This window comes from Stenotrophomonas sp. STEN030, assembly GCF_056759995.1.
In genome coordinates this window covers 1-115343 of sequence record NZ_JBRREB010000006.1, presented here as the reverse complement: position 1 = coordinate 115343, position 115343 = coordinate 1, and the positions used below count along the sequence as shown (strand labels likewise).

The 115343-nt window shown below is 63.1% G+C and carries 82 protein-coding genes and 1 tRNA gene (1 of these 83 running past the window's edge); 33 read left to right on the top strand and 50 right to left on the bottom strand.

The window, feature by feature from the left end; translation table 11 throughout:
- The 8 genes from ACVOLR_RS03500 to ACVOLR_RS03465 all read right to left on the bottom strand — a co-directional run.
- Positions 1-973, bottom strand: the 5' portion of a protein-coding gene (locus tag ACVOLR_RS03500) for a histidine kinase (protein WP_481535202.1). 371 nt of this gene lie to the left of the window's left edge; only the first 973 of its 1344 coding nucleotides appear in the window; its start codon is at positions 971-973; the stop codon falls past the left edge of the window.
- Positions 974-1210: 237 nt separating this feature from the next.
- On the bottom strand, positions 1211-3184 hold the full coding sequence (locus tag ACVOLR_RS03495; protein WP_481535201.1) for a hypothetical protein: 1974 nt from the start codon (positions 3182-3184) through the stop codon (positions 1211-1213).
- A 287-nt stretch (positions 3185-3471) separates the two neighbouring features.
- A complete protein-coding gene (locus ACVOLR_RS03490; RefSeq protein WP_481535200.1) occupies positions 3472-5121 on the bottom strand; it encodes a M28 family metallopeptidase in 1650 nt (549 codons plus the stop codon).
- A gap of 65 nt (positions 5122-5186) precedes the next feature.
- Positions 5187-6437, bottom strand: a complete 1251-nt coding sequence (locus ACVOLR_RS03485; protein WP_481535199.1) for an RNA polymerase sigma factor — start codon at positions 6435-6437, stop codon at positions 5187-5189.
- Positions 6438-6609: 172 nt separating this feature from the next.
- Positions 6610-6960: a DUF1428 domain-containing protein gene (locus ACVOLR_RS03480; protein WP_481535198.1), complete on the bottom strand. Its 351-nt coding sequence runs from the start codon at positions 6958-6960 to the stop codon at positions 6610-6612.
- Between the two features lie 13 nt (positions 6961-6973).
- Positions 6974-7387: a VOC family protein gene (locus tag ACVOLR_RS03475; protein WP_481535210.1), complete on the bottom strand. Its 414-nt coding sequence runs from the start codon at positions 7385-7387 to the stop codon at positions 6974-6976.
- Positions 7384-7821, bottom strand: coding sequence for a VOC family protein (locus ACVOLR_RS03470; RefSeq protein ID WP_481535197.1), 438 nt, complete (start codon positions 7819-7821; stop codon positions 7384-7386). Before ACVOLR_RS03470 ends, ACVOLR_RS03475 begins: the two co-directional genes overlap by 4 nt.
- Positions 7822-7850: 29 nt before the next feature.
- Positions 7851-8282, bottom strand: a complete 432-nt coding sequence (locus ACVOLR_RS03465) for a YciI family protein (protein WP_481535196.1) — start codon at positions 8280-8282, stop codon at positions 7851-7853.
- A gap of 164 nt (positions 8283-8446) precedes the next feature.
- Here ACVOLR_RS03465 and ACVOLR_RS03460 point away from each other — a divergent pair, with 164 nt between their 5' ends.
- The 3 genes from ACVOLR_RS03460 to ACVOLR_RS03450 all read left to right on the top strand — a co-directional run bounded on the left by ACVOLR_RS03460 (position 8447) and on the right by ACVOLR_RS03450 (position 15736).
- Complete coding sequence (locus tag ACVOLR_RS03460; RefSeq protein ID WP_481535195.1) at positions 8447-8821, top strand: YciI family protein; 375 nt, start codon at positions 8447-8449, stop codon at positions 8819-8821.
- Between the two features lie 254 nt (positions 8822-9075).
- On the top strand, positions 9076-12183 hold the full coding sequence (locus tag ACVOLR_RS03455) for a TonB-dependent receptor (RefSeq protein ID WP_481535194.1): 3108 nt from the start codon (positions 9076-9078) through the stop codon (positions 12181-12183).
- A 526-nt stretch (positions 12184-12709) separates the two neighbouring features.
- Positions 12710-15736, top strand: a complete 3027-nt coding sequence (locus ACVOLR_RS03450; protein ID WP_481535193.1) for a TonB-dependent receptor — start codon at positions 12710-12712, stop codon at positions 15734-15736.
- A gap of 78 nt (positions 15737-15814) precedes the next feature.
- Here ACVOLR_RS03450 and ACVOLR_RS03445 read toward each other — a convergent pair whose 3' ends face one another.
- Positions 15815-17896 carry a gluconolaconase gene (locus ACVOLR_RS03445; RefSeq protein ID WP_481535192.1) on the bottom strand — a complete coding sequence of 694 codons (2082 nt, stop codon included), beginning with the start codon at positions 17894-17896 and terminating at the stop codon, positions 15815-15817.
- A gap of 87 nt (positions 17897-17983) precedes the next feature.
- On the opposite strand from ACVOLR_RS03445, the gene ACVOLR_RS03440 reads away from it, so the two are divergent.
- Positions 17984-18457, top strand: coding sequence for a hypothetical protein (locus ACVOLR_RS03440; RefSeq protein WP_481535191.1), 474 nt, complete (start codon positions 17984-17986; stop codon positions 18455-18457).
- 184 nt (positions 18458-18641) lie between these two features.
- Here ACVOLR_RS03440 and ACVOLR_RS03435 read toward each other — a convergent pair whose 3' ends face one another.
- A complete protein-coding gene (locus ACVOLR_RS03435) occupies positions 18642-19415 on the bottom strand; it encodes a lytic transglycosylase domain-containing protein (RefSeq protein ID WP_481535190.1) in 774 nt (257 codons plus the stop codon).
- Between the two features lie 123 nt (positions 19416-19538).
- On the opposite strand from ACVOLR_RS03435, the gene ACVOLR_RS03430 reads away from it, so the two are divergent.
- Positions 19539-19847, top strand: coding sequence for an ASCH domain-containing protein (locus tag ACVOLR_RS03430; RefSeq protein ID WP_481535189.1), 309 nt, complete (start codon positions 19539-19541; stop codon positions 19845-19847).
- 247 nt (positions 19848-20094) lie between these two features.
- Here ACVOLR_RS03430 and ACVOLR_RS03425 read toward each other — a convergent pair whose 3' ends face one another.
- Together ACVOLR_RS03425 and ACVOLR_RS03420 are read right to left on the bottom strand one after the other, a co-directional pair.
- Positions 20095-21165 (bottom strand): chitinase, encoded by a 1071-nt coding sequence (locus tag ACVOLR_RS03425; protein WP_481535188.1) that lies wholly within the window; start codon positions 21163-21165, stop codon positions 20095-20097.
- Positions 21166-21353: 188 nt separating this feature from the next.
- Positions 21354-22283: a hypothetical protein gene (locus tag ACVOLR_RS03420; RefSeq protein ID WP_481535187.1), complete on the bottom strand. Its 930-nt coding sequence runs from the start codon at positions 22281-22283 to the stop codon at positions 21354-21356.
- A 176-nt stretch (positions 22284-22459) separates the two neighbouring features.
- Here ACVOLR_RS03420 and ACVOLR_RS03415 point away from each other — a divergent pair, with 176 nt between their 5' ends.
- On the top strand, positions 22460-24208 hold the full coding sequence (locus ACVOLR_RS03415; RefSeq protein ID WP_481535186.1) for an acyl-CoA dehydrogenase family protein: 1749 nt from the start codon (positions 22460-22462) through the stop codon (positions 24206-24208).
- Positions 24209-24472: 264 nt separating this feature from the next.
- Here the strand turns inward: ACVOLR_RS03415 and ACVOLR_RS03410 are convergent, their stop codons facing one another.
- On the bottom strand, positions 24473-25966 hold the full coding sequence (locus ACVOLR_RS03410; protein WP_481535185.1) for a SulP family inorganic anion transporter: 1494 nt from the start codon (positions 25964-25966) through the stop codon (positions 24473-24475).
- A gap of 283 nt (positions 25967-26249) precedes the next feature.
- Here ACVOLR_RS03410 and ACVOLR_RS03405 point away from each other — a divergent pair, with 283 nt between their 5' ends.
- The gene (locus ACVOLR_RS03405) at positions 26250-27092 is read left to right on the top strand and encodes a class I SAM-dependent methyltransferase (protein ID WP_481535184.1); all 843 of its coding nucleotides are present in this window, start codon (positions 26250-26252) and stop codon (positions 27090-27092) included.
- A gap of 181 nt (positions 27093-27273) precedes the next feature.
- Positions 27274-27915, top strand: a complete 642-nt coding sequence (locus tag ACVOLR_RS03400) for a CDGSH iron-sulfur domain-containing protein (protein WP_481535183.1) — start codon at positions 27274-27276, stop codon at positions 27913-27915.
- Between the two features lie 121 nt (positions 27916-28036).
- Here the strand turns inward: ACVOLR_RS03400 and ACVOLR_RS03395 are convergent, their stop codons facing one another.
- From ACVOLR_RS03395 to ACVOLR_RS03380, 4 genes are all read right to left on the bottom strand, one after another.
- A complete protein-coding gene (locus tag ACVOLR_RS03395; protein WP_481535182.1) occupies positions 28037-29302 on the bottom strand; it encodes a serine hydrolase domain-containing protein in 1266 nt (421 codons plus the stop codon).
- Between the two features lie 177 nt (positions 29303-29479).
- Complete coding sequence (locus ACVOLR_RS03390; protein ID WP_481535181.1) at positions 29480-31780, bottom strand: TonB-dependent hemoglobin/transferrin/lactoferrin family receptor; 2301 nt, start codon at positions 31778-31780, stop codon at positions 29480-29482.
- 156 nt (positions 31781-31936) lie between these two features.
- A complete protein-coding gene (locus ACVOLR_RS03385) occupies positions 31937-32785 on the bottom strand; it encodes an EF-hand domain-containing protein (protein WP_481535180.1) in 849 nt (282 codons plus the stop codon).
- A 26-nt stretch (positions 32786-32811) separates the two neighbouring features.
- Positions 32812-33606 carry a DUF4198 domain-containing protein gene (locus tag ACVOLR_RS03380; RefSeq protein ID WP_481535179.1) on the bottom strand — a complete coding sequence of 265 codons (795 nt, stop codon included), beginning with the start codon at positions 33604-33606 and terminating at the stop codon, positions 32812-32814.
- A 701-nt stretch (positions 33607-34307) separates the two neighbouring features.
- Here ACVOLR_RS03380 and ACVOLR_RS03375 point away from each other — a divergent pair.
- On the top strand, positions 34308-35420 hold the full coding sequence (locus ACVOLR_RS03375; protein WP_481535178.1) for an alpha/beta fold hydrolase: 1113 nt from the start codon (positions 34308-34310) through the stop codon (positions 35418-35420).
- Positions 35421-35685: 265 nt separating this feature from the next.
- Positions 35686-35937, top strand: coding sequence for a hypothetical protein (locus ACVOLR_RS03370; protein ID WP_481535177.1), 252 nt, complete (start codon positions 35686-35688; stop codon positions 35935-35937).
- Positions 35938-35961: 24 nt separating this feature from the next.
- On the opposite strand, the gene ACVOLR_RS03365 is transcribed toward ACVOLR_RS03370, so the two are convergent.
- A tRNA-Ile gene (locus ACVOLR_RS03365) sits at positions 35962-36037 on the bottom strand.
- Positions 36038-36749: 712 nt separating this feature from the next.
- Between ACVOLR_RS03365 and ACVOLR_RS03360 the strand changes: the two genes are divergently transcribed.
- Positions 36750-39785 carry a TonB-dependent receptor gene (locus tag ACVOLR_RS03360; RefSeq protein ID WP_481535176.1) on the top strand — a complete coding sequence of 1012 codons (3036 nt, stop codon included), beginning with the start codon at positions 36750-36752 and terminating at the stop codon, positions 39783-39785.
- A gap of 415 nt (positions 39786-40200) precedes the next feature.
- Here ACVOLR_RS03360 and rpoD read toward each other — a convergent pair whose 3' ends face one another.
- Together rpoD and dtd are read right to left on the bottom strand one after the other, a co-directional pair.
- Complete coding sequence (rpoD, locus tag ACVOLR_RS03355; protein WP_481535175.1) at positions 40201-42048, bottom strand: RNA polymerase sigma factor RpoD; 1848 nt, start codon at positions 42046-42048, stop codon at positions 40201-40203.
- A 93-nt stretch (positions 42049-42141) separates the two neighbouring features.
- Positions 42142-42582 carry a D-aminoacyl-tRNA deacylase gene (gene dtd, locus ACVOLR_RS03350; RefSeq protein WP_481535174.1) on the bottom strand — a complete coding sequence of 147 codons (441 nt, stop codon included), beginning with the start codon at positions 42580-42582 and terminating at the stop codon, positions 42142-42144.
- Between the two features lie 63 nt (positions 42583-42645).
- On the opposite strand from dtd, the gene ACVOLR_RS03345 reads away from it, so the two are divergent.
- The 4 genes from ACVOLR_RS03345 to ACVOLR_RS03330 all read left to right on the top strand — a co-directional run bounded on the left by ACVOLR_RS03345 (position 42646) and on the right by ACVOLR_RS03330 (position 46989).
- The gene (locus ACVOLR_RS03345) at positions 42646-43566 is read left to right on the top strand and encodes a lauroyl acyltransferase (protein WP_481535173.1); all 921 of its coding nucleotides are present in this window, start codon (positions 42646-42648) and stop codon (positions 43564-43566) included.
- Between the two features lie 74 nt (positions 43567-43640).
- Positions 43641-44762: a GTP cyclohydrolase II RibA gene (ribA, locus tag ACVOLR_RS03340; protein WP_481535172.1), complete on the top strand. Its 1122-nt coding sequence runs from the start codon at positions 43641-43643 to the stop codon at positions 44760-44762.
- 209 nt (positions 44763-44971) lie between these two features.
- Positions 44972-45478 carry a PH domain-containing protein gene (locus tag ACVOLR_RS03335; RefSeq protein WP_481535171.1) on the top strand — a complete coding sequence of 169 codons (507 nt, stop codon included), beginning with the start codon at positions 44972-44974 and terminating at the stop codon, positions 45476-45478.
- Positions 45479-45483: 5 nt separating this feature from the next.
- On the top strand, positions 45484-46989 hold the full coding sequence (locus ACVOLR_RS03330; RefSeq protein ID WP_481535209.1) for a PH domain-containing protein: 1506 nt from the start codon (positions 45484-45486) through the stop codon (positions 46987-46989).
- A 45-nt stretch (positions 46990-47034) separates the two neighbouring features.
- On the opposite strand, the gene ACVOLR_RS03325 is transcribed toward ACVOLR_RS03330, so the two are convergent.
- On the bottom strand, positions 47035-48066 hold the full coding sequence (locus tag ACVOLR_RS03325; protein WP_481535170.1) for a CDP-glycerol glycerophosphotransferase family protein: 1032 nt from the start codon (positions 48064-48066) through the stop codon (positions 47035-47037).
- A gap of 102 nt (positions 48067-48168) precedes the next feature.
- Between ACVOLR_RS03325 and ACVOLR_RS03320 the strand changes: the two genes are divergently transcribed.
- The 5 genes from ACVOLR_RS03320 to ACVOLR_RS03300 all read left to right on the top strand — a co-directional run bounded on the left by ACVOLR_RS03320 (position 48169) and on the right by ACVOLR_RS03300 (position 53376).
- Complete coding sequence (locus ACVOLR_RS03320) at positions 48169-48993, top strand: glycosyltransferase family 2 protein (protein WP_481535169.1); 825 nt, start codon at positions 48169-48171, stop codon at positions 48991-48993.
- 297 nt (positions 48994-49290) lie between these two features.
- A complete protein-coding gene (locus tag ACVOLR_RS03315; protein ID WP_481535168.1) occupies positions 49291-50487 on the top strand; it encodes an O-antigen ligase family protein in 1197 nt (398 codons plus the stop codon).
- The gene (locus ACVOLR_RS03310; RefSeq protein ID WP_481535167.1) at positions 50484-51398 is read left to right on the top strand and encodes a glycosyltransferase family 2 protein; all 915 of its coding nucleotides are present in this window, start codon (positions 50484-50486) and stop codon (positions 51396-51398) included. Before ACVOLR_RS03315 ends, ACVOLR_RS03310 begins: the two co-directional genes overlap by 4 nt.
- Positions 51399-51514: 116 nt before the next feature.
- A complete protein-coding gene (locus tag ACVOLR_RS03305) occupies positions 51515-52462 on the top strand; it encodes a UDP-glucuronic acid decarboxylase family protein (RefSeq protein ID WP_481535166.1) in 948 nt (315 codons plus the stop codon).
- Positions 52459-53376, top strand: a complete 918-nt coding sequence (locus ACVOLR_RS03300; protein ID WP_481535165.1) for a glycosyltransferase family 2 protein — start codon at positions 52459-52461, stop codon at positions 53374-53376. Before ACVOLR_RS03305 ends, ACVOLR_RS03300 begins: the two co-directional genes overlap by 4 nt.
- A gap of 22 nt (positions 53377-53398) precedes the next feature.
- On the opposite strand, the gene ACVOLR_RS03295 is transcribed toward ACVOLR_RS03300, so the two are convergent.
- From ACVOLR_RS03295 to def, 4 genes are all read right to left on the bottom strand, one after another.
- Positions 53399-54166 carry a glycosyltransferase family 25 protein gene (locus ACVOLR_RS03295; protein ID WP_481535164.1) on the bottom strand — a complete coding sequence of 256 codons (768 nt, stop codon included), beginning with the start codon at positions 54164-54166 and terminating at the stop codon, positions 53399-53401.
- A gap of 202 nt (positions 54167-54368) precedes the next feature.
- A complete protein-coding gene (rsmB, locus tag ACVOLR_RS03290; RefSeq protein WP_481535163.1) occupies positions 54369-55712 on the bottom strand; it encodes a 16S rRNA (cytosine(967)-C(5))-methyltransferase RsmB in 1344 nt (447 codons plus the stop codon).
- A gap of 4 nt (positions 55713-55716) precedes the next feature.
- A complete protein-coding gene (gene fmt, locus ACVOLR_RS03285; protein ID WP_481535162.1) occupies positions 55717-56640 on the bottom strand; it encodes a methionyl-tRNA formyltransferase in 924 nt (307 codons plus the stop codon).
- Positions 56641-56828: 188 nt separating this feature from the next.
- Positions 56829-57344 carry a peptide deformylase gene (gene def / locus ACVOLR_RS03280; RefSeq protein ID WP_481535161.1) on the bottom strand — a complete coding sequence of 172 codons (516 nt, stop codon included), beginning with the start codon at positions 57342-57344 and terminating at the stop codon, positions 56829-56831.
- A 128-nt stretch (positions 57345-57472) separates the two neighbouring features.
- On the opposite strand from def, the gene ACVOLR_RS03275 reads away from it, so the two are divergent.
- The 9 genes from ACVOLR_RS03275 (at position 57473) to ACVOLR_RS03235 (ending at position 67010) form a co-directional block, all read left to right on the top strand.
- Positions 57473-58597: a LysM peptidoglycan-binding domain-containing protein gene (locus tag ACVOLR_RS03275; RefSeq protein WP_481535160.1), complete on the top strand. Its 1125-nt coding sequence runs from the start codon at positions 57473-57475 to the stop codon at positions 58595-58597.
- A 78-nt stretch (positions 58598-58675) separates the two neighbouring features.
- Positions 58676-59827, top strand: coding sequence for a DNA-processing protein DprA (gene dprA, locus ACVOLR_RS03270; protein WP_481535159.1), 1152 nt, complete (start codon positions 58676-58678; stop codon positions 59825-59827).
- Positions 59828-59872: 45 nt separating this feature from the next.
- Positions 59873-60346, top strand: coding sequence for a DUF494 family protein (locus ACVOLR_RS03265; RefSeq protein WP_481508841.1), 474 nt, complete (start codon positions 59873-59875; stop codon positions 60344-60346).
- A 21-nt stretch (positions 60347-60367) separates the two neighbouring features.
- On the top strand, positions 60368-61102 hold the full coding sequence (locus ACVOLR_RS03260) for a GYF domain-containing protein (protein ID WP_481535158.1): 735 nt from the start codon (positions 60368-60370) through the stop codon (positions 61100-61102).
- Positions 61103-61135: 33 nt separating this feature from the next.
- On the top strand, positions 61136-62059 hold the full coding sequence (locus ACVOLR_RS03255) for an RDD family protein (protein ID WP_481535157.1): 924 nt from the start codon (positions 61136-61138) through the stop codon (positions 62057-62059).
- Between the two features lie 187 nt (positions 62060-62246).
- Entirely contained in the window at positions 62247-64748 is a 2502-nt protein-coding gene (locus ACVOLR_RS03250; RefSeq protein ID WP_481535156.1) for a DNA topoisomerase I, read from the top strand.
- Positions 64749-64977: 229 nt separating this feature from the next.
- Positions 64978-65538: an L-threonylcarbamoyladenylate synthase type 1 TsaC gene (tsaC, locus tag ACVOLR_RS03245; protein ID WP_481535155.1), complete on the top strand. Its 561-nt coding sequence runs from the start codon at positions 64978-64980 to the stop codon at positions 65536-65538.
- Positions 65539-65712: 174 nt separating this feature from the next.
- A complete protein-coding gene (locus ACVOLR_RS03240) occupies positions 65713-66384 on the top strand; it encodes a DUF4124 domain-containing protein (protein WP_481535154.1) in 672 nt (223 codons plus the stop codon).
- A gap of 14 nt (positions 66385-66398) precedes the next feature.
- Entirely contained in the window at positions 66399-67010 is a 612-nt protein-coding gene (locus tag ACVOLR_RS03235) for a DUF4124 domain-containing protein (RefSeq protein ID WP_481535153.1), read from the top strand.
- On the opposite strand, the gene ACVOLR_RS03230 is transcribed toward ACVOLR_RS03235, so the two are convergent.
- The gene (locus tag ACVOLR_RS03230) at positions 66998-67774 is read right to left on the bottom strand and encodes an SDR family oxidoreductase (RefSeq protein WP_481513654.1); all 777 of its coding nucleotides are present in this window, start codon (positions 67772-67774) and stop codon (positions 66998-67000) included. The two genes, ACVOLR_RS03235 and ACVOLR_RS03230, sit on opposite strands and share 13 nt — an antisense overlap.
- Before the next feature lie 95 nt (positions 67775-67869).
- Here ACVOLR_RS03230 and ACVOLR_RS03225 point away from each other — a divergent pair, with 95 nt between their 5' ends.
- The gene (locus tag ACVOLR_RS03225) at positions 67870-68100 is read left to right on the top strand and encodes a hypothetical protein (protein WP_481535152.1); all 231 of its coding nucleotides are present in this window, start codon (positions 67870-67872) and stop codon (positions 68098-68100) included.
- 239 nt (positions 68101-68339) lie between these two features.
- On the opposite strand, the gene sppA is transcribed toward ACVOLR_RS03225, so the two are convergent.
- From sppA to ACVOLR_RS03205, 4 genes are all read right to left on the bottom strand, one after another.
- On the bottom strand, positions 68340-70247 hold the full coding sequence (sppA, locus tag ACVOLR_RS03220) for a signal peptide peptidase SppA (protein WP_481535151.1): 1908 nt from the start codon (positions 70245-70247) through the stop codon (positions 68340-68342).
- Between the two features lie 70 nt (positions 70248-70317).
- Entirely contained in the window at positions 70318-71682 is a 1365-nt protein-coding gene (locus ACVOLR_RS03215) for an MATE family efflux transporter (RefSeq protein ID WP_481535150.1), read from the bottom strand.
- 139 nt (positions 71683-71821) lie between these two features.
- Positions 71822-72382, bottom strand: coding sequence for a DUF3106 domain-containing protein (locus tag ACVOLR_RS03210; RefSeq protein WP_481535149.1), 561 nt, complete (start codon positions 72380-72382; stop codon positions 71822-71824).
- On the bottom strand, positions 72375-73394 hold the full coding sequence (locus tag ACVOLR_RS03205) for a hypothetical protein (protein ID WP_481535148.1): 1020 nt from the start codon (positions 73392-73394) through the stop codon (positions 72375-72377). Before ACVOLR_RS03205 ends, ACVOLR_RS03210 begins: the two co-directional genes overlap by 8 nt.
- A gap of 421 nt (positions 73395-73815) precedes the next feature.
- On the opposite strand from ACVOLR_RS03205, the gene ACVOLR_RS03200 reads away from it, so the two are divergent.
- The gene (locus ACVOLR_RS03200; protein ID WP_481535147.1) at positions 73816-76011 is read left to right on the top strand and encodes a primosomal protein N'; all 2196 of its coding nucleotides are present in this window, start codon (positions 73816-73818) and stop codon (positions 76009-76011) included.
- Between the two features lie 173 nt (positions 76012-76184).
- On the opposite strand, the gene ACVOLR_RS03195 is transcribed toward ACVOLR_RS03200, so the two are convergent.
- The 11 genes from ACVOLR_RS03195 to ACVOLR_RS03145 form a co-directional block, all read right to left on the bottom strand.
- Positions 76185-77273 (bottom strand): serine hydrolase domain-containing protein, encoded by a 1089-nt coding sequence (locus ACVOLR_RS03195; protein ID WP_481535146.1) that lies wholly within the window; start codon positions 77271-77273, stop codon positions 76185-76187.
- A gap of 413 nt (positions 77274-77686) precedes the next feature.
- Entirely contained in the window at positions 77687-79750 is a 2064-nt protein-coding gene (locus ACVOLR_RS03190) for a hypothetical protein (protein WP_481535145.1), read from the bottom strand.
- Between the two features lie 102 nt (positions 79751-79852).
- Positions 79853-81685, bottom strand: coding sequence for a sensor histidine kinase (locus ACVOLR_RS03185; protein WP_481535144.1), 1833 nt, complete (start codon positions 81683-81685; stop codon positions 79853-79855).
- Positions 81682-82341: a response regulator gene (locus tag ACVOLR_RS03180; RefSeq protein ID WP_481535143.1), complete on the bottom strand. Its 660-nt coding sequence runs from the start codon at positions 82339-82341 to the stop codon at positions 81682-81684. Before ACVOLR_RS03180 ends, ACVOLR_RS03185 begins: the two co-directional genes overlap by 4 nt.
- Before the next feature lie 232 nt (positions 82342-82573).
- Positions 82574-84007, bottom strand: coding sequence for a glycoside hydrolase family 47 protein (locus ACVOLR_RS03175; protein WP_481535142.1), 1434 nt, complete (start codon positions 84005-84007; stop codon positions 82574-82576).
- Positions 84007-86709: a beta-mannosidase gene (locus ACVOLR_RS03170; protein WP_481535208.1), complete on the bottom strand. Its 2703-nt coding sequence runs from the start codon at positions 86707-86709 to the stop codon at positions 84007-84009. The genes ACVOLR_RS03175 and ACVOLR_RS03170 overlap by 1 nt, the downstream gene beginning before the upstream one ends.
- 187 nt (positions 86710-86896) lie before the next feature.
- Positions 86897-88129, bottom strand: coding sequence for an AGE family epimerase/isomerase (locus ACVOLR_RS03165; RefSeq protein ID WP_481535141.1), 1233 nt, complete (start codon positions 88127-88129; stop codon positions 86897-86899).
- Positions 88126-89121, bottom strand: a complete 996-nt coding sequence (locus tag ACVOLR_RS03160; protein WP_481535140.1) for a carbohydrate kinase family protein — start codon at positions 89119-89121, stop codon at positions 88126-88128. Before ACVOLR_RS03160 ends, ACVOLR_RS03165 begins: the two co-directional genes overlap by 4 nt.
- Positions 89122-89127: 6 nt before the next feature.
- Positions 89128-90435, bottom strand: a complete 1308-nt coding sequence (gene fucP / locus ACVOLR_RS03155) for an L-fucose:H+ symporter permease (RefSeq protein WP_481535139.1) — start codon at positions 90433-90435, stop codon at positions 89128-89130.
- 43 nt (positions 90436-90478) lie between these two features.
- Positions 90479-91537 (bottom strand): LacI family DNA-binding transcriptional regulator, encoded by a 1059-nt coding sequence (locus ACVOLR_RS03150; RefSeq protein WP_481516894.1) that lies wholly within the window; start codon positions 91535-91537, stop codon positions 90479-90481.
- A gap of 98 nt (positions 91538-91635) precedes the next feature.
- Positions 91636-94095, bottom strand: coding sequence for a GH92 family glycosyl hydrolase (locus ACVOLR_RS03145; RefSeq protein ID WP_481535138.1), 2460 nt, complete (start codon positions 94093-94095; stop codon positions 91636-91638).
- A gap of 675 nt (positions 94096-94770) precedes the next feature.
- On the opposite strand from ACVOLR_RS03145, the gene ACVOLR_RS03140 reads away from it, so the two are divergent.
- Positions 94771-97905: a TonB-dependent receptor gene (locus ACVOLR_RS03140; protein WP_481535137.1), complete on the top strand. Its 3135-nt coding sequence runs from the start codon at positions 94771-94773 to the stop codon at positions 97903-97905.
- A 388-nt stretch (positions 97906-98293) separates the two neighbouring features.
- Here ACVOLR_RS03140 and ACVOLR_RS03135 read toward each other — a convergent pair whose 3' ends face one another.
- Positions 98294-98914: a glutathione S-transferase family protein gene (locus ACVOLR_RS03135; RefSeq protein WP_481535136.1), complete on the bottom strand. Its 621-nt coding sequence runs from the start codon at positions 98912-98914 to the stop codon at positions 98294-98296.
- 18 nt (positions 98915-98932) lie between these two features.
- Entirely contained in the window at positions 98933-99748 is an 816-nt protein-coding gene (locus tag ACVOLR_RS03130; protein ID WP_481535207.1) for an NYN domain-containing protein, read from the bottom strand.
- 114 nt (positions 99749-99862) lie between these two features.
- Between ACVOLR_RS03130 and ACVOLR_RS03125 the strand changes: the two genes are divergently transcribed.
- The gene (locus tag ACVOLR_RS03125) at positions 99863-101143 is read left to right on the top strand and encodes an NAD(P)/FAD-dependent oxidoreductase (RefSeq protein ID WP_481535135.1); all 1281 of its coding nucleotides are present in this window, start codon (positions 99863-99865) and stop codon (positions 101141-101143) included.
- Between the two features lie 21 nt (positions 101144-101164).
- Here the strand turns inward: ACVOLR_RS03125 and ACVOLR_RS03120 are convergent, their stop codons facing one another.
- From ACVOLR_RS03120 to ftsE, 7 genes are all read right to left on the bottom strand, one after another.
- The gene (locus ACVOLR_RS03120; RefSeq protein ID WP_481535134.1) at positions 101165-101566 is read right to left on the bottom strand and encodes a GFA family protein; all 402 of its coding nucleotides are present in this window, start codon (positions 101564-101566) and stop codon (positions 101165-101167) included.
- 470 nt (positions 101567-102036) lie between these two features.
- The gene (rpoH, locus tag ACVOLR_RS03115; protein WP_481535133.1) at positions 102037-102912 is read right to left on the bottom strand and encodes an RNA polymerase sigma factor RpoH; all 876 of its coding nucleotides are present in this window, start codon (positions 102910-102912) and stop codon (positions 102037-102039) included.
- A gap of 243 nt (positions 102913-103155) precedes the next feature.
- On the bottom strand, positions 103156-111621 hold the full coding sequence (locus tag ACVOLR_RS03110; protein ID WP_481535132.1) for an autotransporter domain-containing protein: 8466 nt from the start codon (positions 111619-111621) through the stop codon (positions 103156-103158).
- Between the two features lie 176 nt (positions 111622-111797).
- Positions 111798-112487 carry a uracil-DNA glycosylase gene (gene ung / locus ACVOLR_RS03105; protein ID WP_481535131.1) on the bottom strand — a complete coding sequence of 230 codons (690 nt, stop codon included), beginning with the start codon at positions 112485-112487 and terminating at the stop codon, positions 111798-111800.
- On the bottom strand, positions 112484-113326 hold the full coding sequence (locus ACVOLR_RS03100; RefSeq protein WP_282272954.1) for a response regulator: 843 nt from the start codon (positions 113324-113326) through the stop codon (positions 112484-112486). Before ACVOLR_RS03100 ends, ung begins: the two co-directional genes overlap by 4 nt.
- Positions 113327-113333: 7 nt before the next feature.
- Positions 113334-114314, bottom strand: coding sequence for a permease-like cell division protein FtsX (gene ftsX, locus ACVOLR_RS03095; protein ID WP_481535130.1), 981 nt, complete (start codon positions 114312-114314; stop codon positions 113334-113336).
- Positions 114311-114997, bottom strand: coding sequence for a cell division ATP-binding protein FtsE (gene ftsE / locus ACVOLR_RS03090; protein WP_481510910.1), 687 nt, complete (start codon positions 114995-114997; stop codon positions 114311-114313). The genes ftsX and ftsE overlap by 4 nt, the downstream gene beginning before the upstream one ends.
- Positions 114998-115343 lie beyond the last annotated feature (346 nt).

Here is a 115343-nt window from a genome sequence, read left to right as displayed (position 1 = left end):
CCAGGGTCTGCAGCGACATTGACGGCAGGCTGACGCCATACAAGGACTCGGGCACATCGATCTGCAGGTTGAGTCGCGAGCCCATGCGGATCTTCAGGATCTCCAGATAGGCCTGCACGCGCTCCAGTTCCTGACCAAGCGTGGACACCGATTGGTCGATGCCCGGCAGTGAGCTGCGCAGATATTGGATAAGGTGCCCAAGCATCTGCTCGGCACGGGCCGGATCGCTGCGGGTCAGTACCTGGGCGTTGGCCAGCGTGTTGTAGAGGAAGTGCGGTTCAACCTGCGCATGCAACAGGTTCAAACGGGCCACGCTGAGCTCCTTTTCGGCCTCGGTGCGTGCAGCCTGTGCGCGCTCTTCGCGGCGCTGCTGGGCGACCTTGCCGCTCAAGGCGTGGGTGATGGCTTCGGCGTTTTCGTAGTTGCTGCCTTCATCCAACAGCCACAGGTCAACCCAGGCGCCGGCATCGGGTTCGAAGAACAGGGTGACGCTGCTGGTATCCGCGCCGGGAATGACGCGGGCGGTGATCTGGTTGTGCTTGATCGCCAGCCGCGCCATCGGATTCCAACGTGACGGCGGGCGCTCGCCATAGGGATCGGCGCGACGCTGGGTGGCACGCAACTGCAAAGTACCGATTGAGCGCTCCAGGCGTTCGATACGTGGCATCTGCCCGATTACCTGCTCCAGCAGCGCGAATGCAGTGGGCGCATCCAGCGGCAGCTCGACCTGACGGCGATGGCGATTGGCCAGCGACTGTGCATCCAGGCGATCAGCGATCAGGGTGACCCGGCGGATATGGCCGACCACGGCAGTCAGCGCGAACACCGCCAAAGCCATCGCAGCGAGGCCGAAGATCCAGCCCGGCGACCGGTCCATGCCACTGAACAGCCCGCTCCACAGGAACGCGGCGACGAGGATCGTCAACGCCCAGGCGGCGAGTATGCGGAAACCGAGAAAGAGGCTGGCGAACATGGGGCAGTCACCGTAGGGATTGGGGTCGAGCATAGGCGCCGCCCGTCAGGCTGCAAGCGGCCTGCGACGAAACCCGGAAAAGGGCGACCGAGCCCGGATTGGCGGGGATGGAACAGCTCGGCGGTTGTAGGAGCGGCGTAAGCCGCGAAGCCGGCAGCAATGACGGGCCAGACAAGCCCGCAATCAGATGATCGACGTGCTTCGCGGCTTACGCCGCTCCCACAAATCCGACCTGCATCACCGGGACTGCCATGTGGCCGGCAGCGCCCAACGCGCCACACCATCGCCGCACAGGCCGATCAACGCGTCACCCTGCGGCGCCCAGTGCAACTGGCGCAGATCCCAGCAGGCCGAGCGGCTGGGATTCAATGACAGCGACTGCCCCGACTCAAGATTCCACACCGCCAGCACCGGGGTGCCGCCATCGTTGCCGCCCAAGGCCAGCAGGCGCCCGTCGGCCGAGGCCGTTGCCGCATTCAATGCGTTCAGGCCGGGCATTGCCAATGAATGCCGCAGCTTGCCGCTGGCCAGATCCATCACATGCATGCCCGGATCGCGCCTGTTGCCTTCCATCAGCACGAAGCCGACCGCGACCCAACCACCTTTGGCCGAACCCAACGGCGCTGGCACCCACTGCGCCATGCCGGTGTCGTCATTGCCATCCACCTTGCCAAAGCGGCGCGGCAACTTAAGTACACGACTGACCCGACCGGTCGAGGCATCCAGTTCGGTCAAGCCAGCCGGGTCCTCGATCCAGAAACCCTGCCCCGGTCCGTCCCAGCGCACCGGCTTGACCAGCGAGTTGCCGGGATAGCCACCAACCACGCCCTGCCGTGTCGCATCGAAGCGCTGCGCATAGATCCATGGCGCACCGTCGGCCGATGGGGTCGCCTGCGGCTGCAGCACGCGCAGCACATCACGGATCACACCACCGCCGTCCAGTGCATGGTCGTACGGCACCGGCCTGCCTTGCGTGTCATGCGTCCAACTCCAGCCGCCGCTGATCGGCTGACGCACACCGGCTGCCCAGTGCAGCGGATGCGCCAGCGCTCGTTGCTGGTCCAGGCTGTATTCCACGATCTGCTGCTGTACCGCCAGCCAGGCATTGCGGCCCTGCGGGTCCACGCTCAGGCCAGCGCGACCGGCATCGGCGCTGGCTTGCCACAGACGCTGCGGCTTACCGCCCATGCCCGGTGCCCAGCGCCACAAGGCCTCGGGATAGCTGCTGAGCAGGAGCACGCTGCCATCGGCCAGCGGCCGAATGTTGTAGTAGTCACCACTGCCGAACGGCAGCAGACGTTGCGCCGCGGTTGCGTCCTTGTTGCCGCCCGGCGCCGTCAAATCCGGTTCGACGATGCGACTGTCTGCCTGCACTGGCTGCTGCCAATCACTGGCGCTCACGCCGATCTGCAGGGCTGCACCGGGCAGCGCGCGCACGGCGTCGTACACCGGCGTGAACACCGCCTCAGGCACGCGGCGACGGCTCAGACGTGGCGAGGGCCCACCGCCCATCACGTTGAACTCGCGCAGCTGGTCGACGATGCCGCCGTTCGGATTTGGCCAGTCGTCGGTGCGGCTCAGGGTGATGACCGTAGCCGGCTTGCCCAGTGCTTCGTCGACCTGCATGACCCGCACTTCGACTGTGCTTTTGGCGCGACCAAGTACACCGTGTTTCTGTTCGGCGCTGGCCTGCCAGCTGGCGAAGCTGCCCTGAAGTTCCGCCAGCTTGTCGCTCATTGCATCGACTGTGGGGTCACGCTGCAGGCGCTGCTCGCGCAGCGGCAGTTCCTCGGCCAGCAATGCGCCCTGCTCCACCGCCGTACGCAATGCAGGCATGCGGTAGCGACCGATGAAGTCGGCCTTCAGCTCAGGACGGCGCGCGATCAACACATTACCCCAGCCGTGATCCATATACGCCACACGGGTACGTTGCACCGGTGCGTTGAACTTGCCCATCGCTGCCAGGCTGGCTTGTACCACCGGCAGCACTTGCTCGAACGGCAATGCCACCAGCAACTCGACCTGCTGCAGCGGGCGTTGGTTCTTTGCCAACAACGGCGTCTGCAGGGCCGAAGGCAGGCCTTTCTCCGCTTCCTGTTCGGCTGTGGGCAGCAGCTGCCAGTTTGTCGGCAAGGGCGCGGCGGAGGCCAGCAACGAAGAGGTGATGCCGACCAGGCACAGGATCGCGCGGCAGCCGCTGGTGTTTGTCATGGGTCTTCCTTGGTGGTGCTGTGACTGGATTCTTGGGGACTGTATGTATTTAGGGGTCCCCGACCCTGACCCCAACCCCTCTTCCGGAGGGAGAGGGGCTTGTAGTGCCGAGCCATGCTCGGCAGGGGCTTCACCGGTAAAGCCTCAAGCGCGGGATCGCTGCGTTCTAAAGCAAAAGCTGCCCTCACCCCAACCCCTCTCCCGCTAGCGGGAGAGGGGCTTCAAGCCTTCAAGCCTTCAAGCCTTCAAAGCCTTCAAAGCTTTCAAGCCTTCAAAGCGCTCAAGCCTTACTTCCGCTCAGCCGCACTCGCATCACGCGTCGCGCGGAAACTTTCTTCCGGGCTCCAGTTCGGCCAGTCGCGCGAGTTGGCCAACTTCTCGCCCAGGGTGTACAGCACTTCCAGGTCACGCGCGGCACCGGCGAAGGTCCAGTCGGCCTGCCATTCGTCGCCCTGCTGGTGGTAGCGCTTGGCGGTGTATTCGTCGGAGGCTTTCTTGCCGGCGGCTACGCCACCGTCGATCCAGTCCTGCCCTGCGCCGTAGGACAGCGCCGGTACGCCGCGCTTGGCGAACGGGAAGTGATCGGAGCGGAAGAACAGGCCGGCTTCCGGCTTGGTGTCCGGGGTGTAGCGAATGTCCCAGGCCTTGGCCACGTCCTTGAGCTGGTCCAGCAGTTCCACCTTGGCGGTACCGTAGATGCCGAAGTCGCGCGATGGGCTGTACGGCGACATGCCGTCCATGTTGATCACGGCCACGGTCTTGGCCAGCGGGTACAGCGGGTTGCTGGCGTAGTACTCCGAGCCCAGCAGACCCTTCTCTTCCGCCGTTACCGCGAGGAACACCACCGAACGCTGCGGCTTGGGCTGGGTGGCAAAGCCACGTGCAAGCTCAACCAGCGCGGCAGTGCCCGAGGCGTTGTCCATCGCACCATTGAAGATGCGGTCGCCGCGTGCGTCCGGCTCGCCAACGCCGATGTGATCCCAGTGGCCGGAATAAATCACGGTTTCGTCCGGATGGGTGCTGCCTTCCAGACGTGCGACCACGTTGTGCGAGGTGATGACTTCGTTCTTGACCTGGTAGTTGGCCGAGAAGGTTTCGCCCTTCAGCTCCACCGGCTGGAAGTCACGCGACTGCGCCTGCTTCTTCAGCGCTTCGAAATCCAGACCGGCGCGCTTGAACAGTTCCACCGCCAGATCGCGCTGGATCCAGCCTTCCAGCGCCGGGTGCGCCTCGGCCGGGTTCTGCCGGACCACGTCGAACATGGTGTTGGTATTGGAACCAGCCACCGTCGCCCAGCCATAGGACGCTGGTGCGGTTTCGTGGACAATCAGCACGCCGGCCGCGCCCTGCCGCGCGCCCTCTTCGTACTTGTAGGTCCAGCGGCCGTAATAGGTCATGCCTTTGCCATCGAAATCGCCGGCACCGGTTTCAAAATCCGGGTCGTTGATCAACACCACGGCGATCTTGCCCTTCAGATCCACACCCTTGAAGTCGTCCCAGTTGCGCTCCGGCGCCTTGACGCCATAGCCCAGGAACACCAACGGTGCGTTGCTGATATCCACCGCGCTAGCGCCGTTCATGGCGGCACGCACGGCGATTTCCTGGCCCTGGGTCAGCGTCTGCGACTTGCCCTGGCTGCTCAGCGACAGCACCGGCTTACCCACGATATCGCCCTTGAGCAGCGGCACGGCCTGGGTCCACAGGCGCTTGCCGTCCTGCAGGTCGCCGCCCGGCTGCATGCCGGCAGCAGCGAACTGCTTGCTCAGGAAAGCGATGGTCTTGTCCTCGCCGGCGGTGGCCGGGGAGCGGCCTTCATAGGCGTCTGAGGAAAGCTCGCGGACGTCGGCCGAGATGCGTGCGCCATCAAACTTGGGCGGGGCGGCCATCAAGGCCGTGGATACCGACATCGCCAACAGGCTGATTACGACTCGTTTCACGCTGTACTCCAGTGGTAAGGCAACCTTTGGAGTGTAGCCAGCCCAGCACGCTGATGTGCAGTGTCTTATTGCAGGGTTGCCGCACGACTCAGCAGGGCCTCGCGCTCGCGCGCATTGCTGCTCAGCGCAGCGGCCTGCTTGAATGCCTGCCGCGCTTCAGGTGCACGTCCAAGCCGCGCCAGCAGATCACCGCGTACGGCCTGCAGCGGCGCGTAGTCCTGTAGCTGCGGGTCATCGATCAACGCCTGCAGTAAGCTCCAGGCCGGCGCTGCACCGTGGGCCTGCGCTACCGCCACAACACGATTGAGCTCAACCACCGGTGACGGCATCACCTCAGCCAGACGCGCATACAAGTCAGCAATGGCCTGCCAATCGGTCTGTTCGGCTTGTCGTGCGCGTGCATGGCAGGCAGCGATACCAGCCTGCAATACGTAGGCGTTATCGGCACCGCCCAACTGCACCGCCTGATCCAACGCGGCTTGGCCACGTGCAATCTGCAGCCAATCCCAACGGCTGCGGTCCTGATCCAGCAACAGCACAGCCGAGCCATCGGCCGCGGTCCGCGCGCGCAGCCGTGAGGCTTGCAGTTCCATCAAAGCCAGCAGACCGAGCACCGATACCGTGTTGGGCATCAACCCAGTCAGCACCCTGCACAAGCGCAGCGCTTCTTCGCATAGCGCCGGCCGCATCCAGTCCTCGCCACTGCTGGCGGTATAGCCTTCGTTGAATACCAGATAGACCACGTCCAGCACCGACTGTAGACGCGCGGAAAGTTCATGCAGACGCGGTACTTCGAACGGTACCTTGCGCTCGGCCAACAAACGCTTGGCACGGACGATGCGCTGGGCAATGGTGGGTTCGGGAACCAGATAGGCACGGGCGATTTCGGTAGTGCTCAAGCCGCACAGCAGGCGCAGGGTCAGCGCGACCCGTGCATCAGCAGGCAGTTCCGGGTGGCAGGCAACAAATACCAGCCGCAGCAGGTCGTCACCGATGTCATCCAGATGGTCGGACTGATCCGCGCCCATGGCGTAGTCCTGTTGCTCGTCGCTGACCTGCGCCTGCCGCTGCGCATGCAGGCGCCGCTGCCGCAGCCGGTCGATCGCGCGCCGCTGTGCGGCGGCCATCAACCAGGCGGCTGGATTGTCCGGGATACCTTGCTTTGGCCAATGCTCCAATGCCGCGACCAACGCGTCCTGCGCCAGTTCTTCGGCGCTGTCGAGATCGCCGAGCATGCGTGCCAGGCGCGCAACCAGACGCGGCGACTCCATGCGCCAAAGGGTGTCCAGCAATCGTTGCAGCTGTGGATCGGTCATGGGCTGCGATCAGAGCATCGTGGTGCGATTGCTGCAAGCAGGAAGTGCAGATGTAGCAACGGCGGTAGTGCCGAGCCATGCTCGGCAAGGGCCTGCACCAGTGATGCAAAAAGCCTCCCCTCACCGGCCCTCCCCTCTGCCTTCGGCGCAAGGGAGGGAGCGCGTCTCACAACTACACGAACGGCTTGAACCCGCCCCAGAACATGCGCTTGCCATCGAAGGGCATGTCCTTCGGCCCCATCCCGGCCAGGCGTGGATCGGCCATCGCCTTGGCATTGACCTTGTCGCGGTGTGCACGCGAGCGGAACACCACATAGGCGAACACCACCACCTCGTCCTCTTTCAGCTTCACCGCCTGCGGGAACGAGGTGCGCTTGCCCGGCTTCACGTCCTCGGCCACCGCTTCGACATAAGCCAAGGCGCCGTGCTCCTTCCACACTTTCCCGGCCTTGCGCGCAATGCGCTTGTAGTCATCGATCTTCGCGCTGGGTACCGGCAATACATATCCATCCACGTAAGCCATGATCGTCTCCTGGTTATTGGCCCGGCTCGCCATCCATATGGGCGATTTCCCACAGGTGGCCATCGAGGTCGGCGAAGCCGCGCTGGTACATGAAGCCGTAATCACGCGCCGGCATTGGCTCGCTGCCACCGGCGGCCAGGGCCTTGTCCACCAGCTCATCCACCGCTGGCCGGCTGACCGCCGACAAGCAGGTGATCACCTCGGTCTGCTTGCGCGCATCGGTCAGCGGTTTGTTGGTGAAGGTCTGGAAGAACGGCTCCACCAGCAGCATCACGAAGATGCTGTCGCTGATCACCATGCAGGCCGCGTTGTCATCGCTGAACTGCGGGTTGAAGCTGTAGCCCAGCGCAGCAAAGAACGTCCTGGACGCCTGCAGGTCACGGACGGCGAGATTGACGAAGATCATCTGCGGGTTGCCCATGCTCAGCCCTCCGTCGGCATCGGCTTCATGCAGTTGACCATCCACGGCTTACCGTAGCGGTCCAGCAACATTCCCCAGCGGTGTGCCCAGAAGGTTTCGGCCAAGGCCATCTGCACCTGCCCGCCTTCTGCCAGGGCTGCGAACACGCGTTCTGCCTCCTCGATGCTGTCAACGTCGACATTGATGGTGGTGGCGCTGCCGCCAGCGCCTTGCGGACCATCGGCGGCCATCAGCGTCGCGCCGCCGGCTTCAACCTGACAGTGCGCGACCTGATCCGCTTGCGGCATGAAGCCGCCGCAACCTTCCGCGTCCATGTCCGGACTGGGCGGCATGTCGCTGTACTTCATTTCCGATACAACCGTGCCGCCCAACGCCTTGGCGTAGAACGCCATCGCCTCGTGGGTCTGGCCGTTGAAGCCCAAAAACGGAATCAATTTCATTGTCCTGCTCCTGCTGCTCGGGGTTGGGTTCAGTTGTTGCGTTCGATCTGCTCGCGTAAACGCTGCTCCTGCGCCTGCAATTCCGGAGTGAAGGCGTCACCGAAATCTTCAGCTTCGAAGAACGGACGGATTTCCACTTCCACCGCACTGCCGTTGGTCGGGGTGAACGGGGCACGCTTGAGCCACTCCACCGCCTCGTCCAGCGAGCGCACCTGCCACAGCCAGAAGCCAGCTACCAGCTCGCGGGTCTCAGTGAATGGGCCATCGATGACGCTGCGTCCTTCGGCGGCAAAGCGCACCCGCGCGGCCTGCGACGTGGGCTTCAAGCCCTCGCCGGCCAGCATGATTCCGGCCTTCACCAGCTCCTCGTTGAAGGCTCCCATCGCGGCGATTTCCGCCTGCGTTGGCATCACCCCGGCCTCGGTCTCGGGGGTCGCTTTCACCAGCACCATCACTTTCATCACCATGCTCCGTTGCGGGCGGCATGCCCGCTACACATCAGGTACGACGAAGCACGGCAGGCAACCTCGACAAGCTCGCGGCACCTTTTTATGAATGAGTTCATGCGGCAACGCAGCAGGCGCGATGCGACATCATGTGCCACCCCTGCGCTTGAGGTTGGACCATGAAGTTCATGTTGTTGATCTACATCGACCCGCAACTGCTGCAGACCTTGCCTGCCGATGACTACGACACCCTGATGCGTGGCTGCCTGCAGCACGCCGATGCTCTGCAGGCACAAGGGACACTGCTGATGTCGCAACGTCTGCAGCCCGCAGCCAGCGCACAGACATTGCGCAATCGCCAAGGCGAGTCACGGATCATCGATGGCCCGTTCGCGGAAACCCGCGAAGTTCTGGCCGGCTTCAACCTGATCGAAGCGGCAGACGCCGATGACGCCATGCGCATCGCCAGGCAATTCCCTTGGGCGGCTTACGGCAGCATCGAGGTGCGGGCGGTGGATGATCTGGACGCTGAGAGAAGTCGCCTGCGTATGTGACTTCCCAGCCGAGCGCCCCAAGCAATGGGGGCACTGCTTCAGCCAAAAGTGGGGGCAGCGTGCCAATTCACCGGACCCACTACCATTGCACCTTGACACTTAACATGCTGATTTTTAATACAAATTAAATTTTTTACGGAAAGTTTAATGAATGGCTATTAACTTTCACACGTAACTGGCGTTATCTTTCGTTCACCTGGCATTTAGGTATCCAACTTGATGCCTGCCAGCGAACACCCTTTTCGGAGAGAGAGATGACCCATCGCAAGACCATTCAACGGGCTGCTTTGAGCGCTGCCCTGACCCTGTGCCTCGCTGGCGGCGCCTATGCGCAGAGCACCACCGGTAGCATCTACGGCACGGTTCCATCGGCCGAAGCGGGTACCACCGTCCAGGTCACCAACAATTCCGGCTTCTCGCGCACGGTGACGGTGGGGGCTGACGGCCGCTACAGCATCAGCTCCCTGCCGATCGGCAGCTACAAGATCAACGTGCAGCGAGACGGCCAGGTCATCGGCACACGCGACGTGTCGGTAATCGTCGGCGCAGGTACGGATGCCTCGTTCGCCAGCAGTGGCGGCAGCGCATCCACGCTGGAGACCGTCAATGTCACCGCTACCGCTGCGGCAGCCATCGATCTCACCGCCGTGGATACACGCACGGTGATTACCGCCGAGCAGCTCAAGCGCCTGCCGATCGGCCGTACCGCTGAAGCTATCGCCATGTTGGCGCCAGGCGCCGTTGGCGGCGCCGGCGGCTATGCCGCATTGGCCAACCTGGTCTCCTTCGGCGGTGCCGGCGCATCGGAAAATGCGTATTACATCAACGGTTACTTCACCGGCGAGCCGCTTTCCAACCTGGGTGGCTCGGGCCTGCCGTTCGTCGCGGTTGCCCAGCAGGAAACCTACACCGGCGGCTACAGCGCCAAGTATGGTCGCTCCGATGGTGGCGTGATCAACCAGGTCGGCAAGAGCGGCACCAATGAGTGGCAGTTTGGCGGACAGATCGATTGGGCGCCGAAGTCCCTGCGCTCGCGCCGTGATGACCTGTACCTGCCTGACATTGATCTATCGCAATACAACTCCAATCCCAACCTGCCGTCGACCTGCGGTACCGCCAAGAACGAAAAGTGCGAATGGGGCTACTCCGATCCGGACCTGGCAGGTACCAAGTACCAAAGTGGCAAGGGCGTGGAATTCGGCTCTAGCCGCTACAGCGGCTACGTAGGTGGCCCGATCGTGCAGGACAAGCTGTTCTTCTTTGCCGGCGGTGAGTGGTACAAGACCGATTCGGTGACCAACCCGAACACCTTGGGCAACCCTCGCAGCATCCATGCCGAGGACGACAACTCCAAGTACTACGTCAAGATCAACTGGAACATCAACGACAACAACCTGTTGGAAGCAACGTGGTTCCAGCAGAACGATGACTACAGCGGCAACTACCGAGCGTATGACCTGGGCAGCTTCACTGAAGGTGCAAAGCTCGCCACCGTACCCACCCCGATCATCAAGGAAACCGATTATCGAGTCCTGAAGTACACCAGCTTCCTGACCGACAACCTGACCTTGAATGCCACGTACGGCACCAGCGATTTCACCAACCGTCAGGTCAACCCGAGCATCCTGCCAAATACGCCCTATATCGCTGGTTCAGCGTTCCAGAACCCTGCAGCCAACGGCGGCAAAGAGGTGAAGAACATCCAGGGTGGCTATCAGTCCATTGATGCGAAGGACAAGACACGCGGTCTGCGTGCCGACCTGGAATGGGTGGTGGGCGACCACACCCTCAGCCTGGGCGTGGACAACATCAAGTTCGAGGCCAAGAACGAAGGCACCTCGCAGGTTGCCGACTACTGGGAATACCGGAAGGCCAGCAGCGGGTCCACCAACATCTCGCCATCGCTGGGCGTAGGTGCACCCGGCGGTGACGGCTACTACGTGCGTCAGCTGAAGTACTTCAACAACACCAGCATGTCGCTTGACCAGAAGGCCTGGTATCTGGAAGACCGCTGGAAGGTGACCGAGAACCTGCTGCTCTCGATCGGCCTTCGTAACGATGAATTCACCAACAAGAACGACGCTGGCCAGGCCTACATGGATGCCAAGGACCAGTGGGCTCCGCGCCTGGGTTTCAGCTGGGACGTAATGGGTGATGCCTCGCTGAAGGTGTTCGGCAACGCCGGCCGCTACTTCCTGGCAATGCCCAACAACGTTGCAATCCGCGGCGCATCGGCTTCTACCTATACCTACCAGTACTACACCTACAGCGGGATCGATGCCAGCGGCCTGCCCACCGGCCTTGACGAGATTGGCGGCCTCAACGGCGCACCCGCACCGGGCCCGGTATCGTCCAATGGTGAATATGGCGTGCCGATTGATGTGCTGGCCTTTGCACCGAAGGACATGAAAAACATGTACCAGGATGAGTACATCCTGGGCTTCGAGAAGACCTGGGGTGCCGACTGGGTTTACGGTGCAAAGTTCACCTACCGCGACCTGAAGTCGTCCATCGACGACATCTGCGACAGCGGCAAGATCGTCGACAAGCTCATTGCCAACAAGATCGATCCGGATTCGGTTGAAGTAGCAAGCTGCTACATGTTCAACCCGGGCGGCACCAACACCTTCAGCCTGAAGAACGTCAATGGTTCCGGCCGCACCGAAATCAAGATGAACGGCTCCGACTGGGGCTTCGATGAGGGCGTCAAGCGCACCTACAAGGCGATCGACCTGTACCTGGAGCATCCGTTCGACGGCAAGTGGGAAGGCCGCGTGAACTACACCTACAGCAAGAGCGAGGGCAACAACGAAGGCCAGGTGAAGTCGGAGTTCGGCCAGACCAACATCTCCAAGACCCAGGATTGGGATGCTGCCGAGATGATGCGCTTCGCAAATGGCTACTTGGCCAACGATCGCCGCCATCAGCTGAAGATGTTCGGCAGCTATGCCATCACCCCGGAATGGATGGTGGGTGGCAACATCCGCGTGATGTCCGGCTCACCGATCAGCTGCCTTGGCTACTACAACCCGGACGGTGGCATCAACGAAGGCACTTCGGCCGGCGATCCGATCGGCTATGGCGCCGCTTACCACACCTGCCTGGGCAGCATTGCCAAGCCGGGTGCACGCCGTAATCCCTGGACCAAGAACATCGATCTGGCAGTGACGTACCGTCCGTCCTATTTCGACGACAAGGTCACTTTCAGCGTGCAGGTGTTCAACGCCCTGAATGACCAGAAGGTGACCCAGGTGGATGTGACTTCGGAAGAAGACGCGTACACCGTGTCCAACACCTACATGGTGCCGATCGCCCGTCAGACCCCGCGTTACGTGATGTTCTCTGCCACGTACGACTTCTAAGAAACACGCTTTTGGGAAAACCGAAGCGGTCCCTCAACGGGGCCGCTTCTCCACGAACAGTTGCTCCACCGTGCAACACCCGTAGTGCAGCCCAGATATCCGATGGGTTGCGCTCAACGACTGGCATCGTCGCTGACGTCACCGGGTTCAAGCAGCCGGATCCGGTGTCGGTGGGTACTGGCTGCCACTGATACCGATCCTGACGAGCGGGGCTTCTTGAAGCCTCTGTGGTGCTGCCAACAAACCAGATTGCTCTCTGACACGTGATTGACCCCGGCCTCGGCCGGGTTTTTTTTGCCCCCCTCGGCGACGGCGCGAGCATGTGAGAGCCTCGAAAATGAACAGGGGCAAACTCTCAGCAAACTAATTATCCTGTTATTTATCAGTTACTTGAAATCCGTTTCATCTGAGATTGTAAATTGCGTGCAACTGAAATTAAGATTTCGTTCAGCTGTAACGAAAACTACATTTCCGTGCAGCGCGGTTGCAACAGCAGTTTGCTAAATCAATGAAACAAGGAAATTTGATGACCCGCAGCACCAATGTCACCCGGCTCAAGCGCACCGCGCTGGCCATCGTCCTCACCTCGGTCATCGGCGCCGCCGCTGCCCAGAGCACCACCGGCTCCCTGTTCGGCAACGCCCCATCCGCCGCCGGCGCCACCATCACCGTCCAGAACGAGTCCGGCCTCAAGCGCAGCGTTCCGGTTGATGCCAATGGCCGCTACAACCTCGGCTCGCTGCCGGTGGGCAAGTACTCCATCAGCCTGGAGCGCGATGGTCAGGTCATCGACAAGCGCGAGAACGTACTGTTGCGCGTTGGCGCGGGTACTGAAGTCTCTTTCGGCAGCGAAGGTGCAACCACATTGGATGCGGTGACGGTTACCGCTGCCAGCATGCCCAAGATCGACGTCAGCAACACCGTCTCCAAGTCCGTCATTACCTCCGAGCAGCTCGACGTCCTGCCTTTGGGCCGCTCGGCCGAAGCCATCGCACTGCTCGCTCCGGGCGTGGTGAGTGGCAGCGGCTTCTTCACCAACGGCTCGCGTTCGGTGCTGTCGTTTGGCGGCTCCAGCGTCACCGAGAATGCGTACTATCTCAACGGCTTCAACACATCCAATCCGTTGAGCAACATCGGTGGTGTCAGTCTGCCGTATGGCTCGATCGACCAGCAGGAAACCTATACCGGCGGCTATAGCGCGCGCTACGGTCGTTCCACCGGCGGCGTGATCAATCAGCTTGGCAAGCGCGGTACCAACGAATGGCACTTCGGCTTCCAGACCACCTGGGCACCGGACTCACTCGCCGCCTCGCCGCGTGACATCTGGTACCCGAGCGCAGCGCTGGGGCCGGATTACGTCTACTCCAATCCGAAAAAGCCAGGCACGCTGTACCGTTCTCGCAACAATGACACTGCTACCCGCACCACGGTAAGCGGTTATGTCAGTGGACCGTTGATCGAAGACCGTTTGTTCGTCCACTTGGCCGCCGAAACGGACAAGAAGGATGGCGTGTCCACCAACAGCATTGCCTCCAGTACGCAGGCACGCGACAACTACACCATCGACACCCCGAAGTTCTACGGCAAGATCGACTGGAACATCACCGACGACCACACCCTGGAATACACCCGCATCCAGAACACCGACCGCACCAGCGGTTACTACACTGCCTTCGACTATGAAACGTTGAACGAAGGCGGGCGCACTGGCTCGTTCTCCGACACGACCAAGATCAAGGACGACTACGACATCTTCAAGTACACCGGCTATCTGACCGATGACTTGACCCTGAGCGCCGTCTGGGGCCGCAGCAAGCAGAGCAACCTGCAGTACAACCCCGGCGAATCGAACAACCCCTACCTCAGCGGCGTGACCCTGCAGGATCCGAAGATCACCGGCGGCAAGCCGATCCGCAACGACCAGGCCAGCCGTGACACCAAGGCTGACAATGCCGGCAGCACCACCCGTGGACTGCGCGTGGATCTGGAGTACCGCTTGGGCGATCACCAGCTCAGGGCTGGTATCGACAACATGTACTACAACGCCAAGAACGAAGGCCAGAAAATCACCGGCCCCGGCTACGCGTGGTACTACTCGAGCATCGCCCCGGACAAGTCGCCCAGCCCGGGCTTCAACATCACTCCCCCGGGTGGTGACGGCTACTTTGCCTACAAGTACGTCCTCGCCACCACCACCAGCATGTCGGTCGAACAGAAGGCCTACTTCCTGGAAGACAACTGGCAGGTCACCCCGAACCTGCTGCTGACCCTTGGCGTGCGCAACGACAAGTTCACCAACTACAACAGCTCTGCCGTTGCCTACGTGGAGAGCGGCGACCAGTGGGCACCGCGTCTGGGCGCCAGCTGGGACGTGTTCGGTGATTCCTCGCTGAAGGTATTTGCCAACCTGGGCCGTTATTACCTGGCGTTGCCGAACAGTGTCGCCATCCGTGGCGCGTCGGCATCCACCTTCACCCGCGAGTACTTCACCTATACCGGCATTGATGCCAACGGCGTCCCGACCGGGCTGAAGGAGCTTGGCCCGGGTCCGGTGTCCTCCAATGGCGAGTACGGCGTGACCCCCGACCCGGCTGGTGTCGCACCGACCGACCTGAAGTCGCAGTACCAGGATGAACTGATCTTTGGCTTTGAAAGGACCATCGGGCAATCCTGGAACAGCGGCGCCAAGGTCACCTATCGTCGCCTGCAGACCGCGATCGATGACATCTGCGACCCGGACCTGATGGAAGCCAAGCTCAAGTCGATGAATGTCGACACGAGCGGCCTGGAAATCCCGGGCTGCGTGATCTTCAATCCGGGCAAGACCAATACCTTCCTGGCCAAGCATGTGGATGGTTCCGGCTATACGTCCTTCACCATGAACGGCCAGGACTGGGGCTATGGCAGCACCAAGGCCAAGCGTGACTATGTCGCGGTCGACCTGTTCCTTGAGCATCCGATGACCGACAAATGGTACGGCCGCCTGGATTACACCTGGTCGCGCAACTTCGGTAACACCGAAGGCCAGGTGAAGTCGGATATCGGTCAGGACGACGTATCGAAGACCCAGGACTGGGACGCAGCGGCACTGATGGAGTATGCAGGTGGCTACATGGCCAACGATCGCCGCCACCAGTTGAAGGGCTTCGGTGCGTACCAGTTCAACGACGAATGGACCGCATCCGCCACCGTCCGCATCATGTCGGGCATGCCCAAGACCTGCCTGGGCTTCTACGGCAGCGACCACAGCGAGCCGGTGGCTGGCTACGGCGCGTCCTTCCACTACTGTGACGGCAAGCCGTCGAGCCCGGGTGACGCTGGTCGCCAGCCGTGGACCAAGCAGCTGGACCTGGGCGTGATCTATCGTCCGAGCTTCGCTGACCACAAGCTGGCATTGGGGCTGGATGTATTCAACGTGCTGAACGAACTGAAGCAGGTGCAGTCCGACGCGCGCTTCGAGGCCAACCCGTACACCGTATCCAACACCTACGGTATGGGCACCTACTACACCACACCGCGTTCGGTACGCCTGACCGCGTCTTACGACTTCTGATCAGACGCTAAGCAACAACGCAATCTCCCTGTAATGAAGTACTTGAAACCCCGGCCCAGCGCCGGGGTTTTTTTATATTCATCGCACCTGCACTTGCAGCTCGCGCCCTGTAACCGCCTCATTGCCACTGAAGTCCTTGGCACTGATCCGAATGGTGTAGTTTCCCGGCTGCAACTCCATCGGCTGCAGCTCGCCGCTGGCCAACAAGCCATCACGCACGGTATTGGTCAGCACATAGCGGAAGCGGGTACTGCTGCTGCCATGCACGGTGATGCCGCTATCCGCCGCATAAGCGAGCTTCACCGCCTCGCGTTGCGGCGGCATGCGGTTGAAGATGATGTTCGTCCGCGGCTGCTCATAGCCGGGCAGCGCGCGGCCAGCGCCATCAAAAATCTGGTAACCCAGACTGTAGAGACCAAGCCGGCGTCGCGGCAGGTTGTTGTCGACCTGGTCCCAGGCTTCCACCACCAACTGCAGGCCACCGCCATCGCGTGGCACCTGCAAGCGGCCATCCACCTTCTCGGTCAGTCGCTGGTTGTTGCTATCGAGCAAGGCGATGTCGTCGATCTTCGGGGCGACATGATCGGCGTAGTTGGAGAAGCCAAGACGCACCGCATTACGTTCGTAGCCCGACGGCCCAACCGCCAGATGCACGTGCGCCTGATTGTTGATGCTGCCCAGTGCGTCACCCGGCTGGAAGCGCGTGCCACGACGTACGCGCACACGATCCAGCTGGCCGGCTTCGTCGTATACGAGCTGCATGCGCGCTGGATCCAGCGCGCGGTTGGAAGCATCGCGACCAACCTTCATGTGGATGTAATCGAGCTTGTCCAGCGACAGACCTTCCGCTTGGCCACCCAGCGTCCAGGTCGATGCAGGGCTGCTGACCTTGCCGCTGGCGACGGCCAGCACGGTCTGGCCCACATCACCACGCACATCAAAGCCGCTATGCAGATGATGGCGGCTCTCGCCGCTGAAGTTGCCGCGCACCTCACCCAGCGTGCCGGTCACTTCATGCCAGCCCAGCTGTGGTGCCAGCGGCCAACGGCCCTGGTTGGCGGGCAGCGGGTTGTCAGGCGAGGGGCCAAGCTGCGGTGGCACATCGGCCGTGATCGCAGTGCGCGGCAGCAAATGGTGGATGCGGTAAGCATCGGCATCGCTCAACAACAGGCTGCCATCCGGCGCCAGCGCCAGCCCCGCCGGACGCGCAAAGCGCTGTGCGTCGTTGCCCGCGACGGCCACCATATGGCCATGTGGCGACAGCTGCACCACGCGACCGCTCAGACGCTCGCCCACATAGACAACATCGTCATGGGTGATGGCCAAGGTCATCGGCCCCCACAACGCGCGTTCGGCATTGGGCGTGCCGACGCGGGTACTGACCAAACCGGTGCTGCTGACCGTACGCAGTGCGTTGTTCTGCAGGTCGGCGACCCAAAGATTGCCGTGGCTGTCGAACTTGAGGTCGGTTGGCGTATCAAGACGCGCCTGCGCGCCCTGCCCGTCTTCCCAGCCCGGCAGTGCGCCGCCGGCCAGGGTGCTGACCGTGCCGTCAGCAGCAATCACACGAATGCGATCATTCCAGGTATCGGCGACATAGACGCGGCCGTCCTCGCCCACCGCCACACCCATCGGCCCGTTGAAGCGCGCCTGCGCCCCGTTACCATCGGCGAATCCCGGCGTGCCATCACCGGCCAAGGTAGTAACCTGGCCCTGTGCGCTGACCCTGCGGATCGCATGGTTTCCGGTGTCGGCCACGTAAAGATTACCGTGCGCATCCAGGGCGATGCCCGACGGCGTATTGAACCTCGCCGCAGTGCCCGGCCCGTCGGCAAAGCCTTCAATGCCACCCGCCAGAATCTGGAAGGCGCCGTCCAGGCCACGATAGAGAATGCGGTTGTTGTCGCCGGCATCGGCAACGAACAACAGGCCACCGCCCATCACCAGCCCCCAGGGATCACTGAAGCGGGTCTGTGCGGCCTTGCCGGCGCTGTTGCCCGCCACGCCGTCACCGCCCAGCAGCTCGATCTGTGCCTGCCAGCCCAACGGCGTAGGCGGCGGACCAGCTGGCGCAGGCGTCTGCGGTGCCCAAACGAAGGTGGCAGCAAGCGCGGCGCCGGTCACGGCGATGACGGCAATTACCCAATGTTTGCGATCCATGTACACCCAACCAACTACGGACCCGGCACCATAGACGCTCACGGCCCGCGGCGAAACCGCCGAAAGCCCTGCATGGTGGAGAACCGTATGCATCTATATCTGCAAGAAGAGGCGATCCGCCTGCAGGCTGGGCAGAGCACGGATATCAGCCTGCCACTGTCACTGCCCTTGCTGCTGGAGGCGGGACTGCGGCACTTCCCGCCTACGGAGCAGGCAATGGAACAGGCCATCGCCAGCACCGAAGATGCCCTTATGCCATGGATTCCAGCCCTGCGCCTGGATTCGCTGGAAGTATTGGAGTGTGCCGATGCGGTGCTGGCTCCCCTGCCAGGCGTGCTGGGCTATCCACCGCAAGCGATCTGGGAGCTGGACATCGACGAAGTCGAGCGGGCATTCAACCAGCTGGCACAGGTGGCGGCGGGGATGCCGGCAAAGAGCCTGGATATCCCTGAGCGCCCGGATTTCGTGGCCGCGCTGGTGGTGGTTCGCGAGCTGATGCACCACGTTGGCTGGGAGCAGTTGCGGCTGCTTGAGATGGGGGTGGATGGGACTGGAGGCTAGCGCTGGAGCTGGAGCCAAAGCCAAAGCACGCCTCCCCAACCCTCCCCTGCTGCGCAAGGGAGGGAGCTCAAGCCGAAGCAGCGGCACTGCACGATCGGCCCCCTCCCTTTGCCGCAGGCAAGGGGAGGGCTGGGGAGGGGTGCTTTGGCTCCGCTTTTGTCTTCCTCAATCCCGAAAGGCCCGACTACAACGCCGGCCGCTCCGGCCCAGTCCCCATCGCCTCGCGATAGCGCCCATACAAGGCCAGCACCTTGTCCACGTATTGCCGGGTCTCCGCATAGGGTGGCACCCCGCCATAACGCGCCACCACCCCAATCCCTGCGTTGTACGCCGCTGCCGCAAGCGTCCGGTCACCGTTGTAGCGATGCAGCAGCGACTTCATGTAACGCGCGCCGCCATTGATGGACTGCGCTGGCGACAAGGGATCGCTCACCCCGTATTCGGTCGCGGTCTCCGGCATCAACTGCATCACGCCCTGCGCGCCCTTGGGTGACACCGCTTTCTCATCGAACGCACTTTCGGCATGGGCGACCGCACGCAACCATGCATCGTCCACGCCGGTGGCCTTGGCTGCAGCGCGGAATTGCGGGGCATGCCGATTCAACTGTGGCGTACCAACCCGGCCCAGACCTTCATGGGCCGGCTCGCCCGGCGGCGTGGCCACGGTGAAACGCAGATAAGGCGTTGAGCCCGGCAGGTTGCGGGTGGAATAGACAAGTTTGCCGTCCTGCTCGCGCTCGTACAGGGTGCCGCTGAACACACCGAAGTTGCCCCATAGATTGGGCGTCTGCACCGCATTGTCGTCGACCTCGATGGCCTTGCAACTGGAGCCTGGCTCGGGCGCGGTAGCCATGCTGACCGTGCCCTTCTGCACGCAGCGGTACACCGTGCGCGCCTGCAACGGCGCACACAGCCCGTACAACAGCAGCAACAGCATAAGCGCAGCCACGCGCGGCATGGGGCCAGGTCCAATAGTGAGGAAGAAAACGATGCTGAGCCTGCCTGTTTGAACGGCAGGTGATGAAAAACCCGCCAATCGCGCCCAGAATGAATACCTGCTTTCCAGCCCTTTCCAGCGCCCATGACTGTGCCTCTGCTCGGCTTCGACAACCCTCGGTTCCATACCGGACGCAACACCAGCGTACGGCGAGGAGCTCGCTGGCATGGGGTGGCGTTGGCCTGTATCGAACTGGCTGAAGGCCGCCCGCTTGGCCCCTTGTCACTGCAGACCGAGCTGCGGGCTTTTGATGCACTGGATGAAGCCGATCTGCGCGATGAGCATGATCCTGGCTGTCGTACGCCTGCGGGACTACTGGCTGTGATGGAGCGCTTGTATCCCGGGTTTCGCCGCGATGAGTTGGTGACGCTGGTGCATTTCTGGGTGGAGTGAGAGCGCAGACCTGAGAGATGCGGAATAGATTGGCTTTTGGCTTTTGGCTTTTGGCTTTGAGCTTTGGCTTTGAGCTTTGGCTTTGAGCTTTGGCTTTGAGCTTTGGCTTTGAGCTTTGGCTCTGAGCTTTGGCTTTGAGCCATTCCCTTCTCCCGTTCACGGGAGAAGGTGGTGCGAAGCAGCGGATGAGGGGAGCTTTTGCTTTTGCCTCAACTAAAAACCAAAACCGCAAAAGCTCCCGCTGCACTCAGCGCTCCTGCGCCGCCCGCAGATGCCCGCCTACCGGCACCGAGAACGCACGCCCATCGACCACGTCCCAGTTGATCGACCAGGTCATCACCCCACGGAAATCCGGATGCGGCTGGCTCGGCTTCACCTCATCGCACTGCGTAGCCGTGGTCAGGCAATCGAAGGCCCGATTGATATCCGCCGGCGTCGCATAACCATTGCCAGCAGCGCGCAGGCCCGACGGCAACGCCAAGGCAACCTGATCGGCACGCAGCCCTGTAAATCGCCCCTTGCCACCGGCCAGATCAAAACCTTCGATCAGCATCTTGGCCGAGCCCACCATCATGTCCACGCTGCCGCCCGGGTACTTCTCAGCGCGATAAGGCGTGGGCAAGCCTCCGTTGTTGTAGAGCTGCACGTGCAGCAGATCCAGCTCCTCACGCAGGCCGTCGATCAGCGGCAGATAGGCGCCCCAGATACCTTCCATCGACACAAAGCCACCCTGCACATACGGGTGCTCGGGTGCCATCGATACATACAGGTTCGGGTACATGCCGTGCAGACGCTTCACCGCCGAGATCAGGTGCGGCGTAACCGGTGCACCGTGCACCACACCGGCAATCTTTTCCAAATCGACATCGATGCCATCGAAACCGTAGGTATTGATCGCATCAGCGGTGGTGCGGACGAAGTTGTCTTCATCACGCTGCGTGTTCAAGGTCACCGTGCCCAGCTCACCACCGAACGACAGCACCACGATCTTGCCCTGCGCGCGCTTGGCGGCGATGTCGGCGATCAGCTGCGTGCGATCCAATGCGCGATCCGGGTTGAACGCCACCTTGCCTTCGCCCTTGTCATCGGCGAAAGCCAGCACGATCACGTCCCAGCTCTCATCCACCTTGCCGACCGGCAACACGCCAATACCGTTGTCGAAGTTGTGCAGATAGCCAACCAGCGCATGCTTGGGTAGCGCATGGCTATGCCCGGGAGCGACGCCCACGCCTGCGGACGGCACCGGCACCGGCGTTGCCTGACAGCCAAATGTGGAAACAAGCGCAAGCGTGGAGAACAACAGACCGATCGACTTCATCGCAACACCAGAAAGGGAAGACGCCCGATTCTAGGCATGCAGAACCAGAAAAAAGCCATTTAAAGACAATAACTTAGGAAAGTCGTCCCGGATTGTCCCGGTTTGTCTGCGGCATGACGCACAGCCTGATCGATGGGCACTGGCAATGACGACAGCAAGGCTCGCCTCTGGCCCGCGATGACCACCGTTCAAGTGCACATTTTCATGCGCCGCTCGGCGTCCCATAGCGCCCGTCGGGCGAGGTCGTAAGCGCTGTCTGCTGCGCTGGGCAGGCTGTGCTCTGCCTCCAGGGGATCGGCACCATGATTGAAGCGGTACTCGACGCGCTGCAAGGCGTCCAGGTGCTGCTTCGCGATCCCCAGCCAGCGCTGCCGCTGCTCGCTGCTGCATCGTGGGTAGCGCTGTTCCAGCGCACCGATCGCGCTGCGGATGCGACGGCTGGCTTCACCCTTCATGTCCGGCGCTTTTTCGTAGCGGATGGGCGCCGCTTTATAGGCATCTCCGGTAGCTTCGCTACCAAGGTCGGAGCTGCGTTCATGCAGTCGCGGATTGAACGCGATATCTGGCGGACGGCGGGCTTCGGCAGCCTGGATATCCCGTCCATAGAGCGCGCGCTGCACACGCGACTGGCTGGTACCCGCGCTCTTTCCGGAGAACAGGCCGGCGGTTGCACGCTCGCCGACCCCGGTGGCCAGTTCATCACGGTGCTCGAACACCCGCTCCGCGTTGCTCTTCTGCGCTTCCGCCTTCACTGTGTCCGCAGCCAACAAAGCCTCTCCATCGGCACCATACAAACGCACGGCAGGAGGTTTGACCGGTGCGGGCAACGGCGGGGGAGCGGCAGCTGGAGCGGTATTGGAAGAAACGACAGGCAAGCTCGGCGGTGACGCTGGCGTTGCAAGGCTGGGGCTGGCCGGATCGGGTACGACTGGCGCGGGTGCTAGTGGCGGCGTTGCCGCCGACGCCAACCAACGCAACTGGGTGCGCGTCTCCTGACGGGTCTGCGTAAGCTCCGGCATCTGCAGCATCAGCCGGGCCAACGCCGACAACATGGCCAACGCTGCCATGCCGGCAGCCATCCGGATCCACAACGGTTCGCGTTCGGGGGAATAACGCATGCATTCCTTAAGGAAAACTGCGCAAAGGCCACCATTGACCATTTTGCGGTACGTTCCGATGGATCACTGACAAGCCAAACTGCCACAAGTTCACTCGGCCTGGCACGCCGGAGTAGGTGAACCTGTCACCGCGCTGGGCGATGATTCACCATCGTTCGCAGCAAAAGGAGCCGTACGTGAATACCGTTGCAGTACAGAACCTGGATGAAAGCATCGCCAAGCAGCTGTTCTTTGGCCATATCGCCGAAGATGTGTTGTTCCCTTACCCGCAGATCCGCGAGCGAGACCGCGAGATGCTGGGCGCGATGACCGATGCCATCGACCAGTTCCTGGCCGACAAGACCGCCGATCTGCGCCAGTACGACCGCGATGCCGAACAACCGCCGGAATTCCTCCAGGCGCTGCGTGACATGGGCCTATTCGGGCTGATCATCCCCGAGGAATTCGGCGGGCTGGAGCTGTCCAACGGTGCCTATGCGCGCGTGCTGGGCCAGACCAGCAGCCATGACAGCTCGGTGTCGCTGACCATCGGCGCGCACAGCTCGATCGGCATGAAGGGCTTGTTGCTGTTCGGCAATGACGAGCAGAAGCAGCGCTACCTGCCCAAGCTGGCCAGCGGCGAGATGATCGCCGCGTTCTGCCTGACCGAATCCGGCGCCGGCTCCGATGCGGCGGCCATCCGCACCAAGGCACAGCGCAACGATGACGGCAGCTGGACGCTGAGCGGTGAGAAGATCTGGATCACCAACGGTGGCATCGCCGACTTCTACACCGTGTTCGCGCGCACCGACACGCCCGAAGGCAAGGTCACCGCCTTCATCGTCGAAGCCGGCTGGGAAGGCGTCAGCCACGGCCCGCACGAGGACAAGATGGGCATTCGTGCCTCGTCCACCACCACCGTCGCCTTCAGCGATGTACGCGTGCCGGCGGCCAATGTACTGGGCCCGGTTGGCAAGGGCTTCAAGGTGGCGATGAACATCCTCAACAGCGGCCGCACCGGTCTGGGCGGTGGTGCGGTGGGCGGCATGCGTGCGTTGATCCGCATGGCCTGCGCCCAGGCCAATGAACGCAAGCAGTTCGGCCAGCCGATCGCCGAGTTCGGCCTGGTGCGCGAAAAAATCGCGCAGATGAGCGCCGACTGTTTCGCCGCCGAAAGCACGGTGTGGATGGTGGCGCACCTGATCGACAGCGGTCGCAGCGACTACTCGGTGGAAGCGGCGATGAGCAAGATCTTCGCCAGCGAGGCGGTCCAGCGCAGCTGCTATGAGGCCTTGCAGATCGCCGCCGGCAACGGCTTCATGCGTGAGCTTCCGTATGAGCAGATGACCCGTGACACGCGCATCCTGTCGATCTTCGAAGGCACCAACGAGATCCTGCGCCTGTACGTGGCATTGAACGGTTTGAAGGGCGTTGGCGCGACGCTGAGCGAATTGCAGAGCGCGGTTGGCGGCATCTTCAACGACCCGATCAAGGGCTTCGGCGTGCTCAGCGATTACGCTGGCCGCCGTGTGCGCGAGGCCACCGGCTACGGCACCGGCCGCATCCGCGCGCCACTCAATGATGCGCTGCGGCCATTGGCGCGCTTGTGCGAGAAGTACACGGTAGAACTGTCCAAGGCCTCGGACCGGCTGCTGCGCAAGCACGGCAAGAAGATCGCCGACCAGCAGCATGCGCAGAAGCGTGTGGCCGATATCGCCATCGACCTGTTTGTCGGCCTGTGCGTGTTGTCGCGCGTGGAGAGCCTGCTGCGGGCGGGACACCCGGCAGCCGACGACGCAGTGAAGATCGCCCGCCTGTTTGCCCGCCAGGCGCGCCGACGCATGGCGCGCAACGTACGCGGGCTGGAGCGCAACGAAGACGACATCGTCGAATCGCTGGCGGCATCGGTACTGGAGCGCGGCGGCTATGCCTGGGATGTGATGTAACCCGCGCTGTTTGTAGGAGCGGCGTAAGCCGCGAAGCCACTGCACCATCCGCCGAGAAAGTTTCTGCAATTGCAAACTCCCTGGCAACCGGCAAGTGCATCAGCTTCGCGGCTGATGCCGCTTCCACAACAGCATCACCTGCGGCCAACGCTTGTGGGAGCGGTGTAAACCGCGAAGCCACCGAACTACCGGCCGAAGAAGATCCTGCAATTGCAATCAACCTGGTGATCGGCAGTTCCACCAGCTTCGCGGCTGACGCCGCTCCTACAAAGGCAGGTCGTCTACAGCCAGCTCGCCCTCACGCAGCACCCGCCGCATCAATGCCCGCCCCTGTCGGTCCAACCCCAGCACGCGCGGCTTCACGCCATGGTGGCGATAGCGGCTGACCACCTTCTCCAACGCCGCCACCGCAGTGATATCCCACAACTGCGCGCCGGATAGATCGATCACCACCGCCCGCCCTTCCGTCAGGCACGGATCAAAGGCATCAATGAAGGCATCTGCCGACGCAAAGAACACCTGCCCGCGCACCACATAGCGAAGGCTGCCATCAGCCTGATCCAGCGCTTCCACACGCAGCAGGCGCGCTACCTTCAACGCGAAGAACACTCCGCTCAGCAGCACACCAACGCCAACACCGGCCGCCAGATTGTGCGTACCCAAGGTCACTGCCACCGTCGCCAGCATCACCACACCAGACAGGCGCGGATGCCGCACCAAGGCGCCAAGGCTGCGCCAATCAAAGGTAGACACGCTGACCATCACCATGATCGCCACCAGTGCGATCACCGGCACCTGGCCAACCCATGGCTTCAGCAACACCATCAGCACCAGCAGGAACACGCCAGCAAACAAGGTCGAAAGCCGACCACGTCCGCCGTACTTCACGTTGCCAACGGTCTGCCCGATCATGCCGCAGCCGGCGATGCCGCCGAACAGGCTGGCGGTGATATTGGCTACACCCAGACCGGTGCACTCTCTGTTCTTGGAACTTGGCGTATCGGTAAGTTCATCGACCACACGCGCCGTCATCATCGACTCGAGCAAGCCCACCATCGCGATAGCCAAGGCCGGCATCGCGATGATGCGCAGCGTCTCCAGATCAAACGGCAACGACGGCAAACCCATCCATTGCGGCAGCGCATCCGGCAATTTGCCCAGATCGGCGACGGTGGGCAGATCCAGCTTCAGCCACGATGCCAGCACGCTCAGCACTACGATGCAGATCAGCGGCGAAGGAATGGCTCGCACGCCCGGCAAAGGCAGCCGCGGCAACCCATAGATCACCAGCAGGCCCAGCGCCAGCATCGCCCAGGTCGCGGCAGTGGCGCCGTGCAGCTGCGGCAACTGCGCGGCGAAGATCAGGATGGCCAGCGCATTGACGAAGCCAGTGCGTACCGAGCTGCTGACAAAGCGCATCAATACGCCCAGCCGCAGCACGCCGAATACGATCTGGATGACGCCCGCCAACAGGCCAGCGGCAAACAGATACGGCAGACCATGCGCACTGATCAGCGGTGCCGCCACCAAGGCCACCGAACCGGCAGCCGCAGTGATCATCGCCGGCCTCCCACCGAACACCGCGATGACGATGCTCAGCACGAAGGAAGCGAACAGGCCAACCTGCGGGTCCACCCCGGCCACGAACGAGAATGCGATGACCTCGGGGATCAGCGCAAAGGTGGCCACCGCACCGGCCAACATTTCACGCAGGGGATTGGCACGCCATTGCGCCAGTTCAGAATGCAGGAAGGACATACGGGCTGGCCGCCAGCGCTGGTAGCGCAGGCGGAATCGAAGTAAGGGGCGCGAATTATGCCCGCTTGGGTTACTGGGCGCTGGTTGGGCTTGCTTGAGTGAGCGTGGAAAGCTCCCCCTCCCCAGCCCTCCCCCGTTGCTACGCAAAAGGGAGGGGGGGCAGAGGCTCCCTCCCTTTGCCGCAGGCAAGGGGAGGGTTGGGGAGGAGTGCCCTTCGAGCGGAACCAAAACCCCAAAACCCACCCTGCGGTAGCATTCCCTCCCCCGCATCAGCTTCGCACCCATGTCCCACTACACCGGCCCCCTGCTAACCCGCCCCTTGCTCGAGCAGCTGCAAAGCGCTCTGAACAAAGGCAGCAGCGAGATCATCACCTCGCTCGACCTTGGCCGCAGCCAGGAACCGGTCAGTCTGAGCACCGACAGCTGGCACTACCGCGGCCAGCACTATCCGTGGCCGGCCAAGCTCAAGGACCGCACCATCTACTACTGGGATGGCGATGAATTCAGCGCCGCCTCGCGCTTCGGCAGCGGCCTGTACAAGCTGGTGCCCACCGACTGGGGCATCCCCACCTTCGAGATCGACGGCATCAAGATGCTGGTCAGCGCGCAGATCTCGCCGCTGGACGACGCCCGCCGCAAGGTCGCGCTGGTGGAGCCCCGTGGCAAACAGGTGCTCGATACCTGCGGCGGCATGGGTTACTTCGCCGCCTGCTGCCTGGACGAAGGCGTGGCGGCCATCCGCTCCTTTGAAAAGAGCCCGGAAGTGCTGTGGCTGCGCACCCTGAACCCATGGTCACCGGATCCCGATGGTGAACATGCAGGTGGCCGCCTGCAGTTGAACCACGGCGATGTCTCCAAGGAAATCGAAGGCATCGCCGATGCTTCGATGGACGCCGTTCTGCACGACCCACCGCGCTTCGGCATTGCCGGCGAACTGTACTCGCAGGTGTTCTACGATCACCTCGCCCGCGTGCTGCGCAAGGGCGGCCGTCTGTTCCACTACACCGGCGCCCCCAACAAGCTCACCAGCGGCCGCGACGTCCCCCGCGAAGTCGCCACCCGCCTGCAGAAAGCCGGCTTCAAGGCCGAGCTGGCGCTGGATGGCGTGCTCGCCATACGCAAATAACCCGTCTTTGTAGGAGCGGCGTAAGCCGCGAAGCTCGTACCCCTTCATGCCCCCCAGTCCAATGGCTGTCTCATTGGCACCAGCTTCGCGGCTCACGCCGCTCCCACAAAAAAGGTAGCTGTATACGCCCCGCCTTCACCTCTTCCGCGCGACACTGCGCATTCCGAAGCGGAGGCAGCCCATGGCAACCGAAACCGTACGCGGCAAAACCGTCACCATTCATTTCGACGGCGAGCGTTGCATCCACTCACGCAACTGCGTGCTCAGCCATCCGGACGTGTTCGTGCCGAATGTGGTCGGCGAGTGGATCCACCCCGATGCGGTCGCGCCGGAAGAAGTGGAGCTGATCGCGCGCAACTGCCCCTCCGGCGCCATCCGCTACGAGTACAACGACGGCACCCACAGCGAGCCGGCACCGGTGGTGAACCTGGTGCATATACGTGAGAACGGCCCCCTCGCCTTTACCGCGCCCTTGGTGATAGCAGGCACAGAGGAAGGCATGCGCGCCACGCTATGCCGCTGCGGCGAATCGCACAACAAACCCTTCTGCGATCACCGCCACGTCGAGTGCGGTTTCATCGCTACCGGTGAACCAGCAGAAAAGAAATCCGAAGCATTGCCACAACGCGACGGTCCGCTGCAGGTGAACCCAACCAGGAACGGCCCGCTGCACGTGATCGGCAATCTAGAAGTGGTCAGCGGCACCGGCCGCACCATCGACCGCCTCACCGAAACATGGTTATGCCGGTGCGGCCACTCCAACAACAAACCGTTCTGCGATGGCAGCCACAAGAAGGTTGGGTTCCAAGCAGATGGCGAGTAATTAGATGCATTGAACAGAACCATCTGGGTGACCCAGAAACGCCGGATCAAACGCTGAACTGGAGCGTCTAGACCATCCGGTCAGGCCAGCGTTTGCAACCGGTCAGATTGCGGAAGCTTGGTTATAGATCGTAGGAAAGCAGGTCATACCCCGTCGCCGCACGCACCACGCGCTGATGCACGAACGAGCCGCTGCCGCCGTTGGTCAGCACCACGATGCCTCGCCTGCGCTGTGCGTCACCAATGGCGAAATTCTTGAAGATGCCGCTGTTGCTGCCGGAGTGATAGAACACCGGGCCGTCGCGAGTCTGCTCCGTGTTCCAACCCAGCCCTTTCTCGGTCCATCGCCCAGGCAAGCTGATCTGCGGCGTGAGCATCGCCTGCCGCGCAGCCTCGCTGATCTCCCATGACGCACGTTGTCGACCAGCCATCATCAGACTCAGGAAGCTCGCATAGTCCTGCACCGTCGTGCGCAGGCTTGCTGCTGCATTGGCGAGGATATCGCCCGGCCATGTCACCAAGCCCGGCGGTGCCAGCGCCAGCACTTCCGGCATTGCGCGCTCGGCATCTGCGTACTTCCATACCGACAGCGGCTTACCCCAACGATCTGCAACCTGCTGGGCGACACCCCATTGTTCGCGGAGCACCTGGCGCGGCACTCCGGCATCGATTCGATCGTGCGCAGGATGACCATAGACCGAGCGTGCCGCCAAGTCTGCATTCCATGTGTAGCTACTGTCGTTCATACCAGCCGGACCAAACAGATGCATCTGCATCGACTCATCCAGACTCTGGCCGGTGATTGCTTCAACCACCAGCTGCAGCCACACGAAGGCCTCACCGGAATAGTTGATGCGCGTACCAGGCTTCACCATCGGCACCAGCTTCTCGGTTGCTGGAGACTTGCGCCAATCTGGCAGACCCGTCGTATGCCGCAGCACATCGCGCGCGGTAACCAGCGCAAGCCACGGATGATCGCCGAGATAGTCGGGCTGCCGATAGCCAACCAGTGGAACATCCAGATCGATTCGCCCCTGCTCCACCAGCTGCATCACCAGATAGGCGAACATCGGCTTGCTGAGCGACGCATCCTCGAACACCGTGCGCGCATCGACGGGTGTCTGCGTCTGCGCATTGGCGAGGCCAAATCCCCTGCTCCACGCCACAACGCCATCTTCAACCACGGCGATGCCAACGCCCGGAACCGCGAAGGCCTGCATGATCCGGGGCAGCTCGGCGAGGAATGTGTCGTCCGGAATCCAGGAACTGCTGGCGGCGTCCTTGCACGAAGCGGCCAGCACGGGAGCCGAAGGCAGCGCGGCGAGAATCCCCAAGGTTGCGGAGCTGGTGATAAAGCGGCGGCGACTTGAAACTGTACGAATCGGCATTGCCAACAGCCTCCGTTACGGATTGCTGAGCTTAGCCCGTGTTCGGGGAGAGTTGGGCGATACCTTTGGAAGCGTTGTCGCCTGCACGTAGAACCGCACCGGCCCATCCAAAGAACAACAGCGCAGTGCCTGCGCTGTTGTTCCCGGGGCAAGGGGCTGGCCTCAGCCCCCCATGACTCAGAACGAATACGCCACCGTGACGCGGGCGTTGCGACCCGGCTCGCTGTAACGGCCGATGCCGTCATCGTTGACGTAGCCGTACAGGGTGTTGGGTCCCTTGTTGATTACCCGCACGCGCTGCCACAGGTAGTACTCGCGATCGGTCAGGTTGTAGATGCCTGCCGTTACCCGCAACTGCGAGGTGATGTTCCAACTGCCGGTCAGGTCCAGCACCGTGTAACCATCGGCCTTGCCTGTCCACGCCGGTACCACCTGCGTGCCATTGGCCGATGTGGTGTAGGCGTCGCTGGCGCTCTTGCCCCAGGCGTGGGTCAGGTTGGCGCTGACGTTCCACAGCGGCGAAGGTGCATAGCGCACACCCAGTACCGCGCTGGCCGGCACGATGCTCTCCAGCGGATCACCATTGTGCTTCTCGCCCTTGCTGTACGCCGCCGCCATCCGCGACGACCACGCATCGGCAATCTGCCAGCGCCCTTCCAGCTCGGCGCCCTTCACCGTCACCTTGCCCGCATTGATCGGCATCGTGCTGTTGTAGCTGTACTGCACAGGGCCGGTTGGTGTGGTGCGGTAACCATTGGCATAAGGCACCGCCGTGGTCACCGTTTCGATGAAGTTGTCGTACTGGTCGCGGAACACCGAGAACCCCAACTGCGCGCGATCGGTGGTCCAGCGGTAACCCAGTTCGATGTTGAGACTTTTCTCCGCATCAAGGTCCGGGTTGGACATCGAGGTATCCAGCTGGATCGGTGCACCGCTCACTGCATCAAACGCAGCGCTGGCGCTGGTCGGCGAATACAGGTCAGCCACGCTCGGTGCGCGGAAGCCACGGCCCAGCTGAGCCCACAGCGCATGGTCGGGCAGGAAGCGGAACTCCGCCCCCACCTGCCAGCTTGGCGCCGAGAAGCGAAGGTCACGCACGCTGCCGGTCTTGTCGACGAAAGTACTGTCTACCTGCGGCGAGTAATCGTAGCGGTCATAGCGCAGGCCACCGCTGAGCTGCAGGCGCTCGTCGAACAGGCTCAGGCTGTCGCGCACGTACAGGTTCCAGGAGCGTGCATCGGTCTTGGGCACCTGGCGCGGGTCATGCTCCACGCTGGCAATGCCACCGGCCGCATTCCAACGGGTGTCCACTGCGGTGTAGTCGATGTCGCGCTGCTGCCAGGCCAGGCCATAGCCAATGTCATGCCGCACCGGGCCTTCCACCACCTTGCTGAAATCCAGCGCTGCGCGGTCCAGGGTCTGCTCGGTGGAGCGGTCTTCGCTGCGCTTGCAGGGAGCGCCGCCACCCGGGCAACCGCTGCCGGCCAGAATGCGGGTAACGCCACGGCTGTCGGTGATCTGGCGATCCAGCTGTGCATCAAGCGTGTCGAACAGGGCGTTGCCTGCACGCCACTGCCAGCTCACGCCATAACGGTCGCGGTCATTGCGATCGTCGCCCTTGCGCTCCAGGTAGCCCGGCGCGTAGACGCGGGAAAGATTGTCGACCTGGTTGTTGGCGCGGCCGCGCTCGTACATGAAGCCCAGCGTATGCGCGTCCGACAACTGCAGATCAACCTTGCCCAACAGATTGTCACGCGTGCTGTCGACCGGATCCGGCGTGCGCCGGCCGACACCGATCCGGTCCACCGTGCTGTCGTACCAGCTTTCGCTTTCATGGCCTTCGCGGCGGGTGTAGACCAGCATCGACTCGACGATACCGGTACGGTTGGCCAAGCTCAGCGTGCCCATGGTCTCGTCGTTGGAACCGCTGTAACCGAACTTCACCCCAACATGGGTGTCGTTGCCTTCAGGCTTGAGATAGTCCGCCGGGTCCTTGGTGGTGAATACCACCGCGCCGCCAAGCGCACCACTGCCGGAGGTGATCGAATCGGCGCCCTTGACCACCTGCAGGCTCTTCAGCGTATCGATGTCCACATCGCCGCGGCCGCTGCGGAAGAACTCGTAGGAGCGCGCGGTCTCCACCGATTCGGCCAGGCTCAGACCATCGACGGTGATCGCCACGCGATCACTTTCCAGACCACGGATGTTGAAGCCGTTGTCACCGAAGCGGCCCATGTCGACCACGCTCACACCCGGGATGTAGCGGATGGCCTCTTCCATGTTGTTGGCCATCTCTGCATCGAGATCGGCGGCGCTGAGCACGGTCACGTTCTGGTTGCGCGACTTGCTCTTCTTTGCCCGTTCGGCCTCAACCCGGACGGTATCCAGGTTTGAGGCGTCAGCCAGCGCATCGGCGCGGGCAACGCCGGACAGGCTGGCCAGAACGGCCAGCGCAAGCAGGGATACAGCTGCATTCATGAGAGATCTCCACAGAAAGGTAATGGCGGGAATACGCCGTTCCTGGCTGCTCGATCACATGGACCATGCCGGCTGGGGGGCATCGGCGCCGCGCGGGCGCCGTGTCATTGCAGAAACTGGAGTGACCGGTCGCATGCAGCGACCGGTACGCGGGGCTCAACGGTTGCCGTTGGCCGAATGGGCACCGGCAACCGGCTCGGGATCGCGGGCGTCAACGATGCGGTCGCCATTGCTGTCAGCGCGCTCGAACAGACGCTTGCCGGACACCTGATACTCGGCAAAGGTCATGCGGCCATCCTTGTCGGCATCCAGCGAATCGAAGCGCACGCCGGCCTGGCGGCTTGCCGCGTCGCGGACCTTGCTGCGCTGCGCATCCAGCCGACCTTCAAACTCGGCGGTGTATTCGGCAAGATCCAGCACGCCATCGCCATTGGTATCGGCAGCGGCGAAAGTGGCGCCACGTGCAGCGTCGAACTCAGCACGCTCCACCAATCCGTCGCCATTGCGGTCGTACAGCTCCAGCATACCGTTGGCGGTGTGCGAGGTCGGCATCTTCAGCGGATCGCGGTTGTCACTGGCAGCGGTTTCCCGGGTGGCGTCCTGGCTCTTCTCGTAGCCAGCCCAGGTGCGTTCACCGGCGGCATCGAACTCGGCGCGGCTGATGCTGCCGTTCTTGTCGCGGTCCAGCGCCTTGAAGCGGGTATCGGTCTGCCGCAGGTGGCCGGCACGCGCGTCAGCCAGGCGCACGTCGAAACGCTGCAGGTATTCGTCCACGTATTCCTGGCGATCGACGTGCCCATCATTGTTGGCATCGGTGGCGTCATAACGCTGCCGACGGAACTGCTCGAAGGCTTCCCAGCTGACCGCGCCGGTCTTGTCCGGGTCGAACTGGGTAAGGAAAGCAGTAACCGTCGGCGATACCACGGGCGGCGCGGCAGCCTGCGCCGAGGCAAGCGGGGTCAGCACCGCAGCCAACAGCGTGGCGACAGCAAAGGAGGTTTTCATCGGGGATATCCCAGTTGGAAAGCGGCTTAGGGTTCGAGCACGCGGAAGCTGAGCGTGTAGTTGTTGCCGTACTCCGGCGCGGCAGCCCCGGCCGGCGCCGGCCCGCGGTAGCGGATCAGGGCCAGATAGGTGCCCCGCTCCCGCAAGGCGAACGAGGCCTTGCCGGCAGCATCGGTGGTCAGCTCGACCGGAGCCGGCTGGATCTCGTCATCACCGCGTGCGGCGTGGATTTCCACCTTCTGTGCCGGCAACGGCTTGCCGTCGTAATGCACCTCGAATGCGAACTGCTCACCGACGTACAGGTCCGATGGATGGGTCACCGGCACCAGTTCCAGACCCTTGCCATACGGCGCCAAGGCTTGCCGGGTCGGCTCACCGGCTGTCAGGTAGACCTCCGAGCGCGACAAGCTCTGGTAATGCGAGAGCATGACTGCACCGGCCGGCAGCGGCTTGGCCGGATCACGGCTGCTTTCCTTGCGACCATCCACTTCCCAGGTGCGGAACACCGCGCCAAGGCGGTTGCCGGTAGAGAAGCGGTACGTGCCCTTCTTGCCCGGCAGGGTCTGCTCAACCACGGCACGGGTCTTCAGTCGCTGCACCACATCGGGCGCATGCTGCACGCCATCGGGATCGGTGACGACGAACTCGCTGTTGTCGAACACCACTTCGGGCACGAAAAAATGCTCGGCGAAGCTGGCATCGAGGGTAACCGTGCTGGTCGGCTGCACCTTGAAGGTTGCCGGGGCGAGGTACGGCGTATGCGCCTGGGCAGGCAGTACCGCAGCGGCCAGCAGCAGGCAGGCCAAAGGACGGAGGTTCATCGACGGGTCTCATGGAAAGGGCCGGCGCGATGCCGGCGGGCGATACGTTAAATTAATTGCGAATGATTCGCAATACCATCTGATCGGGATCGATGCCGCTTGCCAAGCTTCTAGTGGCCGACCAAGGTCCAGAGTCGAGGCAACGGCAACCACTGCCGCAACAATAGGTTCGCGTTGTTCGTGCGCCGCGCCAAGGAGTTCAGGCAGATGTAGCCCTGCAGGAGTTGCATCAGGCACGGTCGCGCGAGCAGCCAAAAGATTCCAAGGTTCGACCAACTGCAGTTCGACTATCACTGGGCAGGTAATTGCTGCTGTTCCAGGTTGCAACCGCTCCTGGCTGCCGCATCACCGCTGATGCAGCACGCCTTGCTTACAACTCTCCAAGCTGGTGCGCGAGGAGCGCAAGACTTTCTGTCGGAAAAAGCAGCCCGTTATAAAGCACCGGCCGATCAGCAGAATGGAGATACCTCGTGATCAACACAGCCACTGAAGCGCTGGCCTTATCCAATTCGTGGTACGCATGTGTGAAGTCAAACAAACCAATATCTATCCTAGGCTCAAGGCCCTGACGGCCTCCATCGCAAGCGACTCTCTGGACAAAATTCGAGCCTCTCACGATCAAACGTTGAAGTGCAGCGAAGCTGAGATGACTCGCCTGTGATTGCTGTACAGTTCGTTAAAAAAAGGGATCGGCTCGAATAATGAAACACATTGTGTTCGCTTTGGCTGCATCAATTCTTTGCTACTCCTCCTCCGCTTTGGCTGAAGAAGGCCAGCGATATACGCGGGAAGAAGTGAGGGCTGCAATCGGTGATATTCAGAAGATTGTGTCGCCCAATGGCGTTCAAGAGCAGCTTGAGATTCCGATCGGGGGCATAAAGCAATGGATCAGCGTTCGCGGACGCGACCGCCAAAACCCAATCCTGCTGGTCATCCACGGGGGGCCTGGTTCTGTGGAAATGCCCCTGGGCTGGGTATATCAAGCCGGCTGGGAAGACTACTTCACGGTAGTTCAATGGGATCAGCGAGGTGCAGGAAAGACACACGCGTCCAATGATGCCAAGTTGGTCGAACCAACATTGACCATTGAGCGCATGATCTCTGACGCTGGCGAGGTAGTGCAGTATCTGCAAAAGCACTACGACAAGAAGAAAGTGTTTGTGCTCGGACATTCCTGGGGCAGCGTGCTCGGGCTGAGCTTGGCCAAGCGCCATCCAGAGTGGCTCTACGCGTACGTGGGCGAAGGTCAGCTGCTGAACGGTCACGACAATGAGCGTGTCGGATACGCCAATACACTGCAGTTTGCGCGAGAGGCAGGGAACACACAGGCCACCAAGGAACTTGAGGCCATCGCCCCATATCCGAATGTGGACGGCAGTACGCCGCTGGAAAAGGTCCGTGTGCTCAGGAAATGGTCGGGGCACTATGGAGGACTGGCTGCCGGCAGGAGCTCGCAGGGCTGGTACGGCAATGCAATCGAATTGTCTCCCGAATATTCGGACAAGGACATAGAGGCCATCGACAGCGGAACGGCCATGTCGCTGAAGTCTCTTCTTCCTCAAGAGGCAAAGCTGGACATGACCGGTTTCACCAGGTTCGATACGCCGATCATCATTTTCGCGGGTCGCCATGACAATACGACGCCCTCCGAGAACGTCGCATCTTGGCTGCCAAAGGTCGACGCGCCCTTCAAAAAAATAGTGTGGTTTGAAAATTCAGCCCACATGATTGCAACCGAAGAGCCGGGACGAGTGCTGGTGCATCTTGTTCAAGACGTGCGCCCACTGGCAGGAAGCGACCTTCCCGATTACTAAGCGCCGATGACTGGAGTTCCCGGGTTTTTCTGGACAGAGCCAGCCTTTGTTGGGACGACCTCGGGAGCCAAGACAAGATCGCGCGCTGGACTCCTGAGCTACGGGCGGCATGGGATGAAGCCAAGGCATTGCGCGTGCAAAGACCCTTGCATGGGACCACAACAGTGCGCGCCTCGCGCCGCTCAAGCATGAGCAGCGCTCTATTTCATCGCCGAGACCGGCGACCAGCTGACGAAAGACGGCCTAAATACAGGCCTGGCAGAAGATGATCACCGCTGCGATGAGCGACGGCGTCATCGCAGAAGCCAAGCGATTCAGCCCGCACGACCTCACGTACCGCGGCATCACCGACACGCCGGGAGACAGAGCCGACAAGCAACAAAGCAGCGATCATAAGGACGAGAGAATGCTCGACTCCCATGATCACGACGTTCCAGTCGTGGAAGCCGCAAAAATGCCCGATTTCTCGGGACATTTTTCAGGAGCCTCCAACATCACCAAGAAGCAAAACGGATAAACCGTTGAGCCGTAAGGCGTTTAGTGGTGGGCCCACCAGGATTCGAACCTGGAACCAAAGGATTATGAGTCCTCTGCTCTAACCGTTGAGCTATAGGCCCTGCAAAGGCTTCAAGCCGATTCTTGGAGACCCAGCGCAACCCCGGTGAACGGGCTTGCCTCAGCGAGTATCCATCACATCACGCATCGAAGCGGCGTGAGTGTACCGTTCCGATGGGCCCGTGTCTTCCATTCAACCGACATTTGGATGGCGATGGAGGCTACTGGTTCTGCAAGAGCCCACGCGGGGTACAGCACAAGATGAGCAAAGACCGTTCTAGCGCGCTACTGAAGACCTAGGGACGCCGAAAAATCTGCACCTATCCTGCCCCTGGCGGTTGCAGGAAGAGCGAGCTGTTCTGATGGCACCCAGTCGCCGCCATGGCTTGTATAAGTACCCCTGTCGATGATGGGCACTAGTCCATCGCATACAAACCCAGCTTGGCGCCTGCTTGGTCTCACGGCGCACAGGCAACCAATGGATGCACGCAACAACGCAGTGCTCTTCCTGCGCAACGTGTTTTCGCATCGTTGCGTTTCAACATCCCATCCCTCAGCGCACAAGTTGCTTACGGGCTTCAGTCCAATCCTCCGTTGCACAGTCCAGCCTCCAGGAGACAGGCAGTTTGATGATTGAAAGGAAAAAATCTCCAAACGAAGTGTCTGTTGATGCACACAAATAATGTTGGCGCCGTCTTAAGATCCAGCGCACATCGCTTCCCGCGCCCCATAGCGCGGCCTCGCTCACTATTCTTTTCCAGGGGAGTGAACTTCTTGAAACGAATCTACTTGCGTCAACTCCGCAAAAAAACACTGAGTGTTGCTCTTTGCATGTGCTTCGTCGGCGCGGCCTGTGCAGACACTGGTGGCTTGCGCATCGTCATCAACGACGGTGGCGGTCAACCACTGGTGGGCGCAACCGTGAAGGTAAGTTCGCCTGACAGCCTGGTTTCAAAGACAGGCATCACCGATTCGACTGGTCGCCTCCGCCTCACTGGCTTGGACCCGGCAACCAACTACACCATTCAGATCGAAGCACCTGGCCACAATGATTTCACTGCTGCCAATGTCGCAGTGGTGAGTGGCAAGGAATTGAGCATCGGCTACAAGTTGAGCAAGGTTGCAGCATCCTCCGCCGACGCCACCAACCTGGACACCGTTACGGTAACCGGCACCGCGCTGGCTGCGATCGATACCACCTCGGCGACCGTGAGTAGCGTGCTGACCCTGGAGCAGGTTGAGTCGCTACCGACTGGCCGCAGCTACCAGAGCTACCTGCAGTTGGTGCCTGGAGTGAAGCCCAGCGCCAGCGGCAATCCATCATCCAAGTCGGGTGTGAATTATTCCGATATCGGCGGCACGACCGGCAGCTCGACCGACAATGTCTACATGCTGGACGGCGTGGACGTCACCGATCCTTCGACGGGTACGTTCGGCGCCAATTTCAACTCGGAAATCATCCAGGAACAGCAGGTCATTACCGGTGGCGTACCGGCTGAGTATGCCGGTGGTTCCGGACTGATCGCCAAGGTGGTCACCAAATCCGGCTCCAACGACTGGCATGGCTCGCTGAACTACTACATGCAGAACGACAGCCTGGTCGCAGACAACAAGCACAACACATCCTCGGGTTTCTCGACCTACGACACTGCCTTCACCCTTGGCGGCCCAATCCTGCAGGACAAACTCTGGTTCTTCGCGTCCTACCAGAAGAAGTACCGCGAGACCGATGTGGTCAATGCGCAGACTGGCGAGTTCATGCGCACCACGGAAAGCGACGCCGACTATGCGTTCTTCAAGGCCACTTGGCAGATCACCGAGAATGATCGTTTGACCGGCACATTCTTCAACGACCCCACCGACATCACCGGCACCACAGGCGCCACAGGCGCCAGCACGCTGAACAATCGCGACTATTCGCGCAAGCAGGGCGGCGACAACTACAAGTTCGAATACAGCCATGATTGGGAAAAGCTCCGCCTGAATGCCTATGGCTTCCGTCACGAAGGCGAACTTTCCGACTCGGCAGCAGATGCATCAGCGACAAATACCATTGCATTCCGTTCATCCGCTCAGGCCTCTCTCTCGCAGCGCAATATCGGCGGCTTGGGCTATGACGTGGAAACCGAACGCAACCGCGACGAATTTGGCGCCAGCGTCGAATACTGGCTGGACACCTCCTACGGTTCTCACAGTTTCAAACTGGGCGTCACCAGCACGAAGAACGAGTACTTCGAAAGCACCATCTACAACGGTGACAAATCGCGCTACACCTCCATCGACAACCAGTACAGCGGGCTGACCTTGGACGAAGCGGTCAACAACGCCGCCGGCAATGCCTGGACCACGCGTCCGATCGTGATAACCGACTACGGCCGCATCATCGACAGCATCGATGAGAGTGCCAACAGGGCCTACTTCGTTGGCCTGCTTGACACCGATGGCGATGGCACCGTATCGACGGCAGAACTTGGCGCCCACAGGATGACCGGCACCGCAGGCAACCCTGGCGGCTACATCAACAACTATCGCATCACCGAAACCCAGACGGCGCCTTACACCGTCAGCTCCAAGGGCAAGACCGTCTACCTGCAGGACACCTGGACGCTGAACCAGTGGACAGTCAACGCCGGCGTGCGTGCTGAGCAGTGGAAGCACTACGACTCCAAGGGAGGCGAATCGGCGAAGTTTGACTGGGAGTTTGCCCCCCGTCTGAGCTTGGTCTATGACCTGTCCGGTGACGGGCGTAGCAAGGTCTGGGGCTACTATGGGCGCTACTACGATCCGGTCCGCAACAACATCTCCGACTTTGCCGGCAACTTGACCGGTCCCAGCTATGCAGAGCAGATCTACCTGGGCGATCAGTGGCTGACGTTCCGCACACGAGGTGGCGAAAAAGAGCCGGATGCGCTGTTCGCACCATCCACCAAGACGCCATACACCGACGAAATGATGTTGGGCTTCTCCACCACGTTCCGTGACGACCTCAGCCTGACCATCACCGCCACCAAGCGCGTAACAAAGAACCTGCTGGAGGACTACGACCTGGCGGTGTACTCCGATGCCTCGCTGGACCCCAACGACCCGGAAGGCAATGCCGGCTTGGCAGCTCCAGGCTCCCTCTACTACCTGCCACTCTCCTACTTCGGCTACAGCAGCGCCCCGAATTCGAACTACGTGATCGGCACGCTAGCCGGCGGCAAGCGCAAATACATGGGCTACGAAGTCACCTTGCAGAAGTTCAAAAAGGACAACTGGCAGGGCTCGGTCTCATACACCTACAACGACGCCAAGGGCAACACCAACTCCGACAGCAACGCCGACTTCCAAGGCGATGTGGTCGCACTGGATCCGCGGGCGCCCAACATTTATGGACCACAAGCTGGCAACATCAAACACCAGTTCAAAGGCTGGGCCTCCTATGCATGGGACAACGGCCTGGAAGTAAGCGGCGTATTCAACTGGAACAGTGGCACGCTCTATACAACCGCGCAGCTCGCAAGCTCGCGCTATCTGCCGGTCATGGGTGATGGGTACGTCGACGGCGGTGTCTACGACACATGGGTATTGCCGGGCTCGGTAGGCGCCCACGAAGGCCCGTCAAGCTACACCTTGGATGCGCGGGTGAAATACAACTGGGGCCTGCCGTTCGGAAATCTCGAGTTTTTCCTGGATATCTTCAACATCCTCGACAAACAGTCGGCGACAGGGGCCGAGGGATTGGTCTCCGGCGGCACCTATGGCTATGGCGAAGACTCGGCATGGAACGAACCACGTCGCTTTTACCTTGGCGCGCGCTACTCTTTCTGATCCAACACGGTATCCAGATCAGTAGCTGTGCCGCTCTGGATATCAATTCAACAAAGAAAGCGGCCTGAGGGCTGCTTTCTTTGTTTCAGATGCATCGCCACCAGACTCAACACGCTCCACGCACTTTGCGGACAGTCAAAAAGAACGCCAACCGTGGCGGCAACGCCGCCCTCCCAAGCCGTGCAGCCTTATCGTTACCTCGACTCGAGTCGGCCAGGCACACCTTGGGCTGTTGGTTCGAAACGCCGCCACGACGCGCCGCACTTATCCTGGTTCTACAGCGCACAACCCACGCATGGCAAGGTCATAGCTGGATCTCCTACGCAGCCCGCCGCAGCCCCCAAAGAAAAACCCCGCCAAGGCGGGGTTTTTCATTCCGGCACTTACGCGCCAGCAATCACTTGCAAGCCACCACTCACTCGATGTCGAGGAAGCTGCGCAGCTGCTCCGAACGGCTCGGGTGACGCAGCTTGCGCAGCGCCTTGGCCTCGATCTGACGGATACGTTCACGGGTCACGTCGAACTGCTTGCCCACTTCTTCCAGCGTGTGATCGGTGTTCATGTCGATACCGAAGCGCATGCGCAGCACCTTGGCTTCCCTCGGAGTGAGGCCAGCCAACACGTCACGCACGGTTTCCGACAAGTTGATGTTGGTGGTGTTCTCGATCGGGGACTCCACGTTGGTGTCCTCGATGAAGTCGCCCAGATGCGAATCCTCGTCGTCGCCGATCGGGGTTTCCATCGAGATCGGCTCCTTGGCGATCTTCATCACCTTGCGGATCTTGTCTTCCGGCATGTCCATTTCCTTGGCCAGCTCCTCCGGCGTAGCCTCGCGGCCATACTGCTGGAGCATCTGGCGGGAAATGCGGTTCAACTTGTTGATCGTCTCGATCATGTGCACCGGGATACGGATGGTGCGGGCCTGGTCGGCGATCGAACGGGTGATCGCCTGGCGGATCCACCAGGTGGCATAGGTCGAGAACTTGTAACCGCGACGGTATTCGAACTTGTCGACGGCCTTCATCAGGCCGATGTTGCCCTCCTGGATCAGATCCAGGAACTGCAGGCCGCGGTTGGTGTACTTCTTGGCAATGGAGATGACCAGACGCAGGTTGGCCTCGACCATTTCCTTCTTGGCCTTGCGCGCCTTGGCTTCGCCGTAGGCCATGACGCGGCTGATTTCCTTCAGCTCGTCCAGGCTCAGCTGGGTGTTCTTTTCCAGGTCGATGGTGGCCTGCTGCTCGGACACGATCTGGTCCTTGACGTCACGCAGGGCCGAAGACCACTTCTGCTTACGCTTGATCGCGTCTTCCACCCACTCCAGATTCGTCTGGTTGCCTTCCCACGAGCGGATGAAATCCTTACGCGGCATGCGGGCAGTGATGGTGGCCAGGTGCAGCACACGACGCTCCTGCGACTTGACCTGCGCCATGGTGTCGCGCAGCAGGCGAACCAGCACGTCGGTCAGCGGCAGCGGCAGCTTCAAGGTCACGAACGTGGCCGAGATTTCTTCGCGCAGCTTGGCCTGTGCCTTGGTGTCGCCCTTGGCGTGTGCCTTCTTGAACTTGGCAAGGTCGCTGGCCAGCTGCTCCATGCGATTGGCAACTTCAACCGGATCCGGACCGGTCGGGCCGGCTTCTTCTTCGACGTCGTCGCCGTCGTCTTCTTCGTCGCCGTCTTCGGCAGCGTCATCGCTGGTGTCTTCGGCAACGGCCGGGGCCGGCGCTTCCTCGACCAGGTCGTTGAAGCCGACGATCACTTCGGCCAGGCGCTTCTTGCCTTCCTTGTGCAGTTCGTAATCGGCCAGCACCGACTCAACGGCCAGCGGGAAGGTGCCCAGTGCAGCCTGCACCTGGCCCAAGCCTTCTTCGATGCGCTTGGCGATGGCGATTTCGCCTTCGCGGGTCAGCAGCTCGACCGTACCCATTTCGCGCATGTACATGCGCACCGGGTCGGTGGTGCGGCCACCTTCGGTGTCGAGTGCGGTAAGTGCAGCAGCAGCTTCTTCAGCGGCGGTATCATCGACTTCACGGTTGCCGGTGTTGCCGTCGCTGAGCATCAGCGTGTCGGCGTCGGGGGCAACTTCGTGGACATCGATGCCCATGCCGGTGATCAGGCCGATGATGTCTTCGATCTGCTCCGGATCGACCATGTCGTCGGGCAGATGATCGTTAACTTCGGCGTAGGTCAGGTAGCCCTGTTCCAGGCCCTTGCTGATCAGAAGCTTGATGTCGTTTTGCTGGGCAGGACGTTCGTTGGCCATGTAATGCTCGCGCCACCGGCGATTGTGAAGATGGGAACCTAGCATTATACCAGCGCAGCATAGCGCTTGCCGGGGCGGTGGGTTCGCGGCGCGCTACGGTCTGAGCAGAAAGGTTACGGGCCCATCGTTGATCAGGCTGACAACCATATGGGCACCAAAGCGGCCGATTTCCACCCCTGAGCTGTGTTTTTCACGGCAGATAGCCACCAATCGGTTGAAAAGCCGTTCAGCCTCGACCGGCGGCGCCGCGCTGGTGAAGCTCGGGCGCATGCCTGAACGGGTATCGGCAGCCAAGGTGAACTGGCTGACCAGCAGCAGCCCACCACCAGTATCGCGCAAGGAACGGTTCATCTTGCCGGCATCGTCGGCGAAAACCCGGTATCCGAGCAGCCTGTCCGCCATCCGCGACAGCATCGCCTCATCGTCGCCCGGCTCCACCCCCACCAGGGCAAGCAGGCCCGGGCCGATCTGCCCGACCACGGCATCGTCGACGGTGACCGAGGCCTGGGTGACACGTTGGATCAGGCAAAGCATTGGCAGCTCCTGCTGTAGGGCCGGGCACCATAGCACCGGGCGCCAGCGGCTAAACTTGGGGGAATGAAACCGCAATCCACCGCCAAGCTCTATTACCGCCTCGCCTGCGCCCTGACCCACCTGCCCTGGTCCTGGCAGCGGACCCTGGCCGACACGGTGGCCTGGCTCTGGCGCAGCATCAATGCCCGCGAGAGCCGGGTGACCCGCCGCAACCTGGAACTGACCTACCCGGAACTGGACGCGAACCAGCGCGCGCGCCTGCACCGCGAGGTGCTGCGCACCACCGCCCGCCAGGCGCTGGAAACCCTGTATCTGTGGACCCACGACCCGGCCGAGAACCTGTCCCGCCACCTGCGCGAACGCCACGGCCAGGAGCTCTACGACGCCGCGCTGGCGTCGGGCAAGGGCGTGATCGTGATTGCCCCGCATTACGGCAACTGGGAACTACTGAATCAGTGGCTGGCCTCGCGTGGGCCGATCGCAATTGTTTACGCGCCGCCGGAGAACCCGGTGGGCGATGAATTCCTGCAGCTATGCCGTGGCGGCGACAACGTGCGTCAGGTGCGTGCTGAAGGCCCGGCGGTGCGGCAGTTGTTCAAGGTACTCAAGGATGGCGGCGCTACCGGCATCCTGCCCGACCAGCAGCCCAAGAACGGCGACGGCGTGTTCGTGCCGTTCTTCGGCATCCAAGCGTTGACCATGACCCTGGTCAACCGCCTGGCCGAGCGCACCGGCGCCACCCTGTTGTACGGCTGGTGCGAGCGCACCGGGCCCAACCTGGACTTCGCCCTGCACATCGAACCGGCCGAAGCCCAGATCGCCGACCCGGATCTGCAACTGGCCGTCGCCACCCTCAATGCCGGCATCGAGCGCATCGCCCGCCGCGATCCTGCGCAGTACCAGTGGACCTATAAGCGCTACACGCTGCGGCCACCGGGTAGCGGTGAGCACGACCCTTACGCCACCGCCCGTCACCCGCACTGAACCTGCTGCTGCAACACTGCGTCACCCGTGCCGCTCGATTGATTCGACTGCCAACGGCCCCCATAAGGTTTCAAATGAACAGCCTCGCTTCCACCAGCCCGTCCTACTTCGGCCAGACCGCCGCCATCCGCTGCGAGCGCGCCGCCGCCGAACTCCGCGCCGGCCGCCCGGTGGTGATCAGCGATGGTCAGCAGCGACTGGCCAGCATTGCCCTGGACAGCAGTTCGCCGGAAGGCTACGCCGCCTTTGCCGAGGCCGCGCAAGGTCGCCATTACCTGTTCCTGAGTGCAGCGCGCGCGCAGACCCTGGGCATCAACTCCGCCAACGGCATCCACCTGCCACTGGCCGACCGCGAGTTTGCCGAGCTGCCAGCCCTGGCCTACCTGCGCGATGCAGTCGCGCCGACCGATGCACAAGCCAATGGCAATGCACTGGACGCCGCGACGGTGGAAGTGGCGCGACTGGGCTTGCTGTTGCCGGCCATGATTTCAGTGGAACTGGATGCAACAAGCAGCCCGTTTGATGACTGCCTGCAGCTGGACACCACCGCCCTGTACGAGGGTGCTGGCCAGGCCGGCCAGGACTACGAACTGGTGACGCGCTCGCCAGTGCCACTGCGTGACGTCGGCATGAGCGAGTTCGCCGTGTTCCGTGGTGGCGTGGCACAGCGCGATCAGGTTGCGGTGATCGTTGGCAATCCGGACATGAGCGGCATCGTGCCGGTGCGCGTGCATTCCTCCTGCCTTACCGGCGACCTGTTCGGCTCGCTCAAATGCGATTGCGGCGACCAGCTGCGGCGCGGCCTGCGCACGCTCAAAGAGCTGGGCGGCGGCATCCTGCTGTATCTGGACCAGGAAGGCCGTGGCACCGGCATCGCCGCCAAAATGCGCGCCTACGGCTACCAGCACGAAGGCCTGGACACCATCGACGCCGATGCACAGCTGGGCTTTGGTGCCGACGAACGCCGCTATGGCAGCGCGGTGGCCATGCTGCGCGCGCTCGGCGTGCAGCGCATCCAACTGCTGACCAATAACCCGACCAAGGTGCAGCATCTGCGCAAGGCCGGCATTGAAGTGGTTGGCTGCGTACCGGTCACCGGCGAGATCACCCACGAGAACGAGCAGTACCTGCGCACCAAGGCCGCACGCGCCGGCCACCATCTGGATGTGGATGCGCTGATCATGGCGGCGCAGTAACGGCATCGATTCCTGCCAATTTTTGTGGGAGCGGCGTAAGCCGCGAAGCCACTGCAACATCCGGCGCCGTCAATGGCGCCTCTCGGCGAAATCCCGAGTGCAGGCCTTCCCCGGCCCCGCCACTTCATCAGCTTCGCGGCTTACGCCGCTCCCACAACATCGATCGCCCCACCTACCGTTGTACGGCCCCGCCGTTATATCGTCTGCGCATGACTGAACCTCCTGCCTTCGATACGCCGCTGCCGGACGACATCCAGTGGCAGCCACTGCCGCCACGCGGCGCGCTGTTCGCCGCCGCTGGTTCGGCGCTGAGCATGGCCCTGCTGTTCGGCGCCGCCTGCGTGGTGGCGATGTTGGCTACCGATCAATCCAACTGGCTGTCGGGCCCACCGGCCGCTGCCGTGGTCGGTGCCCTGTTGGGCGCCTGGTTCGGCTGGCGTCGGCATCGACTGACCTTCTGGCGACTGGACGCGCAATCACTTGGCGTGCGCCGCGGCCATATGTGGCAGAGCGAAAGCCACGTGCCAGTGTCGCGCGTACAGCACCTGGATCTGCGCCGTGGTCCGCTGGAACGCATGACAGGCTTGGCGACCCTGATCGTGCATACCGCCGGCACCCGCATGAACACCGTCGCCGTGGCCGGGCTGGCACATGCCGATGCCGAACACCTGCGTGATCGTTTGGCGCGCCAGCTCGATCACGACGACGCACTGTGAGCGAACTGCCGCCCCCCATCCCCAGCGACGAGCAGCGACTGCATCCGTGGTCGTGGCTGTTCGCCCTGCAGCAGCAGGTGCAGCAGTTCCTGCTGCCCCTGGTTGCCTTGCTGGTGTTCGGCAGCCGCCGCGATGACGACCTGCCCTACCACCACTGGATCAGTGCCGCGATCGTGGTGGCGCTGGTCGCCAGCGCGGTGTTGCAGTACCTGAGCTACCGCTATCGCATCGGCAACGATGCGCTGAGCATTCGTAGCGGCATCTTCGAGCGCACCCGTCGCGAGATTCCGTTCGCGCGCATCCACAATGTGGTGGTGCATCAGAATCTGTTGCACCGCATGTTCGGCGTGGCCGAGCTGCGACTGGAATCGGCTGGCGGCGACAAGCCCGAAGCGGAAATGCGCGTGCTCAAACTGGCACAGGCGCTGGAGCTGGAGCGACTGATCCGTCAGGGCGGCAGCGAGGCAGCGACAGCCGAGCAGCAGGCCGACGCCCCCACAGATGGCGTGCTGCTGAGCCTGCCATTGTCCGAGCTTGTGCGGCAGGGGCTTATTTCCAACCGCGCGATGGTCGTTGTGGCGGCGGCAATCGGTGCGGCTTACCAGCTGTTCCCGCGCCGGGCCACCTCCGATTTCATCGAAGAACAGGGCCGCCATGCCTTCGGCTATGCCAGCCAGTTGCAGCTGGGCACGCTGACCATGGTCGCCACCGGCATTCTGCTGCTCGCCTTCGCACTGGTGCTGATGCGGCTGCTATCGGTGGGTCTGGCGATCGTGCAGTACTACGGTTTCCGCCTGAGCGAGGCAGACCGCCGTCTTACCGTTGAACGCGGTCTGTTCACACGCGTGCGCAGCAGCGTGGCGCGCCGTCGCATCCAGGCATGGACCTTGCGCGAAGGAGCCTTGCATCGGTTGTTCAAGCGCCGCCAGCTGCGCGTGGATATCGCCAGTGGCGGCCAGCAACAGGAACAGGACGGGCGCGCACTGAAGGAACTGGCTCCGCTGGCAACGCCGGCCACCTGCGACGGCCTGTTGCAGCACTTGCTGCCGCAGCTACAGTGGCCGCCCACGCAATGGCTGCCGGTCAGCACCCGTGGCTGGTGGCGGTTATGCCTGCCGGCGCTGCTGTTGATGAGCGCCTTGTCTGCACTATTGGTATACGAAACCCGTACTGCATGGGGCCTGCTGCCGCTGCTCTGGCTGCCATGGTCTGCGCTGAAGGCACATCGCCAGGTAAGCCGCATCGGTTACAACATCGATGCGCAGCGCGTGGCCATCCGCGGTGGCTGGTGGAACCGCTGGTGGCGGGTGGCTGAGCTGGACAAGCTGCAGGCCCTGCGACTGGATCGCTCACCGCTGGACCGGCAATTCGGCACCGCTACGCTGACGCTGGATACCGCTGGCGCAGGCGGTGCACCGGCCTTGCAGCTGCGATTTCTGGAAGAAGCCCAGGCGCGCGCGTTGATGGCGCAGCTTGAGCGGGAGATGGTGCGGCGCAAGCTGCGCTGGTGAGGCATCACCTCTCCCGCAAGGGGAGAGGATGAGCACTTCGCGCGACTAAACCCGCGCCGGGCCCCAATAGCCAATGCGTTTGCGCAGCTTGATCTTGCGCCACCAGTTGCGCGGCTTGGGCTTGCGGTTGCGACCGCCCTTGGCGATGAAATCATCAATGGCCTGCAGGATGCGCTCGCTGGACTGGCCGTCGCGGTAAGGGTGCAACTGGTCGGCAAACTGGCGCACTGCCGCCATCAGCTCCGGCGGCCGCGACAGCGCGGTACGGATCGCACCTTCAAACTGTGCCGGGTCATCTATGTCCAGCAGCTGCGGCCCGGGGCGGCGGTTCTTGAAGGTCACCACCGGCTTGTAGGTCAGCAGGAACTCGTTGAGTGCCGAGGAAGTGTCCGAGCACATCATGTCCACCTGCGGAAACAGGTCCAGGATGTTGTCGTCATCGGCGAAGCGCAGGTAAGGGCCTTCCAGCGCGCGGTACTTGGCGGTGATTTCCGGGTCCATCTTCGGATGGAAGGTGACGATCCAGCGCCATTCCCCAGTCTGCGACAGGCGCTTGATCTCGTCGTACAGGATGCCAGCGGCACTCCAGGACGGTGAGAAAGTCGAGTGGTACAGGATCACCGGCGGTTCGCGCACCGGATCGGGCTCGTCTTTGAGCTGGCTCATGAACGGGTCGATCTTCGGGAAACCGGTCTCAACCACCGAGAAATGTCCGGTCTTTTGTGCCAGCTCCGAGAACGCAGCGGTATCGCGCGGGCCGGTGGTGCAATACAGGTCGAAAAAACCACGGATATAGATGTGGCGCGGCTTGCCCGCGTCAAAACCATGGAAGGTCTCGACCTTCACCCCGGGGAAGAAGTGCGGCACCGCGTTGGACGAGGTGATCACCGCGCAGGGGTTCCATGCACGCACCTGCTCGACGGTCAGCAAGGTTTCGTCGGCGGTCAGGTCTTCCGCGCCCGGGCCATCGAAAAACCATGCTGCCTCATCGCCACGCGCGCGGATCGCCGCCTGCAGCGGGCGGAGGATGGCCAGCGCATAGCGCTCGGACCCGTACAGCAGATAGTGGCGTGGCACGGTGGGGAACTCCTGAATATCCCGGATATGCGGAAATTATCGCATCGCCAGTGGAAGCCGTCGCTGCTAGGCTTTGGCCCGATCCCCCGTGCCAGACGCCGCATGCCCAGCCCAACCATCGCCCTGCCCACCCAGCGCCCGCGTCTGTCGGCCTGCATCATCGCCTTCAACGAAGCCGACCGCATTGGCGACTGCCTGGCCTCGCTGGCGTTCTGCGACGAGATCGTGGTGGTGGATTCGTTTTCAACCGATGCCACCGTGGCCGTGGCCGAAGCCGCCGATGCCCGTGTGGTGCAACGCGCTTTCAGCGGATTCCGCAGCCAGAAAGCGTTCTGCGTGGAACAGGCCAGCCACGACTGGGTGCTGTGCCTGGATGCCGATGAACGGGTCAACCCGGAACTGCGCGCCGCCATCGAAGCCGAACGTGACGCCGGCTTCGGCCGCGCCGTCGGCTACCGCTTCGCGCGCTGCTCGGAATACTTCGGCCGTTTCCTGCGCCATGGCACCGCCTACCCGGATCGGGTGCTGCGCCTGTTCGACCGCCGCCAAGGCGGCTGGCGCGGCGATCGCGAGATCCACGAGGCAGTCACCCTGGATGGCCCGGCCGCGCTGCTCAAGGGCGACCTGCTGCATCATCCCTACCGCAGCTTCCTGCAGTTGCTGGACAAGAAGCAGAAATACGCGCGGATGATGGCCGAGCATGAGTTCGGCAAAGGCAAGCGTGCCAGCCTGGGCAAGCTGATCATCGCCCCGAGCTGGCGCTTCATCCGCAGCTACGTGGTCAAACGCGGCTTTTTGGATGGCTGGCCGGGCCTGATCGAGGCTTTCGTCAGCGCCAACTACGTGCGTCAGAAGACCATCATGCTGTGGCTGCTGCAGAACGGGCAGCCGCTGGTGGTCCCGCCAGCCGATAGCAACAGCAAATAGCGCTGCGCAAACGCGCAAACGCTTCCTGAACCCTCGCCAGCAGGTGTCATGTGCAGGGCATTGTGTTCGTTGAAGATGCAGGTTCACACAGCTAGAATTATTTGTTCTACCGACTGAGATTCAGACTGGTTATCCGGTGGCCGTCCCGCTGTCACTGCCACCTTCCCAGCGGCGTTTCCACGCCCCACCGGTGTGATCCCTTACGTGAATCATTTGTCTTCGGTCCAATCCCTCCCGTTGCTACAGGGGCTCCGCACCCGACTGCTGACGGTTGGACAATGGTGTGCGGTATTCACGTTGTTTGCTGCACCCATCAACAAACCCGCTACCAACATCCTCATCGGATTGAGCCTGCTGTGCTCGCTTGCCGGCACAGATGTACTGGCACGCTGGCGGGCAGCGCTGCGCGAGCCGGTGGTTATCGGCTTCCTGGTGTGGTTCGGCGCACTGTTCGCCAGCGCGCTGCACGCATGGATCAGCCGTGGCGACCCGGCCTTTCGCGACACCGCCATCTGGGGCTGTGTATACCCTGCACTCATCGCCAGCCTGCTACGTGATTCGCGCTGGCGCTGGCGCGCGCTTGCCGCCTTTGCGGCGGCCGCAGGCCTGGTGGTGCTGATTTCCTATCTGATGCAGTTTGGCTTGGTGCCGCAGCGGGAGGTGGCTGAAATCCAGGCGTCCATGCGCAACACCGTTTTCAAGGAATACACCCAACAGGGGTTGGCCAGCCTGATCCTGATGTCGATGCTGGTGGCCGTGGGCCTGAACAGCCCGGATCGGCGTTGGCGTATCGCGGCATTACTCGGCGCCGCGATCGTGCTGTGCAATGCGACCATGCTGATCCAGAGCAGAACCACCTACATCGTCTTGCTGCCACTGCTCGGGTACTGGATCTACCGCTTGGTATCTCATCGGCTCAGCGGATGGCGCATGTTGTTCGTCAGCGCAGCGCTGGCGGTCGTCACCATCACCGCACTGTGGTCGACACCCAGCATCCGCGAACGCATGATCAGCTCGATCAGCGAAGAAATCGATGGCTACCTGGTCAGTCAGGAAGCTACCTCCAGCGGCATCCGCTTATGGCTGTGGCAGCAAACCCTGCCGATGATCGCCGACGCACCGGTTTTTGGGCACGGCCTGAACCAGTGGGAGCCGCTCTACCTGGAGCAGATGCGCAGCATCCCAGGCTCGGAACCGTTCATCACCGGCCACCCGCACCAGGAAGCACTACTGATCCTGACCGAGGAAGGCGTGGTCGGCCTGCTGCTTTTCGCCACCTTGCTGCTGGCTTTCGCAACCCACGCAAGCAAACTGCGTGATCCGCAAAAAGGTATCTTTGTCAGCATCCTCATCGTCTATGTCGCCGCCGGCCTGGCAAATGGGCTTTGGAGCAATTTCACCCATCGCCATGTATTCATTCTGTTGATGGCCTGCATCCCAATGGGCAGCTTCCCCTGGTACGGCCTGGCTAGAGAGCGCGAATCCACGTCATGAAGCCCAACACGTCGTTTGATGAGGTGACCATTGTCTGCGTCACCTACAACAGTTCGGCTCTGATGGAGACGATGGCCAACACCTTGGCCCCGTTCCCTCATGTCATCATCATCGACAATGGCAGCAGCGACGACAGCGCCGCACGCATTGCCCAGCTTATCCCGCATGCGCGCGCCATCAGCCGTAGCACCAACGCAGGTTACGGTGCGGCCAACAACCAGGCGATGGCGGCGGTGCAGACGCCGTTCGCATTACTGCTCAATCCCGATTGCTTCATCGCCCCGGAAGACCTGCAGTGCCTGCTGGACTGCATGCAGCAGCACCCACAGGCCGGCGTGATCGGCCCACAGAACTGGCGCAGCGAAACGATCCCACAGATATCGCATCGCAAGGCCTTCTTCAGACCCGGCGCGGACAGCTCCTGCACGGTGCCGGACAAGGTCACTGCCGCAGAATGGATCCATGGTTGTTGCCAGCTGCTGCGAACCGTTGCGTTCCGCGAGATCGGCGGCTTTGACGAAGCATTCTTCCTGTACTACGAAGACGACGACCTGTGCCTGCGGATGGCCCAGGCCGGCCATCAATGCCTGCTGCAGCCGGCCGCACGCGCCTTCCACAAAGGCGGTGCCTCCTCCGCCCCCAGCATGCGCACCGACTTCATCAAGCGCTTTCACTATGCACGCTCGCGCCAGATCGCCATACGCCGCTACATGGGCAATGGCGCAGGACGCATGCATCTTGCCAAGCTGATGGCCGCCATGCTGCCGGCGGTGGTCGTATACAGCCTGCTGCTGCGTCGGCGCGATGTAATCAAGTGGGCCGCTTGGGGAGCAGCAGCATTTTCCGCGGCCCTGGGACTGAACCTGGTACCAGGAAGGGGCAAGCCCGCGGTAACGCCCGCCGACAGATAGCACGTTTCCAGCACAGTTGCAGCCCAACTAAGGGTACAGATCGTGGCAGAATGGGGCCAGCCAGCTGGGTAGCAAACGCCCATGCCCGCCCTATCCTTTCCTTACGAGAGTTCTTCATGCAACGCGTCCTGGTCACAGGTGGTGCGGGGTTTCTTGGTTCCCATTTATGCGATCGGCTGATCCAGCAGGGGCATGATGTCCTGTGCGTGGACAACTACTTCACCGGCAGCAAGCGCAATATCGCGCACCTGCTGAACCTGCCCAATTTCGAGCTGATGCGGCACGACGTCACCTTCCCGCTGTATGTGGAAGTGCAACGCATCTTCAACCTCGCCTGCCCGGCCTCCCCGGTGCATTACCAGCACGATCCGGTACAGACGACCAAGACCTCGGTGCACGGCGCGATCAATATGCTGGGCCTGGCCAAGCGTGTGAACGCGCGCATCCTGCAGGCCTCCACCAGCGAGGTCTATGGCGATCCGGAAGTGCACCCACAGCAGGAAGGCTATTGGGGCCGGGTCAATCCGATCGGCATCCGTAGCTGCTATGACGAAGGCAAGCGCTGCGCCGAAACGCTGTTCTTCGACTACCACCGCCAGCACGCGCTGGACATCAAGGTCGTGCGCATCTTCAACACCTACGGCCCGCGCATGCACCCCAACGACGGCCGCGTGGTGAGCAATTTCATCGTGCAGGCCCTGCGCGGCGAAGACATCACCATTTTCGGCGATGGCAGCCAGACCCGTAGCTTCTGCTATGTGGATGACCTGATTGAAGCGATGCTGCGGACGATGGACACCGAGCACGGCTTTACCGGGCCGATCAATATCGGCAATCCCGGCGAGTTCACCATGCTGGAGTTGGCCGAAATGGTCCTGCGACTGGTCGGCGGGCGCTCGCGCCTGGTGTATCGGCCGCTTCCCTCCGATGATCCGCGCCAACGCCAGCCGGACATCTCCCTTGCCCGTGAAAAACTGGGCTGGGAGCCCAAGGTCGCCCTGGAAGACGGCCTGAAGGAAACCATCGCCTACTTCCGCAAGCTGCTGGCCGAGGATAAGGCGTGACCACGTTCGCTGTCGTCATCACCAACTACAACTACGCCAAGTTCGTCTGCGAGACGATCGACAGCGCGCTGGCCCAGACCCGCGCGGCCGCACAGATCCTGGTGGTGGATGACGGCTCGACCGATGGCTCGCCAGAACTACTGCGCCAGCACTACGGTGACGATGCCCGGGTGACGCTGTTGTTTGGCGAAAACGAAGGACAGCTGGCCGCGTTTCAACGTGGCGTGGCCGCTGCCAACGCTGATGTGATCTGCTTCCTCGACGCCGATGACCGCTGGAAGCCGGAATACCTGGAAAAGATCGGCGCGGTGTACGACGCCCGCCGCGATATCGACTTCGTCTTCAGTGACCTGCAGACCTTCGGCATCGACAACCTGGACATCCGCTACGAAGACAGCCAGCAGCCCATCGACCTGGGCTATACGGCAGTAAGCACCTACTTCCTGGTGCCTTGGTATGGCGCCCCCACCTCGGCCCTGAGCCTGCGCCGGGCATGGGCCGAGAACGTACTCGACCTGCCGCACAGCTTCCGCCGTCAGTGGAAGCTCTGCGCTGATGCCTGCGTTGTGCACGGCGCCAGCATCCTCGGCGCCCGCAAGTACTATCTGCCCACCGCCTGCGTGGAATACCGCACCCATGGCAACAATGGCTGGTGGGCAACCCGCCGTGAGCCGACCAGCCTGTACCGCAACGGGCTGCGCAACTATGGCATTGTCCGCGTGTACGCCGCGCGCAGTGGGCTGGACGATGGCTGTTGCAGCTTGAGCAAATATGAGTACCGCACCAAACCCCAGCCAAGCCGCAAAGAGCGTCGTCGCTACGCCAGCCTGGCACTGCGCGGGGATGCGCCCTGGTGGAAGCGCTATGAAAGAGCCATCAGCATCCTGGCTGGACACCGGTCAGGCCGCCGCTGAACAGCAGCGTCCCCGCAGCGCATCAACCGTTGCTTGCCGGCGTGGGCCCGCGCAACCGCGAGCCGAAATTGTAAGCAAACCAACGCATGCTCAAACCGGCACGGTATGCCTCACGCTGCAGCCAACCCAGTGGCCCAACGCTGGGTTTGGCCCTGCGCCCGGCCTGAATCACCGAGGCGAACAAATCACCACTGCGCACCACCCCCGGCTTGAGGCCGAGGCATTCCACCCCGTGCAGCCAGGCCAGGTCCATGTAGTCATCGACCGGCAGCACCCAGTGCTCGGCATGACGCAGGAATTTCGCCGCCGCCTCCGGCGTCAGGTAATAGCCGAACGCACACAAGGGGCTGCGCCAGTAGCGATGCAGGACGAAGTCTCCGAACTTTATCCAGGCCGAGCTGGGGCGATCCGCGGCATGCAGGCGGAAGTAGCCCACCGACTCCGGCAATGACGGCAGGTCACGCAATACGTCCAGGAACCGCGGGTCGATGGTGATGTCGTCCTCAAACACGATCATCGGCCGGCCGCTGTCCACGCACTGCTGCCACAACAGATAGTGGCTGGCCCAGCAGCCGATTTCGCCGGGACGGAAAGGGCGGCCCTTGCAGGCCAGACGCCGCTTTTCATCGACCTTGGTGAACAAAGGATGCGGAGTGCTGCCATTGACCGCCTCCCACATCGTCACCTCGATACCCAGGGCCGCCGCCTGCCGCTGGATCGAGGCACGACGATCCGCCGATGCCGGCAGGTTGATGACATACAGGGGCAAATCAGCAGGCGGCCGAGTCATTGCGCGAAGCAATCCTGGAAAAGAATCCACACGGGCTCCCAATTTTCAGAAAGCCATCCTGGACACAACAACGAGTCTTGATAGTACCCGATCAGCAACTGCCTGCCTCCCTGTCATGGCGCCCGCCAACAACGCGCGGCAGGCACCTGATTTCACCGGCATCGCAGCCGCCAGCTTGATCCAACGAACCAACAATGTCCGCTCAGGCCTGCGCCGCCTTCACCAACCGCGCGTAGAAGAAGCCATCCCCACCCTGTTCGCCTGGCAGGCGCTGGCGATTGCCCGCGTCGTCATGGCCAAAGGCTCCCGGCAACGCCTGCAGCTGTGCATCCGGCGTGCGAGCGAGGAAGGCGGCGACCTGCTGACCGTTCTCCTCGCGCAGGATCGAACAGGTCGAGTAAAGCAGCACGCCGCCCGGGCCCAGCACCGTCCACAGCGCATCCAACAAACGCGCCTGCAAGGCCGCCAACGCAACGATGTCTTCGGCGCGGCGGTGCAGCAGCACGTCGGGCTGACGACGGATGATGCCGGTAGCCGAACACGGCGCATCCAACAACACCGCATCAAACGGCTTGCCGTCCCACCAGGCGGCGGTATCGGCGGCATCGACCGCCAACACCTGCGCCTGTGCGCCGACGCCGGTACGTGCAAAGGTTTCACGAATACGCTGCAGACGTCGTGCATCGACATCCAGCGCCAGCAACTGCAGGGACGGGTCGCGCTCCAGCAGATGTGCGGACTTGCCGCCCGGCGCGGCGCAGGCGTCCAGCACCCGTGCGCCGAGTGGCGCCTGCAGAGCATCGGCCACCTGCTGCGCTGACAGGTCCTGCACCGACACTGCGCCTTGCGCGAAGCCGGGCAAGCTGCTCACCGGCACCGCCACCGGCAAGCGCACCGCGTCGGCCGACAAAGGCTCGGCGACGGCTTCAATGCCAGCCTCGGCCAACAAACCCAGATACGCATCACGCGCATGCTGCTGGCGATTCACCCGCAGCCACATCGGTGCCGGCTGCAGACTCTGCGCGATGATTTCCGCAGCCTGCTCAGGCCAGTCGAGCTGCACCTGGGCCAGCAGCCACTGCGGCCAGGCGTCTTCGGCATTCGCTTCGGCAAAGCCTTCGCGCTGAGCGCGGCGCAGCAATGCGTTGACCATGCCAGCCTGTCGCTCACGGCCCAGCGCGCGCGCTGCCTCCACCGTCGCTGACAGCGCGGCATGGGCTGGCAGCTGCAATACATCCAGCTGTGCGAAGCCGGCCATCAGCAGCGCGCGCAAATCACTGTCACGTGCGCCCAGCGGCTTCTGCAGCCATTGCCGTAGTGCCTGGTCATAGACCACGCGGCGGCGCAACGCGGCAAAACAGATGGCTTCCAACAATGCGCGGTCGCGGCTGTCGTCGAGCTTGGGCAGGGCAGCGCCGAGTTCGGCTTTCAGCGAGCGGCCCTTGCCGATCACCGCCGCCAACACCTTGGCTGCCAGCGCACGGGTCTGCACGCCGGGCTGTGCCGCCGCGGATTTACCCCACGGTGAGGGAGTAGCAGCTGTCATTGCCTCAGCCCTCGATCCGCAGATCGCGGCGTGCGTTCAGATAATCGGCAGCGGTGATCGCCTTGCCACCTTCGCGCTGCACTACGCGCAAGCGCAACGCGCCTTGCCCGCAAGCGATGTCGATACCTTCGCGGGCCGCAGCAATCACCGTGCCAGGTGCCTGACCGCGATTGTCTTCAATGGCCACGGCGCCATGGATGCGTACGCGCTCGCCGGCCAAGCTGGCTTCGGCCACCGGCCACGGATTGAAGGCGCGCACGCGGCGCGCAAGCGCCACTGCCGGTTCGGCCCAGTCGAGCCTGGCCTCGGCCTTGTCCAACTTGTGTGCATAGGTGACACCGGCTTCTGGCTGGCGCTGCGGCACCGGCTTGAGGCCGGCGCGTAACAGACCAAGGCCATCGGACAGCACCTGCGCACCCATCTGTGCCAGACGATCATGCAATTGACCGCCGGTATCGGTATCGCTGATCGGGGTGTGCTGGCGCAGCAGCACCGGGCCAGTGTCCAGACCGGCTTCCATCTGCATCAGGCAGACGCCGGTTTCGGCGTCGCCGGCCTCGATCGCGCGCTGAATCGGCGCAGCGCCGCGCCAACGTGGCAGCAGCGAGGCATGCACGTTCCAGCAGCCGTGGGTAGGGATGGCCAGCACCGCCTTGGGCAGGATCAGGCCGTAGGCCACCACGATCATCAGATCGGGCTGCAGCTCGCGCAGCTGCTGCTGGGCTTCGGGTGTCTTCAGGCTTTCCGGCTGGAACACCGGGATGCCGCGCGCGATAGCGTCAAGCTTCACCGGCGAGGGCATCAAGCCACGGCCGCGACCGGCCGGGCGATCCGGCTGGGTGTAGACCGCCACCACTTCATGCTGGCGCGCAGCGGCGGCCAAGGAAGCAACGGCGAATTCCGGCGTACCGGCGAAGATGATTTTCATTGGGCGGGAATTCGCTAGTCGGGACCCGGGATTGGCAAAAGCGGCCCAACGGCGGCAGCTACCAAGCGCGAATCGAAAAAAAGAATGTGCCGATCAGGTATCCAGAACCGAGCACCGGGAAAGCTGGGTGGTGCGGCACAGCCTGCGCCTGCCAATCCCCGATCCCGGCCCCCGACCCCGACCTCAGATCAAGCTACGTGCTTGCGCGACTTGGCCAGCTTCTTGCGTACCATCTCGCGCTTGAGCGGCGACAGATAGTCGATGAACAGCTTGCCGTCCAGGTGATCCATCTCGTGCTGGATGCAGGTGGCCAGCAGGTCATCGGCGGCCAGTTCCTGCTGCTTGCCTTCACGGTCGAGGAAGCGCACGACGATGGAATCGGCACGGGTGACATCGGCATAGATGCCCGGCACCGACAGGCAGCCTTCCTGATAAACGCGGCCGCCTTCGCTGGCGCTGACGATCTGCGGGTTGATGAACACCTGCGGCTCGTTGTGCTCTTCGCTGACGTCGATGACCATGAAGCGCTTGTGCACGTCCACCTGGCTGGCAGCCAAGCCGATGCCAGGGGCGTCGTACATGGTCTGCAGCATGTCGTCGAGCAGCTGCTGGAAGGCCGGCGTGGTCACTTCGGCCGCCTCGACAAGGGCCGCTTTGGTGCGCAGGCGCGGGTCTGGGAACTCAAGAATAGGCAGGAGGGCCATGGCAATACCAATCGGGGATGCCGCTTATTTCGGCAAGATGTCCCAATTCTACCGCTTGCGCTTGCCCGGCGCCCCCGTTTCTGCAATATAGTGCGACAACCTGTTGGGGAATCAGGCAGATCGCAACCATGTTGAAACAAATACGTACGGTCGCCGCCGTGGCGATGCTGACCGTCACGACCTATGCCGTGGCCGTCGAAATGAACGGTACTCACCCTGACACCTACGTGGTGCGCAAGGGCGATACTTTGTGGGACATATCGGCACGTTTCCTGAAAAAGCCGTGGCTTTGGCCGGAAATCTGGCAGGCCAACCCGCAGGTCAAGAACCCGCATCTGATCTACCCGGGTGACGTCCTGAGCCTGGCCTATCTGGACCGTGTAACAGCCCAGGCAGGCCCGCGCCAGGAAGCACCGATCACCGGCGTACCGCTGGCAGACGTTGAGCCCTTCCTCAAGAACCTGAACGTCGTGGACAGCTTCGAGGACCTGCCCTATGTGGTCGGCCTGGAAGACAACCGTCTACGCGCCAGCGCCGGACAGAAGGCCTACATCCGTGGCCTGGACTCCGCTCAGCCTGGCCAGCGCTACATGGTGGTCCGCCCGACCGTACGCTTTGCCCAGCCCAGGCCAACCGACGACCTGGACGTCCGCGGTGATACCACGCCTGGCGGCAGCAGCCGCTGGAAGAGCTTCGTTGCAGCCAATGACCGCAACGAATTCCTCGGCTATGAACTGGCCCAGGTCAATATCGGCACGCTTACCCAGGTGGCAAGCGGCAACGTCGAAGCCTCCACCCTGCAGCTGGAAACCAGTGGCAGCGAGGTGCGTCGCGGAGACCGCCTGCTACCGGTACAGCTCAACCCGTATGACCTGCAGTTCGTCCCGCATGCTCCGGCCAACGCTCCGTCAGCAGGCCAGCTGCGCGTGCTTGCAGTAACCGACACCTTCACCAGCGGTGGTCCGCGCGATGTGATTGCCATCTCCGGCGGCGCACGCGAAGGCATCAACAACGGCACGGTGTTCTCGATCTGGCGCAGCGGCAGCCATGTCGCCCACCGCATGCAGTACCCAGGTTCTTCGCGCATGGATGACGCACTGAAGACCGGCGCCGGCCGGGTCACCCTGCCTGACGAATATGCAGGCCATGCGATGGTGTTCCGCACCTTCGACAAGGTCAGCTATGCCTTGATCATGGAAGGTACCAAGCCAACCCGCGTGGGCTACGAGCTCAAGCACCCGGACGCGCAGTAAGCGTCTGCGGCCTAGTCTTACGATGTACAACAACGGCGCCCGAGGGCGCCGTTGTTGTTTGTGACGGCAGGCTGGGCCATGCCTCGATCAACCGTCGCCAATCTACCCGCCCCACCCTGCTGCCCCGCCCTGCTGACACTGGCGTTGGCTGGCGGACCACTACAGACGCTGCGTCGCCTGCTCGATCACCACGGCAGCAGCGCGAACGCCTTGGCCGCCGGCCCCAGCAGCTGGCAAGCGGCGGGCTGCACGCAAGCGCAACGCCAGGCACTGGCAAGGCCCGATGCAGATACCTGGACGCGCGCCATTGCCTGGCTGGAAGCCGATAACCATCACCTGATCGGCTGGGGCGATCCGGACTATCCACCACTATTGCGGGACAGTCCGAATCCACCGCTGGCGCTGTTCATTGACGGCGACCCAGCGCGCCTGTGGCAACCGGCGATCGCCATCGTCGGCAGTCGCATGCCAAGTGCCGGCGGCCGTGACATCGCCCGCGACTTTGGCACCGCACTAGCCGGTCACGGCCTCACCATCGCCAGCGGCCTGGCCGCCGGCATCGATGCTGCCGCGCACCTGGCCGCGTTGGCCTGCAAGGGCAGCACCTATGCGGTTATCGGCACCGGTCCGGACCTGGCCTACCCGCGCCATCACCGCCAACTGCAGGCGCAGATCGCCGTCGAAGGCGCGGTGGTCAGCGAATACCCGCCAGGCACAGCGCCGCGCAGCGGCCAGTTCCCGGCCCGCAACCGCCTGTTGGCGGCGCTGGCGCTGGGCACCGTGGTCATCGAGGCCGCTGAACGCTCCGGCGCACTGATCACCGCCCGCCTGGCCAGCGAGGCAGGCCGCGAGATCTTTGCCGTGCCCGGCTCCATCCACAATCCGATGGCGCGCGGCTGCCACCGGCTGATACGCGAAGGTGCAACCTTGGTGACACACAGCGCCGACATTCTTGAAGGCGTGGCCAATCTGGCCGGCGAACTGGCCTGTGCCTTGCAAACCCGGCTTCAGACCCCCATCTCCCCTGTACCGTCCGGCCAGCACCCGGCCGTCACGCCACCGGACCCAGACTACCAGCGATTGTGGGATGCCTTGGGTTATGACCCAACCGGTATGGATTTACTGATCGAGCGCACTGGATTGACGGCCGCCAACCTGTCCTCCATGCTGCTGCTTATGGAATTGGAAGGCAGAGTGTCGTCGGCGCACGGCCGCTACACCCGCACCTGAAGGTTTCTTCACCTCCACAGCGCCAATGGCGCAGGCCGAGGGGCAATGAAAGAGAGCATCCTGGACGTCCTGTTGTACCTGTTTGAACACTACTTCAGCGAAGACGCTGATCTCATCCGAGACCGCGACTCGCTACAGAACGGCCTGATCCAGGCCGGTTTCAGTCCCGCCGAAATCAACAAGGCCTTCGATTGGCTCGATGCCTTGGCCGAACAACGCCCAGCCGTGGCGCAGCCACGCGTTGACGGGCCGGTGCGCGTGTTCCACGGCCCCGAGCTGGACAAGCTGGACGTGGAAGGCCGCGGCTTCCTGCTGTTCCTGGAACAACAACGCGTGCTCGATGCCGACCAGCGCGAGCTGGTGCTGGACCGCGCCATGGCCCTGGACCAGGACGAACTGGACCTGGACGACCTGAAGTGGGTGGTGCTGATGGTGCTGTTCAACCAGCCTGGCGCGGAAGCTGCCTATGCCTGGATGGAAACCCAGATGTTCGTCGACGAACCCGAACCCCTGCACTGAGCCCAATAACGGCGTGCATGGATGCATAAGGACAACACCTACGTGAGCCAATGGTTCTACGCCGAGGGCAACCGCGAACGTCGCGGCCCGATCAGTGACGAAAACATCATCGAGCTGTTCCAGTCCCGCCGCATCGACGAGGACACCCTGATCTGGCGCGAAGGTGCCGGCGACTGGCGGCCGCTGCGCGAGTTCGCCAGCGAACTCGGCCTGGACATGGCGCAGGCAGCCCCGACCGCGGCGCCAGCAGGCCCGCCATCTCTGCCTCCAGGGCTGCAAACCATCCACACGGCCGCTGTCTCGCCCCCCCGCCAGGGCCTGTCCGGCTGCGCGATCGCCGGCATCATCGCCGCGGTGGTCGGGGTGATCCTGATAGCCATCCTTGGCATCCTGGCCGCCATCGCCCTGCCCGCTTACCAGGACTATGTGATGCGCTCCAAGGTCACCATGGCAAATGGGCAAATGATTGCCCTGAAGCAGCAGGTGGCCGAGTTTGTCGCCACCAACGAACGCTGCCCCATCAATGATGACGAAGGCTTTGGCAGCCCGGACAGCTATGCCGAGGGCGATGTCGCCGAGATCAATATCGGCCGCTTCGAGAACGAGCATTGCGGGCTGGAAGCACGTCTGCATATCCCGAAGCACACGCAACTTGACGGCAAAAGCATCTGGCTCGACTACGATATGCAGGCCGACAGCTGGGAATGCAGTTCCGATGTCGAGGACAAATACCTGCCAATCAGCTGTCGCAGCTGATTGGCGGCGGCCAGAACTTTTACGGGGAAAACAATGAGCCAGTGGTACTACGCTGATGCCCAGCGCGAGCGGCATGGTCCGATTGAAGCGGACGCCCTCCGCGAAAAATTCCGCGCAGGCGAGATCGACCTGGGCACTTTGGTCTGGCGTGAAGGCATGCAGCAGTGGCAGCCGCTCTCAGCCATCGCCGACGAACTGCAGCTGATCACCCAGGCCAGCACCGGTATCGACCTGCGCCAAGACTACGCTGCCATTGAAAGTGGCGAAGCCGTCGCCGCACGCGCTGCTGCCGAAGCCAACTCCCCGTACGCCGCGCCGGTCAGCCGTCCGCAGGATGTCGACCCCGCTGCCGTGCAGGGCGGACTGGTAGTGCAGGCAGGCTTCTGGAAGCGCGTGGCCGCCTACTTCATCGACTACGTGATCATGACCGTGTTCACTTACATCGTGCTGATCCCGCTGAGCATCCTTGGCGCGATTGTGGGTGGTGTGTCCGGCAGCTCGGACTCCGCAGCCGGCTCGATCGGCATGTTCGTGACCCTGGGTGTCGGCTACCTGATCATCTTCGCCGGCAACCTGATGTATCCGGCATGGATGCACTCGTCCAAGTACCAGGCCACGCTGGGCAAGATGGCGGTAGGCATCAAGGTGGTGCGCAGCAATGGTGAGCGCCTGACCCTGGGCCGCGCGGTTGGCCGCTTCTTCGCCTACATCCTGAGCAGCATCACCCTGTGTATCGGCTTTGTGATGGCCGCCTTCACCGAGCGCAAGCAGGCCCTGCATGACATCATCTGCGACACCCTGGTGGTCGATAAGTTCGCCTTCACCGATCACCCGGAATGGCAGCAGCAGGGCTTGGGCACGGTCACCATCGTGATCCTGTCGATAGCTGGCCTGGGCTTGCTTTGCCTGATCGGGCTGTTCGTGCTTATCGGCGTTGCCGCAGCAGGCTTCAACTGACAAATTGCCGGGGTCGGCTTGACACAGGCCCCTCTGGCATGATTCCTCTAATAAGGAAACAAGCTGAACGCCCGGGCCGCAACCCGGGCGTCGGCTTATGCACAACCCAAACATCGGCTTCACTATCGTCCCGGTTTAAGCCACCCTAGCGCCCCCACTGGGCGTTCCGCCCCAAGAATGTACTGACATGCCCAAGCACCTGCTCATCGTCGAATCACCGGCCAAGGCCAAGACGATCAATAAATACCTCGGCAAGGACTACACGGTCCTGGCCTCGTATGGGCATGTGCGTGATCTGGTCCCCAAGGAAGGCGCGGTCGATCCCGAAAACGGGTTCGCCATGCGTTACGACCTGATCGAAAAGAACGAAAAGCACGTGGAAGCCATCGCAAAAGCCGCAAAGGGCGCCGATGACATCCTGCTGGCGACCGATCCGGATCGCGAGGGTGAGGCGATCAGCTGGCATATCGCCGAGATCCTGAAAGAGCGTGGCCTGTCCGACGGCAAGCCGGTGCAGCGTGTGGTGTTCACTGAAATCACCCCGCGTGCGATCAAGGAGGCAATCGCCGAGCCGCGCGAAATCGCCGCTGACCTGGTCGATGCGCAGCAGGCACGCCGCGCGCTGGACTATCTGGTTGGCTTCAACCTGTCCCCGGTGCTGTGGCGCAAGGTGCAGCGCGGCCTGTCCGCCGGGCGCGTGCAGAGCCCGGCACTGCGCATGATCGTCGAGCGCGAGGAAGAGATCGAAGCCTTCATCTCGCGTGAGTACTGGAGCATCGAGGCTGCCTGCGCGCATCCCTCGCAGCACTTCAACGCGCGCCTGATCAAGCTGGACGGGCAGAAATTCGAGCAGTTCACCATCACCGATGGCGACACTGCCGAAGCCGCCCGCCTGCGCATCCAGCAGGCCGCGCAGGGCACGCTGCATGTCACCGACGTGGCCAGCAAGGAGCGCAAGCGCCGCCCGGCCGCACCGTTCACCACCTCCACGCTGCAGCAGGAAGCCTCGCGCAAGCTCGGCTTCACTACCCGCAAGACCATGCAGGTGGCACAGAAGTTGTATGAAGGCGTGAACATCGGCGACGAAGGCACGGTCGGTCTGATCTCGTATATGCGTACCGACTCGGTGACGCTGTCGCAGGACGCGCTGGCCGAGATCCGCGACGTGATCGCCCGCGACTACGGCATCAGCTCGCTGCCGGACAAGCCCAATACCTACACCACCAAATCCAAGAACGCGCAGGAAGCCCACGAAGCCGTGCGCCCGACCTCCGCGTTGCGCACCCCGGCACAGGTGGGCAAGTACCTCACCGACGACGAGCGCAAGCTGTACGAGCTGATCTGGAAGCGCGCCGTCGCCTGCCAGATGATTCCGGCCACCTTGAACACCGTCAGCGTCGACCTGTCGGCCGGCAGCGAGCACGTGTTCCGCGCCAGCGGCACCACCGTGGTGGTGCCCGGCTTCCTCGCCGTGTACGAGGAAGGCAAGGACAGCAAGAGCGCCGAGGACGAAGACGAAGGCCGCAAGCTGCCGCTGATGAAGCCCGGCGACCGCGTGCCGCTGGACCGCATCGTCGCCGACCAGCACTTCACCCAGCCGCCGCCGCGCTACACCGAAGCGGCACTGGTCAAGGCGCTTGAGGAATACGGCATCGGCCGTCCGTCCACCTACGCCTCGATCATCCAGACCCTGCTGTTCCGCAAATACACCGAGATGGAAGGCCGCAGCTTCAAGCCGACCGACGTCGGCCGCGCGGTCAGCAAGTTCCTGTCCAGCCACTTCACCCAGTACGTCGATTACGACTTCACCGCCAAGCTCGAAGACGAGCTGGATGCGGTGTCGCGTGGCGAAGAAGAGTGGATACCGCTGATGGAGCGCTTCTGGGGCCCGTTCAAGGAACTGGTCACCGACAAGAGCGAATCGCTGGACCGCACCGACGCCGGTAGCGCGCGCGTGCTCGGCCCGGACCCGGTCAGCGGCAAGGATGTCACCGCACGTATCGGCCGCTTCGGCCCGATGGTGCAGATCGGCACCGTAGAAGACGAAGAGAAGCCCAAGTTCGCCTCGCTGCAGCCGGGCCAGAGCATCTACTCGATCTCGCTGGACGAAGCGCTGAAGCTGTTCGACATGCCGCGCAAGCTCGGCGCCGACGCCAATGGCGAGGAAGTCACCGTCGGCATCGGCCGCTTCGGCCCGTTCGCCAAGCGTGGCAGCACCTATGCCTCGCTGACCAAGGAAGACGACCCGTACAAGATCGACTTGGCCCGCGCCGTGTTCCTGATCGAAGAGAAGGAAGAGATCGCGCGCAACCGCATCATCAAGGAGTTCGAAGGCTCGGACATCCAGGTGTTGAACGGCCGCTTCGGCCCGTACATCAGCGACGGCAAGATGAACGGCAAGATCCCCAAGGACCGCGAGCCCGCCTCGCTGACCTTGGCTGAGGTCGAGCAGCTGATGGCCGACACCGGCAAGCCGGTGCGCAAGGGCTTCGGCAAGAAGGCTGCCAAGAAGACCACGGTCAAGAAGGAAGCCGCGCCGAAGAAGGCCGCCGCAAAGAAGGCTCCGGCCAAGAAGGCGGCAACCAAAAAAGCAACAACCAAAAAGACCGCCGCGAAGAAAGCCACTAAGAAGACCGTCGCCAAAAAGGCAGTGAAGAAGTCGGCAGCGGACGACGCACCGCCGTTCTGAACCTGCACTTCCTTCTCCCCCCGGGAGAAGGTGCCCGAAGGGCGGAAGAGGGTGGGCTTTACCACCGAGGATAGGAAGCAGCATTACCCACGCTTTCATCTCCCCTCCCCCGCCAACAAGCGGATAATCAGCGCCACCCGCAGCAGGCCGCCCACCGGGCGGCCTTTGCTTTGCGTCCCTTTCGCGGACCAGCGCCATCGAACGCACTGGCCCTCCAACGGTGCTGACCATGCTCGAACTCGACCTGCACAGCGTCGTCCCGGCCCTCAAAGCCGGCGGCGTGATCGCCTACCCGACCGAAGCGGTCTGGGGCCTGGGCTGTGATCCTTCCAACGAAGCCGCGGTGATGAAGTTGCTGGCACTGAAGCAGCGCCCGGTAGAGAAAGGCATGATCCTGATCGCTGCCAGCCCCGCGCAACTGGTGGGTTGGGTGCAGCTGGACGCCTTGGCCGATGACCGCAAGCAGGCGGTGCTGGACAGCTGGCCCGGCGCCAATACCTGGATCGTCCCGGCCGGCCCAAGCGCGCCACGCTGGATCACCGGCGAGCACACCGGCATCGCCGTGCGGGTCAGTGCGCATCCGCTGGTACAGGCCCTGTGCAACGCCTGGGGCGGCCCGCTGGTATCGACCAGTGCCAACCTCGCCGGTGAGCCCCCGGCGCGCTCCCGAGAGCAGCTGGACCCTGCGCTGCTGGCCCTGTTGGATGGTTTGCTCGACGGCGCCACCGGCGGCCTGGCCCAACCCACCCGCATCCGCGTAGCCGCCACCGGCGAAGTCCTGCGCGACTGAGCCTCAAGCGCGTCACCTGTAGTGCCGAGCCATGCTCGGCAGGGGCCTTACCGCGAAACCCCGCCTGTAGTGCCGAGCCATGCTTGGCAAGGGCTTCACCGGTACAGCCTCAGCCGAGCATGGCTCGGCACTACAGAGGCGTTTCCCCGGCTGCGGCCGTGGCACACTGCCGCCATGCGCGCTCGTCTGCCCCTGCTCGGTTGCCTGATCTGGTTGCCCGTCGCGGCCTTGGCGGTTGATCCGCCTCCCGCCAGCTCGGCGGACAACGTACGCATCTATCGCTGTGTTGGCAGCAATGGCGCGGTATCGCTGCAGGATGCCCCCTGCACCAAGGCCACCCAGCAGCAGGTGCTGGATATGACGCGACCGAAGGATCCGCCACCACGGCCGGCCACCACAGCACCGACACCTACAACCGCGCCACTGATCCAGCGCGAGGTAAGGGTCGTCACCGTGCAGCCGCCACAGCCGATGTACGAGTGCGTCACCAGCGAAGGCGAGCGCTACACCAGCGACAACAACGACGGCAATCCACGCTGGATGCCGACCTGGGGTTATGCCTACCCAACACACCACGGTCCCGGCCACGGTGGCCCACGCCCGCCGCGCCCACCCGCTGGTGGCGGGATCCCATGGCGAGCCGGTGTCGCGGTTCCGATGGGTTCGGTGCTGGTGCGCGACAGCTGCCATGCCCTGCCACCACAGGAAGTCTGCGCGCGGCTGCGCGATCGTCGTTGGGAACTGATCCGCCGCTACAACAGCGCGCTGCAGAGCGAGCGTCAGGAATTGACGCGCGAGCAGCGCGGCATCGATGCCCGGCTTGAACAGGATTGCGGGGGAACCTGATGCGTTGCTTTGTCTTGCTTCTAGTTCTGACCAGCGCCAGCACGCAGGCCGGTGAGATCGTGTTCTACCGCTGCACCGACGCCACCGGCGCACTCACCGTGCAGAACATGCCCTGCCCCAAGGGCACGCAGCAGCAGAGCAAAAAAGTCATGCAGGCGGTGGAGGCCCGGCCAGCTCCGCCACCGCTTGCAAGCCCGGCCCCTGCAGCATTGCCGCGACTGATCGCAGCGCCCGCTCCCGCTGCTGCGGCCCTCGAACCGGCGAAGGCCGCTGCAGTTGTAGTGGCACCGCCCGTACCGCTGCCCGAGCTGTTCCAATGCCGCACCCGCGAAGGCCAGACCTACTTCAGCGAAACCAGTGAGCCGCCGTCACGCTGCGTGACCATGCAGGTCACCGGCCTGGACGGAAATCCGAACACCGGTGCCGGCGAAGCCTGCGAAGTGGTACGTGATACCTGCACAGCAGTCGACCCGCCGCAGCTATGCGCCACTTGGCAACAGCGGGTAGACGAGGCCGAATCGGAGTGGCGCTTTGCCGCGCCAAGCCAAGCCGGAACGCTGCAGAAGAAGTACCAGCGCCTGCAATCGCTGCTCGACGGCAGCGACTGCAAGACTCAGAAGCCGTAACGCAGGAAGCCGCCGTCCACCGCGATGCATTCGCCGGTGACATAACTCGATGCCGGCAGGCACAGGAAGCTCACTGCAGCGGCTACTTCTTCCGGCTCACCAATGCGCCGCATCGGCGTGCGTGCGATCACTTCATCGTAGTAATCGGCATCGGACAACGGCCCGGAAGTGCGACGGGTACGGATGTACCACGGCGCCACCGAGTTGACGCGGATGCCGTCCTCGGCCCACTCGCAGGCCAGATTGCGGGTCATCTGCTGCATCGCCGCCTTGGTCATGCCGTAGACCACGCCGCTGCGCACATGGGTGATGCCGGAGACGCTGCCGACGTTGACGATGGCCGAAGACGCATGCCGGGTCAGCAAGGGGTGCGCATAGCGACACAGCTCGAATGCCGAGAACAGATTGGTCTCGAAGATGCCACGCCACTCGTCTTCGGAATACTCGGTTGCCGCCTTGGTGGTGTTGCCGCCGGCGTTGTTGACCAGGATGTTCAGGCCATCGCTGTGGTCTTCGACCCAATCTAGAATCTCCTGCCGATCCTGATCATCGCTGACGTCGGCTGACAGCGCGTGGATGGCACGCTCGGGAAACGCATCAGCCAATTCATCGCGTGCGGTTTCCAGCGCATCGGTATCGCGCCCGACGATCAGCACATCGGCACCGAAACCCAGCAATTCACGTGCGATTGCCAGGCCAATGCCGGCACTGGCACCGGTGACCAAGGCGGTTTGCCCATCCAGGCGCCAACGCTGCGGGTTCATGCTGTTTCCTCATCGATGCGGGGTGCGGCGTCCGTGAAGGGACGCTGCGGGGAGATGGGGCTAGGATAGCTGCCTGAGCCCAGCGGAGCATGCCGATGAAGCGTCTTTCCTTGTTGATGGTGCCGTTGCTGCTTGCTCTGGCAGCGTGCAAGCCACAAGCGCCGGACACCGAACGCCGCCCCGACCCGCAGGCCACCGCGCTGCGTGATGCGATGAAGAAGGATCTGGATCAGGCCAAGGCGACAGCTGCAGCGGCCGAGCAGGCCGGCAAGGCGCAGCAGGCTGAGTTGGATGCGGCGGTTGGAACAGCCGATACCGCCAAGTAAAACGCCTCACCTGTAGTGCCGAGCCATGCTCGGCAATGGGCTTTACCGCGAGAACCCACCTGTAGTGCCGAGCCATGCTCGGCAATGGGCTTTACCGGTAACGCCTCTGCCGAGCATGGCTCGGCACTACATGTCAGGGCATTGCTTGGAAAGCCTCTGCCGAGCATGGCTCGGCACTACATTACAAACAACAACGCCGCCCTCGGGCGGCGTTGTCGCTACACCTCAAAAAAGCTCGCTTACAAACCGCAGAAGCAATACGCCAGCGACTTCACCGGTGCGCCATTGCGGTCCTTCACTGCGTCTTCAACGAAGCGCAGCTGGGTGTCCAGCTCCGGCATCTGCTTGGCGATCAGCATGCGTGCGACGCCCGAGTCGGCCAGCATCCAGGCGCCTGCGCGGCTGCCGGCAAAGCCGGTCATGAACTGCGCGAACGGAGTGGCTGCCTTCTCGATGTAACGCACGCGGAACTTGTCGCTTTCACCAAGCTTCGCGCGCTGCGCTGCATCGGCAACGGCCGCCTTCAAACCACCGAAGGCATCAACCAGACCGCGCTCCTTGGCCTGCGCACCGCTCCACACGCGGCCACGTGCAACTTCGTCCACCGCTTCAACCGGCTTGTTGCGTGCCGCTGCCACCTTGCCGGTGAAATCGGCGTAGCCCTTGTTGATCACCGACTGGATCACCTGGCCCACGGCCGGGTCCATCGGACGGGTCACATCGAACGCGCCAGCAAAACGGGTGGTACCGACACCGTCGGTATGCACGCCGATCTTGTCCAGGCTGCGGGCGAAGTTCGGGATCATGCCGAAGATGCCGATCGACCCGGTGATGGTGGATTCGTCGGCATAGATGCGGTCGGCGTTCATGCTGATCCAGTAACCACCGGATGCAGCCATGTCCCCCATCGACACCACCACCGGCTTGCCGGCGGCCTTGAGCGCTTCCACTTCACGGCGGATCTGCTCGGAAGCGAATACTTCACCGCCCGGCGAATCCACGCGCAGCACCACTGCCTTCACGTCGTCGTCGTCGCGTGCCTCGCGCAGCAGCGCCGAGGTCGAGACACCACCGATACGGCCGGCCGGCAGGTCGCCGCCGGCGATCTCACCTTCGGCAACCACCACGGCCACCTGCGGACGCGAATCCATCGGCGAGCGACGTGCGTCGAGCTGGGTCAGGTAGTCGCCCAGGCCGATCTGGCGGTAGCCACCGTCAGCATCGCCGTCGGCCACGCCGCGCTCGGTGAGCAGGGCATCCACTTCTTCACGGGTCTTCAGGCCATCCACCAGCTTCTGCTGCAGGGCGAAACGGGCCAGATCGCCTTCGGCTGCGGCAACGCCTTCCGGCAGCGTGTCGATGCCGGCGGCCAGCTGTGCGGCGTCGAGCTTGCGTGCCTTGGCGATGTCACCCAAGTAGCGCTGCCATACGTCGTTCATCCAGAACAGGTCGGCTTCCTTGGCCTGCGGCGAAGCGGCGTCGAGCACATAAGGCTCGGCGGCGGACTTGAACTCGCCCACCTTGAACAGGTGCACGTCCACGCCCAGCTTGTCCTGCAGACCGCTGCGGAAGTACTGGCGATAGCGGCCCAGGCCTTCCAGCAACAGACCGCCCATCGGGTCCAGATAGACCTCGTCGGCCTGCGCGGCCAGCAGGTACTGCGACTGGCCCATGTTTTCGCTGAAGGCCACGACCTGCTTGTTGGCAGCACGCAGATCCTGCAGCGCAGCGGTCACTTCACGCATCGAGGCGAAGCCACTGGGCTGCAGCTTGTCCAGCTGCAGCACCACGCGGTTGATCTTCTTGTCGTCCTTGGCCGCTTCGATGGCACGGATCAGATCGCGCAGCTGCAGCTCTTCGGCATTGGTTTCACCCAGCGCCTTGCCCAGCGCACGGCTGAGCGGGTCGGTGCTGTACTGCTCGACCAGCCGGCCTTCCGGGGCGATCACCAAGGTGGTGCCTTCCTGCAGCGCCGGCGCCGATGAAGCACCCTTGCCCACGGCAACCATCAGGCCGATCAGGATCAGGAACAACAAGCCGAAGAACAGCAGGTTGAGGATCAACCGCCGGGTAAAGTTCATCACGTCCCAGATGCCGATGAAGAAGCTGGCAACGGGATTGCGGCGTGGCACAGGAGGGGGATTCATGGACGCTCCAATTGGGGCTGGTTGCAAGTCAGGATACGCATAACCGGAGGCCACCGGCATGGCCTTTAAGTCAGGGGGTAGCCTGGGCGATAAGCCGGCTGCTGCTGACCCGCAGCCGCCAACCCAACAGCACCGCGGCCACGGTCAAGCCAATGATCAGGCCAATCCACATACCCTGCGGCCCCCAGCCCAGACCCAGGCCAAGCCCGGCACCGACCGGCATGCCCACGCCCCAATAGGCGAACATGGCAATGAACATCGGCACGCGGGTGTCCTTTAGCCCACGCAGGGCACCGGCGGACAGCACCTGGATGCCATCGGGGATCTGGAAGGTGGCCGCATACAACAACAAGGTGGAGGCCAACGCGGCCACCGCAAGGTCGTCGGTATACAAGCCCACCACCGCGTCATGGCCGAGCAGCAAGGCGGTGATCGACACCATCTGGGTCACCAGCACGATGGCGTAGCCGGCCCAGGTTGCGCGGCGCACACCCAGCGGATCGTTGCTGCCGACAGCATGGCCGACGCGCACGGTGGTGGCTTCGGCCACGCCCATCGGGATCATGAAGCAGAGCTGCGCCACATTGATCGCAATCTGGTGGGCACTGGCTTCGGTGGCACCGATGCGGCCAATCAGCAGCGCGGTGATGATGAACAGACCGCCCTCCATCAACACCGTGATGCCGATCGGCAGGCCGGTACGCAGCAGGTCCCAGATCGCGCGCGGGCGCGGCAATTCGAAGTGGCTGAACAACTGCAGGTGGGCGAAGCGCTTGGTGATCCACAGGTAGGTAGCGAAAGCGATTGCCTGCACCCACATGGTCACCGAAGAGGCGATGCCCAGACCTTCGGCGCCCATCTCGGGGAAGCCGAACTTGCCGTTGCACAGCGCATAACCCAGTGGGCCCAGCACCAGCAGACCACCGAAACCGATCAGCATGGTCGGCAATGTCCAGTGCATGCCTTCACTGAGGTAGCGCATGCAGAAGTACAGGGTCAGCGCGGGCACACCCCAACGGATGGCGTGCAGGAAGTCGGTGGCACCGGGCACGATTTCAGGGGCGATGCCGAACGCTGGCAGGAACGCAGGCACCACGCTCAGGAACAGGAACATCAACGCGCTCAGACCCACGCCCAGCCACAGTGCCTGGCGGAACAAGGGGCCGATTTCGCGGTCACGGCCAGCGCCGTGCAGCTGCGATACGGAGGCGGTAAGCGAGATCAGGGTGCCGATCGGCACCAGCATCGGCAGCCATAGCAGGGCCGTACCGATGCTGACCGCAGCAAAGGTATCGGTGCCATGGTGGCCAGCGATGGTGTTGTCGACAAAGGCAATCAGACCGGTGGAAACGTGGCCCAGCACCAGAGGCAGGGCAAGCAGACCGGTCATCCGCACTTCTTGCATGAAGCGCGGCGTGGCGGGAGACATGGACATAAACAAGGGAGACGCGGACTGCGGCCGGCGCAGGAAGCGCACAGATGCCGGGTCGCGGGCCGCCTATTCTACCGTGGCAAGGCAGTTACGGCCCCGCACCGCGGATGAACGGGCGGAGCGGTACCGCACGGCGAGGAACTCAGTGCCCGACTTTCTCGCGCAGCCAGGCATCGCGTTGTGCCGGTGCCAAGGCCAGCAGTTGCGTGCGCAGTTCCTCACGTTGCTGCGGCGGGGTGCGCTGCGAAATCAGGCTCAGCTGCTCCAGCTGGGCGGCGTCGAGTTGCCGCAGCAGGGCAATCACAGGCTCGCGCTCGGCAGCCGGCAGGTAGCCCAGCAAGGGCTGCAGGCGTGGATACAGCACACCCAGCTGCGGGCCCAGCAACCAACCATCGCGGTGCATCTGGTCGATAGCCATGTAGCGCGCACGCAGGGCTTGGCGCTGCGCATCCGGCAATGCCGCGATTGCTGCCGCCGCTTGGCGGATGCGTTGTTGTTCACTGGCCGGCAGTGCCTGCCAGGCTGCATAGCGGCTGCGAACCTCGCGCTTCTGCTCAGGGCTCATCGAGGCCCATGCACTGCGCGTGCTGGCAACGCCGGTGGTGACGGAACTGGACGGCAGCACTGGCACAGCAGTCGGTGCGGCAGCATGCAAGGGCAGCGCCACGATCAGCACCAGCCAGAACAAGCCGGACTTACTCATCCGCATCGCTCGTCTCCAGCGCAGCACCGGCCGGTTCCGGGCGGCTGGGTTGCGGTTGTGATTCATCCACCGGGATCGGGCCACCGGCTGCATACCAGGCATTGAAATCGGCATCACGGGCAGTGTCCAACGCAGGATCGGCCAACATGGCCGCATCGGCAGCCGCATGCGGGTCTTCGCCCGGTCCGGCCGGGGTGCTGTCGTCGGGCAGCGATTCCACCTGCACCGGACCATTGTCGGCCAACCCATTGCCGCCATTCGGGTCGGCGCTCACTACCGTATGCGAGCGCCACCACCACAACGCCACCACCGCCAGCAGCAACAGCGGCAGGCACAGCAGCAGCCAGGTGCGCAGCGTCCACGGTTTGGACTGTTTGCGCCGCGGTGCGGGTTTGCGGCGACGGTCGTCTTCCACGCGTGGGCTGCTGCTTGCGCTGGCGGCCGGAGCGGAAGCAGCAGGCAAGGCACCAGTAATAACCGATTCGCGCAGCTGTTCGAGCTGCTGCAGGCGCGGCGGCGACAGGTCGCGGATCAGCGCCTGCACCTGCTCGGCCAAGGCACGCCAGCTGGCGGCATCAGGGCGGCCACCGGCATCCATCGGACAAGCACCAGCCAGGGCTTGCCGATAGGCGTTGGCGTCCACACCCAGCACCGCCGAGGCAGGCGCTTCATCCAGGCCGGCGCCAATCCGCAGCAGCAGCGCCAGGCGCTCGCCCGCTGCCAGCGTGCCCAGATGGGCGAAGGCTGGCTCCCAGTTGCCCGGGTTGGTTGGCTTCAGCAACTGCGGGGTACTGCACAGCAGGCCCCAGAAGCGGGCCGGCCATTCGACCATCAGCAACTGCGCGGCATGCCCGGCAAACGCACGCATGGCCACGGCCACCGCACGTTCGCCGACGGCGGCATCGCCGGCCTGCAATTCAGCAACTACCAGGGCGCGGCGTTCCACCCCGCGCAAAAAGGCGGACAGAGCGTTGGCTGCGGCCGGCGAAAGAGGGGCTGGTGCAGCCATCATGTGAACTCCGTCATGCCGTGATGATACCGAGCGCACACCCTGCTGCCGACGCCCCACGCCATCACCGGACCGATTCTGCAAGCCGCTGCAACAACTTGTGCACAGCGTCAATACGCTGTGACAAGCGACTCAAGCAAGCCGCCGTGAGACTGTATTTCTTTTTTGTTTCACGGATAACTTATTGATTTTAATCGAATATATGATGTGGCTATTTTTTGACCAAGTTGACCCAAAGGCTTGCTCCATCGCCCTGAACGCGTGGAGCACATTACTCACCCACAGAGTTATCCACAGGAAGTGTGGATAACAATAAATCTCCAAGCGCAGCCAGCGTTTACGCCGCATTTATGCAGGACTTCACAGCATCTGGACGCGGGTGAATGGCGGCAGCCAAACCTCCACCAGCGGCTAAACTTGGCCCATGCCTGACTGCCCCACTCTGCGCCTCGCCCTGCCGGTGCCCCTGCCTCAGCTGTTCGACTACCTGCCCCCGGCCGGCGCCCCCGCGCCCGAGGCCAGCGATGTGGGACGTCGGTTGCGGGTGCCATTCGGTCCGCGCGAGCTGGTCGGGGTGGTCGAGGCCATCGGCCACAGCGATGACCCGGCAGCCTTGCGCCCGGCCCTGCAATGGCTGGATGAGGCCGCGCTGCTGCAGGGCGAACTCAGCGCCTCGCTGCGCTGGCTGGCACGCTATACCCACGCCCCGCTGGGCGAGGTGATCGCCACCGCGCTGCCCGCACCGCTGCGGCGCGGCGAGCCGCTGCCCGACACCCACGGCTGGGCCTGGGAACTGACCGAGGCCGGTCGCGCCGGTTACGACCGCCTGCGCAGCGGTACCCGCCCGCAACGTCTTGCCACGCTGCTGCTGGAAGGTGCGGTCAATGAAGACCTGCTGGACGATCAGCTGGACGACTGGCGCAGCGCCGCGCGCGCGCTGCTCAAGCGCGAGCATGCGCAGCGCATCGAAGTAGCGGCGATAATTCCGCAGCCGCGTATCGTCGCCGGCCCGCTGCCGAACCCGCAGCAGCAAGCGGCGATCGACGCACTGCAGGCAGCCGAGGGCTTCCAGCCCTTCCTGCTCGACGGCGTTACCGGCAGCGGCAAGACCGAGGTCTATCTGCAGGCGATCTGCCATTGCCTGCAGCAAGGCAAGCAGGCGCTGGTGCTGGTGCCGGAAATCGGCCTGACCCCGCAGACCCTGCACCGCTTCCGCAGCCGCTTGGGGATTCCAGTACATGCGCTGCACTCGGGCTTGAACGACAACGAACGGGCACGCGTCTGGGCAGCCGCATCGCGCGGCGAAGCCCGGGTGATCGTCGGCACCCGCTCGGCGATTTTCACGCCACTGCCGCAGGCCGGCTTGATCGTCATCGACGAGGAGCACGACGGCAGCTACAAACAGCAGGACGGCATCCGCTACCACGCGCGTGATTTCGCAATGGTGCGCGGCAAAGCATTGAACGTGCCAGTGGTGCTGGGCAGCGCAACGCCATCATTGGAATCCCTGCACAACGCGCGCAGCGGTCGTTACACGCATCTGCGCCTGCAGCAACGTGCCGGCGACGCCAAGCCGCCGGGTGTCCGCGTATTCGACGTGCGCAAGCGGCCGCTGCAGGATGGTTTGTCACCGGAGGTTTTGGTCGGCATCGAGCAGCAGCTGAAAGCCGGCAGCCAGGTCCTGGTGTTCAAGAACCGCCGCGGCTATGCGCCGGTGCTGCTGTGCCATGACTGCGGCTGGACCGCGCCGTGCAAACGCTGCAGCACGCCACTGCACAAGACACCGATGACCGTGCATGGTGGGGGTCGCCGCCTGCAATGCCACCACTGCGGCGCGCGCCAGCCGGTGCCGCTGGCCTGCCCGGATTGCGCCAGCCTTGCACTACAGCCGCAGGGCATTGGTACCGAGCGCCTGGAAGAGCGCCTGCTGCAGTTGTTCCCGGACTATCCGGTGCTGCGCATCGACCGCAGCACCACCAGTCGCCGCGATGCACTGGAGCAGACGCTGGCAACCCTCGGCGATCAACCCGGCATCCTGGTTGGCACGCAGATTCTGGCCAAGGGCCATGACCTGCCGAAGCTGACCTTGGTGGTCGTGGTCGGCATCGATGAAGGCCTGTTCTCGTCCGACTTCCGTGCGAGCGAAAAACTGGCCCAGCAGTTGATCCAGGTCGCCGGCCGCGCCGGTCGAGCCGAGCGCCCCGGCGAGGTCTGGTTGCAGACGCATCACCCGGACAACGCCTTGCTGCACACCTTGGTCAACGGCGGTTACCACGCCTTTGCCGAAGCCGAACTGCTGCAGCGCGAAGCGGCCGGATTTCCGCCGTTCGCGCATATGGCCATGCTGCGTGCAGAAGCCAAGCAGGTGGAGCAGGCCAATGAATTCCTGGCTGCACTCAAGCACCTGCTTCCCAAACAGAACGACGTCGAACGCTTTGGACCAATGCCGGCACCGATGCCGCGCCGTGCGGGTTTCCAACGTACACAGCTGTTGCTGTCAGCCGAGCAGCGGCGGCCGTTGCATGCAGCGCTGGATGGCTTGATGGCGCAGGCCTATGGTCTGCCGCAGGCGCGCCGCGTGCGCTGGTCGCTGGATGTGGACCCGATGGATCTGTATTGATCTAGTGCATTGTGGGAGCGGCGCAAGCCGCGAAGCTGGCAATGCATGTAATCCCGGTAGAGCCGAGCCATGCTCGGCTGGAGCGTTACCGGGAAAGCCTCTGCCGAGCATGGCTCGGCACTACAGCGCATTGCTTGTAAAGCCTCTGCCGAGCATGGCTCGGCACTACGTTGCTACCGGTAAAAATCGGCAATCTGGCCGGTGAACTGCTGCGGGTTGGCACCTACAAGATTGGTCAGCATCACCACCGCCAAGCCCTCGTCCGGATAGACCACAAACGCCGCTCGTGCGCCACCAAAGCTGCTGACCTGGCGCTTCCCTGACGGACCGGTCACCGGCCAGCCTGCTGCCCAGTCACCTTCTTTGCCATTGTTCAAACGCTCGGGCGTCCACATCCGCGCCAGGCCGGCAGCGCTCAACACGCGCTGCTGCAACAAAGCCGCCAACCACAGCGCCAGATCATCGGCGGTGGTCTGGATACCGCCGCCCGCCCACAAGCCGTGCGGCATGTCGTAAAACCAACGCGACAGACGCTTCGGTGCATCGGCGGCATCACTGCTGCGCGGGAAGAAGCTGTACATGGTGGCCGCATTCGGTAGCAGATCGTAGCTATCGCCGAACGCGACGTGGGTCATGCCCAGCGGCTGCAACTGACTGGCCGCCAGATAGTCCTCATAAGGTTTGCCGGTGCGCTGGCCGATGATCCTCGCCAACAAACCGTAGTTGGTCTGGTTGTAGACGAACTGCTCGCCCGGCAAGGCCTGCATCGGCCGCTGTTCTACCAGCTGCCATGCCTGCGCCTCGGAACCGCCGCCAACCAAGCCCTGCGCATCGACGATATCCGGCAGGCCGGAGGTATGTGCAAGCAACTGACGCACTCGAATCCCCTGCCACGCAGCAGGCAGCTGCTGCAGATACGTGGAGATCGGGGCATCGAGATCCAGCTTTCCCGCCTCGACCAGCTGCATCACTGCTACGCCGGTGAACGCCTTGGTGGCCGAGTTGAGTGGAAACAAGGTTTCAGGTGTAACTGCCACCTTGTTCTCGACATTGGCCAGACCATGCGCCTCCGAGAACACCACCTTGCCGTCCTTGATCACCGCAACCTGCAGCCCCGGAATACCTCTGTCCTTCATCGTGGTGGCGATGAAGCGACGCGTCGCGTCATTGGCAGCATCCAGCGTGGCCGCAGCCAACTGGAAAGGAAGCACGCAGAGAAGCGCCGCCAGGCACAGCAGGTTTCGGGGGCTTGCACATCGCATCGTCTGGTTCCGGTCGTGACTGGCTGGGTTAAGCCGGATCGCGACCACCGCAATTACCGACTCCAGACTTGGATGCTTGAAACGACGAAAAGGTTTAAACCCCCGATCATCCGCACCCGGCATTCGTTGGCGCCATGGCTGGATCGAGCCTGACTTTGCACAACTCAGCGACCAGAATGCTGCACAAGCATCTGCATTATCTTCTGTTCGCGGATGACGACATGCCACGCTGAGCTACCAACGGATAATTCAAGCTCACGCCGCAGCCTTGGGTCATGCACGATGCATGGCCCACTGCAGACCCGACGGCTCGGCCATTTCACGCTCGCCTCGGCAGCGAACACCAGCCCATCCAGTCGCATCTCCATCGGCACCGCGACGGCTGCCACGCTATGCACCCGCGTCCATCGACATCACAGATCAACGCCGAAGCCAACACCGGCAGACTTCTCACCGCCACCGAAGGCGCCCCCCAGCGAGAACGAACCGCGCGTGCCCAGCCGCACGCCATAGCCGATCGACAACGCCTGCTCTCCACCCTGGAACCCAGCACCCACCGCGATGCGGCCGCGTGCGCTTTGTCCGCCGGCAGCATTCATCGCCATGTTGGTCATCGCCGAGGTCATCGCGCCCATCCGGTCGATACGCCGGTCCTGATTACGCAGGCGTTGCTCCACGCCGTCGTGGAACCGGGTGAAATCGTCGCTGAATGCCGCCAGCGCGCTGTCCGTATAGGCGTTGGCGCTGCGCAGGGTCTGGGTTGCGGTTGTATCGGTGTACTGGTTTGCAGAAGCCAGTGTCGCGGCATCTCCCGCGCGGGCCTCGCTGCGCACTGTCGCCACCTGCGTAGCGGTGTAACCGTTGGACGCGGCCAAGGTCGCGACGTCGCCGGCATCGGCATGCGCGCGCGCCGCCTGCACACCCATCGCTTGACTGTTGGCGACCTGCTGGTCGGTGTACTGGTTGGCCGAATCCAGGGTTGCGACGTCGCCAGCGGCCAGATCGCTGCGGACAGCGGTCTCTCGCGTATCGGCGTATTGCTTGGCCGAGTTCAACGTCGCCGTATCGCCAGCGCTCATGTCACTGCGGATGCCGGCCTCGCGGGTGTCGGTGTACTGGTTGGCGGACGTCAGCGTCTGTGCATCCGCAGCGGCCATGTCGCTACGGACCACCGCTTCACGTGCGTCGGTATGTGCCTTGGACGCATCCAGCGTGGCGGTGCCATTGGCTGCGATGTCACCACGGATGGCCGCCTCACGGGTGTCGGTGTAGCTGTTTGCAGAAGCAAGGGTTGCTGCATCACCGCCGGACATGTCTGCACGGATTGCCGCTTCACGGGTATCGGTGTGCTGGTTTGCAGCGGCCAAGGTCGTGGCATCGCCACCGGCCATATCCGCGCGAACAGTAGTTTCGCGCGCATCCGCATACTGATTGGCGGACACCAGGGTGGCCGCATCACCCGCTCCCATGTCCGTGCGTATTACGGCTTCGCGTGCCGTGGTATGGCCATTGGCCGCCGCCAGCGTCGCTACGGCCCCGGCATCAGCGTATGCCTGCAGGGTGGTCTGCTGTTGGCTGACGGTCGCATCCAATGCGGAAAACGCACTGCCAACATCGTGATGTGCGGCACCCTGGATGGAATAGGTCGGCGCAGTCGATACACCGCCGCTGTAGCTCGCTCCACCGCCCAGCCACGAAGTAACGCCGGCCAGCCCCGCGCCTGTGGTGGCCGCCATTGCATTCAACTGCGCCATGTTGGCTGCGTCGTTGTCCGCCACACCCGCAGCCACATTGGTGACCCTGCGTTTCACCGTCGCCGAGCCCACCGAGACCACGTTGGCGAGGCCACCGTCACTGCTGCCGTAGCCCAACGCCACTGAGCCGCCACCGGCAGCTACGGCATTCCTGCCGATGGCGACGTTGTTATCGGTACCTGCGGCACCCGCTGCGCCCCCGAAACCACAGCACATGTCATTGCCAGTACCGCCGTTGCCAGCTTGGCTGCCATCGCCCAAGGCAATATTGAAGTTGCCACCGTCCGCGCCGTTTCCGCCAGTACCGCCCGAAGTACCGGTGCCCGCCGTGCCACCGTTGCCCGCGCTGCTGCCCCTGCCAAACGCCAGGTTGTAGGTGCCGCCATTGCCACCGACCCCGCCAGTTCCACCCGCAGTTCCATTGCCACCCTGCCCCCCCATGCCGGCCGAGCTGCCCTGCCCGAAAGCGGTGTTGCCGGTGGCATTGCCCAGCCCGCCTGCGGAGCTGCTCCAGCCCGGCATGTTCGGGCCTGCAGGGCCGTCACTACCCACCCGGCTACCGTCCTGGCAGGCGATGGCACCGGTGGCGGTGTCCTGCACGCAAGGCGCCGTCGGCGAGGTGCCGCCAACCACTTCAGCGGCACGCGCTGGCAACAAAGTAAGCAAGGCAAGCATGACAGCCGCCGCCAGCGGCACAGCTTTGGTGATGACGTGACCGTTCATCATGGAATCCCCCGAATCAACAAGGGGCAAAGCTAACGCCGGGTATGCTTGTCCCGCATCCACGAAATCAGGTAGTCGACAGCTTGCCGGCTCGTCGCCGGCTCACCCCATCAGTGGCAAGACCAAGGCCAGCCGGGTGCCGCTGCCATTGGCAGCGGGTGATACCTGCAGCTCACCGCCCAACCTGCGCGCGCGCAGCCGCATGCTGGCCAGTCCTGCACCTGTGCGCGCCACAACGGTGCCGCCAGCGCCCTGATCCAGGCCGACCCCGTCATCGTCGATATGCAGTTGCAGCTGGTCACCCTGCCTGCGCAGATGGATATCCACGCGCTGCGCGCGACTGTGCTTGAACACATTGGTCAGGCCTTCCTGCAGCAGGCGCAACAGGTCCAGGCTGCGGCTGGCGCCAAGCTCGATCCCATCGATATCCTGTAGATGCCAGTGCGCCTGGATATCGACCGCGTCCAGCAAGCCACTGGCACGGTGCCGCAAGGGCGCCAGCAGCTCGGCCAGATCGGCCTGCTCGCGTGCGGTACTGTCGATGACCAGACGCAGGTCGTCACGCATCTCACGCAGTACGCCGATGATCTTCTCTCGCGGCATCTCGTGCGGCGCCTGCTCCAGGCGTGCAATGGCACCCACCAAGGTACCGCCGAAGCCATCGTGAAGATCACGTACCAGCTGCAGGCGTTCGCCAGCACGACTGTGGGCGAGTTCGAGTGCATGTTGTTGCCGCAAGGTATCGGCCAGCTGGGTGGTCGCTTGTTGCACCTCATCACGCAATTCTTCGTTGAAGCCTTCGACCCGTTGCATGGTGTTGGCGAAGCGATACGCGAGTACAAAACCCATGCCGAGCAGCATCAACGGTGAGGTGAACGAGCCCAGATAGCTCACTCCGCCATACCAGCCCATGTACACGCCAAGGTCGTGCAGCGACACCGCGATCGGCAGGATGATGCACAGCGCCAGCACCTGGTAGTCCCGACGACCACTGCGCAGCGCATAGGCCATGAAGGTGAACGACACTACGTACAGGAAGGCGATGGTCGGTACCAGATAGACATTCCGGTTCGGCCCTAGCCATTGCGGCCACAGCAAGGCGCCTGCCATGACCAGTACAGTGATAACCAGCAACACGCGCTCCAGTCGCGGCCAGCGACGCTCGCAGAAACGCAGCAGGAAGATCGTATGCGCCGCTGCCGCTGCGACGTAGCAGGCACCGATGAAAGCCTGCCAGCCATCAGTGGTGGCGAACGGCCACGGGCTGCTGGCAAAAAAGTTGCTGTCGTATAGGCGTCCGAACACCGCGCTCAAGGCATACCAGCCGTACATCGACTCCTTGCGTCGCAGCAGCCAGAACATGCCGATCACTGCCGCCAGCACGAAGCCAATCGCGCTATCCAGCACCTGCAGGTCATGGCGGACGAAAACCTCCTTGCGGAAGCGTGCCTGCAGGGTCTGCGGATCGCCCACGTCCACCACACCCAGCGAAGGCTGGTAAGCAGCCAGGCCCGACACCCGTACCAGCAGTTCGTTCTCGCCCTGTTTCAACAACGGCGACTGCAACAGAAAATAGCGCGGTGCATGCCAGCTACGTGAGAGCGGCTCGACCAAGGATGGATCGCGGTCGATCAGGCTGCCGTTGAGATAGACCGCGGCCGCCATGCAGGTGTAGTCCAGTAACAGACCTGTCGGTTGGTTGGCATCGGCTTGCTGCCAACGTAGCCGATACCAGACCACGCCGTCATGATCCGGCCAGCGGGTCTGCCACTGGTCGGCCAGAGCTACCTGCACCCAACCCTGCGCGGGTGGCGCTGGCGATTGCCAGTCGGCGCGCACCGCCTCGGCGTCGGCAATGCGGGTGATGTCCGCTGGCTGCGCGCTGGCGCTGCCAACGCAGGCTAGCAACAGCAGCCACAACAACCAGCGGATCAAGGCAGCAGTCCCATCGCGCGCGCTTCGTATACCGCCGCGGTCCGCGAACCTACCGCAAGCTTGCGGTAGATGTTGCGGGTATGCGCCTCGATGGTCAGCCGTGACAATCCCAGAAGCTCGGCGATCTCGCGATTGCCATAGCCCTGTGCGACATGGCTGAGAATGCCGAGTTCGCGCTCGGACAAGTGCACGCTGGGGCTCGCTGGTGAAGCAACTGGCGGCTGTGCGGCGGGCAGTAATGCCAGAATTCGCCGCGCGATCATCGGATCAATCGGTGCGCCGCCGCGTTGCAGGCTGCGTAGCGCAACCGTCAATTCGATATCGTCGCGGTCCTTCAGCAGGTAGCCCACGGCGCCTGCGCGGAGCGCGGCGAAAATGGTTTCTTCTTCGGCGAATGCGGACACGATCACTGCCTGCAGCTGCGGTAGGTGCTGCTGCATCCAGCTGATCAGATCGGTGCCGGTGCCGTCGGGCAGCTGCATGTCTACCAGGGCCAGGTCGACGTGATGGGTTTGCAGAAGTGTGCGGGCGCTGCCGAGATTATCGGCCGTGTGGACCTGCGGCTGTTGGTCAGCCAGCAATTCAGCCACGAGCCGAGCCAGCCTCGCCAGCGAAGCTGCGTCGTCGTCGATGATCAGAATGGAAGACAGCTCCATCGGCCCCCGCCATGGTCCGTGTTGTGGCGGAGTTTAGCGTGGTCTTATGGTGGGATTGTGATGGGGGCACCTAGAGCGGAAAAGCTGCTTCCGTCTGGATCGTTAGGCGAGGCGGCCCTCACCCCCTGCCCCTCTCCCGCAAGCGGGAGAGGGGAGGAAGCCCAGCTTCGGTTGGATCTGGAAAAAGCCTCGGCTTCCGGCCGACTCTGCTTTTAGTCCTTCGCTCTCGCTCTTACCAGGTACGACGCAGCGGGTGGGCTTCGGTGTTGAAGACCACGCCGTCGAAGTCTAGGGTCTTGGCCGGGGCGAACAGCAGGTAGTAGTACTTGAACGTCTCGGCGAACAGGAAGCTCTCCATCGAGTCGTCCTTCTCCTTGCTGCGGACGTCCTTCAGTGCGGAGAAGCCGTGATCGGTGCGGGTGTAACGCACGAAATCATCGAAGAACTCCTTGCCCATGCCGCGGTAACGCGCGTCACCGGTGTAATGGTGCAGGTAGTACGCGGACTCGACGATCTCCGGGCGCAATGCATAGCTCGGCGAGCGTACTTCCATCTTGGCGTAGTCCAGCGACTCCGGTTCGATGTCGTGCAGGCGCCACATCTTCAGGTTGGATTCCTGCAGGCGCTTGGCACGATCCAGGTCACCGCCCAGGGCCAGCAGGCCCGGCATGAACGCATCCAGCGCGCCATAAGTGGTAGACGTGCGGGCACCGGTGTCCATGTCGGCGTGGCCGTACCACAGCTCGCCCGGGCGGGATTCATCGGCCAGGTACTGGTTGATCGGGCCGATGCTCTCGTCCCACATCTTCTTGCAGTCCTCGTCGCCGAACAGCTTCCAGCACTTGAGCAGGTACTCGTAGTACGAGTCGATGCCGCCGGCAATCGAGGCGTCCTTGTTGGTCCACTCGCCGGTCTCGACGTTGATGTTCAAACCGACCAGGCCGATCTTGGAACGGCGCTTGTGGGTTTCCACCAGCGCACGCTTGGCCTTGTCGTAGTAGGCCTGCTTGCCGGTGAGCTTGGCCAGGGTGCCGAACTCCAGCAGCAGCGTGCCGGTTTCGGCCGGGTTGCTGATCTTGCCGCTGGTCTTGCCGGTGTGCAGATTGACGTGGGTGTACGGCAGGCCCGTCGGGCTGTCGAAGACCGGCGACAGGCGCGTGCCCAGGTCATCGGCGAGCTTGAGCAGGCGCTCGTCGTTGGTCATCTGGTAGGCCGACAGCAGGCCACCGAGCAGACGGATGGTGACCTCGAAGTTCTGCACATCCATGTCCTGGTCAAAGGACAGCTGGGTGACGATCAGCTCACGGGCTTCGTTGGCTTCCTTGTCCAGGCCGAGCAGCAGCAGCGTGTCCAGCGCGTCGACCGGCGACATCAGCAACGGCTTGGGATACCAGTCGCGCGGCTGGCCGCTGATCGGCTTCAGATCATCGTGGCCCTTGGCGTACTGCATGTAACCCTGCCAGGCATGGCGGGTGGCCTCACGGACCTGCTCGGCCATGCGTGCGGCTTCGGCGTCATCGACGGCTGGAAGCGCGGCGTCAGCCGGTGCTGCGGCAGAGGCCGGTGCGGCCGGGGTGGTGGCGGGAGCGGCGGCCTGCTGGCTGCAGGCGGAAAGCGCCAGCATCAGCGCGGCGACCAGGGGGGCGGTACGCAGGGAACGGGTCATCAGTGAATCCTCTCGACGGAAGCGTTGTCTTGCGATGCAACGGGACGGGACTGCAGGGTGTCGCCCAGCGTCTGCAGGTGCAGGGCCGTGCGCAGGGTGGAAAGCGGTGCGGTGCTGCGCACGATCAGCGTGCGGGTCTGGCCCGGCAGCAGGTCGAAGGCATTGTCTTCGACGCTGGCATCGGCATTGTTGAAGCCGATCCAGATACCGCGGACCAGTTTGTCGGCACGCAGCTGCAGCAGGTAATGATCGCCTTCGGCGCGCAGCTCACTGTGCAGCTGTGCCGGCTGCAAGGCTTGCTGCTTGGCGGGGACGAAATAGACAAGACGCTGTGCCAGTACTGCGTCGCCACGCAGCAGTTCGAAGACCGCGACGCTGCGGCTTGGATCAGCGCCGTGCAGCAGCTCGGCGTCGCTGAGGCGTGCAACCTCGGTGGCCGAAAGCGCGGGCAAGCTGATGGCCTTGCGCTGCTGCTGCAGCTCCCGCCCATCGAAATCCAGCACGCGTACACGCCACTGCCCCTGCAGTGCTGCACGGCCATCGTTGAGCAGACTGAAACGGGTACTGCCTTCATCGCGCAGCGCAGCCACCGCCACCTCGGCGAAGAAGCGCCGCGCGTGGAAGTTCAGCGCCTTCCAGTTGCCGTAGTAGTCGACGCTGGACCAGGAGGCACCCGGCCACACATCGTTGAGCTGCCAGTACAGCGAGCCCATCGTGTACGGACGCGAGGCACGGTGATGCAGTGCTGCAAGCTCGATGCCTTCGGCCTGCATCATCTGGCTCAAGTAGACGAAGTCAGGGAATGACCGCGGCGTACCGAATTCCATCTCGATGTAATGCAGCAAGCGCTCATTGCCCTTGCCAGCCAGGAACTTCTGGTGGGCCTGGATCACCGGCCCATCCACCTGCTGCTCTTCCGGCTTGGCGAAAGCGTTGATGGTCGACAGCTGCGGCCAGGCCTGCAGGCCGTACTCGGACATGAAGCGCGGGGTTTCTTTCAGATATGCGGTCGGCGGCAAGGCCGGGTTGCCCCAGACTTCCCAGTAATGCTTGTCGCCACGGCGTGAGTCGTTGGCCTTGGTATCCAGGTCATTGCTGGGCGAACTGGCCCAGTAGGGCACGCCCAGGCCCTCCTCGGCGACGACAGCGCGCAGGTCCTTGCCGAACAGGTCCTCGTAGCCCTGCCAGACCTTATCGGCGAAGACCGGATCAGCCTCCTTCAAGGTCTTGCCGTGGCCCCAATCCTTCCACGCGGTTTCTTCTTCGTTGTTGCCACACCACAGCACGATGCTGGGGTGGCGGCGCAGGCGACGGATGTTGTCGCGCGCTTCGGCAACGACGTTTGCCCTGAATGCGGGGTCATAACCAGGCTGCATGCCGCCGCCGAACATGAAGTCCTGCCACACCAGCAGGCCGAGTTCGTCGGCGATGTCGAAGAAGGCATCGTCTTCGTAATAACCGCCGCCCCAATTGCGCAGCATGTTCATGTTGGCATCGCGCGCGGCCTGCAGGTCGCGGCGCAGGCGTTCGCGGGTTACCCGTGCCGGGAAGGCATCAAACGGAATGACATTGGCACCCTTGGCGAACACCGGCACGCCATTGATGACGAAGCCGAAGCCCTGCCCGCCGTCCTTGTCCTCTTCGCGCTGCAGCTGCACGGTGCGCAGGCCGATGCGGATGCTGGATTCCAATACTTCCTGCTTGCCGTCGCCCAGCCGTGCCTGCACGGTGTAGCGATCCTGCGCGCCGTAACCCACCGGCCACCAGCGCCGCGGCTTGTCGATCTGCAAGGGCAGCGACACGCTGTTCTCACCTGGCGTCAGCGCGACATCGCGCTTGATCTGCTCGACCGTCTTGCCGTCCGGATCACGCACATCGATGACGATCTGCTGGGTCGCTGCCTTTTCTGCCTGCTCCACCTGCAGCAGCACGCTCAACCTGGCCTTGTCCGCATCCAGCGCATCGGTGCGCACGGCCAAATCGGTGATGCGTTGTTGGTCCCAGCTATCCAAGTGCACCTGCCGCCACACACCGGCGGTGACGTAGCGCGGGCCCCAGTCCCAGCCGAAGTGATAGGCCGGCTTGCGCACGAAGTTGCCGACCATCGCGTCCTTGGGCTCATCACCGTAGGGCGAAGGGTAGTTACCGGCAATCTTGTGCGGCATTGCCTGCACTAGTGGCAACAGCGTGCGGATCGGCGAGCGGAACACAATCTGCAGTTCATTACCCTGCGCGCGCAGGCGGCCGTCCACGCGGGCACGCCAGGTGCGGTGCGCGTTGTCGGCTTTCAGCAGCGGCTGGCCGTTGAGGCGGACTTCGGCGAAGGTGTCCAGGCCCTCGAAACGCAGTTCGGCATGCGTGCGTGCAAGCGTTGTTGCATCCACATCGAAACGGGCGCGGTATTCCCAGTCAGCAAGGCCGATCCACTGCAGGCCGGCTTCGGCGGCGCCTACGTAAGGATCGCCGATCAAGCCGGCGGCCATCAGGTCGGTATGCACGCTACCCGGCACGGTTGCTTGTTTCCACGCATCCATGCCCGGATGCGCCTGCAGCTGTGCATCACCCGGCAGCAGGCGGAACTCCCACTGTGCCTGCAAGGATGCAGCCAACGCTGCGCTGGAAGTCAGCCACAGGGCACACAGCAACAGGCCGCGACATGCGTGTTGAGCATGAATTTGTATCGATCCAAATTTCAGGTGCATGTGCCGCATGCTGTTTCCTCCCTGTTGCTGCTTCCGCTTGTGTTTCTGCTGAGTGACACGACCAGGAAACTGTCGCCGTCATCAACGCACGAATCTCGTTGACGCTGGCTCCCGCTGTTGCCGCGAGAGCCCGGAGCGATCCCCGCCTTCGCGGGGATAGCGACCGAAACAATGCGAATGCTGTTGGTCAGCCCTCGCGCACCACATTCAATACTTCGTGGCAGGCGCCCATGGTGTGGTAATCGGTTTTGCCGGCCGGGCTCTTCTCGTCGTCGTACTTGCCGTTGTCGGCATCGAGGATGCGGAACCAAGCCCCATAACGATAATCGACGAAGTACTGCCACGAGTACGCCCACAGCCGGTCATACCACTCCCAGTAGCCGGCATCGCCGGTGCGCTTGGCCAGCAGCGCGGCGGCGGCAAGCGATTCGGCCTGCACCCAGAAGTACTTGTCATCGTCGCAGACGAAACTGTCGCCACCAATCGCTGCGCCGTCCATGTTGGACTGACGGCGAGACTCCGGTGCAAAACCGTAGTACAGGCCACCGCGCGCTTCATCCCACGAGCGCGTCATTGAGGTATCGAACAGATGCCGCGCAGTCGGCACCAGCCAATCGGCATCGACGTGGCGATCGAGGATCATCAGCAACTTGGCCCATTCGGTCTGGTGGCCGGGCTGGAAACCCCATGGCCGGAACAGATGCTTGGGGTTGTCCAGGTTGTAGTTCCAATCGATGTTCCAATCGATGTCGTAATGCTCCCAGACCAGACCGCCAGCCTTGGCTGCTTGGCGACGGGTCATGTTGTCGGCCAACTGCAGAGCGCGCTGCAGATAGCGCTGTTCGCCGCTGGCCTCGAACGCCGCCAGCATCGCTTCGCACATATGCATGTTGGCGTTCTGGCCGCGGTAACCAGTGAAGTTCCAGTTGGCGTCGGCTTCGTCGCGGTACAGGCCGTGCTGCGGCTCCCAGAAGTGGCGTTCCAGCAGCTGCCAGGTCTCGTCCATCCACTCGCGGCCCTGCTCGATGCCGGCTTTCAACGCGCAGCTGTAAGCCAACAGCACGAAGGCCACGCCGTAACAGTGGTTCATGTCGTCCTCGACCTTGCCGTCGCGCAGAGTCCAGGCATAACCGCCGGTGGCCGGATTGCGGTGCACGTCACGCAGGTAGCGCACGCCGTGCTTCACCGCATCCAGATACTCGGCATTGCCATATTCGCGGTAGGCCATCGCATAGTTGAAGACGAAGCGGGTACTGCTTACCAGATGGCGATGGCTGCGGTCGTAGATGCTGCCGTCGTCACGGTAGTAGTGGAAGAAGCCGCCATCCGCATCGATGCAATGCGGATGGTAGAAGGCCATCGTGTCGGCGATATGCGCGCGCAGGAAGGCCGGGGAACGGAAATCGGGCGTGGTGGTCATGCGATGGCTTCCTGTTGCTGCAGCAGCTGCTGTACTTCACTCAAAGACGGCATCGCGGCAAACGCGCCCTTGCGGGTTACCGCCAAGGCACCCACCGCGGCAGCGAAGCGCAGCGTGCCGTTGATTGCATTCGGGGTCTGGCAGAACGCCGCAAAACCAGCGCCTGCGCCACCACGCTCGACCAGCCCAACCAGCACGCCGCCGACAAAGGCGTCGCCGGCAGCGGTGGTATCCACCGCCTGTACACGGAAGCTCGGCACCTCACCTTCGCCATGGCGCGTATACCAGCGCAGCGTGCCGGCACCGTCGGTGACGATCACCCAGCGCGCCTGTGCGGCCAACAGACGACGCAACACCTGTGCATCGCCATCGGCGCCAAGCGGCGCGGCCAGGTAATCGAGCTCTTCGCGCGAGAGCTTGATCAGGTCCGCGCGTTCCAAGGCCTGCCACAGACGCGGCGAGGGATCGACACCCGCTGGCCACAGCGCCGGGCGCAGGTTCAGATCCAGGCTGACCACCGCGCCGGCGGCGCGTGCGCGCTCCATTCCTTCGAACGTGGCTGCGGCGATATCCGCTTCGGTCAGGCTGTTGGAACAGACGTGGAAGCAGGCAGTGCCGTCAAAGCAGGCCGCCAGATAGTGCTCGGCACGGAACAGCAGGTCCGCGGCCGGCGGGCGGTAGAAACTGAAGCTGCGTTCGCCATGCGCGTCCAAGGCGACGAAGGCCAGCGCGGTCTTGGCTACGTCGGTGCGCACGATGCAGTCGGTTTCAACACCGGCCTGCTGCAGGCTCTCCAGCAGGAAGTCACCAAACATGTCGCGGCCCAACATGCCGGCGAAATGGCTGCTGGCTCCCAGTCGCGCTGCCGCCACCGCGACGTTGGCGGGGGCACCGCCGGCGTACTGCAGGAACGCGCGCGGGGTGTCGGCCGAGGCCGGCGGTTGCGCTAATAGATCGATCAAAATTTCGCCGAAACAAACAATCTTGCCCATCTGGCCTCAGTCCTTCTGGCTGACACCGGTGCTGGCGCGTGACCCCACCAGCCCGTAGAAAATGATGTAGCCGTAGCACAGCAACGGCAGTACGAATGAATGGTGCACGCCGATGCGGTCGGCCAAAATGCCCTGCAGGAACGGCACCACCGCGCCGCCGACAATGGCCATGATCAACAGGCTGGATGCCTTGTTGGTCAACGGCCCCAGGCGCTCGATGCCGAGCGCGAAGATGGTCGGGAACATGATCGAGTTGAACAGGCCGATTGCCACGATCGAGTACAAGGCCACCTGGCCTTCCGTGCCCATGGTCAGGGCCAGCAAGCCGACGTTGATCATTGCGAACAGTGCGAGCAGCTTGCGCGGCGAGAAGCGCACCAGCAGCAACGAGCCGGCAAAGCGGCCGATCATCGCCATGGTCCAGTACAGCGACACATAGTGCGTGGCCTGCTGCTCACTGAAACCGCCAATGTTGGGCTGCGACAGGTAGTTGACCAGGAAGCTGCCGATCGAAACCTCGGCACCCACATAGAAGAAGATGCCCAGCACGCCGAACAGCAGGTGCTTGTGGCGCAATGCGTCGCCGTAGCTGTGGCGCGCACTGTCGGCCTGCTCGCTGTTCTCGCTCAGCGACGGCAGTCGGAACAGGAACACGAACAGCGCCAACAGGAACAAGGCCACAGCCAGACCAAGATACGGCCCCTGCACCGACTGCGCTTCCTGCGCGCGGTAGGCCAGCTGGTCGGCCAGCGGCAGCGCGGTGATTTCATCGGCGCTCTTCACCGTGTTGCCGAGGATCAACATGCCGCCGAAGATCGGTGCGATTGCGGTACCCAGCGAGTTCAAGGCCTGTGCCAGCGTCAAACGGCTGGAACTGGTGCGCTCCGGACCAAGCAGCGCGACATAGGGATTGGCCGCTACCTGCAGCACGGTGATGCCGGTTGCCAGCACGAACAAGGCCGCAAGGAAGGCGCCATAGACGCGCAGCTCAGCCGCCGGCCAGAAGCCAAGCGCACCAATGCCGGCAATCACCAGGCCAGCGACGATGCCCTGCTTGTAGCCAAGCCGCGCCACCAGTCGACCTGCGGGCAGCGACATCAGGAAGTAGGCACCGAAGAAAGTGAACTGCACCAGCATCGCCTGGGTGTAGTTCAGCTCGAACACCGACTTCAGATGCGGAATCAGGATGTCATTGAGGCAGGTCAGGAAGCCCCACATGAAGAAGATGGTCGTCGCCACCGCCAAGGCCACGCGCGTATTGACCACGGGCGCCGACTGGCTTGATGAAGATGACGGCGATGTTGGTATGTGCATGTGGGCTGCCTGGATACGGTAATCGGAAGGTGGGGCTACGGAATCAACTTGGCCTTGCTGCACTGCTCTCGCGGATACGCAGCTGCACCGGTGCGACGGTGCGCATCGGTGCAGCGTCGGGGTTGTCCAGACGCTGCAGCAACAAGGCTGCTGCCTGCCGGCCACGTTCGCGCGGATCAGCGGTCAGCGTGGTCAACGGCGGCACCGCGACCGCAGCCTCGGAGATATCGTCGAACCCGGTAACGGCGAAGTCACCACCCGGGCGTATGCCACGTGAGGTCAGGCCCAGCATCAGGCCCAATGCAACCGTATCGTTGTAGCAGACCGCCGCGCTGGGACGCTGTGCGCTTTCGAACAATTCGCCGGTACGTGCAGCGGCTTCCAGACGGTTGGGTGCGGACTCGATCAACCAGTCCGCATGGAAGGGCAAGCCCGCTTCACTCAATGCCTGCTGGTAACCCAAACGACGCTGCGCGCAGGAACTGGATGCGCCATGCCCGCCAAAGAAAGCGATGTCACGATGACCGCGTTCGATCAGGTGACGGGTCGCCATGTACGCACCGTGCTGGTTATCCAGGGTGAGGAAATCCCAATCCGCGCCAGCCAGTTCACGGTTGAACAGCAGCACGTTGGCATGCGCACCCAATACATGCCGCAGCTCTTCGGCATCGCTGCCTTCGGCTGGCGACAGAATGAAGCCCGTCGGCGTGTGTTCCATCAAGGTGCTCAATACCGCCTGCTGGCGCTGCGGTGATTCGCCGGTGCTGCCAAGCAAGGTCACGAAGCCCTTGCCACCCAATGCTTCGTCCACGCCCGAGGCAAATTCGGCGAAGAACGGGTTGGACAGATCGTTGATCACCAGCGCGATCGAAGACGAAGTGCGCCGCCGCAGGTTGGCGGCGGTGCGGTTGTACACATACCGCTGCTTGCGCAGCTCGGCCTCGACCTTGGCGCGGGTGTCGACATTGACCAGGGGGCTGCCACGCAGCACCAGCGATACGGTCGCCCGCGACACGCCCACCGCCTGTGCGATGTCGGTGACGGTGACCGCGCGTTGGCCGGTCTTGCGTGCGCCCTTGGCGCCGGTAGAAGTGTCTTTCATCATTTCCGCTGCGGTTCCGGGATGCGCCAAGCCTATAGGATCGCGACCAGCGCTTGCGCTGCCCGCGCCCTTGTTGCCGGCCTTGGCGCTGCCCTTGCTCACAGCTGGGCGCTGCCTGGGGTGGCGCAGTACGACACCGGCAGGTCGGCCGTTGCGGTGCCCCAGCCCTGCTCCGGTGCCTGCGCACCGAGGGTGAAGCGCACATCGCCGCCCTGCTGCAGGCGCTGCCAATCCAGCCACACCGCCGGCTGCGGCTTGCCATCGACCTGCACGCTCTGGATGTACTGCAGGCTGCGCGGATCAGCGCCCGGCGCCTGCAGGCGCAGCGTGCGGCCGTTGCCCAGGGTGATCTCGGCCTTGCTGTAGCGCGGTGCATGCAGCAGGAACTGGCCGCTGCCCGGCACTGCCGGGTACAGGCCCAGCGCGCTGAACAGGTACCAGGCCGACATCGTGCCCAGATCGTCATTTCCGGTGACGCCGTTCGGCGCATTGGTGAACAGCTGCTGCGCGGCACGGACCACGGTAGCGGTCTTCCACGGCTGGCCGATCAGCGTATACATCCACGGCGAATGCAGGTCGGGCTCATTGTTGGGGTTGTAGCGGTACTGGTTGTAATAGCTGTACGGGCCAACCACCCATTCCTTGCGTGCGGCGGTGAGCGGCGCCTGCAGCAACGCGTCGTAAGCGAAGAACGCATCCAGGCGCTTGCCGGCCTGTTCGCGGCCGTGCATGGCCTGCAGCATGCCTGGCACGTCCTGTTGCATCAGCCACTGGTACTGCCAACCAGTGCCCTCATGGAAGCCATGTTCCGAACGCGGACTGTAATGGCCATCGGCCGGCGTATACCACTTGCCGTTCTCGTCACGCGGACGCGGGAAACCAGTGAAGCCGGTTTCGGCATCACGCACATCGGCATCCCATACCTTGTGCCAATTGCCACCGCGAGTGCGCAGAGTCGCTGCATCGTCGGCGTGGCCCAGTCCATCAGCCATCTGTGCCAAAGCGCAATCGGCCAGTGCGTATTCCAGCGTTGCCGAGCCGCCGTGGTGCGGATCAACGTCCATGCCCTTGGATGGGTACGCACGGTCGTAACCAACATAGCCGTTGGCCAGATAGCTGGCGTTACCGGAACGACCGGCATGACGCGAATTGATCGGCGGCACCTCGAATGCGTTGCGGCGCAGTGCACCCCAGGCTTCCGCCTCGCGGCCCTTCAGCGCACCAAAGCGCCACAGGTCAACCATAAACGGCGTTACCGGGTCGCCAGTCATCACATTGGTTTCGAAGTTGGCATAGCCCCAGCGCGGCAACCAGCCGCCTTGCTCGTTGATGGCAAGCAGGCTGCGGCCGATATCGCGCGCGACTTCCGGGCGGGTCAACGCCAGCCACTGGTTCTGCGTGCGGTAGGTATCCCACAGCGAGAAGTACTCGTAGTACGTCCAGCCATCGGCGCGATGGATGACATCGTCATAGCCGCGATAGCGGCCATCGGCATCACTGCCGGTCATCGGTTGCAGCAGCGCGTGGTACAGCGCGGTGTACAGCACGGTGCGGTCATCGGAACTTGCACCTTCGACCTTGACGCTGCCAAGCTGCTCACGCCACTGCGCCTGCGACAGCGCGCGCATGCGATCAAAGCTCAACAACTTGCCACCCTGCATGCCATCGCTGCGCAGATTGCTGCGCGCACCTTCGGCATCCACGTGCGAGATCGCGCTGGTGGCGGTAACGCTGCGGCCATCGGCCAGATCAAAGCTCAACCACGCACCATTCGGCTTGGCCTCGCCCTCCATGCTGTGGCGCGCGCCGGGCAGGCCGCCTTCTTCGCCCCAGGTACCGTGCGCCTTGAACGGGCGATCGAACTCGATGCGGAACCAGGTGGTGTACTGGTGGCCGCCGCAGAAACTTTTGGTGACCAGCTTGCCCTCCACCGCACGATCGCCAACCACGTCGATGACGCTGCCGATCACCGAATGGCGCTCGTTGGCCTGGGCGACGTTGACCAGCACCTGGCCTTCGCTGACGCCGACGCTGAAGGTGTAGCGCTCGGCGGCGGCGCGGGTCAGCGCGGTGGTTTCCACGTCGATGCCGCGGTAATCGGTCAGGCGGACTTTGTAGTAACCGGCCTGCCCTACTTCGCCGTCATGGCTGTACGCCGAGGCATAGTTCTTGTGGTCGAAGCGCTTGGGGTCCTTGGTATCGAAATCACCGCCCGGACCAATGCTGCCGGTCACCGGCAATACCGAGACCTGCCCGCCCTGCTCCCAGCACCCGGCGCCGGAAATGAAGGAATGACCGAAGCCGCGGATCTTTTCATCGTCGTAGCGCCAGCCGGAGTAGTGGCTGCCGATCGGGCTGACCTGGATCAGACCAAACGGCGCCGACGCGCCCGGGAAGGTATTGCCGTCATCCTTGCTGCCGATGAAGGTGTTGACCTCACGCTCCAGCGCGGCCGACGGCGCAGCCTGCAGCAACGGCGCGAAACTCAGCGCCAGCAGACAGGCAGCCGTTGCCAACGGGCGGCGGCGGGAATGGACGGTGGATGGCGATCGGCTCATGCATTGGATCCTTGGGTCGGTCGGTACGGCAACGATGTCGGTACGGCATAAGTTGGCCCGGCCAAGCCGGGCCGCTGATGTCCAGCCCATCCGGGAACGGGATGGGGGAGAGATGCCAGGCATCAGCAAAACGGGTTGGCCCCCGCAGCTGCCCCGACGGCCGTCACGACGGCAGCCAGCGGGGCAAAAGCAGCAAACATTGGGCCTTGGAAAGTGCTACCCGGCAGTGTTTTCAGTGACTTGCAGCTAGCCGGACCCCGCCCTGCGCGGCCCCACCTGCATGCCCGGAAGCACCTTGCCGAAAATTTAGATCGATCCAAGTAAAGCATGAGCATTTCGCTCAGCGCATTCTGCGGCGCAACATCGACAGGAAAATCCACCGTAGTGCCGAGCAATGCTCGGCACTACCTCCTACCCCCGCCCCGCCAAGCCCACCCGGCCCGGCCATATTGCGCAGCAACATGCGTCCAACCCCCGGCTGTGCTAAAAAATGCGCGCCAATCGTTTAGATCGATCCAAATCGACACCCCCACGATCGCCGGCAACGGAACCCTGCTCGAGCGCCAAACCAATCATTGAGCGAACGCAACAAGGCCCCGGTTTCACCCGTTTTTAGATCGATACAAGTCCAAATCAACGTGACAGTTAACGATTCAATCCAGGAGAGGGAGAGAAATGAAACAGATCACACGCAAGCACGGCCGCGACAGTTTGTCCGCCGCCATTGCCTTCGCCTTGTTCGCCGTGGCTGCCGTTCCCGGCGCCGCGCTCGCGCAACAGGCCAGCACCAGCCCCGATGCCACCACGCTCGACAGCGTCAACGTCACCGGTTACCGCTACGCCATCGAAAAAAGCCTTGAGCAGAAGCGTGATGCCAATGCCGTGGTCGAGGTGATCACTGCAGAAGATGTCGGCAAGTTCCCCGACAAGAACGTGGCCGACGCACTGCAACGCGTGCCGGGCGTGATCATTACCCGTGACGGCGGCGAAGGTAAGAACGTCAGCGTGCGCGGCCTGGCCTCGGGCCTCACCCTGACCCAGTTGAACGGCAACTACGTCGCCAGCTCGGAAACCAACAACGAGGCCTCGCGCTCGTTCAACTACACCTTGCTGCCGTCCAACATGTTGTCGGCCGCAGAACTGTACAAAACACCGGAAGCACGTCTGGAAGAAGGCGGCATCGGCGGCACGGTGATCCTGCGCACGCGTCGCCCGCTGGACATGGAAGCCAACTCCGGCTTCGCCAGCATCGAAGGCACCTCGTCGGACACCACCAACGGTATCGATCCGCAGGCCTCGGCGATGTATTCCTGGCACAGCGAAGACGAACGCTTCGGCCTGTTGATCGGTGCCACCCAGCAGAACCGTCGCAGTCGCACCATGGAGGCCAGCACCGAGGACTGGCAGTGGTACAGCGATCGCCTGGACGCCAACGGCAACATCAGCCACGACTACGTGTGGAATGAACCCGGCACGACCCGCAATCCGGCGACCGATGTGCATGGCAATCGTTTGACCGGCATCAATCAGTTCTGGGGCCGTTCCGGCATCTACGATCAGAACGGCGGACACTACTCCGGCTTCTTCATGCCCACCTCGGTCAACTTCGCGGTGAAGGACGAGAAGCGCGAACGTAGCGGCGGACAGCTGACCTTCCAGTTCAAGCCAGTCGACAACGTCACAATGACCGCGAATTACTTCCGCTTCGAGCTGGAAGGCAATTACACCCAGAACATGCTGAAGGTGCCGGAATGGAACCTTGCCCGCGTCGCCGGCGATGGCAACTGGGAAGGCGGCCGCCTGCTCAACGGTTTCACCTTTGACCCGAGCGGCACCATCGTCACTGGCGCCGAATACGAAAAGCTTGCCGGCAAGACCTATATCTGCAGCGAGGAGGAAGCCGCTGCCGCCGGTCTGCCCGGTGGTGGCTGGGGACCCGACGACTGCACCATTCCGACCCCGCAGCTGACCGGCACCTACAGCCGCGAGAAGGCGCTGTCGCAGACCGCCGACCTGAGCGTGGACTGGGACATCAGCCCGCTGTGGAAGGCTAGCTTCGCTGGCGGTCGCACCTGGTCCGAAGGCGGCCCGTCAATGAGCTTCCGCATGTCAGCCAAGCCCCGCCGCAAGGTGAATGGCATTTGGCAGAGTGGCAACCAGTACAGCGCATGGGACATCACCGGCACACCGACTGCGACGTTCTCGCCCGACCTGCAGCAACAACTGATGAACGGAGTGGCTGAAGTAGACACAGGCTCCACTGATTCATCATGGATGCAGACCAGCATCAAGCAGAATCATTTCCAGGCCGATTTCAGCAAGCTCTTCGAGAGCGGCTGGCTTGACTCGTTCCAGTTCGGCGCCAAATACAGCGACGGCAAGGTGCACCGAAACACCGGCAACACCTACTGGGTGTGCCCCGGCGCCGACCCGAGCGACTACAGCAAGCGCTACCAGGCCGGTTGCGACCCAACTGCCGGGGTCGCCCAGCCCGGCTTCTTCTTGTCGCAGCCGATCGGCAACATTGCCGGTGGCTTCAACGCCAATGTATTCCCGGGCATCAACTACCCGGCCTATATTGACTACCTCAACAAGACCTATGGCGCGGCGCAAAGCCGTCGCGAGGACGACTTCGTTTACAACGTGGGCGAGAAGGTCTACTCCGGCTACTTCCAGGCCAACTTCCGCACCGAGCGCCTGCGCGGCAACGTCGGTATCCGAGTGGCCCGTACCAAGCAGCACGCCGAATCCAGCGACTCGGTCGAGCGCTTCATCGACTACTGGGCTGACAACAGCGCCGGAACGCCAATGGCCTGCAACGACCCGGGCGCGGGCGCATTCCTCAACTCCGGCTTGGGCTATCAGTGCGAGAACGACCTGATCCGCGTGCCGGACGCATTGGCACGCACCAAGTCCTATGAGCTGGCTTCGCTGGACAAGACCTATACCGACATCCTGCCGAGCTTCAACATCGCCTGGGACATCACCGACAACTTGGTGTTGCGTGGCGCCGCGTCCAAGGTGATCGCCCGCCCGAGCTATACGAGCATCGCCTATCCGGGCGGCCTGAGCTACTACAGCGAGGAGTACAGCAATGACCGCCTTGTCACCGGCGGCACCACCAATCCCGGCTGGTACGGCTCGGGCAGCAACAAGGACCTGGATCCATTTGAAGCAATCCAGTACGACCTCAGTATGGAGTGGTACTTCAAGCCAGGGGCCGTCGCCGGTATTGGCCTGTTCCGCAAGGACGTGAAGAATTTCACGATCGGCGTGGAGCGCGACGTGACGATGGATGTCGGCGGGCAGACAGTGACAGTGCAGAACTATGGCACCGTCGCCAACGGCCGTGACGCGGTATCCCAGGGTATCGAGCTGTATGGCCAGTACACCTTCGACTTTGGTTTTGGCATCCAGGCGAACTACACCTACAACGACACCAACATGGCTTCGGTGGAGATCAATGGCGAGACCATCGGTGAATCACCGCTGGTTGGCAGTGCCAAGAACCAAGCCAATGTCACCGTGTTCTACGAGAACGCCCGCTTCCTGGCGCGCGCTTCGTACAACCGTCGTGGCGAAGTAGTGGGTGATATAAACAATGGCTTCAATGCCTACAGCGAGCCTTACGACCAATTGGACCTCAACGCGGCTTTCAATATCCGCGAGGATCTGACACTGAGCGCATCGGTGCTGAATGCAACCAAATCCGAGCAGCGCATCCACTTGGGCAACGACACCAAAGCTCGCCTGTTGTCCAACAGCTACGCCGGTCGCCAGTTGTACATGGGCCTGACCTGGAAGTTCTAAGGCTGGTTTAACCGTGCTGCCTGCACGGAGGTATTGGAAAAGCCGCGCTGGTTACAGCGCGGCTTTTTTAATTCGACGGAGACTGCTTTCCTTCTCCCGCCTGCGGGGGGAAGGTGCCCGAAGGGCGGATGGGGGGGTTTTTGTTTTTGTTTTTGTTTTTGTTTTCGCTTTTGCTTTTGCTTTTGCTGTTTCAGCTCTTTCTAGCGCGTTTTCTATCAAAGAAACGGCAAGGCAAAAGACAAAAGCCCCCTCACCCCAACCCCCGCTCCGCGCCCCCGCCCTTGCGCTGGCGCAAGGGCGTTCGATGGGCAGCGAACCAATGGTTCGCAAGCTGCCCCTCTCACCCCGCAAGCGGGAGAGGGGCTAGCATTCCGCATTCCGCAAAATCCTACGTCAGCGCCGTCATAACCCCTTTGCGATACGCCGGCCGCTGCTGCAGCCGCGCATACCACGCTGCCAGATGCGGCAGCTCCGGCCGTTGGATGGGCATCTCAAACCAGGCGTAGATAAAGGAACCCAGCGGAATATCGCCCATCGCAAAGCGCTCACCGGACAACCACGGCTGCTTGGCCAAGTGCGCATCCACTACCACCAGCAAATCACCACAGCGCAACAAGGCCGCGGCAATTCGCCCTTCATCACGGTCCGCCGGCGCAGTACGCACCACACCCCAGAACAGGTCACGGAAAGCCACCGCGAAACTCGAGGTAGTCCAATCCATCCATTGTTCGCTGCGTGCACGCTCAACCGGATCGGACGGATACAACACGTCCAGCGCATAACGTGCCGACAGGTAACGCACGATGGCGTTGGACTCCCACACCGGCAGACCGTGATCCTCGATCACCGGCACCAGCCCGTTTGGGTTCATCGCCCGGTACTCGGCGGTCTGCGTGCCACCAAACGCACCGCCGACTTCGATCGACTCATACGGCAGGCCGATTTCCTCGGCACACCACAGCACCTTGCGCACATTGCTGGAATTGCGCCGGCCCCAGATTTTCAACATTCCGCCACTCCTCTCAAATCAGGTTTCATCGCGTGCACCTTTACGTGGCAGCGCGCGTACCGCCGATGCCTTGCCGGCGCGCTTGACCTCGAACAGGCCGGTGGCATCAATCAATTCGCTCAACTTCCGATAGCCATAGTTGCGCGAGTCGAACGATGCGCGGTTGGCAATCTGATTGCCCACCGCACTGAGCAAGGCCCATCCCTGCTCATCCGCCACGGCATCCACTGCGCCGCGCAATAGATTGAGCAGGCGCGTGTCGCCACGAAGCTCATTGGTGCTGCGTGGTTTGATCGGAGCCGCAGCTGGCTCCACCGAATCCGTAGCAGCTACGGCGGCAGGCGTGTTGCTGGCAACCGCCGGCTCGACCACATCCGCCGGCTCATTGCCCAGCGCTTCCAGATAGATGAACTTCGAGCAGGCGTTGACGAAGGCCAGCGGCGTCTTCTGTTCGCCGAAACCATAGACCTTCAAGCCATCGGTGAGGATGCGCATCACCAGCGGAGTGAAGTCGGCGTCGCTGGAGACAATCGCAAAGCCATCCAGGTTGCGCGCGTACAGCAGGTCCATCGCATCCACCACCATCGCCATGTCCGAGGCGTTCTTGCCCTTGGAGTAGGCGAACTGCTGGATCGGCCGGATCGCGAACTCGTGCAGCACACTTTCCCAACCCTTCAGTCGCGGGTTCTTCCAGTCGCCGTAGGCACGGCGCACGTTGGCCACGCCGAAGGCGGCCACTTCGACGAGGATCTCATCGATCTTCGATGACGGTGCGTTGTCGGCATCGATCAACAGCGCGATGCGCTTCTCAGGCTCAGACACGGGTGACTCCATGGCGGCAAGCTGAGTGCCAGTATCGGTCATCGCTGTTTCAAAGCACATCAATGCGATGATGTGCGCAGACAACTCGCCCCCACGGCCGGTTCACCGGCCACACCGGAGTACGTCATGCCGCAACACCCGCACCTTGTTGTCGTCGGCGGAGGTTTCGCCGGGCTCTGGGCCAGCCGTGCGCTGGCCGATGCGCCCTTGCGCATCACCCTGGTCGATCGTCGCAACCACCATCTGTTCCAGCCCCTGCTCTACCAGGTGGCCACCGCCGGCCTGTCGTCGCCGGATATCGCCGCACCACTGCGGCATATCCTCGGCAAGCAGCGCAATATCGAAGTGCGGCTGGGCGAAGTGGTGTCCATCGACAAGCACAGCAAACAGCTGCAGCTCGGCGATGGCAGCCAGATCGGCTATGACCTGCTGCTGGTTGCCAGCGGCGCCACCCATGCCTATTTCGGCCACGACGAATGGGCCGCCGATGCGCCCGGCCTGAAGACCCTGGACGACGCGCTTTACCTGCGCCGCAAGCTGCTGCTGGCCTTCGAGCGCGCCGAGGCCGAATCCGACCCGGACAAGCGCGCGGCATGGCTGAGTTTCGCCATCGTTGGCGGCGGCCCTACCGGCGTGGAACTGGCAGGGACCCTGGCCGAAATTGCCCGCCACACGCTGAAGAACGAGTTCCGCCATATCAACCCGGCCGACGCCAAGGTGCGGCTGGTCGAAGCCGGGCCGCGCGTGCTGTCCACCTTCCCGGAAGTGCTGTCACTGAAGGCGCGCCGCCAGTTGGAGAAGCTGGGCGTGGAAGTGCTGACCGGCACCGCCGTCAGCCATATCGACGGACAGGGCTTCCAGCTTGGTGACACCCACGTGCCAGCGCGCACCGTCGTGTGGGCAGCCGGCGTCGCCGCCTCACCGCTGGCGCGCACGCTGGACGTGCCGCTGGACCGCGCGGGCCGCGTACAGGTGGAACCGGACCTCACGATTCCCGACCACCCGGAGATCTTCGCCGGTGGCGATCTGGTGGCGCTGATGCAGGCCAACGGTCGGCCGGTGCCGGGCGTGGCGCCGGCCGCCAAGCAGATGGGCAAGTACGTGGCGCAGGTGATCCGCGCGCGTCTTGATGGCAAGCCAGCGCCGCCGCCATTCCGCTACAACGACCAGGGCAATCTCGCCACGATCGGCCGCATGGCGGCGATCGTGCATGTCGGCAAGCTGCAGCTGTCCGGTTTGCTGGCCTGGTGGTTCTGGCTGGCCGCGCACGTGTTCTTCCTGATCGGCTTCCGCAACCGCTTGGTGGTGCTGCTCAACTGGGCGGTGGCGTATTGGAGCTACCAGCGCAGCGCGCGCATCATCCTCGGCGATGCCGACGAGGAGGATGGCAAGGAGCCCGCGGGTTGATCGAAGCCAGGCCAGCGACAATCAACTGTTGCCGTTGGCGAACTGCTCGAATACTTCGCGCCCGGTCATCGTTGGCGTCTGGTTGGCCAGCTCGTAGTACGACGGCTTTTCATCGATGAAGATCTGGTTGGCCAGTTCGAAGGATTGCTCCTGGAACAGCCCCGCGGACACGAAATATTCGCCAGCTGGCACCAGCCGGTAGTACAGGTGCGTGCCGCACTGTGAGCAGAAGCCGCGCTCGGCCCAGTCGGAGGATCGATAGGTCTTCAACGCGCTGCCGATGACCTGCACCTGGTCGTCGCAATGCACGGCGAACATCGGTCCACCGGACCAACGTCGGCACATGCTGCAATGGCAGAGGCCGATTTGCGAACGCTCATTGGCGAGCACTTCGATCGCACCACACAGGCACTGTCCTTTCATCATCGGGTCCGTCTGCAAGAGGAATGCCGAATCTACACGGGAAAGCCTGCCTACCGGTGATGAGAATCGTCTCGTAGTGCCGAGCCATGCTCGGCAGGAGCGTTACCGGCAACGGTAGGTTCCTCTGTAGAGCCGAGCCATGCTCGGCTGTGGCCTTACCGGCAACGGTAGGTTCCCCTGTAGTGCGAGCCATGCTCGGCAGAGGCTTTACCGGTGACGGCAGGTTCCCCTGTAGTGCCGAGCCATGCTCGGCTGGAGCCTTACCAGTGACGGTTGGTCCGTGCATGAGGCCCCTGCCGAGCATGGCTCGGCACTACATGCCTTGCGCTACGAGTAAGGCCCCTGCCGAGCATGGCTCGGCACTACATGGCCTTGCGCTACGGGTAAGGCCCCATTGCCGAGCATGGCTCGGCACTACAGAAAAAAGGCCCGGGTTTCCCCGGGCCTTCGTGTCACTGCTGCTGCCTTGCTCAGGCGGCAAACAATGCCTTCATCTTCTTCAGCGCGTTGGCTTCGATCTGGCGGATGCGTTCGGCGGAAACGCCGTACTCATCTGCCAGTTCCTGCAGCGTCACCTTGCTGTCGGCGTCCAGCCAACGACGGGCGATGATGTCGCGCGAACGCTGGTCGAGCTTGGACAGACCTTCGCGCAGCAGGCTCAGCTGGTTGTCTTCGCTGTCTTCGCGCTCATAGGCCTGCGACGGATCTTCATCGCGTGCGACCAGATACGCAGCCGGCGACGGCGGTGCATGGTCGTCGTCTTCATCCGACGGCGCATCAAACCCGATGTCGCGACCGGACAGACGCGATTCCATCTCCATCACTTCACGCTCGGAGACGTTCAGATCCTTGGCGACGGCGCTGACCTCAGCGGCATTCATCCAGCCCAGGCGGGTCTTGGACTTGCGCAGGTTGAAGAACAGCTTGCGCTGCGCCTTGGTCGTGGCGACCTTGACGATGCGCCAGTTCTTGAGGATGAACTCGTGCATCTCGGCACGGATCCAATGCACCGCGAAGGACACCAGGCGCACGCCCATGTCCGGGTCGAAGCGCTTGACCGCCTTCATCAGGCCGATGTTGCCTTCCTGGATCAGGTCGCCCAGCTGCAGGCCGTAGCCGTTGTAGCCGCGGGCCACGTGCACGACGAAGCGCAGGTGCGAATGCACCAGCTCACGTGCGGCGTGCAGATCCTGCTCGTCGCGGAAGCGACGCGACAGTTCCTGTTCCTCATCGACCGACAGCACCGGGATCTGGTGCACGGCACCGATGTAGGCGTCCAGCGAACCGAGCGCACTGGGGATCGGGAGATTGTTTGCCACAAGGGCAGTAGAGGTGTTCAGGTTCATAGGACCTCATCTTAGCAGTCGAACTATTGGACTGCTCAGTACAGAAAAAGTTCCAGCGTTCTGTTTTTGTTCGCAAACTCGAGGTCAAACCTGAATAGGCGGCAGCAACGACGGTATTCCCAACTTCCCCAAGGTAGCAAAGCCAAGGTCACCGCGATATGACAAGCAGCCAGGTGATTCAGCCAGCAGCCGCCTGCGTGGCTGGCCACCTGTGGTGACCAGCCGCCGTCTGCGCTACGACGCTTACTTACCGCCTCTGGGAACGGCCTCCAACTGCGGCCGGGTCAGCCCGCTTTCGCGCCACCACGCCTGCTCGGCATCCAGCAACGGTGCCTGCTGACCATAGCTCAGGCGTATGCCGAAGCTGTTGGCGAACACGTCGCGGGCCTGCTCGCGACGGAATTGCAGGGCCATCGTCCAACCGCTGCTGAAGCCGAACTCCACGCCACCACCAAACGCCAAGGTGTTGTCGTTGTAACTCCGCACCCCAAGCAGGTAGTCGTTCTCGCTGGGTGCCACCACATAGTTCAGCGCGGCATCACCATTGCTGCGCAGCGCCTGCCGCCATTCCAGCATCCACGACGGGCGCACCGACGCGCGCGCGGTGCGGAACGCATAACGCCCTTCCACACCGAGCGCAGCGGTACTGCTGTCCAACGTCTGCCGGCGGTATTGCAGGTCGTAATCGCCCAGCCCATGCTCGCGATAGGCCTGCAAGGTGGTACGGCTGGCGTCCAGCCGGCCATAGCCGGTAAGCATGCCCACCTCGCCCTGATGGTCGTAGCCCAGGCTCAACGAAGCGTAGTGTTGCTTGCCTTCGCGCGAGGCCGTGGCTGACGCACCAACATCATTGCTGCGTCGCCGGATATCGAAATCCAGCTGGCCCCAGCCTACCAAGCCATCGACGAACCAGGCACGGTCATGCCAGTTGCCGTACATCGCCAACGAGCGCTGGCGCGAATCCATTCCCGACCCGACGGTGTTGAAGTCGGTTTCGTTCCAGCCAAAGCCGCCAGCAAGGCCCAAGGCCGCATGCTCGCCGAAACGACGGTCCATGCCCACGCTGACGCCATCGGTGCGGAACTTGGCACCTTCGGCATTGCCGCGCGCATCCCGTTCGCCCCATTGGATGGCGCCTGCGCTCCAGAAACCCCAACCCGCCGGCAGCTTCGGCGACGGCGAGCCCAGCTGCCCCGCATTCAACGACAGGCCCTGTTGCCCGGCGGCACCTTGCAGGTTCACAGACATCGCGTGCGAGGAAGCACTGCCGCCGTGACGCAGCTGACTCAACCGCGAACGGATGTTGTCCTGCTGGGCCTGCACGAAGCGCAGGCTGGCATCCACCTGAGCCTGTACGCCGGCCGCAACGCCCGGATCGTGGCTGGGATCAGGACGTTCATCCACGGTCAGCTGCAGGCTTACGCTTGCCTCAATGAAGTCCGCTGACGCAGCCTGGGTTGCCGTCAAGGTTGCGGTGCCCGCGCCCACCAGTGTCACGGTACGACCGTCGATACGTGCAACATTGGCATCACTGCTTTGGAAGCTGAAGCCACCCGGGCCGTCGCTGCCGGGGTCCGGCAGGTCGAAGGCGGCTTCCCCACGGCGCTTGCGCAGATCAGCCAGCCACGACAACACCGGTGAGGCCTTGCCAATCACCACCTGCAGATTCACTTGCGGTGCCGGGCTGTAGCTGGCATTGCCTGCTTGATCCGCAGTAAGTGCACAGCTGCCGGCGGCAACCATCGTCACCGTCGAGCCCACCACCGTACAAACAGCCGGTGTGGTGGAAGCAAACAGCACCGCCTCACCCGAGGTGCCACCGTTGGCACTCAAGGCAAACGTGCCGCCCGCCGAGAACACCGGCGCCGACGGATTGGCAACAAACCCAGTGATCGATTGCGACGCCAGGCCAATCGACACACTCAGAACTTCCTGCGGCGCGGCGTTGTAGCTGGCAGTACCTGCCTGGTCGGCAGTAAGTGCACAGCTGCCCGCAGCAACCATTGTCACCGTCGAGCCTGCCACCGTACAAATAGTCGGCGTGGTGGAAGCAAACAGCACCGCCTCACCCGAGGCGCCACCGTTGGCACTCACGGCAAACGTGCCGCCCGCCGAGAACACCGGGTTGGCCGGAGTGGCCGTGAGACCGGTGATCGCCTGCGCGGCCGCACCAATCGTGATGCTCAAGGTTTCCTGCGGCGCGGCGTTGTAGCTGGCAGTACCTGCCTGGTCGGCAGTAAGTGCACAGCTGCCCGCAGCAACCATCGTCACCGTCGAGCCTGCCACCGTACACACGGCCGGCGTTGTGGAGGCAAACAGCACCGCCTCACCCGAGGCACCGCCATTGGCACCAAGCGCAAACGTACCGCCGGCCGAGAACACCGGATTGGCCGGAGTGGCCGTGAAAGCGGTGATCGCCTGCGTGGCCGCACCAATCGTGACGCTCAAGGTTTCCTGCGGTGCAGCGCTGTAGTTGCCGTTGCCCGCCTGATTCGCCGTCAGCTCACAGGTGCCGGCGCTGACCATCGTCGCCGTGGAACCGGCGACCGTACATACACCCGGCGTGGTCGAAGCGAACAGCACCGCCTCGCCCGAAGCACCGCCGTTGGCACTCACGGCAAACGTGCCGCCGGCCGAGAACACCGGCGCCGACGGATTGGCAACAAACCCGGTGATTGATTGCGACGCCAGCCCAATCGACACACTCAGAACTTCCTGCGGCGCGACGCTGTAGTTGCCGTTGCCGGCCTGATTCGCCGTCAGCTCACAGGTGCCGGCGCTGACCATCGTCACCGTCGAACCGGCAACCGTACACACGGCCGGCGTGGTCGAAGCAAACAGCACCGGCTCACCCGAGGCACCGCCGGTTGCCGACACGGCAAACGTGCCGTCAGCCGAGAACACCGGGCTGACCGTAGTGGCCGTGAAAGCGGTGATCGCCTGCGTGGCCGCACCAATCATGACGCTTAGGGGTTCCTGCGGCGCCGCGCTGTAGTTGCTATTGCCTGCCTGGTCGGCGGTCAACGCACAGGTACCTGCACTAAGCATCGTCACCGTCGAACCGGCGACCGTACACACGCCCGGCGTGGTCGAAGCAAACACGACCAGCTCGCCCGAAGCACCGCCGGTTGCCGACACGGTGAACGTACCGCCGGCAGAGAACACCGGGTTGGCCGGAGAGGCCGTGAAACCGGTGATCGCCTGCGTGGCCGCACCAATCGTGACGTTCAAGGTCTCCTGCGGTGCAGCGCTGTAGTTGCCGTTGCCGGCCTGATTCGCCGTCAGCTCACAGCCGCCGGCGCTGACCATCGTCGCCGTGGAACCGGCGACCGTACATACACCCGGCGTGGTCGAAGCAAACAGCACCGCCTCGCCCGACGCACCGCCGGTTGCCGACACGGCAAACGTGCCGCCAACCGAGAACACCGGGTTGGCCGGAGTAGCCATGAAAGCGGTAATCGCCTGCGTGGCCGCACCAATCGTGACGCTCAAGGTTTCCTGCGGTGCAGCGCTGTAGTTGCCGTTGCCCGCCTGATTCGCCGTCAGCTCACAGGTGCCGGCGCTGACCATCGTCGCAGTGGAACCGGCGACCGTACATACACCCGGCGTGGTCGAAGCGAACAGCACCGCCTCGCCCGAAGCACCGCCGGTTGCCGACACGGTGAACGTACCGCCGGCAGAGAACACCGGGTTGGCCGGAGATGCCGTGAAAGCGGTGATCGCCTGCGTGGCCGCACCAATCGTGACGCTCAAGGTTTCCTGCGGTGCGGCGTTGTAGTTGGCATTACCTGCCTGGTCGGCAGAAAGTGCACAGCTGCCCGCGGCAACCATCGTCACCGTCGAGCCCGCGACCGTACACACGGCCGGCGTGGTGGAAGCAAACAGCACCACCTCACCCGAGGCACCACCGTTGGCACTAAGCGCAAACGTACCGCCGGCCGAGAACACCGGTGCCGACGGATTGGCAACAAACCCGGTGATCGATTGCGACGCCAGCCCAATCGACACACTCAGAACTTCCTGCGGCGCGGCGATGTAGTTGCCGTTGCCGGCCTGATTCGCCGTCAGGTCACAAGTGCCTGCGCTGACCATCGTCACCGTCGAGCCGGCGACCGTGCAAACAGCCGGCCTGGTCGAGCCAAACAGCACCGCTTCACCCGAGGCGCCACCATTGGCACTCACAGCAAACGTGCCGCCCGCCGAGAACACCGGCGCCGACGGATTGGCAACAAACCCGGTGATCGATTGCGACGCCAGCCCAATCGACACACTCAGAACTTCCTGCGGCGCGACGCTGTAGTTGCCGTTGCCGGCCTGATTCGCCGTCAGGTCACAAGTGCCTACGCTGACCATCGTCACCGTCGAGCCGGCGACCGTACATACACCAGGCGTGGTCGAAGCGAACAGCACCGCCTCACCCGAGGCGCCACCGTTGGCACTCACAGCAAACGTACCGCCAACCGAGAACACCGGGTTGGCCGGAGTGGCCGTGAAACCGGTGATCGCCTGCGTGGCCGCACCAATCGTGACGCTCAAGGTTTCCTGCGGTGCAGCGCTGTAGTTGCCGTTGCCCGCCTGATTCGCCGTCAGCTCACAGGTGCCGGCGCTGACCATCGTCGCAGTGGAACCGGCGACCGTACATACACCCGGCGTGGTCGAAGCGAACAGCACCGCCTCGCCCGACGCACCGCCGGTTGCCGACACGGCAAACGTGCCGCCAGTTGAGAACACCGGGTTGGTCGGAGTAACCATGAAAGCGGTGATCGCCTGCGTGGCCGCACCAATCGTGACGCTCAAGGTTTCCTGCGGTGCGGCGTTGTAGTTGGCATTACCTGCCTGGTCGGCGGTCAACGCACAGGTACCTGCACTGACCATCGTCACCGTCGAACCGGCGACCGTACATACGCCCTGCGTGGTCGAAGCAAACAGCACCGCCTCACCCGAAGCACCGCCGGTTGCCGACACGGCAAATGTGCCGCCAGCCGAGAACACCGGGTTGGCCGGAGTGGCCGTGAAAGCCGTGATCGCCTGCGTACCAGCACCAATCGTGACGCTCAAGGGTTCCTGCGGCGCCGCGTTGTAATTGCCGTTGCCGGCCTGATCCGCAGTCAATGCGCAGCTGCCCGCAGCAACCATCGTCACCGTCGAGCCCACCACCGTACAAACAGCCGGCGTGGTCGAAGCAAACACCACCGCCTCACCCGAAGCACCGCCGGTTCCCGACACGGCAAACGTGCCGCCGGCCGAGAACACCGGTGCCGACGGATTGGCAACAAATCCCGTGATCGCCTGCGTGGCCGCACCAATCGTGACGCTCAAGGTTTCCTGCGGTGCCGCGCTGTAGTTGCTATTGCCTGCCTGGTCGGCGGTCAACGCACAGGTACCTGCACTAAGCATCGTCACCGTCGAACCGGCGACCGTACATACACCCGGCGTGGTCGAAGCGAACAGCACCGCCTCACCCGACGCGCCACCGTTGGCACTCACGGCAAACGTGCCGCCAGCCGCGAACACCGGGTTGGCCGGAGTGGCCGTGAAACCGGTGATCGCCTGCGTGCCAGCACCAATCGTGACACTCAAGGGTTCCTGCGGCGCCGCGCTGTAATCGCTATTGCCGGCCTGATTCGCCGTCAGCTCACAGGTGCCGGCGCTGACCATCGTCACCGTGGAACCGGCGACAGTACACACAGCCGGCGTGGTGGAGGCAAACAGCACCGCCTCACCCGAGGCACCGCCGGTTGCCGACACGGCAAACGTGCCGCCAGCCGAGAACACCGGGCTGGCCGGGGTGGCCGTGAAAGCGGTGATCGCCTGCGTCATCAATCCCACCAACACAGCGCTGGTGGTACTCACATTATTAAGGGTCTGGCTGGCATCGTTGCCCACCTCATCCTTCAGGCTGCCGCCATTGAGGCCCAGCGCACCCACGGCAATACCGTCGTCGTCGCGGTCGCCGCTGGCCACGGTATAGCTGAAAAGCAACGACTGCGTACCGCTGCCCCCAACATAGTTGGCGTATACCGTGCTGCCCCCTACCATCAGGGCCAGCCGCGGGGTGCCGGTTACGACAATCACTTCGTTGAAAGTGACCAAAAAAGCCAACGTGCTTCCGGCTGGATAACGGCCGGCCGCAGGCACACTCACCGACGCGACCTCCGGTGCAGCCGTATCCACGGTGTAGACCTGGCCCGCGGTAAAACCGCCGGCGATGGCATTGCCCAACGCCACCCCCTGGATACCGGTACCATTGGCGTTGAGATCCAGCCGCAGGGTGCCGTTGCCGGAGACGTTGTCCACCCTCACCGTATACAAGCTGCCGGAGCTTGTTATCTGCGACACGATGCCGCCAGCGTTGCCGGTTGACGTCAAACTGAAATCGTTTGAATCCACCCCGCTAACCGGCTCGGAGAAGGTCACACTGAAGGACAGGCTGCTGGCATTGGTTGATGAACTGCCATTGCGGGTGATGGACGTCACGGTGAGCGGCGGCAACACCGTCAGCCAATAGCCCTCGATCCTCGAGAACGGCGCGCCAACGCCGGTGCTCGAATCCTTCACTTCCACTCCAAAGTTGAAGGTGCCCTGCGCCGTTGGCATACCAGAAAGCACACCGGCGGAGCTGAGCACCAACCCATTCGGCGGTGTTCCAACAAGCGCATAGCGGTACGGCGCGGCACCACCACTGGCGCTTACAGTCTGGCTGTAACTCGTACCCACCACGGCGGCCGGCAGGGTGGCTGGGCTTACCATGATGGTGGGCGGCAATACCGTTACCGTCACCGTGGCCGGTGTGGAGGTGCCTGCGACGTTGGTAAGGGTATAGGTAAAGCTGTCCGACCCCGCATACCCCGCTACCGGCGTGTAGGTGAGGGAGTTACCGATGGCTGCGGCGGTGCCGTGGCTGGCCGCCGAGACCACCGCCACGCTGGTGACATGGTTGCTGGTATCGAGCAGGATAGGGACGGAGCCGCTGTTGTAAGGAACATTCGACACAGTAATTGGAGCGGCGTTCGGCGGGCTGACATAGGTAAACTGGTCCGCCGCACTGGCAGCGCTGGTACCCCCTGCGGTCGTCACCGTGATATCCACCGTGCCGGCACTGCCGGCCGGCGAGGTGGCGGTGATGGAGGTGGCGCTGTTGACGGTATAACTTGCAGCAGCCGTGGCGCCAAACTTCACCGCAGTGGCACCGCTGAAATTGGCACCGGTGAGGGTGACGGACGTACCTCCGGCGGCACCGCCGTTGTTGGGTGCAATGCTGCTTATGGTGGGCGCAGGAACAGGATCGTCATTTAAAATTGTGCCCACACCCTGCACGTCCCCCATTGTGGCACCGGACACATTCATCAGGTTGACGAAGAAGGTTTCATCGGGTTCGTAGGTGGTATCACCTTTTACCTCCACGTAAATTTGTGCGGTGGAGCTACTCATTGCCATGCTGACCACGCCTGAAGCGGCGTCGTAGTCGCTGCCCGCCGTCGCGGTGCCATCAGCAGTACTGAACGCGAAGGTCACCCCGTTCGCGCCGGCGGGCTTGCTCAGGCTCACTGTGAAGTTAAATTGCGTCGTGCCTGCATTGCCTTCGTTTTGGCTGACATCACTTATCGACAGCATGGGTTGGTTGACATTGAGGATGGTGCCGGTAGCCGAACTTGGGCTGCCTACGGTGTAACCAGTCCCGGCGGCCACGCTGACGACGGCGGTTTTATCTGCATCTGCCGTGGTATCGGCAACCGGGACAAGGCTCAACGTGGCGCTGCTGGCATTGGCCGGAATGGTTACCGATGCCACATTCCCGCTGTAATCGATGCCAGCGGTGGCGGTGCCGGTAAAAGTCAGGTTCACCGTGGTCGGCGTTGTCAGCGCAACATTGCGGGTGACGGTGTAGACCAACGGCGTGCCACTGTCCTCGCCTACCGAGGCGGGGGAGACCGCAATGCTCACATTCGGCGCGGTAGGCACTACCGGATCGCTGGGCCCCACCTGCAAACTGAAGTATCCCTCGCTCATTGCCTGCACATTGAACTGATACGATTTGCCCGGGGTCAGCCCGGTAACCACGACGGGGCTGCTGTTGCCTTGCGCCGTTGCGGTGAAATCGGTGGACATGACGAGATACGTCACCGTCGCACCGCCGGGTACGTTGGAAGGCGAGAAGCTGACTGAGGCCGAACCCACACCGGCAACCGCGGCCACATTACCCGGGTCCGACGGCGTGCTCTTGGCGAGAATCCAGAACGGCCGGGGTGACGTGGAGACATCGCCGCTGGCCCACCGAGAATTTTGGCCTTTGCTATCCAGGCGCCACATCTGGAACGAAGGCGATACCAGCACCCGCCCCTGCGCCATGTCATCGTCGTTGATCGTGTAGGTGGCCGTACAAGTACCGGTGAAGGTGATGGTGCTGCAGGTACCGTCGGTCAACGGACTGGGCGCACCGTTGTCGAACGTAACCCCAGTGATGGGCGTGTCGTGGCTATCCACGCTGAAAGTGAAGACGATTACCTGCCCCTTCGCGCTGTAGCTGTTGGTGCTGACCGACGTCAACCTCACTTCCTGTGCCATCGCCGGCGCAGCTATGACGGTGGCACATAGCAGTACGGCAACGGCCGCCAACGTGCGGGCAGCCCGGTGTGAGGGCTGCGCGTGCAGCAGCTGACGCACGCACGACAGAGCGGCGCGAGCGCGCCCGACGATTTGCTTGAACATATAGCCCCTGCACCGGTATGGAACCCGCGTGCCATGCACGCTGCACAGCATTCGCCGCGGCATATAACCACATTCCCGTAAGACCCCCGCAAGAATCGTCGCGCGAGGCAAAGAGCCGCTTTAGCTAACTCGCACCAGGTTCTTTGGCACTCTTACGACAAAAATCTGCGCACAACTCAGGATAGGTCCCAGCGGATCGGGGTTTGCCCGCGCCGTTGCAGGTAGTCGTTGGTCTGCGAGAAATGATGGCAGCCGAGGAACCCACGGTGCGCCGACAACGGCGAAGGATGCGGCGCCTTGAACACGCGGTGGCGGCGGGTATCGATGACCTTGCCTTTCTTCTGGGCGTAGGCGCCCCACAGCAGGAACACCAGGCCTTCGCGCTCACGGTTGAGCACGTCGACCACATGGTCGGTGAAACCCTCCCAACCGCGGCCCTGATGTGCGCCAGCCTTGCCCTCTTCCACCGTCAGCACGGCATTGAGCAGCAGCACGCCCTGTTGCGCCCATGGCAACAGGCAGCCGTGGTCCGGGCGTGGGATGGCCAGGTCGGCTTCAAGCTCTTTGTAGATGTTGAGCAGTGACGGCGGCACCGGCACACCCGGCATCACCGAGAAACTCAAACCATGCGCCTGGCCGTAGCCGTGATACGGGTCCTGGCCCAGCACCACCACCTTTACCTGCTCGAACGGCGTGGCGTTGAAAGCAGCAAAGATTTCCGGCCCGGGCGGGAACACATGGGCGCCCGACGCCTTGCGCTTGCGCAGGAAGGCCGACAGTTCACGCATCTCCGGACGCCGCAGCCAATCGCCGATGCGCGCCTTCCAACTGGGCTCAAGCTGGATCTGTGCGCCGTCTTCGCTCACAGCACCACCGCCGGCTGTGCCATGCGCGCCAGCCGCAGCTGGAACAGCACCTTGGTCACCAGCAGACGTTCTTCAATGGGTTTCTGCACCAGGTCATTGGCGCCGGACTGCAGCAGCGCCGACTGGTTGTGCGGGTTGCTGTCGCCGGTCATCACCAGCACCGGCAGGCGTCGCTTGCCATAGGCGAAGTCGACGCGGATGCGTTCGACCACATCGCGGCCGCTGAGCTCGCCCTTGAGGGTGACGTCGGTCAGCACCAGATCCACCTGGCGCGTGGTGCGGCCCAGCGACTCAGCGGTGAGCAGCGAGAACGCGTCCTCGGCGGTGAGCACATGCACAACATGCAGGTCATGGCGTTCGAGCATGCGCTTGGTGGCTTCGGCCACCACGCGGCTGTCTTCGACATACAGCACCGTGGCATTGGCCACCGGCTCGGGCTGCACATAGCCACGGATGAAGGTCGCCAGGGCTTCGTGGCCCAGCGCCTTGTCAAAATAATCGGTGACGTATTCGGTGAAGCGGCGCTGTTCCAGATGCTGCTGGGCGTCGCCGGAAACCACAATCACCGGCACGTAGGCCTGCCCCGCGGTTTCGCGCACGCCACGTGCCAGCGCCAAGCCATCGCCATCAGGCAGGGCCAGCGAGGTGGTGACCAAGTGCACCGGGCCAGCCGCCAGCGCTTCACGCGCCTCGGCAATGCTGGCGCAGCCAACCACCTCGACATCCGGCAGTTCGCGCTTGAGCACGTCGCTGATCAGGCGCCGTACCAGTTTGGATCCATCGACCACCATTACCCGCGGCGCGTCGCTGATCAGATGCTTGAGCTCGTGCGTGGACATGCGGGCCTCAGGTTTCAGTCGGGCGAGTCTGCCTGAGGAAGTGACCGGTCACCAGCCATGCCCCCAACCAACCCAGAATCGTGGTGCCTACCAGCACCATGCCCGAATGCAGCAAATCCAGGCCTTGCAACATGAAGGGACTACCGTAGCTTTGCGACAGGTTGGCCAGTGGAGCACGCAGGGCCAGCCCGCATACGCCGATCAGGCCCAGCGCGAGCGCACCGGCAGCGAGCCCGTACCACGCGCCCATATAGACGAACGGGCGACGGATGAAGCCATCACTGGCACCCAGCAACTGCAGCACACCGATTTCCTCACGCCGTGCCTGAATGTCCAGACGCACGGTATTACCGACCACCAGCGCTGCACCCAGGCCCAGCAGCACCGACAACACCTGCACAAGGCGCGCGCCGAAGTTCAGCCAGCCATCCAGCCGCTGCCGCCAGAGCGCGTCGTGCTGGACCAGATCGGCCTGCGGCAGGGTTTCCAGCGATTTGGCCAGGGCGGCGTCGACGCCGTCGGCCGGGGTCACAATCAGCAGCGTGGGCAGCGGGTTTTCACCCAGCGCATCGATGGCTTCGCCAAGACCTGCGTTCTGGCGCAGCTCGGCCAGGCCTTCGTCCGGCGTACGCAGCTGCACCTGCGCCACATCGGCACGGTCGCGCAGGGCCTTGGCCAGTTCCTGCGCCGCGACGCCATCGACGTCGGTCTTCAGGAACAGGTTGATATCGCGCGACTGCTGCACGCTGCCGGAGAAATGCTTGAGGTTGTCCAAACCGATCGACAGCCCCAACGGTAGCGCCAGCGCCAGCGCCATCACCGCCACCGTCAGCGCGGTAGCCCACGGGCGGCGCAACGCGCGGCCAAGGCTGAAAACCACGCTGTGCAGATGGTGGTTGATCCAGGTGGCCAGCCGCGACGGTGCTGCCGTGCTGGCGTTTGTATTGCTGCTCGTCTTGGCCTGCTCGGCATTGTTGCTGGTAGTCATTCGGCCAGGTCCTGCGGCGAGATGTCATCGACCAGACGGCCGTGGTCGAGGATCAACACGCGCTTGCGCATCTGTTTGAGCAGGGCAAGGTCATGGCTGACCACCAGCACGCTGGTACCGCGCGCCGGCAGTTCGGCGAACAAGGTCATGATTTCCGCCGCCAGGGTCGGATCGAGGTTGCCGGTGGGTTCGTCGGCCACCAGCAGTTTGGGCTCGGCAACAATTGCACGGGCAATGCCGACGCGCTGCTGCTCCCCGGCCGACAGTTCGCTGGGCAGCGCCTTCTCGCGGTGGCCCAGGCCCATCCGCTCCAGCACCGAACGTACCCGTTTGCCGGTATCGGCACGGCGGTCGCCACGCAAGATGAGTGGCAGGGCCACGTTTTCACCAATGCTGCGGTCCACCAGCAGGCGATGGTCCTGGTAGACCGCGCCCACTTCGCGCCGATGCAGGGCAACCTTGCCGCCGCGCACCTTCAGCAGATTGCGCTCGCCGAAGATGACCGCGCCACGGCTGGGCCGTTCGCTGAGATGGATCAGCTTGAGCAAGGTGCTCTTGCCGGCACCGGAGTGCCCGGTGACGAACAGCATCTCGCCGGCCGCCACCTCGAAGCTGACATCCAGCAGCGCCTGATGGCCACCGGCATAGTGTTTGCTGACATTGTCAAAACGCAGGACGCTCATCGTGCTGATTATGCAGGAGCGCGGGCGGACTGCGGGGATGCAGATCACGAGACGTGGGTTACCTGTAGTGCCGAGCCATGCTCGGCATGGGGCTCCACCCGCCATCATGTTTGTAGGAGCGGCGTCAGCCGCGAAGCCGGGATTGCATCAACCGGCGAAGAGCTTACCCCGGCCCTCCCCTTTGCTGCGCAAAAGGGAGGGAGCTGTAGTGGGGGGGGGGGGGGGGGGGGGGCGGGGGGGGGGGGGGGGGGGGGGGGGGGGGGGGGGGGGGGGGGGGGTGGGGGGGGGGGGGGGGGGGGGGGTGGGGGGGGGGGCGGGGGGGGGGGGGGGGGGTGGGGGGGGGGGG

What these genes read in the sequence shown, in the direction of transcription:
- ACVOLR_RS03370 (WP_481535177.1), top strand. Translation starts at nt 35,686, where the DNA reads ATGATCACCGCTGCGATGAGCGACGGCGTCATCGCAGAAGCCAAGCGA.
- ACVOLR_RS03240 (WP_481535154.1), top strand. Translation starts at nt 65,713, where the DNA reads ATGCGCGCTCGTCTGCCCCTGCTCGGTTGCCTGATCTGGTTGCCCGTC.
- rsmB (WP_481535163.1), bottom strand. Translation starts at nt 55,712, where the DNA reads ATGACAGCTGCTACTCCCTCACCGTGGGGTAAATCCGCGGCGGCACAG.
- ACVOLR_RS03180 (WP_481535143.1), bottom strand. Translation starts at nt 82,341, where the DNA reads ATGGAGCTGTCTTCCATTCTGATCATCGACGACGACGCAGCTTCGCTG.
- ACVOLR_RS03145 (WP_481535138.1), bottom strand. Translation starts at nt 94,095, where the DNA reads ATGAGCCGATCGCCATCCACCGTCCATTCCCGCCGCCGCCCGTTGGCA.
- ACVOLR_RS03215 (WP_481535150.1), bottom strand. Translation starts at nt 71,682, where the DNA reads ATGTCCATGTCTCCCGCCACGCCGCGCTTCATGCAAGAAGTGCGGATG.
- ACVOLR_RS03255 (WP_481535157.1), top strand. Translation starts at nt 61,136, where the DNA reads ATGAGCCAGTGGTACTACGCTGATGCCCAGCGCGAGCGGCATGGTCCG.
- ribA (WP_481535172.1), top strand. Translation starts at nt 43,641, where the DNA reads ATGAACAGCCTCGCTTCCACCAGCCCGTCCTACTTCGGCCAGACCGCC.
- ACVOLR_RS03480 (WP_481535198.1), bottom strand. Translation starts at nt 6,960, where the DNA reads ATGGCTTACGTGGATGGATATGTATTGCCGGTACCCAGCGCGAAGATC.
- rpoH (WP_481535133.1), bottom strand. Translation starts at nt 102,912, where the DNA reads ATGAACCTGAACACCTCTACTGCCCTTGTGGCAAACAATCTCCCGATC.
- ACVOLR_RS03100 (WP_282272954.1), bottom strand. Translation starts at nt 113,326, where the DNA reads ATGTCCACGCACGAGCTCAAGCATCTGATCAGCGACGCGCCGCGGGTA.
- ACVOLR_RS03345 (WP_481535173.1), top strand. Translation starts at nt 42,646, where the DNA reads ATGAAACCGCAATCCACCGCCAAGCTCTATTACCGCCTCGCCTGCGCC.
- ACVOLR_RS03275 (WP_481535160.1), top strand. Translation starts at nt 57,473, where the DNA reads ATGTTGAAACAAATACGTACGGTCGCCGCCGTGGCGATGCTGACCGTC.
- ACVOLR_RS03450 (WP_481535193.1), top strand. Translation starts at nt 12,710, where the DNA reads ATGACCCGCAGCACCAATGTCACCCGGCTCAAGCGCACCGCGCTGGCC.
- ACVOLR_RS03440 (WP_481535191.1), top strand. Translation starts at nt 17,984, where the DNA reads ATGCATCTATATCTGCAAGAAGAGGCGATCCGCCTGCAGGCTGGGCAG.
- ACVOLR_RS03375 (WP_481535178.1), top strand. Translation starts at nt 34,308, where the DNA reads ATGAAACACATTGTGTTCGCTTTGGCTGCATCAATTCTTTGCTACTCC.
- ACVOLR_RS03470 (WP_481535197.1), bottom strand. Translation starts at nt 7,821, where the DNA reads ATGAAATTGATTCCGTTTTTGGGCTTCAACGGCCAGACCCACGAGGCG.
- ACVOLR_RS03225 (WP_481535152.1), top strand. Translation starts at nt 67,870, where the DNA reads ATGAAGCGTCTTTCCTTGTTGATGGTGCCGTTGCTGCTTGCTCTGGCA.
- ACVOLR_RS03175 (WP_481535142.1), bottom strand. Translation starts at nt 84,007, where the DNA reads ATGACCCGTTCCCTGCGTACCGCCCCCCTGGTCGCCGCGCTGATGCTG.
- ACVOLR_RS03420 (WP_481535187.1), bottom strand. Translation starts at nt 22,283, where the DNA reads ATGCGTTATTCCCCCGAACGCGAACCGTTGTGGATCCGGATGGCTGCC.
- ACVOLR_RS03230 (WP_481513654.1), bottom strand. Translation starts at nt 67,774, where the DNA reads ATGAACCCGCAGCGTTGGCGCCTGGATGGGCAAACCGCCTTGGTCACC.
- dprA (WP_481535159.1), top strand. Translation starts at nt 58,676, where the DNA reads ATGCCTCGATCAACCGTCGCCAATCTACCCGCCCCACCCTGCTGCCCC.
- ACVOLR_RS03150 (WP_481516894.1), bottom strand. Translation starts at nt 91,537, where the DNA reads ATGAAAGACACTTCTACCGGCGCCAAGGGCGCACGCAAGACCGGCCAA.
- ftsX (WP_481535130.1), bottom strand. Translation starts at nt 114,314, where the DNA reads ATGACTACCAGCAACAATGCCGAGCAGGCCAAGACGAGCAGCAATACA.
- ACVOLR_RS03335 (WP_481535171.1), top strand. Translation starts at nt 44,972, where the DNA reads ATGACTGAACCTCCTGCCTTCGATACGCCGCTGCCGGACGACATCCAG.
- ACVOLR_RS03205 (WP_481535148.1), bottom strand. Translation starts at nt 73,394, where the DNA reads ATGATGGCTGCACCAGCCCCTCTTTCGCCGGCCGCAGCCAACGCTCTG.
- ACVOLR_RS03400 (WP_481535183.1), top strand. Translation starts at nt 27,274, where the DNA reads ATGGCAACCGAAACCGTACGCGGCAAAACCGTCACCATTCATTTCGAC.
- ACVOLR_RS03135 (WP_481535136.1), bottom strand. Translation starts at nt 98,914, where the DNA reads ATGTTGAAAATCTGGGGCCGGCGCAATTCCAGCAATGTGCGCAAGGTG.
- ACVOLR_RS03210 (WP_481535149.1), bottom strand. Translation starts at nt 72,382, where the DNA reads ATGAGTAAGTCCGGCTTGTTCTGGCTGGTGCTGATCGTGGCGCTGCCC.
- ACVOLR_RS03200 (WP_481535147.1), top strand. Translation starts at nt 73,816, where the DNA reads ATGCCTGACTGCCCCACTCTGCGCCTCGCCCTGCCGGTGCCCCTGCCT.
- ACVOLR_RS03460 (WP_481535195.1), top strand. Translation starts at nt 8,447, where the DNA reads ATGAAGTTCATGTTGTTGATCTACATCGACCCGCAACTGCTGCAGACC.
- ACVOLR_RS03320 (WP_481535169.1), top strand. Translation starts at nt 48,169, where the DNA reads ATGCCCAGCCCAACCATCGCCCTGCCCACCCAGCGCCCGCGTCTGTCG.
- ACVOLR_RS03190 (WP_481535145.1), bottom strand. Translation starts at nt 79,750, where the DNA reads ATGAACGGTCACGTCATCACCAAAGCTGTGCCGCTGGCGGCGGCTGTC.
- ACVOLR_RS03385 (WP_481535180.1), bottom strand. Translation starts at nt 32,785, where the DNA reads ATGAAAACCTCCTTTGCTGTCGCCACGCTGTTGGCTGCGGTGCTGACC.
- ACVOLR_RS03395 (WP_481535182.1), bottom strand. Translation starts at nt 29,302, where the DNA reads ATGCCGATTCGTACAGTTTCAAGTCGCCGCCGCTTTATCACCAGCTCC.
- ACVOLR_RS03265 (WP_481508841.1), top strand. Translation starts at nt 59,873, where the DNA reads ATGAAAGAGAGCATCCTGGACGTCCTGTTGTACCTGTTTGAACACTAC.
- ACVOLR_RS03130 (WP_481535207.1), bottom strand. Translation starts at nt 99,748, where the DNA reads ATGGAGTCACCCGTGTCTGAGCCTGAGAAGCGCATCGCGCTGTTGATC.
- ACVOLR_RS03430 (WP_481535189.1), top strand. Translation starts at nt 19,539, where the DNA reads ATGACTGTGCCTCTGCTCGGCTTCGACAACCCTCGGTTCCATACCGGA.
- ACVOLR_RS03390 (WP_481535181.1), bottom strand. Translation starts at nt 31,780, where the DNA reads ATGAATGCAGCTGTATCCCTGCTTGCGCTGGCCGTTCTGGCCAGCCTG.
- ACVOLR_RS03250 (WP_481535156.1), top strand. Translation starts at nt 62,247, where the DNA reads ATGCCCAAGCACCTGCTCATCGTCGAATCACCGGCCAAGGCCAAGACG.
- fmt (WP_481535162.1), bottom strand. Translation starts at nt 56,640, where the DNA reads ATGAAAATCATCTTCGCCGGTACGCCGGAATTCGCCGTTGCTTCCTTG.
- dtd (WP_481535174.1), bottom strand. Translation starts at nt 42,582, where the DNA reads ATGCTTTGCCTGATCCAACGTGTCACCCAGGCCTCGGTCACCGTCGAC.
- ACVOLR_RS03435 (WP_481535190.1), bottom strand. Translation starts at nt 19,415, where the DNA reads ATGCCGCGCGTGGCTGCGCTTATGCTGTTGCTGCTGTTGTACGGGCTG.
- ACVOLR_RS03465 (WP_481535196.1), bottom strand. Translation starts at nt 8,282, where the DNA reads ATGAAAGTGATGGTGCTGGTGAAAGCGACCCCCGAGACCGAGGCCGGG.
- ACVOLR_RS03295 (WP_481535164.1), bottom strand. Translation starts at nt 54,166, where the DNA reads ATGACTCGGCCGCCTGCTGATTTGCCCCTGTATGTCATCAACCTGCCG.
- ACVOLR_RS03140 (WP_481535137.1), top strand. Translation starts at nt 94,771, where the DNA reads ATGAAACAGATCACACGCAAGCACGGCCGCGACAGTTTGTCCGCCGCC.
- ACVOLR_RS03310 (WP_481535167.1), top strand. Translation starts at nt 50,484, where the DNA reads ATGAAGCCCAACACGTCGTTTGATGAGGTGACCATTGTCTGCGTCACC.
- ACVOLR_RS03455 (WP_481535194.1), top strand. Translation starts at nt 9,076, where the DNA reads ATGACCCATCGCAAGACCATTCAACGGGCTGCTTTGAGCGCTGCCCTG.
- ACVOLR_RS03260 (WP_481535158.1), top strand. Translation starts at nt 60,368, where the DNA reads ATGCATAAGGACAACACCTACGTGAGCCAATGGTTCTACGCCGAGGGC.
- ACVOLR_RS03165 (WP_481535141.1), bottom strand. Translation starts at nt 88,129, where the DNA reads ATGACCACCACGCCCGATTTCCGTTCCCCGGCCTTCCTGCGCGCGCAT.
- ACVOLR_RS03380 (WP_481535179.1), bottom strand. Translation starts at nt 33,606, where the DNA reads ATGAACCTCCGTCCTTTGGCCTGCCTGCTGCTGGCCGCTGCGGTACTG.
- ACVOLR_RS03405 (WP_481535184.1), top strand. Translation starts at nt 26,250, where the DNA reads ATGTCCCACTACACCGGCCCCCTGCTAACCCGCCCCTTGCTCGAGCAG.
- ACVOLR_RS03425 (WP_481535188.1), bottom strand. Translation starts at nt 21,165, where the DNA reads ATGAAGTCGATCGGTCTGTTGTTCTCCACGCTTGCGCTTGTTTCCACA.
- rpoD (WP_481535175.1), bottom strand. Translation starts at nt 42,048, where the DNA reads ATGGCCAACGAACGTCCTGCCCAGCAAAACGACATCAAGCTTCTGATC.
- ACVOLR_RS03160 (WP_481535140.1), bottom strand. Translation starts at nt 89,121, where the DNA reads ATGGGCAAGATTGTTTGTTTCGGCGAAATTTTGATCGATCTATTAGCG.
- sppA (WP_481535151.1), bottom strand. Translation starts at nt 70,247, where the DNA reads ATGAATCCCCCTCCTGTGCCACGCCGCAATCCCGTTGCCAGCTTCTTC.
- ftsE (WP_481510910.1), bottom strand. Translation starts at nt 114,997, where the DNA reads ATGAGCGTCCTGCGTTTTGACAATGTCAGCAAACACTATGCCGGTGGC.
- fucP (WP_481535139.1), bottom strand. Translation starts at nt 90,435, where the DNA reads ATGCACATACCAACATCGCCGTCATCTTCATCAAGCCAGTCGGCGCCC.
- ACVOLR_RS03120 (WP_481535134.1), bottom strand. Translation starts at nt 101,566, where the DNA reads ATGAAAGGACAGTGCCTGTGTGGTGCGATCGAAGTGCTCGCCAATGAG.
- ACVOLR_RS03305 (WP_481535166.1), top strand. Translation starts at nt 51,515, where the DNA reads ATGCAACGCGTCCTGGTCACAGGTGGTGCGGGGTTTCTTGGTTCCCAT.
- ACVOLR_RS03485 (WP_481535199.1), bottom strand. Translation starts at nt 6,437, where the DNA reads ATGACCGATCCACAGCTGCAACGATTGCTGGACACCCTTTGGCGCATG.
- ACVOLR_RS03445 (WP_481535192.1), bottom strand. Translation starts at nt 17,896, where the DNA reads ATGGATCGCAAACATTGGGTAATTGCCGTCATCGCCGTGACCGGCGCC.
- ACVOLR_RS03495 (WP_481535201.1), bottom strand. Translation starts at nt 3,184, where the DNA reads ATGACAAACACCAGCGGCTGCCGCGCGATCCTGTGCCTGGTCGGCATC.
- def (WP_481535161.1), bottom strand. Translation starts at nt 57,344, where the DNA reads ATGGCCCTCCTGCCTATTCTTGAGTTCCCAGACCCGCGCCTGCGCACC.
- ACVOLR_RS03125 (WP_481535135.1), top strand. Translation starts at nt 99,863, where the DNA reads ATGCCGCAACACCCGCACCTTGTTGTCGTCGGCGGAGGTTTCGCCGGG.
- ACVOLR_RS03195 (WP_481535146.1), bottom strand. Translation starts at nt 77,273, where the DNA reads ATGCGATGTGCAAGCCCCCGAAACCTGCTGTGCCTGGCGGCGCTTCTC.
- tsaC (WP_481535155.1), top strand. Translation starts at nt 64,978, where the DNA reads ATGCTCGAACTCGACCTGCACAGCGTCGTCCCGGCCCTCAAAGCCGGC.
- ACVOLR_RS03410 (WP_481535185.1), bottom strand. Translation starts at nt 25,966, where the DNA reads ATGTCCTTCCTGCATTCTGAACTGGCGCAATGGCGTGCCAATCCCCTG.
- ACVOLR_RS03170 (WP_481535208.1), bottom strand. Translation starts at nt 86,709, where the DNA reads ATGCACCTGAAATTTGGATCGATACAAATTCATGCTCAACACGCATGT.
- ACVOLR_RS03110 (WP_481535132.1), bottom strand. Translation starts at nt 111,621, where the DNA reads ATGTTCAAGCAAATCGTCGGGCGCGCTCGCGCCGCTCTGTCGTGCGTG.